Raw genomic sequence first — 115,343 nt, 5'->3', positions numbered from 1 at the left:
CGGCAGCTCGCGGACATGCCGCCGCTGCCGGGATGGCGCTCGCAGCACCTCGTCCTGGAGTGCCTGCAGTCGCTCGTGATGTCGGAGAAGATCTGGGACCTGGCGACGGTGGGCGGGAACATCTGCCTCGCGCTGCCGGCCGGTGCGCTGATCACCCTGGCCGTGGCCCTCGACGCGACGGCGGTCGTGTGGACGCCCACAGGGTCGTACGAGCTGCTCGTGACCGACCTGGTGACCGGGGTCCGGTCCACCGCGCTGGCGCCCGGCGAGGTGCTGCGGTCGGTCGTCGTGTCGCCCGAGGTCCTGGCCTCCCCTGCCGCGTTCGCGCGCGCGGCGCTGACGCGGCACGGCAGGACCGGGACGATCGTCGTCGGACGGCGGACAGGGGACGGGTTCGTCGCCACGGTCACCGGGGGCGTGCCGCGGCCGCACCGGTTCGCCTTCGAGTCCGTCCCGACGGCCGACGCCCTCGCCGAGGCGATCGACTCGATCGACGACTGGTACGACGACCCGCACGGCGCCCCGGACTGGCGTCGGGCGCAGACGTTGCGCCTCGCGTCGCAGGTGCGGAAGGAGCTCGCATGAGGCTCGAGGTGAACGGCGAGGCGCTCGAGGTCGACCCCGCGCCCGGGCAGGTGCTGCGGACCCTGCTCCGCGAGCACGGGCACACCGAGGTCAAGAAGGGGTGCGACGCGGGCGACTGCGGCGCGTGCACGGTCCTGCTCGACGGCCGCCCGACGCACTCGTGCCTGGTCCCCGCCGCACGCGCCGAAGGGCGGTCGGTCACCACGGTCTCGGGGCTCGGCACGGTCGACGCGCTGCACCCCGTGCAGGAGGCCTTCGTCGACGCCGCGGCGTTCCAGTGCGGCTTCTGCACGGCCGGCTACGTCACGACGGTGGCCGGTCTGGGAGTGTCGGGCGACGTCACCGAGGACACCGCCCGGGCGCTCAAGGGGAACCTCTGCCGGTGCACGGGGTACCGCTCGATCTGCGACGCGATCCGCGGCACCCGCAACACCGTCGACCCGCTCGCCGGGCAGGACGCGGGTCGTTCGGTGCGTGCACCGGCGGCGCGTCGCATCGTGACCGGCAACGAGGCGTACACGCTCGACGAGCCGGCCGAAGGCCTCACGCACATCGCCGTGCTCGGCAGCCCGCACGCGCACGCGCGCATCGTGTCGATCGACGCGTCCGCGGCCCTCGCGGCGCCCGGCGTCCTGACGGTGCTGACGTACGAGGACTCCCCCACGCACCAGTTCTCGACCGCCCGGCACGAGAGCCGTCTCGACGACCCCGACGACACGCTCGTCCTGGACCGCGTCCTGCGGTTCCGCGGGCAGCGGGTGGCCGCGGTCGTCGCGTCGTCGCTGCGCGCTGCCGAACGCGCACGCGAGCTGATCCGGGTCGAGTACGAGGTCCTGCCGGCCGTCGTCGACCCGTCCGCTGCTCGCCGCCCCGGCGCACCGCTCGTGCACGGCGACAAGGGTCCCGAGGCGCGCATCTCCGAGCCCGGCCGCAACGTCGTCGCGCAGCTGCACGACGAGATGGGCGACGTCACCGCGGGACTGTCGGCGGCTGCCCACCGCGTGCACGGGACCTGGCGGACGAGCCGCGTCGCGCACGCGTCGTTGGAGACCCACGCGACGCGCGGCTGGCTCGACGAGGACGGTCGGCTCGTCCTGCGGACCAGCACGCAGGTGCCGTACCTGACCCGCAAGGAGATCGCGCACCTGTTCGACCTCGACGAGTCCCGCGTCCGGGTGCTCACCGGACGCGTGGGCGGCGGGTTCGGTGGCAAGCAGGAGCTGCTCACCGAGGACCTCGTCGCGCTCGCCGTGCTGCGGACGGGCCACCCGGCGCAGTACGAGATGACGCGGTCCGACGAGTTCACGATCGTGCCCAGCCGGCACCCGTTCCGCGTGGTCGTGGACCTCGGCGCCACCGAGGACGGCGTCCTGACCGCCATCAAGGTCGACGTGCTGGCCAACACGGGCGCGTACGGCAACCACGGGCCGGGCGTCATGTTCCACGGGGTCAGCGAGTCGGTCTCGGTGTACCGCTGCGCCAACAAGCGCGTCGACGCGGAGTCCGTCTACACGCACACGATGCCGTCGGGCGCGTTCCGCGGGTACGGGCTCGGCCAGGTCATGTTCGCGATCGAGTCGGCGATGGACGAGCTCGCGCGCCGCGTCGGCATCGACCCGTTCGAGCTGCGTCGGCGCAACGTCGTCGTCCCCGGCGACCACCTGCTCGTCACGGACCCCGACGAGGTGGGCGACCTCGACATGCACTCGTACGGGCTCGACCAGTGCCTCGACCTCGCGCAGGCTGCCCTGGCCGACCGGTCGGCCGACGAACCGGCCCCGCCGGGCACCCTGGTCGGCGAGGGCATGGCGATCGCGATGATCGCCACGATCGCGCCGCGCGGGCACTACGCCGAGGCGGCGGTCCGGCTGCTCGACGACGGCCGCTACGAGGCGAGCGTCGGCACGACGGAGTTCGGCAACGGGACGACGACCGTCCACGGGCAGCTCGTCGCGCAGGCGCTCGGCACCACGGTCGACCGCGTGCTCATCCGGCAGTCGGACACCGACGTCACCGGCTACGACACCGGGGCGTTCGCGTCGGCAGGAGTGGTCGTCGCGGGGCTCGCCCTGCACCGTGCCGCACTCCAGCTCCGCGCCAAGATCCTCACGGCGGCAGCCGCCCTGCGCGAGCACCCGTCCGACGCACCTCGCACCGGGGACGCCTCCGTGCTGGGTGTCGACGACGCGGACGGCGTGCCGCTCACCGAGATCGCGCACGCGGTCCCCGGGCTCACGGGGCACGGGACGCACGACGGATCCCCGCGATCCGTCGCGTTCAACGTGCACGCGTTCCGGGTGGCGGTCGACCCAGCGACCGGTTCCGTGACGATCCTGCGCTCCGTCCAGACCGTCGACGCCGGCACCGTCCTGCACCCCGAACAGCTGCGCGGGCAGGTCGAGGGCGGTGTCGGCCAGGCGATCGGCACCGCACTGTTCGAGGAGGTCCGGCTCGACGACGAGGGCCGCGTGACCACCGCGTCGTTCCGGTCGTACCACGTGCCGCAGATGGTCGACCTGCCGCGCACCGAGGTGCTGTTCGCGCAGACGGTCGACGACCTCGGGCCGCTCGGCGCCAAGTCGATGAGCGAGGCCCCGTACAACCCGGTCGCCCCGGCGCTGGCCAACGCGGTCCGCGACGCCCTCGGCGTCCGCCCGTACGAGCTGCCGATGTCGCCCGACCGTCTGTGGCGGCTGGCGAGCTCCTAGACCGCTGACGCTGCCCGGTGGATCGGACCGACCGTGGCGGCGAGCGGGAGGCCCGACGAGCCCGCGCGGCCTGCGAGGACCTCCGCGAGCACCGAGACCGCTGTCTCGGCGGGCGTCGACGCGCCGATGTCGAGGCCGATAGGGGCGTGCAGCCGGGCGAGCTCCTCGGCCGTCGCGCCGCGTTCCAGCAGCCCGACGACCCGCCGGTCCTGCGTCCGCCGGGACCCCATCGCGCCGACGTACCCGGCACCGCCGCGCAGGGCGGCCAGCACCAGGTCGGCGTCGAACCGGTCGTCGTGCGCCATGACGCACACGACGTCACGCGGGCCGAGCGCGAGACTCTCCAGGTGCCGGACCGGCCAGTCGACGACGACCTCGTCGGCCCCCGGGTGCCGTCGAGGCGTGGCGAGGACGGCGCGCGCGTCGCACACGGTGACGCGGTACCCCACGGCCTTGGCGGCGGACGCGAGCGCGGCGGAGAACTCGAGCGCGCCGTAGATCACCATCCGGTCCGGCGACGCGACCGACTCGACGAACACCTCCACGTCCGCGAACCGCACGATGCCCGTGCGGGCCTCGGGGACGCGCCCCTCGGGCAAGGTCCCCCACAGCGGCGTCACGACGGTCGCCGGCTCCCCGCGTGCGGCGGCGGCGAGCGCGGGAAGGTCTCCCGCGCCGAGCTCCCGTGCGTGCACGCGCAGCACCCCGCCGCAGGTCAGACCCACCGCGAACGCGTCCTCGTCGGTGACGCCGTACTCCTGGATCCCCGGTTCGGCACCCGCGAGCACGGAGGCGCACAGCTCGTACAGCGCTCCCTCGACGCATCCCCCGGCCACGCTCCCGAGGGCCTCGCCGGTGTCGTCGACGGCCATCGACGTGCCGACGACGGTCGGACCGCTGCCTGCCATGGAGATGACCGTGGCGACAGCGACGCGGTGCCCGTCGGTGAGCCGGGCCAGCAGCCGATCAGCGATCTCGAACATCCAGGTCACCTCCCCGACACGTGCGGGTGCTAGCAAGTCCTCCATGCTGACACTGACCGGCGCACGAGCGATCGTGATCGACGCGACGACCGAGACCACCGGCGACCTGCACATCGTCGACGCCGCCGTGAGCGCGACCCCGGCGACGGACGCCGAGCGCCTCGACGTCGACGGCTGCGTGGTGACGCCCGGACTGGTCAACGCGCACCACCACCTGTTGCAGACCGCGTTCCGCACGCTGCCCGGCACGCGCGGGGTGCCGATGAGCACGTGGTTGCCGACCATGGCCGCGGCCTACGCCGAGGTCGGCATCGATGGTGAGCTCAGCAACGTCGCCGCCGCCGCGGGACTGGCCGAGGCGCTCCTGAACGGCGTCACCACCGTCGCAGACCACCACCTGACCTGGCCCGCCGACGCGGAGGCGTCCCTCGACATCGCGCGGGGCACCGTCCAGGCGGCGCAGCGGCTCGGCGCCCGGCTGGTGTTCGTGCGTGGCAGCGCACGCGACGACCCCGAGGTCGCGGCGGCGTCGGCGTCGCTGCTCGCCGAGTCGGTCGAGCAGGGGCCGCTGCTGCAGCTCGCCGTCGGACCCGCGGGCGTGCACAGCGACCAGCCCGAGACGTTCCGGCTGCTGGGTGAGGTCGCGCAACGGTACGGGCTGCGCCGACGCACCCAGGCGAACGAGCAGGTCGACGTCGCGATCGCGCAGGAGCGGTACGGCCGCCGTCCCCTCGACCTGCTCGACGAGTGGGGCTGGCTGGCGCCCGACGTGACGCTCGCCCACCTCTGCGGCGTCACCGACGACGAGATCGCGCGCGTCGCCGCGTCCGGCGCGAGCGCGACCCACGCACCCGGGTGCGACCTGCCGATGGGCTGGGGCATCGCCCCGGTCGCTGCCCTGCGCGACGCGGGCGTGGCGGTCGGGCTGGGCACCAGCGGCGGTGGCAGCAACGACGCCGGGCACCTGCTCGCCGACGCGCGGCTGGCGCTGCAGGTGGCCCCGCTGGTCGGTCGCCCGCTCGCCGCACGGGAGGTGCTGACCATGGCCACCGCGGGCTCCGCAGCCGGTCTGGGCCGTCCCGAGCTGGGTCACCTCCGTCCCGGTGCGGCCGCGGACCTGTGCGTGTGGGACGTCTCCGGGGTGGCCGACGCGGGCGTCGCCGATCCCGTCGCAGGGCTCCTCTGGGCGTCGCCCGGACGCCGGCCCCGGCACGTGGTCGTGGCGGGCCGGGTGGTCGTGCGCGACTACGTGCTGCAGACCGCCGACGAGCAGACGGTCGTCGCCGACCTGCGCCGCAGGGTCGGGCGGTAGGCGCCGCTTCACAGCTCGAGCACCAGCGCCGGTCCCGCGGCGCGCGAGACGCAGATCATCATGGTCTGGCTCGCGCCTCCCGGCCCGATGACCGAGTCGCGATGCTCGACCGCCCCCTCCAGCACGGGCGTCTCGCAGCTGCCGCACGTCCCGACGCGGCACGACGACACCACGACCGCCCCGCTCTCCTCGACCGCGTCGAGGATGCTGCGCCCCGGGTCCACGGTCAGGAACGTGCCCGTCAGGGCGAGCTCGACCTCGAACGGGTCGGCCCAGACCGGCGGCCCGAACTCGCGGGCCTCGAACCGCTCCGCGTGCGCGGTGCCGCCGGAGACCTCGTCGATCGCGTCCAGCAGCCGACGGGGCCCGCAGCAGACGATCTGGCCCTCCGCCGACGCCAGCAGGCCGAGGTCGAGCCTGCGCCCCTCGGACGCCGCGTACACGTGCACCCGGTCCGGATGCGCCGCGACCAGCTCGTCGACGAACGCCATGGTGGACCGCGACCGCCCGGCGTAGTGCAGCGACCAGTCGGTCCCCGAGGCGTCGGCCGCAGCCACCATCGACAGCAGCGGCGTGATCCCGATGCCGCCCGCGACGAACTGCGTCGGCGTCCCGGCGTCGAACGCGAAGTGGTTCCGCGGCCCCCGCAGCCGCAGGGTGTCCCCCACCGCGAGCTCGTCGTGCACGAACACCGACCCGCCCCGACCGTCCGCCTCACGCAGCACGGCCACCCGGTAGGCCCCACGGTCGGCCGGGTCACCGCACAGCGAGTACTGCCGCTCGACGCCACCCGGCAGCACCAGGTCGACGTGCGAGCCCGGCGTCCACGGCGGCAGCGGTCGGCCGTTCGTCGGCACCAGGTCGAGGGCGACCACACCGTCGGCGAGCACCGTGCGCGCGCGCACCTGAACGGGTCGCTGGATGTCGCTGAACACGCTCACGGAGCCTCCTGTGCACCTGGCCAGATCTCGTTCGCATCACCGTACGAGGCCCGTGTTAACAGCAGCGCAAAGACCGTGACGTGGAAGGACCACTCTCGTTACACCCGAGAAACGGCCGGTGCCTAGCGTGCGTACCCAGCAGTAGATATAGACCCCCGCGACGGCGCACCCGCCCGGGTGAGCCACGCGCTCCCCGCAGGAGGTTCCCGATCACGTTCGCGCCCCACATGCTCCCCCGCCGCCTCGAGAGGCTGCTGAACGCCCGCCTCGCCGACGGCACGGTGGTCGACATCCAGCTCGACGGGGACCGCGTCGCGGCGGTCGTCCCGGGTGGGACGCTCGACCCGGCCGACCCCGACTCGACGCTCGAGCTCGACGGCTTCCTCCTGCTGCCGGCGCCGGCCGAACCGCACGCGCACCTCGACAAGGCGCTGTCCTGGGACGCGATCCGCCCGCCGATGGGCGACCTGAGGCTCGCGATCGACTCATGGCACGCCTACTCGGACCAGATGACGGTCGACGAGATCGCCGACCGGGCCCGCACCCAGGCGCTCACGATGCTCGCGCACGGCACGACGGCCGTCCGCAGCCACGTCGACCTGCTGCCCGGCCCGGAGCCCTTGCGCGGTGTGCACGCGCTGCTCCGGGTGCGCGACGAGCTGCGCGGCCTGATCGACCTCGAGCTGGTGACCCTCGGCGGGTACCTCACGCCGACCGAGGACCACGAGGCCGCGCTCGCGGCGGGCGTCGACCTGGTCGGCGGCGCCCCGCACCTCGCGCCCGACGCGCTCGTCGAGCTGGCCCGGCTGCTCGAGACGGCACGCAAGGCGGGTGTCGGCGTCGACGTGCACACCGACGAGAGCCTCGACTGCGACGTGACGCTCGACGTGCTCGCACGAGCTGTCGTCGGATGGCAGGCACCGGTGAGCGCCGGGCACTGCGTGCGGCTCGGCACGCTCGAGGGCCCTCGTCGCGACGAGGTCATCGCCGACGTGCTCGCCGCGAACGTCGGCGTGATCGCCAACCCGATCACCAACCTCTACCTGCAGGGCTGGGACGACGACGTCGCGACGCCGCGCGGACTGACCGCGGTCCGCGCGCTCGTCGACGCCGGGGTCCGGTTCGCCGCGGGCGCCGACAACGTCCGCGACCCGTTCAACCCGCTCGGCCGCAGCGACGCCCTCGAGACCGCGATGCTCCTGGTCGTCGCCGGGCACCTGTCGGTCGACGAGGCGTACGCGGCCGTCAGCACGGGCGCTCGCGACGTCATGGGCCTGCCGGTCGCGGGCGTCGTCCCCGGAGCGCGCGCCGAGCTGCTCGCCGTGCGCGGGACCGACCTCGTCGGTGTCGTCGCGACCGCCAGCCTCGACCGCTACGTGATCCACGCGGGACGCCTGGTCGCCGCGAGCGAGACGCACTCCCAGGTCGCCGCCCCGGTGCTCCTGCCCACCTACCCCGAAGCGAGGTGACCGTGTCCGTCACGACACCCACCGTCCCCCACGAGACAGCGGCGACACACGTGCAGCCGCTGCTCGGGTTCGAGAACGTCGCCATGACGTTCCCCGGCGGCACCGTCGCGCTGTCCGGGGTGGACCTCACGGTCGGCCGCGGCGAGTTCGTCTCGGTCGTCGGGCCGTCCGGCTGCGGCAAGTCGACCCTGCTGCGGATCGCGTCGGGCCTGGAGACCGCGAGCGAGGGCACCGTCACGCTCGCCACCGACCACATCGCCTACGTGTTCCAGGACGCGACGCTCCTGCCCTGGCGCAACGTCCTCGGCAACGTCGAGCTGCTGGCCGAGCTCAAGGGGCGTGGACCCAAGATCCGTCGGGAGAAGGCGCGCGAGGCGATCAAGCTCGTCGGGCTCGACGGCTTCGAGAAGCACCTGCCCAAGCAGCTCTCGGGCGGCATGAAGATGCGCGCGTCGCTCGCCCGCTCGTTCACTCTCGACCCTGAGCTGTTCCTGTTCGACGAGCCGTTCGGCGCCCTCGACGAGATCACGCGCGGCCGCCTGCAGGACGAGCTGCTCAAGCTGTTCACCGAGCAGCACTTCGCAGGTCTGTTCATCACGCACTCCGTGGCCGAGGCCGTCTACCTCTCGACCAAGGTCGTCGTCATGTCGGGCCGCCCGGGGCGCCTCGTGCAGTCGTTCGACATCCCGTTCCCCATGCCGCGCGACCCCGACATCCGCTACTCGCCGGAGTTCATCGAGGTCGTGGGCCAGGTCTCGCACGCCCTGAAGGAGGCACACAGCTGATGGCTGCCACCACGATCGACAGCGAGGTCGCCTCCGGGGCGCGTGCGGTCACCCCCGTCGCCGCCCGCCGACGCAAGCGCTCCACCATCTCCTGGCTCGGACCGGTCGTCGTCTTCATCCTGATGATCGGCCTCTGGTACCTGCTGGCGTACTACTACGACCAGCGCGGGCTGCCGTACTTCGTGCCCTACCCGCACCAGGTGGTCCAGGCGATCTTCGCGCCGGGCGAGTTCCAGGTGCTGATGACCGCGCTGCTGCACAGCACCGAGGTCGCGATGACCGGCCTCGCGATCGCGATCGTGCTCGGTGTGACCTGGGCGGTGCTCATGTCGCAGGCCACCTGGATCGAGCGCTCGCTGTTCCCGTACGCGGTGGTCCTGCAGTGCATCCCGATCCTGGCGCTCGTCCCTCTGATCGGGATCCTGTTCGGCTACAACTTCCAGGCACGCGTGATCGTCACCGTCCTCATCGCGCTCTTCCCTCTGGTCGCAATGACCCTGTTCGGTCTCCAGTCGGTGGCCAAGCAGCAGCGCGAGCTGTTCCAGCTCCAGGGCGTCAGCCGCGCCACGATGCTCATGAAGCTCCAGTTCCCCGCCGCGCTGCCCTCGATCTTCGTCGGGCTGCGGACCTCGGCCGGGCTCGCGGTGGTCGGTGCCGTCGTCGGCGACCAGTTCTTCCAGCGGGGCAACCCGGGGCTCGGCGTGCTCATCCAGCTGTACGCCAACCGCCTGCAGGGGCCGGACCTCTACGCCGCGATCATCGTCGCCTCCCTGCTCGGCGTCACGGTCTTCGTCGTGTTCGGCTGGCTCGGCAAGCTCGTCGTCGGCCGTTGGTACGACTTCTCGTAGCCCATCTGTACAACCCAGTCTCCCGGCCACCCCCGCGGCCGTTGGATCGCCCGACCCCAACGAAAGAGAGAACCATGCGCACACCGAACCGCACCGTCGTCGCCGCAACCGCTGGGATCGTCCTGACCACCTTCGGGCTGGCCGCCTGCGCCGGCGGTTCCGACGAGACCGACGCCGTCGCCGCGGCGACCGCCGCGAGCGGCTCGGTCGACCTGTCCGACGTCTGTCCGGCCACCGTCGTCGTGCAGACCGACTGGAACCCGGAGGCCGACCACGGTCACCTGTACGAGCTGGTCGGGCCCGGCTACACCGTCGACGCCAACCAGAAGACGGTGACCGGCGACCTCGTCGCGGGTGGCGAGCCGACCGGCGTGAAGATCGAGGTCCGCGCGGGCGGTCCGGCCATCGGCTTCACGCAGGCGTCGGCGCAGATGTACACCGACAAGGACATCACCCTCGGCTACGTCTCCACCGACGAGGCCGTCCAGCTGTCCGACAAGTTCCCGACGACCGCCGTGTTCGCAGAGAACGACAAGTCTCCGATGATGGTCATGTGGGACCCGGAGACGTACCCGGACGTCAAGGACATCGAGGGTCTGGGTGCCGCGCTCAAGGAGTCGGGCGGCGTCATCCGGTACTTCAACGGTGCCGCGTACATGAGCTACCTGACCGGCTCGGGCATCCTCGACGCCTCCGTCACCGACGGCAGCTACGACGGCACGCCGGCCAACTTCGTCGCCGCGGGCGGCAAGGACGCGCAGCAGGGCTTCGCGACGGCCGAGCCGTACATCTACGAGAACGAGGTCCCGGCCTGGGGCAAGCCCGTGACGCTGGAGACCATCCACGACACCGGCTTCCCCATCTACCCCGAGGCCATGTCGGTGCGGTCCGACGACCTTGAGACCCTGACTCCCTGCCTCGAGAAGCTCGTGCCCGTCATGCAGCAGGCGGACGTCGACTACATCGCCGACCCGTCGACGACGAACGCGCTGATCATCGACCTGGTCGAGCAGTACAACAACGGCTGGGTGTACTCCGCCGAGGTCGCCGACTTCGCGGTGGAGCAGATGAAGAAGCTCGAGATCGCGACCAACGGCGACAACGCGTACGTCGGCGACATCGACGAGGCGCGCATGCAGTCGGTCATCGACATCCTGACGCCGATCTACACCGAGGCCGGCGCTCCCCCGAAGTCGGGCCTGACCCCGGCCGACCTGTTCACGAACGAGTTCCTGGACCAGTCGATCGGGTTCTGATCTCGGGTTCTGACGTCACCTGACGAGGCGGCGGACCCAGCTCCGGCCGGGCCCGCCGCCCTGTCGCTCCTCGTTCGAAAGGCACCACCCGTGCAGACCACGACCGCGATCGACGCCCTGATCACCGACCTGCAGGCTCTCCTCGGCGAGAGCGGGGTGTCGACCGACCTCCGCGTCCGGGAACGCGCGAGCGTCGACGGCGCCAAGATGTCGCCCGTCATCCTCGAGCTGCTGCCGCTCGGCCTCGCCGACGTCGTGGCCTTCCCGACGAACGCCGACCAGATCGCGGCGTGCGTCGCGGCGGCGGTCGAGCACGGTGTCGCCGTGACGCCGCGCGGCAAGGGCACCGGCAACTACGGCCAGGCCATCCCCATGCCCGGTGGGCTGGTGCTCGACCTGACGCGTGCACGCGCGATCGTCGAGATCGGCGACGGCTGGGTCACCGCCGAGGCGGGAGCGACGTTGGTCGCGATCGAGGCCGCGGTGCGCGAGAACGGCCAGGAGCTGTGGATGTACCCGTCGACCGCGCAGTCGACGATCGGCGGGTTCCTGTCCGGCGGCTCGGGCGGCACCGGGACGATCGTGCACGGCGCCAACCACCAGGGCTTCGTGGTCGCGCTCGACGTCGTGCACGCTGTGGGCGGTGCGTCTCTCGTCCATGTCGACGGTCCTGATGCGCAGGCCTACGTCCACAACTACGGGACCGCCGGCATCCTCGCCCGCGTCACCGTCCGGCTCGAGCCGCTGCAGGACTGGCGCGGGTTCTACGCGTCGTTCGACGACCAGCACACCGCCTTCCGCGTGCTCCGCGACATCGGCCGGCTCTCCCCTGCGCCACGGTTGGTCTCGGCGGACCACCCGACCATCGCCGCGGCGCTGCCGCCCGACGACGCCCTGCCCGACGGGCGCGCGAGCCTACGCGCCATCCTGGACCCGGCCGCCGTCGAGGCCGCCACGGCGCTCGTCGTCGACGCCGGCGGTGCGGTCGAGGACCTTCGCGACGGACCGCAGGCGTCCCTCAAGCTGTCGGTGCTCTCCTACAACCACCCCATCGAGTGGCTGCAGAAGTCCGACCCCGGCACCTACGTGCACCTCGAGGTGGCGGGCGACGCGCTCGTCGACCGGCTCGAGGAGGTCCAGGCGACGATCCCGGGCGGCCTCCTGCACCTCGAAGCCGGGCACACCGTCCCGATCGGCATGCTCGCGGGCGTGTACGAGGGGCCTGAACGGCTCGCCGAGGTGATCGACGCCCTCGGCGCCCTGGGCGTCGGTGTGCACAACCCGCACCAGTGGAACGTCGACTTCGAGGTCGAGCGCACGGTCGGCCTGGCCGCTACCACCGACCCGGCGGGCCTGCTCAACCCCGGCAAGCTCAACCCGTCCTACGACGGCCCCCGCAAGGGCGCGATCCGATGAGCCGCCTGCTCGCCGAGCTGTCCGGCCCGGCCACCGGTCGGGTCCTCGGACCCGACTCGGTCCTCGTCGTCCCCACGGGCGCGATGGAGCACCACGGCCCGCACCTCCCGCTGATCACGGACTCGCTGATCGCCGAGAGCGTCGCCACCGCGGCGATCGCGCAGGCGGCCGCGGACGGGCTCGACGTGTGGCAGCTGCCCACCCTGACGTACACCAAGTCCGACGAGCACTCCTGGGCGTCGGGAACCGTGTGGGTCAGCGCGAGCACCCTGCTGTCCACGCTGGTCGACATCGGCCGTTCCGTCGCCGCCACGCCCGCCCGCCGCCTTGTCTTCCTCAACGGCCACGGCGGCAACACCGCGATGCTCGGGGTCGCGCTGCGCGAGATCCGCCGGCTCCACGGCCTGTCGACGTTCTCGATGCCGGCGGGCATGCAGATCGCGGGAGCGGGCGGGGCAGACGAGCCCGACGAGCACGGCCTCGGCATCCACGCCGGCTACGGCGAGACCTCGCTGGTCCTGCACCTGCGCCCCGACCTCGTCGACATGAGCCAGGCCCGTCGCTCGGTGCCGGAGCACATCGCGGCGATGACCCACCTCGGGTTCAACGGGACCACCGCGCAGTTCGGCTGGCTGAGCAACGACTTCGGTCCTGACGGCGTCATCGGCGACCCCACCGGCGCCACCGCCGCGGCGGGGGCCACCCTCTTCGACGCGTCCGTCCGTCGCGCGGTCGACGTGCTCACCGAGATCGCCTCGTTCACGCACGGAGCGCCGCGATGACGCCCCGACATGCGCAGCCGTCGACCGCCGAGCAGGGTGGCGAGGTGATCACGCAGGTTCCCCCGGAGGTCTGGCAGGTCCTGCAGGAGTGGCTCCCGACCAACGACGACCCCGATCGTCCCGTGATGACCCTCGCCACGGTCGACCGCTCCGGCGCTCCCGACGCCCGCTCGGTGCTCCTGAGCGAGTACGACCGCCACGGGCTCTACTTCCACACCGACGCCGGCTCCCGCAAGGTCACCCAGCTCGCGGACATCCCGCAGGTGGCCCTCGTCGTCCGCCCCCTCGACGCACCCCGCCAGCTCGTCGTGCGCGGTGTCGCCGAACGGGCCGAGAACGCCGAGACGGACCGCGCGTACGCGCATCGTTCTCCCTATCTCCAGCAGCTCGCCTGGTTGAACTCGCCCGAGGTCGCCCTCCTGCCGCCGGACGAGCGCCGGACCGCCTGGGCCGACTTCGCGGCGATCCACCCCACGCTCGAGCCGCCCGCCACCTGGGTCGGCTTCCTCGTGCGGCCGACCAGCCTCACCTTCTGGACCGGTGCGGACGACTCGGTCAGCCACCGCCGCGAGTATCGGCTGACCGACGGCTACTGGGTCCGCAGCGAGCTGCCCGGATGAGCGCGCACCGCCGTCGTCCTGCGGAAACGCGGGCGTCATCTGTGCGAGGCAGACTGCGCTCATGACGGCCCGACTGCAGTCCCACCAGTACGGCAAGGCCGAGACGCGCGTCGTGCGGATCGTGCGCGACACGCCTCGTCACGAGATCCGCGACCTCAACGTCAGCTCGGCGCTGCGCGGCGAGTTCGACCCGGCGTACCTCACGGGCGACCAGTCCGCGGTCCTGCCGACGGACACCCAGAAGAACATGGTGTTCGCGTACGCCAAGGAGCACGGCGTCGAGTCGCCCGAGCGTTTCGGCATCCTGCTGGCCGAGCACTTCGTGCACGACATCGCCCCCGTCACGGGCGCCCGCGTCGACGTGCAGGAGTACGCGTGGGTGCGCGCGGTCGTCGACGGCGCGGACCACGACCACACCTGGGTGCGCAGCGGGCAGGAGGTCCGCACCGCGTCGGTGACGGTCGACGAGGGCACGACGACCGTCATCGCCGGCCTGAAGGACCTCACGGTCCTGAAGTCGACGGGATCGGAGTTCACGGGCTTCCTCAAGGACGAGTACACGACTCTCCAGGAGACGACGGACCGCATCCTCGCGACCTCCCTGATCGCGCAGTGGCGCTACGCCGGGACCGACCTCGACTTCGACGCCACCTACGCCCAGGTGCGCGCGATCATGCTCTCGACGTTCGCGACCCTGCACTCCCTCGCGCTCCAGCAGACCCTGTGGCACATGGGGACGCAGGTCATCGAGCAGGTGCCCGAGGTGCTGGAGGTCCGGTTCGCCGCTCCGAACAAGCACCACTTCCTCTCGGACCTGAGCCCGTTCGGGCTCGAGAATCCCGGCGAGGTCTTCTGGGCGGCGGACCGCCCGTACGGCCTGATCGAGGCGGCCATCCTCCGCGAGGGCGCCGCCCCGGCCGACGCCGCCTGGACCCGCTCGATCGGGGCCCCGTGAGCACCGACCTGTCGGCGCGATACTCGGAGGGTGGCTCCGTCGACGAGTCCACCTCGACACGGTCTGGGAGGCGACCTATGACGTCGACCGACGACGAGACCTGGCTCACCGAGGCGGTCGCCCTCGCCACGGCGAACGTCGCCGACGGCGGTGGACCGTTCGGCGCCGTCGTGGTCCGCGACGGCGTCGCGATCGGGATCGGCCAGAACCGCGTCACCCGGGACAACGACCCGACGGCCCACGCCGAGGTCCAGGCCATCCGTGCCGCGTGCCAGGCGATCGGCGACTTCTCCCTCGCGGGCGCCACCATCTACTCCTCGTGCGAGCCGTGCCCGCTCTGCCTCGCCGCCTGCCTGTGGTCCCGCGCCACCCGCGTCGTGTTCGCGGCCAACCGCGACGACGCGACCCGGGCCGGCTTCGACGACACCCTCTTCTACGAGCTCATCGCCGCCGACCGCGCCACCTGGCCCATGGCCGTCGAGGCCCACCGCATCGCCACCAGCGCCGAGCCCATGGACGCCTGGCTCGCCCGCCCCGGCAGGGTCGAGTACTGAGCGGTCAGCTCCCCCGGTACGTCGAGTACGCGAACGGGCTGAGCAGCAGGGGCACGTGGTAGTGCTCGGCGTCCACGACGTCGAACACCACGACGACCTCGGGATGGAACGCGGTCTGCCCGGTCGCCGCGAAGTAGGCGGCGGTGTCGAACGTGAACCGGTAGCGCCCCAGGGGCACCGAGTCGGGCCCGAGCCCGCGTGCGCGGCCGTCGTCGTCGGTCAGGCCTGAGTCCAGCTCGACCCACGCGCCCTGCGTGAGCGACGCCAACGTCACGGGCACCCCGACCGCCGGCCGCCCGAGGGCCGTGTCGAGCACGTGCGTGGTCAGCTGGCTCATGCGGACTCCTCGATGGGAAACAGGGACTGCAGCCGCAGCAGGGCGATCTGTCGCAGCTGGTCGGCGACCTCACGCTCCTCCTCGGCGGGCGTCAGGGCGAGCCGTCGGTTCAGCTCGGCAAGGATCTCGGGCCGCGAGCGCCCCGCGGCGCGGATCAGGAAGATGCGTCCGAACTGCTGCTCGTAGGCCACGTTCCCCTGGGCCATCGCGGCGACCAGCGCAGGGTCGTCGGTCGCCGACGCGCTCTGCTCCGACCGGCTCAGCGCCGCCGACGCCCCCGACCCCTGCGACCCGATGCGCGGGTGCGTGGCGAGGGCCTCGTCCACCTCGGCCGGCGACAGCGACCGCGCGGCGAGGTCGGCGACGGGCAGCAGCTCCGTGACGGACTCGTAGGGGCAGCCGGACGCGACCTCGGACACCCACCGCGCGACGTGCAGCGCCGTCTCGAGCCGGGATCGCGTGGCGGGGGTGTCCTGGATCATGAGCTCACTTTCATGGCACGGTACGGGGCGTGCCATTCATCAGCGGGATCGTGCTCGCCGCAGGTGCCGGAACCCGCCACGGCGGCCCGAAGGCGCTCGTGCCGGGCTGGCTCGACGACGCGGCGCGCCTGCTCCTCGACGGCGGCTGCGAGCGGGTGGTGGTCGTCCTCGGTGCGGCTGCCGACGAGGCACGCGTGCTGCTCCCGGCCGACTCGCGCGTCACCGCGGTGGACGCCGACGACTGGTCGGACGGCGTGGGAGCCTCGCTGCGCGCGGGGCTCGCGCACGCGATGGGCGACGCCGTCCTGATCACGCTCGTCGACCTGCCGGGAACACCCGTGTCGGTCGTCGAACGCGTCCTGAGAGAAGGCGGCCGCGACGCCTTGCGGCAGGCGACCTACGACGGCCGCCCGGGACACCCGGTCCTCGTCGGCGCGAACCACTGGGGCCCGCTGGGCGCGTCGGTCAGCGGCGACCGCGGCGCGCGCCCCTACCTGGTCAGCCACGGCGTGACCGAGGTCGAGTGCGGCGACCTGCACCACGGTCGCGACGAGGACGCATAGCCCGTCACTCTAGGTGCGCCTCGAGGTCGGTCAGCGGGAGCGGATGCCCCCAGCGCTCGGCGGCGGCGGTCATGCGCGACCGGAGCTCGCCCGACGAGCGGGCGGCCAGCGGCGACGTCGACCGACCCTCCTCGCTGACCAGGACCCCGCCGACGAACACCTGCTTGAGGTTGCGCAGCCCGCACGCGAGGACGTAGGTGGCGAGCACGTCCCAGACCGGGCCCGTGTCCGGTGCACGGTGGTCGACGACGACGAAGTCGGCCATCTTCCCGACCTCGAGCGACCCGACCCGGTCGGCCACCCCGAGGACCTCGGCGGACCCGAGCGTGTGCAGCCGCAGCACGTCGGCGGGCATCATCACGGAGGCGTCGGTGTACATCGCACGCGTCGTGTAGAGCCCGATCCGCATGTTGCCCCAGGGGTCGGAGATGTCCGTGCACGACTGGTCGTCGAGCCCCATCCCGACGCGGATCCCCGCGTTCTGGAACCGCACCACGTCGGCGAAGCCGGACCCCAGCCGCCCGTTCGACGTCGCCTGCCAGACCACACCGCAGCCCGTCGCCGCCGCCGTCTCGATCATCGCGTCCGTCGGGTGCACGAAGTGACCGAACAGGAAGGACGGCCCGAACGCCCCTGCCGCCTCGTACCAGGCGAACTTCTCGCGCTGCGTGTCGATGCCTTCGGCCGTCTCGACGAAGTGCGCCTGGTTGCTGATCCCGTGCTCGCGCATCATGGCGACCTCGAGCTCGGCCGACCGCGACGCCGACGCCCACTGCACCGCCCCCATCACCGAGGCACCGAGGTGCTGGGCGGCGGGCGTGCGCAACGACGACTCGGCCACCATGTCGCCGAACACGCCGACGACCTCGTCCTCGGGGCCGGCCTCGTCGTTCAGCCGAATCGCGTTCATGACGCGCAACCCCGCGTCGGCGGCGCCGTCGATCTGCCTCGTCGCGAACTCCACCGGCGCCACGCGCCCGAGCACCGGCGAGGCGGTCACCGGGTCGTACCGCCAGGTCACGCGCGGGTGCATGAAGTTGTACGCGCTGGTCACACCGTTGGCCAGGAAGTCGAGCGCCCCGTGCAGGGTGGACCAGTAGACGTCGTCCGGCTCGCACTTGTCGAGCACCTCGACCATCGACATGACCCACGGGTAGAGCGTCGAGCCGGGCGAGATCCCGCGCATGCCCGAGGTGAACAGGTGCGAGTGCGCAGACACGAAACCGGGCGCCACGATCGCGCCGCCCACGTCCAGCAGCCGCAGCCCGCCGCCGTCCGTCTGGGCGACGAGCGCAGGGTCCGGCTTGCCCTGGCCGATCGCCGCGATGCGTCCGTCGTCGCCGACGAGGAACCAGCCGGCGAACCAGGACGGGCCCGCGTCGGCCACCGGGATGATCAGGGCGTTGTGCACGAGGGTCCGCATGGGGCTCATCGTGCACAACGCATGTGACGCGCGAGTTACCCCGCGAGTGCGGCCCGGACCAGCGTCGACAGCTTCTTCCCGTCGGCCGCTCCGCCGGCACGCGTGCCGGCCTCCTTCATCACGGCGCCCATGTCCTTGAGGGAGGACGCCCCGAGGTCGGCGACGACGGCCGTCACGAGGGCGGCCAGGTCGTCGTCGGACAGGCGCGCGGGCAGGTAGGTCTCGATGAGGTCGGCCTCGAGCGTCTCCGTCGCGGCCCGCTCGGCGGCGCCCGCGTCGGTGTAGATCTGCGCGCTCTCGCGGCGCTTCTTGACCTCCTTGTTCAGGACGCGCAGCACGTCGTCCTCGGTCAGTTCCTTCTCCACGGGGCCGGCCTTGGCCTCGGCCCGCACGGCACCGATCGCCTGCCGGATGATGCCGACCCGCACGGAGTCGCGCGCCTTCATGGACGTCGTGAGGTCGGCGGTGAGCTGGTCGAGGGTGGTCATGGGTCCATCGTGCCGCGAATCGCGGCCCGCGCCCTACCGCTCACCCCGCGGCTCGGCCGACTGCTACGCCTGCAGTGAACCCGCGGCATACCCGAGGGCCGGGCGTCGCTGTAGTGGCCATGACCGAGGATCCCCTCGACGCCTACTCGCGCACGGTCGTCGCCGTCGCCGAGTCCGTGCTGCCCAGCGTCGCCAGCCTGAGCGTCCGGACGGCGCGCGGTGGCGGCGCGGGCAGCGCCAGCGTGATCACGAGCGACGGGTACCTGCTGACCAGTGCGCACGTCGTCGCGGGGGCGGACGTCGCCGACGCGTCGTTCGCCGACGGCACGGCGGTCCGCGCGGACGTCGTCGGCCGCGACCCTCTGTCCGACCTCGCCGTCCTGCACGCGCGCGGCGACGTGCCGGCGCCCGTTCCCTTCGGCGACGCCGCCGGTCTGCGCGTCGGGCAGCTGGTCATCGCGCTCGGCAACCCCCTGGGCCTGGCCGGGAGCGTCACGGCCGGCATCGTGTCCGCGCTCGGGCGGTCGCTGCCCACCGCGTCGGGACGCGTGATCGACGAGGTGGTCCAGACGGACGCCGCGCTCAACCCGGGCAACAGCGGCGGGGTGCTGGCCGACAGCGCGGGTCGGATGGTGGGCGTCAACACCGCCGTCGCGGGGATCGGCGTCGGGCTGGCCGTGCCGATCAACGCCACGACGCGCGAGATCATCACGACCCTCATGACCCGGGGCCGGGTGCGCCGCGCCTGGCTCGGCATCGCGGGCACCCAGGCGCCCCTCCCGCCGCACCTCGCCGAACGCCTCGGCTCGCCGACCGGTCTGATGGTCGCGGGCGTCTCGCCCGGCTCCCCGGCCGCGCTGGCGGGTCTGCGCCGCGGCGACATGGTGGTCGAGCTGGACGGCAGCCGGGTGGTCACCACGACCGGCGTGCAGAAGCTCATGGTCGAGGACGCGATCGACCGACGCATCGAGATCACCGTCTGGCGCAACGGCGCCCTGGTCGACGTGCTCGTCTACCCGCGCGAGCTGTCGTAGGAGAAGGTGTGCGCATGACCCACGTCGACGCGCGCCTGCGGACCCGGCTGATGCCGGCCGAGACCGAACCGCAGGACCGCGTGTGGATGTCGTTCCCGGTACCCGAGCACGACGAGTTCGACGGCACGCCGGGCGAGCGCGACGGGGCCCGCCGGGCCTGGTCGGCGGTCGCCAACGCGGCGGTCGAGTTCGAACCCGTGACCGTCGTGGTCGATCCGTCCGAGGAGGACAACGCGCGTGCGCTCCTCACGGACGGGATCGACCTCGTCGTCGCGCCCCTGGACGACGCGTGGCTGCGCGACAACGGCCCGACGTTCGTGCACGACGCCGACGGCACGCTCGCCGCGGTCAGCTGGGTGTTCAACGGGTGGGGCCAGCAGCAGTCCGCCGAGCGCGACGACCTGGTCGCCGCACGAGTGGCCGAGGTGGCCGGGGTGCCCGTCGTGACCTCGCCGCTGGTCAACGAGGGCGGCGGGATCGTCACGGACGGTCGCGGCACCGTGGTCGTCACCGAGACCGTCCAGCTGGACCCGCTGCGCAACCCGGGTCTGACCAGGGTGGACGTCGAGCGCGAGCTGGCGCGCACGATCGGCGCCACCAACGTGATCTGGCTGGCACGTGGGCTGACCCGCGACGCCCAGCGGTTCGGCACGCGCGGCCACGCCGACCTGCTCGTCGCCTTCCCCTCGCCGGGGGTCGCCCTCGTCCACACGCAGGAGGACCCGGCCCATCCGGACCACGCGATCAGCCGCGAGATCGCCGCGACGATGCGCGCGAGCACCACCGCCGACGGGGAGGCGTGGACGATCGTCGAGATGCCCGCGCCGGCGACCCTGACCGACGAGGCCGGCTGGGTCGACTGGTCCTACATCAACCACGCCCCGGTCAACGGAGGCGTCATCGCGTGCGCGTTCGACGACACGCACGACGAGCGGGCCGCGGACATCCTCGCCTCGGTCTATCCGGGCCGACGGATCGTCCCCGTCGACGCGCGCCCGATCTTCGCCCGAGGCGGCGGCATCCACTGCATCACCCAGCAGCAGCCGTCGGCCCGCGCGTGAGCCCGTTCCAGCTGGTCGAGGCCACGATCGCCGAGCTCGGCGAGGCCCTCGCGACGGGAGTCGTCACGAGCGTCGACCTGGTCGCGGCGTACCTGAACCGCATCGCCCACTACGACCGCCACGGGATCCGGCTGAACTCGGTCCCGGTCCTCAACCCTGAGGCGCTCACCGAGGCGGCCGCCTCCGACCGCCGGCGTGCCACGGGCGCGTCGCTGGGCCCGCTCGACGGCATCCCGTACACCGCCAAGGACAGCTACAGCGTCCGGGGCCTGACCATCGCGAGCGGCTCCCCCGCGTTCGAGCACCTGGTCGCCTCGGAGGACGCTTTCGTCATCGCGCAGCTGCGGCGCGCGGGCGCGATCTGCCTGGGGCTGACCAACATGCCCCCGATGGCATGCGGCGGGATGCAACGCGGGGTCTACGGCCGCGCCGAGAGCCCGTACAACGCCGACTTCCTGACCTCGGCCTACGCCTCCGGGTCGTCCAACGGGTCGGGGACCTCGACCGCCGCCTCGTTCGCCGCCTTCGGGCTCGGGGAAGAGACGTGGTCCTCGGGACGCGCACCCGCGTCCAGCAACGGCCTCGTCGCCTACACCCCGTCGCGCGGCGTGATCTCGATCCGCGGCAGCTGGCCGCTGTACGTGACGATGGACGTGGTGGTGCCGCACACGCGGACCACGGCCGACCTGCTCGCCGTCCTCGACGCCGTCGTCGACGACGACCCGCAGGCGCGCGGCGACTTCTGGCGGGTGCAGGACGCGGTGGAGCTGCCCCGGGCGAGCGAGGTGCGGCCCCGGTCCTACGCCGGCCTGGCCGACCCCGGCGCCCTGCGCGGCACGCGGATCGGTGTGCCACGGATGTACATCAACGCCGACCCGGAGGGCTCCGAGCCCGTGCGGACGAGGGCCTCGATCATCGCCCTCTGGGAGGACAGCCGGGCGGAGCTCGTCGCCCTCGGCGCGGAGGTGGTCGACGTCGACCTGCCGGCCGTCTCGAACTACGAGGAGGACCGTCCCGGCGCGCTCAGCATGGTGACACGGGGGCTCGTGCCCGCCGACTCGGTCGAGCTGGAGATGTGGTCGCTCGTCATCTGGTCGTGGCACGACTTCCTCGACCAGAACGGCGACCCGGCACTGCGCCGGCTCGTCGACGCCGAGGGACCGAAGGTCTTCCCGTACCCGCCCGGCACCCTGCCCGACCGGTACCCGGACGACGCCGACATGGCCGAGCTGGTCGCGGCCGCCCGCGACCGCGGCGTCCCGCCGCTCGACGAGCTCGGCAGCCTGCCGGCCCTCCTGCGAGGCCTGGAGGCGACACGCCGGCTCGACCTCGAGGACTGGCTCGACGCACAGGGCCTGGACGCCCTGGTCTTCCCGACGGCCGCCGACGTCGCCCCGCACGACGCCGACTACGGTCGGACCGCCAACGACATCGCGTGGCGCAACGGCGTGCGCTACTCGAACGGCAACCTGGCTGTCCGGCACCTGGGCATCCCCACGGTCACCGTGCCGATGGGACTGATGGCCGACACGAGGATGCCGGTGGGCCTGACGTTCGCCGGCCGCGCGTACGACGACAGCCGGCTCCTGTCGTTCGCGTACGCCTTCGAGCAGTCGGGCAGCCGCCGACCCGTCCCGCCGCGGACCCCACCACTGCCGGGTGACGAGTTCCCGACGAGGACGCGAGGGTCCCTGCGCGCCGACGGTCCCACTGTCACGCTCGACGTCGACGTCTCCGAGCAACGTGCCGACGGCCTGGTCGAGCTCACCATGAGCGGCGTGACGGACGCCGACGACGTCTCGGTCTGGGTCAACGGCGTCGCCGTACCGCTGGAGCTCGGGCCTGGTACGTGGTCCGCACGGACGCTCGTGCCGTCGCACACGCACGCCGCACTGCACAGCCCGTGGCGCGGCCCCTACGGCTCGCTCGTGGTCGTGACGGCCCGCGACGCCGACGGTGCGACGAGAGGCGCGGTCGCCGCGGCGGGTGGGATCGCCTGATCGGGTGACGATGTCAGACGTCGGGTCGAACATGTGTTCGTGCCCGAGCGACGTTCGACCATCCTGCACGCCGACCTCGACGCGTTCTACGCGTCGGTCGAGCAGCGCGACGACCCCCGCCTGCGCGGAAGACCCGTCGCGGTCGGCGGTGGCGTGGTGCTGGCGGCGTCCTACGAGGCCAAGCGCCGCGGCGTGCGGACCGCCATGGGCGGCCGTCAGGCGCGCGCTCTGTGCCCCAACCTGATCATCGTCCGGCCGCGCTTCGACGCCTACGTCGAGGCCAGCAAGGCCGTGTTCGAGCTGTTCCGCCGGACCACGCCCGAGGTGCAGGGCGTGTCGATCGACGAGGCGTTCCTGGACGTCGGCGGCCTGCACCGGATCGACGTGCCGCCTCTGCAGATCGGGGCGCGCCTGCGGGAGTGGGTGCGCGACGAGGTCGGCCTGCCCATCACGGTCGGGGTGGCCAGGACGCCGTTCCTGGCCAAGGTCGCCAGCAGGGTCGCCAAGCCCGACGGACTGCTGCTGGTGCCGCCCGACGCCGAGGACGCCTTCCTGTATCCGCTCCCGCTGGAGCAGCTCTGGGGCGTCGGTGAGGTGACCGCCACCAAGCTGCACACCTACGGGCTGCAGACGGCCGGCGACGTCGCCGCGCTCCCCCAGTCCGTGCTCGTGGGCACGCTCGGACCCGCCGCGGGGCGGCACCTGTACGCCGTGGTGCACGGGTTGACGCCGGCCAAGGTCATCACCGGCCGTCCGCGGGGTTCGATCGGTGCGCAGCGCGCGATCGGGCACGGTCCGCACGACGAGGCCTTCGTGCGCGCCGCCCTCCTCGGGCTCGTCGACCGCGTCTGCCGCCGCATGCGCCGCGGTCAGCGCACCGCTCGGACGGTCGTGCTGCGTCTGCGGTTCGAGGACTACACCAAGGCGACCCGCTCGCGCTCGATGCCCCAGGCCACGTCGTCGGGCGAGGACATCTCGACGGCGGCGCTGCACCTGCTGGACCTCGCCGCTCCGCTGATCCGGACCCGCGGGATCACGCTCGTCGGCATCGCGCTGACCGGGCTCGAGTCGGACGAGTTCTACCAGATGGTCCTCCCCCTGGACGGCCCGGACCACAGCGGCCTCGACGCGGCGCTGGACGGTGTCTCGGCCCGTTTCGGCTCGTCCGCCGTGAGGCGCGGGAGCCTCCTGCGCAGCGGCGAGGGGTTCGCGGCGCCGCAGCTCGGGGAGTGATTGCCCCAAGGAATCGTCAGCCCCGGCGGGCTGTTATGTCATACGAGAACGATTCCGAGGAAGAGGTGGCAATGTCGACGAGGAAGGGCCGAGTCGAGTTCGAGGACGACAACGGCACGATGGTCCGGTACGACCGGCACGCGAACGGCGGCGGGCTCGTCTCGCCCAACGCAAGCGCGAGCGCGGACGCCGAGATCGCCCGGACGGCGTACGTCGAGGCCGGCGCGACCGTCGGCAGCCGGACGAGGATCGGTGCCTGGAGCTGGATCGACCGTGAGGTGACGGTCGGCGCGGACGTGGTGGTCGGGACGCACGTGCACGTCGGGCGCGGTTCCCGCGTCGGTGACCGGGCACGGATCGGCAGCCGCGCGCGGATCGGCGCAGGCGTGCTGGTCGAGGGCGGTGCGCGGATCGAGGAGGACACGGTCGTCGACGACGGCGCCGTCGTCCCCGGCAGGGGACGCGGCCGCCGCGCCGACCAGGGTCTCGCCGCCTAGTCCCACCGTTCGGCCCTCGTCAGGGCGACCCCGCTGCGGGATCATGGGCCTCAGCAGGGACTCTCACCGACGAGAGGCGGCTCGATGGACGAGCTGGTCAGCCGCGTGTTCGAGTGCAGCACGCCCGCGAGCGCCGCGCGCGTGTGGACGGCGCTCACCGACGCCGAGCAGACACCCGCGTACCTGTACGGCTTCGCGTTGGTCTCGACGTGGGCGGCCGAGGCCCCGCTCGACGCGACGCACCCCCTCGGCCACACGCTGCACGGGCAGGTGCTGTGCTCCCGGCCCGGCGAGCGGCTCTCGTACGTCCTGGCGGGTTCCACGGGCGGTCCGCCGGTGTACGTCACCTGGCTCCTCGCTCCCGCTGCACCGGACGGCACGGACAGCACCGGCTGCACTGTTCGCCTCGAGGTCGACGAGCTGGACGGCGCCGACGACGCAGAGAGCACGTGGGAACCCGTGCTCTCCAGACTGCAGGACCTCCTCGCCCGGGCATGACCGGTGCGAGCGTGGTTATGGTCCGAGAATGGCGCGCGCCGGGGCGGGCAAGCAGCAGGTCGACCTGCAGGACGCCGACGAGGTCGGTGCGACAGCGCCACGTCCTCGGCGTCGGCTGCGCTGGTGGTGGGCGCTCGTCCCCCTGGTTCTGGTCGCGACGCTCGTCGGCGTCCAGTCCGTCGCGGACGAGCGCTATCGCGCGGCCCAGGACCGGCTCGGTGGCCTGCCCGGGGTCGTGCGGCCGGTCTCGCCGACGATCGGCGTGCGTTGGGCACCCGAGGACGGATCAGGCGGGCGCTTCTTCACGGGTGCCCAGGTGGGCTCTGCGGTCGTCGCGGTCGAGCACGTTCAGGACGGTTCCCACCGGCTCGTCGCGCTCGATGAGCTGACCGGCGCGCGACGCTGGTCGATCCCCGTGCTCGACGCGAACCCGGGCCGTCGTCCGACCCTCCGCGGCGTCCCGCTCGGAGGGTGCCAAGGTGTTCGAGGGGCCGCCGAGCGTGACACGGCGCACGACGCCGGCGACACCGCGATCTGTCTGGTCAGCGACGGATACGTCGAGTACGGGACGGAACCACCTGCTCTCCGGCCCCCCACCGAGAGCCGCATCATCGTGATCCTCGCGAGCACGGGTCGCGTCGTCGCGACCCGTCCGGCGCCGGGCGCGACGTCGTTCGTGGTGCTCCCCGACCTCGTCGTGACGGCGTCTGCGACCGGCGACGGCGGGCTCCAGGTCGTCGCGACCGACCCGCTCACGGGCGCGGTGCGCTGGCGGCACGCCCGGCCGCCGGCGCCCGTGACGTCGCACGGTGCCGTGTTCGCCGCGGGCGAGGAGGTCGGCATCTGGATGCCGCCCGGCATGGTCACCCTGCTGGACCGCGACGGCGCGGTGCTCCGCTCGGACGTCGACGCACGGACCGGCTACGCGGTCGACCCGAGCACAGGCGAGGTCACCGTCTCCACCAACACCTCCGGGAGCGCGGTGTCGTCCGACCTGCACGCCCCGGTCGACGTGACGTACCCCGGACTGCGGGTCGCGATCGGCGTCGACGACGGCAGCGTGCCCAGGCTCGTGCTGACGTACGGGCAGGTCGTGGAGTCGTTCGACCGGGACACCGGTGAGCACCGGTGGACGCTCGACCGACGCAGCTACGGGAAGGCCCTGGTCGTCCTCGGACGCATCTACCTGATGACGTCGAGCGGGGTGGTCGCGGTCGACGGGTCGAGCGGCGAGATCCTCTGGCAGTCCTCCGTGCCGACCGGAGCGATCCTGCGGAACCTGTTCACCGACGGCCGCCATGTCCTGGCGTCGATCCGGCACGACCGCACCACCGAGCTCGTGGCGTTCGAGCTGGACGACGGGGCGAAGGCCTGGCACACGACGTTGCCGGACGGCATCGACTCGGTGTCGCCGATCGGGCACCTGCTGATCGGCTTCGACAGCGGAGCACCCTCAGTGCTGGGCTGAGGCCGGTTCGTCGAGAGACTGACGCCGTGCGAGCGCCCGGCAGCCTGTGGCGCCGACGAGGACCACGCCCACCCCGACGGCCGGGCCCAGCACCGGCCACGGGAGCGCCGCGGCGCAGACTGCGGCGACCACCCCGGTGGCGATCACCACGGCCGCCTGGACGCCCCGCCGCTGCAGGACGACGACGGCGATCGCGCCTCCGAGCGCGAGCACCACCAGCCCGAGGACCAGACCGCCGGGGAGGAGCGCGCCGAAGATCCACTTCGATCCGATCGTCTGACCGTCCACGACTCCGAGACGCAGATTCAGCATCGCGGCGATCCCCGACGCGACCAGCGCGACCGGGGCGAGGATCGCGGCAGCAACCGTGCGCCGGCGCCGCGGACCGCGAGGACGAACCAGGCCGGCGACGACGAGCGTCAGCAGCACGGCCGGCGCGGCCAGGATCGCGCCCCACGAGACGGGATAGTCGATCGTGGTGGGCTCGCCGGGGAGCGGGACGACAGCGGGCGCGTGGTCCTGGAAGCTCAGGCCGGTCCGCGTCCACGTGCCGTGCTCGTCGCGCACGGCGAGACCGTCGCCCCCGTTCGCGGCGTAGACCCGGTAGCCCGTCGCCGTCGGCACGAGCGCGACGCCGAACGTCTCGATCGGCCCGACCGGCGGCTCGTACCGGTCGGCGAGCTCGCGTACCTGGTCGTCGGGCACCCCCCAGTCCGACGTCCAGGTCCCGCCGGCATCGTCGCTGCGCTCGACCCCGAGGCCGTGCCGAACCGCTCGGTAGCACTCGTGCGGCGCCTCGGGCGCGCAGACCTCGTCGGTCCCCCGGGCCCTCTCGTACGCGCGGTCGATCGAGAGCTTGGTGGCGGCGCCGTCGCCGTAGTGGTGGACGACGTCCCACGCCGACCCGTCACTCGAGACGTACCAGGCAGCGGGCGGCTGGTCCTGCCAGCCGTCACCGACGATGAGCTGGTCGTGGACGACGGCGATCTGCGTCGCGCCGCGCTGCTCCTCGCCGACGCTCGTCGCGGCGGTCGCGAGCACCGCCACCGGGAGCACGACGAGCCACGGCGCACGCGCCCAGATGCCAGCCCACGCGCCCCGGGCGGCGAGCCATGCGAGGACCAGCGCGGGCACGGCGAGCAGGTCGGTCGGGTCCGCCAGGACGACGCTCGGTCCGGCGAGGGCCGTGAGGACCGCCGACGCGGAGGCGGCGCCCAGGGCGGTCGTCTTGACGACGACGAACACCGAGGCGACGACCGCCATGACCGCCCGATCGCTCGGGCGTCTCACGCCCCATCCCCGCGCGAGAACCGCGAGCACGACCGCGACCAGCGGCGGCGTCACGACGAGCCACGCGACGTCGGACAGCTTTCCGGTCCACCACGTGCCGAGACGCGCTTTGAGCACATGGTCGTTGACGAGCAGGACGACGAGCGCCACGCAGGTGATCCAGTGCGTCAGCCAGGGCAGCGGCACCGTCTGTCGCGGCTCACGCACAGATACCTCCGAGGGGTCGATGTCAGGACATCGACCCCTCGGAGGCAGGACTTGACCGTCTGGCCTCAGTGCGCCAGGACGGGCTCCTCCTCGGAGGCGACGGGCGCGGCGTCGGCGAGCCTGGCCGCGCGGTCCGCACGCGTGCGGAACAGCGAGGCGCTCAGGATCAAGCCCAGCGCGAAGATGCCGGCGGCCCAGGTGTAGGTCACCGAGAACGAGTGGATCGCACCGGCGGCGACGACCTCCGGACCGGCGGGCTGGTTGTCCGCGATGTACGCGGTCGCCGCGGTGGCAGCGATCGTGTTGAGGACGGCCGTGCCGATGGCGCCACCGACCTGCTGGCTCGTCGAGACCATCGCCGAGGCGGCACCGGCCGACGAGCGCGGGACGCCGAGCGTGGCGGCCTGGAACGACGGCGGCATGATCGAGCCCATCCCGATGCCCATCGCGAGCAGGCCGATCAGCACGTGCCCGTAGCCGCTGGTCGCGGTGAGCTGCGACAGCCACAGCATCGCGCCGGTGCCCATCGCCATGCCGAACGGCACGATGATCTTGGGACCGAACCGCGGGACCAGGAGGTTCGTCTGCAGCTGGGCGGTGATGACGATCGCCACGACCATCGGCAGGAACGCGAAGCCGGTCTGGATAGGCGAGTAGCCCTTGGTCAGCTGCAGGTAGTAGGTGAGGAAGAGGAACACACCGAACATGCCCGAGCCGGCGACGAGGATCGAGAGGAACGAGGCGCCGCGGTCGCGGTCCTGCACGATCGACAGCGGCAGCAGCGGGAACTGGGCGGTGCGCTGACGGATCACGAAGCCGACGAGCAGGATCACGCTGACGGCCAGGGAGCCCCAGACGACCGGCGAGTCCCAGCCCTTGGGCTCGGCCTGCGAGAACCCGAACACCAGCAGGAAGAGGCCACCCGAGGCGAGCAGGATGCCCGACAGGTCCAGGTGGTTGTGGTGCCGGACGACCGTCTTGGACAGCAGCATGCTGCCGGCGACGAACGCGAAGGCCGCGATGAAGACGTTCACGTAGAGGTTCCAGCGCCAGTTGAAGTTCTCGGTGAGGAAGCCGCCGAGGATCAGGCCGATGGCGCCGCCCATGCCGGCGATCGCGCCGAACACGCCGAAGGCACGGGCGCGCTCCTTGGGCTCCGTGAAGGTCGTCGTCAGGACGGACAGGGCCGCCGGAGCGAGGACCGCCGCGAAGGCGCCCTGAAGCGCACGGGCCGCGACGAGGAGCTCGAAGCTCTGGGCCGCTCCGCCGAGCGCCGAGGCGATCGCGAAGCCGACGAGGCCGATGAGGAACATGCGGCGGCGACCGAACATGTCGGCCAGCCGTCCGCCGAGCAGCAGGAGGCTGCCGAAGGCGAGCGCGTACGCGGTGACGATCCACTGACGGTCGTTGTCGCTGAAGCCGAGGTCGGCCTGGGCCGACGGCATCGCGATGTTCACGATGGTCGCGTCGAGGACGACCATGAGCTGGGCGAGCGCGACGGTGGCGAGGACCCACCAGCGGTGCTTGGTCTCTACTACAGGGATGGACATGGCTCTGCTCCGGGGGACGGCGTGGTCGGTAGAACGAGACTAATACGAAACTGGCGAGTTTCGGAACCCCCGAGTATCGTTACATCTGTCATATGTTGACCGCCGACGACGAACGACGACGAGAAGGAGCCCCGTGGACACGACAGTGGCGCGCCGACCCGGCCGCCGCCGCGACGGCTCCAAGAACGACGCGATCCTCCTGGCCGCGCGCGAGCTGCTGGCCGAGCGCGGGTTCGACGGCATGACCATGGACGCGGTCGCCGACCGCGCCGGCGCCGGCAAGGCGACCGTCTACCGCCGCTGGCCGTCCAAGGTGCAGCTCACGGTGGACGCGGTCGTGTGCGGCGGTGGCGTCCCCATGTCGGCCGACGAGATCGAGGACACGGGCTCCCTGCGCGGCGACATGCTGTCGGTGCGCTTCGGCCGGCCCGCCACCAACGACGCGGAGCTCATGTCGGGCCTCATGTCCGCGGTGCGGGAGAACCCCGAGGTCGCGAAGGTCTTCCACGAGCAGTTCGTCGCGTCACGCGTCCGGCTGATGCGCGAGCTGTTGGAGCGTGCCGAGGGACGTGGCGAGCTGCGTGACGGCATCGACCTCGACATGGTGGCCGCCGTGGCGCCCGCGATGATCTCCTACCGCAAGATGGTGGCAGGGCTGAAGATCGACGACGAGTTCATCGTCCGCATGATCGACGACGTGATCCTGCCGCTGGCACTGGCCCGTCAGGAAGCACCCACGCCCCCCTCGTCGTGAGGGTCGACCTCATCGCCTCGTGCTGGCCGGCGCGGCGCTCCTGCTCCTGACGGGCTGCACGCAGGACGACACCCCGGACGTCCCGACGGACGGCACGCTCACCGTGGCCGACCTGCCGGAGGGCAGCTGGACCGGTCCGTACGAGGGCTGGACCGACGCGCCGATCGACAGCCGGCCGCCGCGGTGCACGGCCCTCGCGCAGCTCTGGTCCCCTTCGTTGTCGCCGGAGAAGAAGGGCACCGCCGCGTTCGCCGACGGTGACACCGTGCGTCAGGACGGCACGTCGGTGGTCTGTCTCCTCGTCTCCTGCCCGACCGCCGACCCTCCGGAGGTCACCGCAGACGGTCTCCTCGACCGCGCGGAAGAGGCGTCCGCGAACCTCCAGCCCGTGCAGTGATGCCCGCCTCGGGGTGGTTCCCCCGGCGAGCGTCCTGGGGCACGCTGGGCGGGGAGACGGATCACGTCCACCGCAGCTGACCAGGGAGCCGAGAGATGACCACGCCGGACGAACACCGCAAGCGCTCGCAGGACTTCAACCGCCTGCTCAAGCTCATCTCGTTCGCACTCCTGGTGACGGCTGTGGTCAAGGAGCTGCGCACCCCTCAGGAGCTGAGGACGTGGAACGGGAAGCTCATCGGCTTCGTCCCGTACGACCTGCGCTGGCCCACGCTCGCGAGGGTCAAGGAGCGGATGTGGAACCCGGACAGCACGCACCTGATCAACCCGCGGGTGTTCGGCGTCGGCTGGACCCTCAACCTCGGTCGCGTGGTGGGTCTGATCAAGGCGCGCGTCGCGTCCTGACGGTCAGCCCTGCGTGAGGGCGACGCCCGCCTCGCTCGTCTGCACGAGGAACGTCAGCGACTCCTGGAAGTAGAGCTGCACGGTGGCCGCGTCGTGCGAGAGGTACCCGATCGACAGGTCCTGGCCGACGTGCAGCTCGAAGTCACCACCGCGGGTCGAGAGCAGGAACGCCCCGTCGATCGCGGGCGCCCAGACGATCTCGTCGACGACGCGCGCGAGGTGCTCGTGGATCGGGTACCCGTGGTCCGACGTCTCGGTCACGGCGGTGTAGTCGTCGGCCGAGAGCAGGAGCGCGTACGGGCCGTCGACGCCGGCGAGCCGCAGGGCGCCGAGCGCCTGCGCGACCGCGACCGGGTAGTCGCGGACGTCGGCGGGCAGCGCGATCGCCCCGTTGGAGATGCTCGCCCGGACGCCGTCGATCCCCGCGGCGCCGAAGCCCTCGAAGATCGCGCGGTCCTCGGCGAACGCGATCTGCTTGGCCGCGTCCTTCACCGGCTGCCAGTCCGCGTCCCTGCGCCCTCGCTCGACGTCGTCGACGGACTGGCGGTCGACCGTGAACGGGACGCGCAGCTCGACCAGCGGCTGCGCGAGCCGCAGCTGGGCCAGCACGCCGTCCGCGGGTGGGTCGATCGCGGTGACCTTGCCGGTGTCGACGGTCGCGAGCGCCTCCCCCGCCGGCCCGACCACGTCGACGACGCGGCGTCCCGCGACGTGCCGCGTGAACGTGCGGCGCGCCTCCGCCTCGAGGTCGGCCCAGGCGGCCTCCGAGATCGGTGCGAGGTGGCGGTGCAGGTTGCTCATGACGGCGTGCTCCTTCTCAGGCTGCCGATGCCCAGCGAGGACTCGGGTGGTTCATCGACGACGGGCGTCTCAGGTGGTGCGTCGACGACGGGCGGCTCGGGTGGTCCGTCGTCGAGGAGCTCGACCGACGGGACGAAGAACAGGTTCCCGGTGACAGCGGTCGAGAAGTCGAGGATGCGGTCGTAGTTTCCCGGCGGCTTGCCGACGAACATGTGGGTGAGCATCTGCTCGATGACCCCCGGATCGTTCGCGAACCCGATGAAGTACGTGCCGAACTCCCCCTCGCCCACCCTGCCGAACGGCATGTTGTCCCGCACGATCTGGCGCTCGGTGCCGTCGGCGTCCTCGATCGTGGTGAGCGCGACGTGCGAGCTGTCGGGCTTGGTCTCGTCGGGCAGCTCGATGTCGGACAGCTTGGTCCGTCCGATCACGCGCTCCTGCGCCTCGGTGGACAGGGTGTTCCACGCGTCGAGGTCGTGCACGTACTTCTGCACGACCACGTAGCTCGACCCGGCGAACTCGGGGTCCTCGTCGGCGACCGTCACGGCGCTCAGCGCCGCCGCACCGGCCGGATTCTCGGTGCCGTCGACGAACCCGAGCAGGTCACGCTCGTCGAAGTACTTGAACCCGTGGACCTCGTCGACCACGACCGCTGCCCCGCGGAGCCTGTCGACGAGGTGCGTCGCCAGCTCGAAGCACAGGTCCATGCGGGTGGCCCGGATGTGGAACAGGAGGTCGCCGGGGCTCGCGACCGCGCGGTGCACGTCGCCGATCACCTCGCGGAACGGGTGCAGGCTCGCCGGTCGGGCGGCTGCGGGGAACAACCGGTCCCAGGCCCGCGACCCGATGCCGGTGACGACCGCCAGTCCCCCGGCCGGCTCGCGGAAGCCGACCGACCGCTGGAGCGCAGTGACGTCGGTCAGGAGGTCACGCACCTGGTCCTCCCCACCGGGGCGGATGCTGAGCACCAGGAAGATCGCGTTGCTGGTCAGAGGAGTCAGCACCGGCTGAGAAGTCACACGTCTGTCCTTCGTCCGCCGTTCACTTCCAGACCGCCAGGATAGGTCGCGGAGTGTCCGGTTTGCGCATTAGTGTCGCCAACACCACCAATGGTTTGGGGAGCGCATCCATGGGAACTGTCACCACGCCCGACGGCGTCGAGATCTTCTACAAGGACTGGGGCTCGGGTCAGCCGATCGTCTTCAGCCACGGCTGGCCGTTGTCGAGCGACGACTGGGACGCCCAGCTCATGTTCTTCCTTCAGCACGGCTACCGCGTGGTCGCCCACGACCGCCGTGGCCATGGCCGCTCGACGCAGACCGACACCGGCCACGACATGGACCACTACGCCGACGACCTGGCGGTCCTCACGGCGCACCTGGACCTGCAGGACGCCGTCCACGTCGGCCACTCGACCGGTGGCGGCGAGGTGGTCCACTACATCGCCCGCCACGGGGAGAGCCGCGTCGCCAAGGCCGTGCTCATCTCCGCGGTCCCGCCGATCATGGTCCAGACCGAGTCGAACCCAGGCGGCCTGCCGAAGGCCGTGTTCGACGGGCTCCAGGCCGAGGTCGCCACCAACCGGTCCGCCTTCTACCGCGACCTGCCCTCGACCGCGTTCTACGGCTTCAACCGCGACGGCGTCGAGCCGGTCGAGGCGATCATCGCGAACTGGTGGCGCCAGGGGATGATGGGCGGCATCAAGGCCCACTACGACGGCATCGTCGCGTTCTCGCAGACGGACTTCACCGAGGACCTCAAGAAGATCACCGTGCCGACCCTGGTGATGCACGGCGACGACGACCAGGTCGTGCCCTACGCGGATTCCGGTCCCCTGTCCGCAGCGCTCCTGCAGAACGGGACGCTCAAGACGTACGCGGGCTTCCCGCACGGGATGCCGACCACGCAGTTCGAGACGATCAACGCCGACCTGCTGGAGTTCATCCAGGCGTGAGCCGGCCGAGGGGCCGCCCTGTAGGCGGCCCCTCGGGCTCGACGTCAGGTGGCCGAGACCTTCGCGTGGGCCAGGGCCCACTCGAGGGCGTAGTCGGCGACCTCTTCCCAACCCGGCTCCGCGCAGATCCAGTGCGACCGGTTCGGGAACTCGTGGTACTCGGTGAGGGCCGGCGACTTGGCGTAGTGCTTCGCGTTCGACCGGTTCACCGACGGCGGCATGATGTGGTCCTTCTCGCCGCCGATGAACAGCAGCGGCGCCCGGTCCGCGTCGTAGTCCACCCAGGTCTCCTGCTTGCCGGGCTTGAAGTTGGCGATGAGTCCGTACGCCCACACCCAGTTGCCAGGCGCGGGGATCGCGAACTCCTGCCAGGCGGCGTCGGAGTCCTCGCGTGAGATCGTGTTGGCGAACGCGTAGTGGAACTCCTCGGGCGTGAACCCGACGGCGCGGTGGTAGTTCGCCGGGTTCTTCAGGGCCGGGAACAGCGACTTGATCTGCGACAACGGGCTCACGTGCACGCCCTCCGTCGGCGCGGAGTCGACGACCACTCCTGCCGAGCCGAGACCCCGGGCCAGCAGCAGCTGCGTGAGCGTGCCACCGAACGAGTGGCCCATGATGATCGGCGGCTCGGGCAGCGCCTCGATCTGCGCGGCGATGTGGTCGACGGTCTCGGGGACTGTCAGCCGGGCGATCAGGTCGGGGTTCTCTCGCAGCGCCTCGACCTCGATCTCGAACCCGGGGTACCCGGGCACGAGCACCGTGTGTCCGGCCGCCTCGAAGCGTTCCTTCCAGCCGCGCCAGCTGCGCGGGGTCATCCAGAGGCCGTGCACGAGCACGATGGTGGTCATGGTCGGTCCTTTCTCAGTGGGGTAGGGAGTCGACGAACGAGAGCAGGTCCGCGTGCAGGCGGGAGCGCTCCGTGTCGGGCAGTCCGTGCGCGCCGTCCTCGTAGACGGTGAGGGTGGCCCCGGCGATCGCGGCCGCCGAGCGCTCGCCCCCCACCTCGAACGGCACGATCTGGTCGTCCGAGCCGTGGATGACCAGGGTCGGCACGTCGACCTTGGCGAGGTCCGGACGGAAGTCGGTGGCGGAGAACGCCGCGATGCACTCGTACGCACCGCGGTGGCCACTGGCCATGCTCTGCAGCCAGAACGCGTCGCGCGTGCCCTGCGAGACGTCGTTGTTGCGGTTGTTGCCGAAGAACGGCCCGTCGGCCAGGTCGCGGTAGAGCTGCGAGCGGTCAGCCGCCTCCTCGGCGCGGATGGCGTCGAAGACCGCGATCGGGAGGCCGCCGGGGTTGTCGTCGGAGCCCAGCATCAGCGGCGGGACCGCCGAGACGAGCACGAGCCCCGCCACGCGGGCCGTGCCGTGCCGGCCGATGTAGTGCACCGCCTCGCCGCCACCGGTCGAGTGCCCGACGAGCGTGATCCCGGTGAGGTCGAGGTGCTCGATCAGGCACGCCAGGTCGTCGGCGTAGGTGTCCATCTCGTTGCCGTGCCAGGTCTGGCTGGACCGGCCGTGGCCGCGCCGGTCGTGCGCGATCACGCGATGGCCGTGCTCCGCGAGAAACAGCGCGGCGGCGTCCCACGCGTCCGCGTTGAGCGGCCAGCCGTGGCTCAGCAGCACGGGCCGGCCGCCGCTCCCCCAGTCCTTGTAGAAGATCTGCGCGCCGTCCTCCGCGATGACGTACGGCATGAGCACCACCTCTGCGTTCTCGGATGCTCGATGGTGCGGCGGCGGGTCGAGGCCCCGAACCACGTGGTGCACGTAGTCAGTCCGTGCCGAGGCGCTCCGCGAGCTGTCGGCGCGACGTGATCTCGAGCTTCCGGAACACCTTGCGCAGGTGGTAGTCGACCGTGTTCACGCTGATGAAGAGCGCGGAACCGATCTCCGGGTTCGTCTGCCCGGAGGCGGCCAGCCGAGCGATGGTCGCCTCCTGCGGCGTCAGCGCGTCGGGGGCCGCGCCCGTCGACCGGGCGATGTGCTCTCCGGTCGCCTCGAGCTCTCGGCGGGCCCGGTCCGCGAACGCCGGTGCGCCGAGGCGTTCGAACAGCGCGAGCGCGAGCCGCAGCTGCTCTCGCGCCTCGCGTCGTCGCTTGGCGCGCCGCAGCCACTCGCCGTAGACGAGGTGAGCGCGGCCGAGGTCGCCGCGCGCGGTGGACGCGCTCAGGTGCTCGATCGCCTCGGCGTAGAGGGTTTCCGCGTCCTCGTCAGCGGCCAGCAGGGCCGCCGAACGGGCCGCGAGGCCACGGATCCACGGGGTGCCGCTGACGCCCGCGAAGGTCGCGAGCCGCTCGGCGGCACCCCGGACCTGGTCGGCATGGCCGCTTCGCACTCCCGCCTCGACGAAGTCCGGCAGCTGCTGGTACGTCACCTGGAGGAACGGCCGCTCGACCATGGCCCGGAACCGCGTGAACGCGTCTCGGTAGTGACCCTCGGCGATCTCGCGCACACCCAGCCCGGTCATCGCGGCCGTCCACACCCCGCCGAAGCCCATGTCGCGGACCGCCTCGGCGATCATCTCGACCTGCGCTGTCGGGGCGCCCGCCCACGCGAGGTACGACGCGTTCACCACCTGTTCGGCGTCGTACCCCATCGCCTGCCGCAGATCGCGGACCTGGTCGATGTACCGCCCTGACGCGATCACCTCTCCGCGCACGAGCTCGGTGAGGCTCAGCATCCAGAGGGTCGTGTCGAGCACCCGAAGTGCTCCTGCGTCGCGTGCGGCGCGGGAGACCCGCGCGAGCAGCGTGCTGCACGAGCGGTCGTCCCAGAGCGCCATCGTCAGGGCAACACCGACGCTGCTGAGCTCGAGCAGCTCGTCGTCGCCGGCGGCGTGAAGCATCTCGACCGCCTCGCGCATCGCCGGGACGGCCACCTCATAGGGGTCCAGGATGTGCGCGCCGAGCGCCCGCAGCACGACCGACGATGAGCTGCCGGAGGCGGCTTCAGCGAGCCTGCGGCCGAGCTCCGGCAGCGTGACGTCCCGCATCGACCACTCCGCCGGGAGCGCCAGCTCGAACGCTCGCACGAGGGTGCGCTGCTCGAGCTCGGGGACGTTCCCGTGGAACAGGTCGGCCGCGCGCAGCATCGCCGCCGCGCCACCGGTGATGCCCGCCGGGTCTCCGACGAACGTTGCGAGGAGCGCTCGCAGCGACAGGGCACGCCCTTGGCTCACCTGGTCGAGCTGCGACTCGTCGATGCTGTCGAGCATCTCGAGCGCGAGCTGCGCGGCGCCTGCACCTGCCGCCGCCTCCGCCGCGGCGACGAGCCGCCCGTCTCGGACCGGCCCCTGCGGGGTCAGGTCGGCGGCACGCGCCAGCAACCGGGCACGCGACTCGAAGGCGCCACGGCCACCTGCCGAGTCGGCCTCGCGCTCCATCCGTGCGGCGACGGCCTCGTCCGTGCCGACGACGGCGGCCGCCGCGTGCCAGACCGCGACGTCGGTGCGCCCACGCTCGTCGGCGACGTCCCGGAGCGCCGCGTGCACCCGGCGGCGTTCGTGCGCGGGCATGCCGTTGTAGACGGCCGAGCGGACCAGCGGGTGACGGAACACCACGCGGTCACCCACGACGGCGAGCCCCTCCGCGCCGGCCGAGTCCTCGACGTCGAGCCCGAGACGTGCAGCCGCGGCGTCGATCAGCCCGGCGTCGCCACCCGACTCGGCAGACGCCACCCTCAACCATCGACGAGCCGGCGGCGGGATCGCCTCCACCTGGCGTAGGTACAGGGCCTCCAACCGGGCGCCGACCGGCACGGGGACGGGAGCGATCGAGGAGCTCGTCAGCTGACGCGACGTGAACTCCCGTCCGAGGTCGATGAGTGCCAACGGGTTCCCGACGGACTCCTCGGCGATCTGCCGGGCGAGGAAGGGATCGACCGGCTCGCTCGCCGACCGGTTGAGCAGGTGCACCGCCGACAACGCGTCGAGACCGTCGAGGTCGAGGGTCGGGACGCCGACCGCGACCGCGTCGACACGTTCGTCGGGACGCGTCGCGAGCAGGAGCGCCACCGACTCGGCCTTGAGCCTGCGCCCGACGAACGCGAGCACCTCGAGCGACTCGGCGTCCAGCAGGTGCACGTCGTCGACGACACAGACCAGCGGCTGCGCCTCACCCGCGGCGGCGAGCAGCGAGAGCATCCCGAGCCCGACGAGAAAGCGGTCGGGCGGTGAGCCGTCGTCGAGGCCTGCGGCGATCCGCAGAGCGGCGACCTGTCGCGCCGGAAGGGACGGCAGGTGCTCCCGCAGCGGCGAGCCGATCCGCTGCAGCGCGGCGTACGGCATCGCAGCCTCGGCCTCGTAGCCGTCCGCCCGCACGACGCGCATGCCGACGTGCTCTCGGGTGGCGGCGCCGAGCAGCGTCGACTTGCCCATCCCCGCGTCACCGCGGACGAGCAGCGCGCCCCCGCGGCCGTTGCGCGCCGAGCCGACGAGCAGGGCCAGCTGCTCCAGCTCGCGAGCTCGACCGAGGAGCGGGTGAGGTTCGATGTGTGCACGCTAACGGGACCGGGTGAGGTCGCGCTAGAGGCCTTTGCGCAGGTCAGGCGCGCGGATCGACCGCGTCGCACGCGAGCAGGACCGCGTTCTCCGGACCGAGCAGCGGTGCCGGGAGCCCGACCTCGCCCAGCACTCGTCCGGAGAGCAGTGGCGGGTCCGACCACCAGGCGGGCGCGACCGCCTGCACGAGAGTGGTCCCCGGGCCGAGGTCGACGACCCGGACCTGGTAGTGCCGATCGGGGTCCAGCCCTGGCAGGCGCAGGACGGGTGGCAACGCCGCCTGCGCCGAGCCCAGCGCAGCCGCGGCGAACAGCGCACGAGACCCGTCCGTGGCCACCACGCCGTGCGTGAGCCAGCCGGGGTCGGACACGTCGGCGCGCACGACGACGCCGCTGTGCAACAGTGCGCGCTCCGCTCGGTAGAGCTCGGTCCAGCGGGCGATGACGTCGAGCTCCTCCGGGGTCGCCTCGGTCAGGTCCCACTCGATGCCCGCGTGGGCGAACAGCGCCGTGATCAGCCGGAACGGCAGGGCGGCAGTGCGCCCTGTCGTGTGGGCACGAGCCGCGCCCAGGTGGCTGCCGAGGTACTCCGGCGGGACGAGCAGCCCGGTCCAGCGCTGGATCGACTGCCGTTCGAGCGCGTCGTTGGTGTCGCTCGTCCACACCCGGTCGACCAGCGGCAGGATGCCGAGGTCGATGCGCGCCCCGCCGGAGGCGCACGACTCGATCTCCACGTCGGGGTGGGCCTCCCGGACGGCGGCGAGCAGCCGGTAGAGCGCGTGGGTCTGCCGGTGCGCGTACGGGCCGAGCACGTCACGGTTGTGGTCCCACTTGAGGTACGCGATCGGGTACTCCGTGAGCAGCGCGTCCAGACGCTCGTACACGTAGGCCCAGGCGTCGGGCTGCGCGAGATCGAGGACGCGCTGGTTGCGCCACGTGGACGCGTCGGGCGCACCCAAGACCCAGGACGGGTGCTCGCGGGCGAGGTCCGAGTCGGGGTTGACCATCTCGGGCTCCACCCAGAGCCCGAACCGCATGCCGGCGTCGGTCACGCGGTCGACGAGCGGACGCAACCCGCCCGGCCACTTCTCCTCGTCGACGAACCAGTCGCCCAGCGCGCGCCGGTCGTCCGTGCGACCCCGGAACCAGCCGTCGTCCAGCACGAAACGCTCGACACCGACCCGGGCGGCAGCGTCGACGAGCGGCTCCAGGCCCGCGAGCGAATGGTCGAAGTAGACGGCTTCCCAGGTGTTCAGGACGAGCGGGCGCGGACCGCGGATCGTCGACCACGACCGGACCCAGGGGTGCAGGCGGTCGGACAGGCCGTCGAGACCCGCACCGGACCAGACGAGCACGACCCAGGGACCGGTGTAGACCTCACCCGGCCCGAGGACGACCTCCCCGGGCGAGAGCAGCTCGCCGCCACCGAGCACGCAGGCACCCAGCGCCGACCGTTCGAGCCACACGGTGCTGTCGCCGCTCCATGCGACGTGGGCGGCCCAGACCTCGCCGTGCCGGAAGTCGAAGCCCGGCACGCCGGCGGTGAGCAGGAACGCGTCGTCGTGCCCAGGCCGGCCGTGCCGCGACTCGCGCGACCACACCCCGTGCGGCGGCTGGTGTCGCTGCGGCCGACGTTCGCGGCTCCACAGCCCGGAGAAGTCGAGCACCTCGCGCGCACGCTCGGGCACCGGGACGACGACGTGGGCGGCGTCGACGGACAGGCCGTCGTCGCCCTCGTTGCGCACGGTCTGCCGCACGCGCAGGATCCCCTGCTCGGTCAGCTCGACCTCGGTCTCCACCACGACGCCGACGGTCGCGTCCCGGGCCCTGAACGTCAGGCCGTCGCTCGCAGCGGCCGTGAGACGCAGGTCAGCCGGAGCCCCCGGCCGATGCACGACGACGCCGGGCCGGCCGCTCCAGCCCTCGGCGCGACCCGGCGTCAGGGAGAGGCGCAGCGGGTGGTCGACCGAGCTCGGCGGCACCGCGGGGACCGAGGCGTCCGCGAGCGCGGTGGCCTCCTCGTCGTCGAGCGGACCGAGGTCACGCCCCCAGTGCACGATCGTGGGCACGGCCGTGCCGCGGGCGTCGAGCAGGACGCTGACGCCCGCGGCACGAAGGTGGTGGATCACGCGGGTCAGCCCTTCACCGGGATCGACTGAGCCCTCATGGCGTCGATCGTCGACTGCCGGATCGAGTCCGGCCCTCGTCGCAGGGTAGAGGTCGGCGCGGGTGTTCAGCGCGAGGAGAGCGCGCGTCGCTCAGAGCGCGCGGTGGAGCACCTGCTCGGCATGGCGGAGGACCGGCCCGTCGACCATCTGCCCGTCCCGACGGAACACACCGTGCTCGCCGACGGCCTGGTCGAGCACGCCACGCGCCCACGCGACCTCGGCCTCGGTCGGCCGGTAGGCGGCGCGGACCACCTCGACCTGCGACGGGTGGATGCACGCCGTCGCGCAGAACCCGCTCGCCGCGGCGTCGGACGCCTCCGCCGCGAGCCCGTCGAGGTCGTCGATGTCCATGTGGACCGCGTCGATCGCGGACTTCCCGTGCGCGCCCGCGGCGACCAGGACGGAGGACCGCGCGTGCACGGCGACGTCGCGGTAGGCACCCGACGGCCTGCGGCTCGACGTACCCCCGAGGGACGCGACCAGGTCGTCGGCACCCCACATGAGGGCGACGACGTTCGGCTCGGCAGCGATCGCCGCGACGTCGAGCACGCCGGCAGCGGTCTCGACGAGCGCGACGACGTCGTAGCGCGCGAGCGGTCGGAGGTCGTGGGCCGACGCCGTCTTGGCGAGCATCACGGTCCGGTACGGCGTGCCCATGAGCGCCTGCAGGTCGGCGCACAGGTCGTCGGTGCCGGCGGCGTTGACGCGCACGATCGTGCGGTCGGGGTCGAGCAGGACGTCGGTCAGCGCGCGCCGGGCGGCCGCCTTGGCGTCGGGCGCGACGGCATCCTCCAGGTCGAGGATCACCGCGTCGGCGCGGGCTGCGCCCTTGGCGTACCGGTCGGGGCGGTCCGCCGGGCAGAACAGGAGCGCGGGTCCCGACGAGAACCTGCTCATGGCGCCGCGTCCCGGCACCAGACGAGCACCGTCCGCGTCGCCGTCGCGACGACGACGTCGTCCTGGTTGCGGCCCGTGTGCGCGAACGTCACGACGCCCTGACCGGGGCGCGACTGGGACAGCCGCTTGTCGACGAGAACCGTCTCCGCGTACAGGGTGTCGCCGTGGAACAGCGGGTGCGGGAACTGCGCGTCGAAGATCCCGAGGTTCGCGACGATCGTGCCCTGCGTGAGCTGCGCGACCGAGCTGCCCACGAGGACGGCCAGCGTCATCATCGAGTTGATCAGCCGCTGCCCGAACGGCTGGCCGGCCGCCCAGGCGGCGTCGAGGTGCAGCGACTGCGGGTTCATGGTCAACGTCGAGAACAGCACGTTGTCCGCCTCCGTGAGCGTGCGCCCGGGCCGGTGCAGGTAGCGCACGTCCGGCTCGAGCTCCTCGAAGTACCGCCCCCGCTGGACGACGTCCCTGGTCATCTGTTGGCTCCTGCCGTCGCGAACCCCAGCTCCCGCGCGATGATCATCAGCTGCACCTCCGTCGTGCCCTCGCCGATCTCCAGCACCTTCGAGTCGCGGTAGTGCCGGGCCACCGGGTTCTCGTTCATCAGCCCGTAGCCACCGAAGATCTGCGTCGCGTCGCGCGCGTTGTCCATGGCCGCCTCGCTCGCGAGGAGCTTGGCGAGGCTGGCCTCGAGCTTGAAGGGCTGGCCCGCGACGAGCCGGTGGGCGGCCTCGAGCCACGCCAGCCTGGCCGAGTGCACGCGCGACTCCATCCGGGCGATCTTGAACGCGATGTGCTGGTTCTCGCCGATGGGGTGGCCGAACACGTTGCGGCTCTTCGCGTAGCGCATGGCCTCCTCGAGACACCCCTGGGCCGCACCGGCGCAGAGCGCCGCGAACGCGACACGACCCTCGTCGAGCGTCTGGATGAAGGACGCGAACCCACGGCCGCGGACGCCCAGCAGGTTCGCCTCGGGCACGCGGACGTCCTCGAAGCGCAGTGGGTGGGTGTCGGACGTGTGCCAGCCAACCTTGTCGTAGGCGGGCAGGACCGTGAAGCCCGGGGTCCCGCTGGGGACCAGGATCGCGGAGAGCTCCTTCTTGACCGAGCCGTCGTCGCGGACGCTCTCGCCCGTGACCGCCGTGATCGTCACGAGCCGCGTGATGCGGGAGCCGGAGTTGGTGATGAACTGCTTGGTCCCGTTGATGACCCACTCGCCGCCCTCGAGCACGGCGGTCGTCTTCGTGCCCGACGCGTCGGAGCCCGCATCGGCCTCCGTCAGCCCGAACCCGGCGAGCGCCTTGCCCTGCGCGAGCATCGGCAGCCACTCCTGCTTCTGCTCCTCGGTCCCGCTGCGGTACACCGGCATCGCGCCCAGGCCCACCCCCGCCTCGAGAGTCACCGCGATCGACTGGTCGACCCGGGCCAGCTGCTCGACCGCGAGACAGAGGTCGACGTAGTCCCGGCCCTGACCGCCGTACTCGGTGGGGAACGGCAGGCCGAACAGCCCCATCTCGCCCATCTGGGCGATGATCTCGTAGGGCAGCTCGCGCAACGTGTCGTACTCGTACGCGGCCGGGGCGACGACGGAGTCGGCGAAGTCGCGCACCTCGTCACGGAGCTTGCGCTGCTCGGGGGTGAGGTCGTAGGTCATTCCGGGATCCCTTCATGGGGGTGGCCGGTGATGGTGGCCACCACGTGGTCGAGAGCCACCCGGTCGGTCGGTCGGACCATGAGGGTGACGATGCCGTCGCTGGGGGCGACGACCCGGTGCTCCATCTTCATCGCCTCGATCACGAGGAGCGTCTGACCGGCGACGACGTCGTCACCGTCCGAGACCTCGACCGAGACGACCGTGCCGGGCATGGGTGAGCGGGCGACCGGGTCGGCCTTCCGCGTCCCACGGGTGAGTGCGGCGAGCTCGTCGGCCAGGCGCTCGACGCGTCCGCGGAAGCGGACCTCTCCGTGGCCGCCCACCCACGTGACGTCGCCGTCCGTGGCCAGGCGGACGTGGTGGACGACGCCGTCGAGCTCGAGGTCGGCGGCGTCGGGTCCGCGACGCACGAGGTCGGCCGTGACCGGTGCGCCGTCGCCGACCGTGACCGTCCGGCCGAGCACGGCGACCTCGACGCGGTCGACGTCGTAGCGGGTGGGCAGCGGATCGGCGAGGCGCCACCCGTCGGCGCGCCACGCACCGTTCCCGGCGACCTGGTGCCGCCACAGCGTGGCCGCGACGACGGCCACCGGATCGAGCTTCGACGCCGGCACCGGCAGGCGCCCGAGCAGCCCGGTGTCGAGCCGGCCGGCCCGCACGGCGGGGTCCGCCAGCACGTGCCGCAGGAACCCGAGGTTGGTGCGGATGCCGAGGATCGTCGTCCGCTCCAGGGCGCTGTCGAGCCTGGAGAGCGCGTCGGACCGGGTGGGCGCCCAGGCGATCACCTTGGCGAGCATCGGGTCGTACAGCGTGCCGATCTCCAGCCCGTGGCGCAGCGCGCTGTCGACGCGGATGCCGTCGCCGGTCGGCTCGTCGAGCACGAGGACCGTGCCGGTGGTCGGCAGGAAGTCGCGCGCGGGGTCCTCGGCGTAGACGCGCGCCTCGACGGCGTGGCCGGTCAGGCGGACGTCCTCCTGCCGGAACGCGAGCGGCTCCCCGGCGGCGATGCGGAGCTGCCACTCGACCAGGTCGAGACCCGTGACGAGCTCGGTGACCGGGTGCTCGACCTGCAGGCGCGTGTTCATCTCCATGAAGAAGAACTCCGTCGGCGCCTCGTCGGACACCAGGAACTCCACCGTGCCGGCGCCGACGTAGCCGACGCTGCGGGCCACGTTGCAGGCCGCCTCGCCGATGCGCTGGCGCGTCGACTCGTCGAGCAGCGGGGACGGCGCCTCCTCGATCACCTTCTGGTGCCGACGCTGCAACGAGCACTCGCGCTCGCCCAGGTGCACCACGGTCCCGTGCTCGTCGGCGAGCAGCTGGACCTCGATGTGCCGCGGCATGCGCACGAGGCGCTCGACCAGCAACGTGTCGTCCGCGAACGCCGACGACGCGACCCGCCGCGCGCCCACGAGCGCGTCGTGCAGCTGCTCCGGGCGGTCGACGACCACCATCCCCTTGCCGCCGCCGCCCGCCGACGGCTTGACCAGCAGCGGGTAGCCGAGACCGTCCGCCGCGGCCTCGTCGTCGATCCCCGTCAGCGCGACCCCCGGGATCACGGGAACGTCCGCGGCGACCACGTGCTCCTTGGCGCGGATCTTGTCGCCCATGACCTGCAGGGCCTGCGTCCCCGGGCCGACGAAGACGATCCCCGCAGCCTCGCACGCCTTGGCCAGGTCGACGTTCTCGGAGAGAAACCCGTACCCGGGGTGGATCGCGTCCGCTCCGGAGGCCCGAGCGGCGCGGATCACCGCGTCGATGTCGAGGTAGCTCGCGCGCGGCTCGGCCGGCCCGAGCCGGACCGCGGTGTCGGCAAGCAGGACGTGGCGGGCCTCGCGGTCGGCGTCGCTGTAGACGGCGACGGACCGGATGCCGAGGCGGCGCAGCGTCGCCACGACGCGGCAGGCGATCTCCCCACGGTTGGCGACGAGCACGGTGCGGAACATCGCCCTCACATCCGGAACAGGCCGAAGCGGGGCTCGCCCAGCGGCACGCGGACAGCCAGGTCGAGGGCCATGCCGAGGACGCGGCGGGTGTCCGACGGGTCGATGATCCCGTCGTCCCAGAGGCGCGCCGTCGAGTAGTACGGGCTCCCCTGCGTCTCGTACTGCTCGCGCAGCGGCGCCTTGAACGCCTCCTCCTCGTCGGCGCTCCACGCGTCGCCGAGCTGGTCACGACGGATCGTGGCCAGCACCGACGACGCCTGGGGTCCGCCCATCACGGAGATGCGGCTCGCGGGCCACATCCACAGGAACCTGGGGCCGTAGGCGCGCCCGCACATCGAGTAGTTCCCCGCCCCGAACGAGCCGCCGATCACGACGGTCAGCTTGGGCACCCGGGTCGTCGCCACCGCGGTGACCATCTTGGCGCCGTGCTTCGCGATGCCGCCCGCCTCGTAGTCGCGCCCGACCATGAACCCGTTGACGTTCTGCAGGAACACGAGCGGGATCCCGCGCTGGTCGCAGAGCTCGATGAAGTGGGCGCCCTTGAGCGCGGACTCGCTGAACAGCACGCCGTTGTTGGCGACGATCCCCACGGGGTGCCCGTGCAGGTGCGCGAAGCCCGTGACGAGCGTCGACCCGTACTCCCGCTTGAACTCGTGGAGCTCGCTGCCGTCGACGAGCCGCGCGATGACCTCGCGCACGTCGTACGCCGTCTGCAGGTCGGTGGGGACGACGCCGTACAGCTGGCCCTCGTCGACCTTCGGCGGCCGGCTCTCGACCACCTCCCACGCCCTGTGGTGGGAAGCGGGCAGCGTCGCGACGATGTCGCGCACGATCTGCAGCGCGTGCGCGTCGTTCTCCGCCAGGTGGTCCGTGACTCCCGACGTGCCGGCGTGCAGCTCGCCGCCGCCCAGGTCCTCGGCGCTGACCACCTCGCCGGTGGCCGCCTTCACCAGCGGCGGGCCGCCCAGGAAGATCGTCCCCTGGCCCCGCACGATCACGGTCTCGTCGCTCATCGCGGGGACGTACGCGCCGCCCGCGGTGCACGAGCCCATGACGCAGGCGACCTGAGGGATGCCCTCGGCGGACATCCGCGCCTGGTTGAAGAAGATTCGGCCGAAGTGGTCGCGGTCCGGGAACACCTCGTCCTGCTTGGGCAGGAACGCACCGCCCGAGTCGACCAGGTAGACGCACGGCAGCCGGTTCTCGAGCGCGATCTCCTGCGCACGCAGGTGCTTCTTGACGGTCAGGGGGTAGTACGTGCCGCCCTTCACGGTGGCGTCGTTGGACAGCACCATGACGTACCGGCCCTCGACCAGGCCGACGCCCGCGATCACGCCCGCGCCCGGGGCGTCGCCGTCGTAGAGCCCCTCGGCCGCCAGCGGAGCCACCTCGAGGAACGGGCTGCCGTCGTCCAGCAGGGCGTCGATGCGCTCGCGCGGGAGCAGCTTGCCGCGAGCGACGTGCCGCTCCCGTGAGCGCTCGGGCCCGCCTCGGGCTGCCGTGCGCAACCGGCCGCGCAGCTCGTCGACCAGGCCCCGTTGGGCGCCCTGGTTCGCGACGAACGCGGGCGCGCTCGGGTCTGCGGCGGTGCTGAGCGTCTCCATCGGCGCTGCCTCCACGGGGTGGTTGGAGGTACAACTGAGTTAACGGTGGTTAACTGATTTGAGGCTAGTGTTCGATCACGCGGTTGTCCACGGCAACGCCCGTCGCCCGTCCGCCGCCCGTCGTCCTCACGTCGAGAGCAGGAGCCGATGCCCGACCAGCTCGCCCCGCCCACGGCGCGCGTGCGCGCCAAGGCCGAGCGCCGCAGCTCACTGCTCTCGCAGGCCGCGCGGCTCTTCGCGAACCACGGCTTCGACGGGGTGTCGATCGAGGACCTGGGCGCTTCGGTCGGCGTCAGCGGACCCGCCGTGTACCGGCACTTCGCCAGCAAGCAGGCCGTGCTGGCCGCCCTGCTCGTCGACGTCAGCGAGGGACTGCTCGACGGAGGCCGCACGGTCGTCGACTCGTCCGACGACGACTCCGGGGCGCTCCGCTCGCTCGTCCGGTTCCACGTCGACTTCGCCCTGCGCGAGCCGGACGTCATCCGCGTCCAGGACCGCGACCTCGCCGCCCTCTCCCCGCAGGACCGCGAGTCGGTGCGTGACCTGCAACGACGCTATGTCGACCTGTGGGTCGACGTCCTCGCCCGCCTGAGCCCGTCGACGGACCGCGGCGAGCTCCGCCTGCGCTCCCAGGCGACGTTCGGGCTCATGAACTCGACGCCGCACAGCGCACGCTCGGTGACCGCGGCCCGGACACGCACGCTCCTGGAGGAGATGGCCCAGGCAGCCCTGGGCAGCCCGCTCCACGCTTCCTGAGGCAGTGCCATTGCGGAGCCCCGGCGCCGGCGGCTCTGTCCTTGCCGCGCGTTCACCGTCCGCGTGCCACCCGCGAGACCGTCACGTTGTCACGAGACCGGCAGTTCAGAGTGCCGGTGTCGTTGCAGAGTGACGGTCTCGACGCCGGGCGTCGCCGCTACACCATCCCGAGGACCTTGCCCGGGTTGGCCAGGATGGCGGCGACGTCGACCAGGAAGCGGGCCGCCTCGGCGCCGTCGACCAGGCGGTGGTCGAACGACACGCTCAGCGTCATCACGTCCCGCAGCGCGATCTGGTCGTGGAGCTCCCACGGTCGACGACGCACGGCGCCCGTGGCGAGGATCGCGGCCTGGCCCGGCACGAGGATCGGCGTCCCGGTGTCGACGCCGAGGACCCCGATGTTCGTGATCGTGATCGTGCCGCCGGCCAGGTCCGCGGGGGTCGTGGTGCCCGCGCGCGCAGCGTCGGTGAGCCGGGTGATCGCGTCGGCCAGCTCGGGGAGCTTGAGCCGGTCGGCGTCCTTGATCGTCGGCACAACGAGCCCGCGCGGGGTCGCCGCCGCGATGCCCAGGTTGACGTACCCGAACTGGACGATCTCCCGGGCGGGCTCGTCCCAGCGTGCGTTCAGCGACGGGTTGCGGCCGAGCGCGATCGTCACGGCCTTGGCGACGAGCGCGAGGAGCGTGACGCGGTGGCCGTCCAGCGCCTTGTCCGCGCGGAACGCCTCCAGGAGCTCCAGGGTCGGCGTGACGTCGATGGTCAGGGACGTCGACGCGTGCGGTGCCGTGAACGCGCTCGACACCATCGCCGCCGCGGTCTGCTTGCGGACGCCGGTGATCGGCGTCCGGACCTCGCGCGGCGCCCGACCGGTCTCCGGGGCCACGGGCGACGCCGGGCGCGCGCCCCGCGGGCCGGTGGCCGTTGGCGTCGTCGGCCGCGTGGCGCGCAGCGCAGGGGCGGTGCCCGAGACGATCCGCAGGACGTCCTCCCGCGTGATCGCACCGTCCGACCCGGAGCCCTCGACCCAGTCGAGGTCGACACCCAGGTCGTGCGCGAGCTTGCGGACCAGCGGGTTGAGCGTCCGGCGAGCCACGAGCGGGTGCTCGTCAGCAGCGTCGACGCCCGGGTGCTCGTCCGCGAGGTTGGCCACGTGGCCTTCGTCCGGGTCGTCGGGCTGGTGCGACGCGACCCAGTCCGCCGACCGGGACCGGCGCTTCGGCCGGGCCGCCGACTCGACGAGCGGTCCGTAGCCGACGAGGACGGCGGTCCGCTCGGGCGCGGCCGCAGGTGCGGACCCGGGCGCAGCGGACCCGGGTGCCGTGGACTCGGGTGCCGTGGGCACCGGAGCAACGGCCTCGGGGGCGGCTGCGGGCACCGGGGAAGCCGGGGCGTCCGTGACGTCGTCGGCCCCGATCGTCGCCTCGACGGCGATGGTCAGCAGCGGCGTGCCGACCGGCACGGTCGTCCCCGCCTCGACCAGCAGCTCGGTGACCACCCCGGCCCAGGGCGACGGCAGCTGCACGAGCGCCTTGGCGGTCTCGACCTCCGCGACCACCTGGTTCAGCTCCACGGTGTCGCCGACCGCGACGGTCCACTCCACCAGGTCGGACTCAGTCAGCCCTTCGCCGAGGTCCGGCAAGCTGATCGTCCGCAGGTTCGTGCTCGTCATCATGGCCTCCATCCGGTCAGGGAGTGCTGTCGGCCCATGACGCGGTCGACGGCATCGAGCAGGCGGTCCAGGTCGGGCAGGAAGTGCTCCTCGAGCTTGGCCGCGGGGTACGGCGTGTCGAACCCGGTCACGCGGACGGGCGCGGCGCGGAGCAGGTCGAAGCAGCGCTCGGTGATGCTCGCGGCGATCTCGGCCCCGAGCCCCCCGGATCGCTGAGCCTCGTGCGTCACGACGAGCCGCCGCGTCTTGCGGACCGACGTCTCGACCGTGTCGAGGTCCAGGGGCGACAGCGACCGCAGGTCGATCACCTCGACCGACAGCCCGTCGTCCTGCGCCGCGAGCGCGGCGTCGCGTGCGGTGACCACCAGCGGTCCGTAGGCGACGAGCGTGACGTCGGTGCCCTCGACCACGACGCGCGCCTGGTCGAGCGGCAGCGACTGGTCGAGCGTCTCGTCGACCTCGCCCTTGACCCAGTAGCGCCGCTTCGGCTCGAAGAACACCACGGGGTCGTCGGACGCGATCGCCTGCCGGATCATCGTGTGCGCGTCCTGCGGGGTCGCGCAGGTGACCACGCGCAGGCCCGGGGCGTGCGCGAAGTACGCCTCGGGCGACTCGCTGTGGTGCTCGACCGCACCGATGCCGCCGCCGTACGGGATGCGGACCGTGATCGGCATCCGCACGGCACCCCCGGTCCGGTAGCCGATCCGCGCCACCTGCGTGACCAGCTGGTCGAGGGCCGGGTAGACGAAGCCGTCGAACTGGATCTCCACGACCGGCCGGTAGCCGCGGTAGGCGAGCCCGACGGCGACGCCCATGATCCCGGCCTCGGCGAGCGGGGTGTCCATGACGCGCTCGGCGCCGAAGTCGCGCTGGAGCCCGTCGGTCACACGGAAGACGCCTCCGAGCCGACCGATGTCCTCGCCGAGCAGCACCACGGTCGGGTCGTCGTCGAGCGCGTGCCGCAGGCCGGAGTTCAGGGCGGCGGCCATGGTCCTGGGGGTCATGAGTCGTCCTCCTCGAACGTCGCCAGGTACGCCGCGTACTCGCTCCGCTGCCGGTCGAGCACCGGGTCGCGTTCCACGAGGACGTGGTCGAAGACGCTGAGCGGCTCGGGGTCGGGCAGGCCGTAGCACGCCTCGCGCATCTGCGCCGCGAACGTGTCGGCCGTGCGTCCGACCTCCGCGCGCCGCTCGTCGGACAGCGCGCCGCGCGCCTGGAGGTGGCGTTCGAGCCGCAGGATCGGGTCCTTCGCCGCCCACTCCTGCGCCGTCTCGACGTCGGCGTAGCGCGTCGGGTCGTCGGACGTCGTGTGCGGGCCGACCCGGTAGGTGACTGCCTCGATGAACGTCGGTCCCCCGCCCGAGCGCGCCCTGTCGAGCGCCATGCGCGTCGCGGCGGTCACGGCCAGCACGTCGTTGCCGTCGACCCGGATGCTCGGGATGCCGTAGCCGAACGCGCGGTCGGCGATCGGGCGCTTCGTCTGCAGGCCGACCGGCTCCGAGATCGCCCACTGGTTGTTCTGGCAGAAGAAGACGACGGGGGCGTCGAAGGAGGCCGCGAAGACCATCGCCTCGTGCACGTCGCCCTTGCTCGTCGCGCCGTCGCCGAAGTACGCCACGACCGCCGAGTCGACGCCGTCCTTGACGCAGCCGAGCGCGTACCCGGTGGCGTGCAGCGTCTGCGCGCCGATCATGACCTGAGGTGTCGCCATGCCGATCGTCCGCGGGTCCCAGCCGGACAGTGCGGTCCCCCGCCACACCCTCATCAGGTCCGCCGGCTGCGCACCGCGGCAGTAGGCGACACCGTTCTCGCGGTAGCTGGTGAAGGCGAAGTCGTCGGGCCGCAGCGCGCGGGCGGAGCCGATCTGCGCGGCCTCCTGGCCCAGCAGCGGCGGCCAGAGCCCGAGCTGTCCCTGCCGCTGGAGCGCGACGGCCTCGGTGTCGAAGCGCCGGACGACGACCATGTCCTCGTAGAGGCTCGTCAGCCGCTCGTCGTCGACGTCGTCGACCCACGGGTCGTAGACCGGATCGTCGTGCCGGACGCCGTCCGGTGTCAGCAGCTGGACCATGTCCGGCGGTGGGCGGTGGTCCGGTGTAGCGGACTGGGCGCGACCGAGAGACACATCTGTACGCAACATGTTTCGCTCCGTGTGGTGGCGGAGCCGTCGCTCTCGTGAAGCTAGGCCCCATTGCCTGATGTCCCGCCAATGTAAGTCCGACAGGGACCTCATGCCCATGGGGCAGAGCGAGTGTCGCCCGCTCAGCCGCCTGTGGTCACCCGCTCCGGCTCCCCTTCCTTCGGGATCCGCGAGTGCCGCATCGCGTACCCGAAGTACACGGCCATCCCCAGGACGAGCCACACGGCGAACCGCAGCCAGGTCTCGACCGAGAGGTTGATCATCAGGTAGAGGCAGATCAGCGCGGACACGGCCGGCAGCACGGGCACCCACGGCACCCGGAACGCGCGGGGCAGGTCGGGGCGGGTCCGCCGCAGGACGATGACCCCGAGGCTGACCAGCACGAACGCGCTCAGTGTGCCGATGTTCACCATCTCCTCGAGCACGCCGACGGGCGTCAGTCCGGCGATGAGGATCGTGACGACCGAGACGATGATCGTGATGACGTACGGCGTCCGGAACCGCGGGTGGACCTTGGCGATGGCGGGCGGGAGCAGGTGGTCGCGGCCCATCGCGAAGATGACGCGGGTGGCGCCGATCAGCAGCGTGAGGACGACCGTCGTCAGGCCCGCGACGGCGCCCGCGGAGATGAGCGTCGCCATCCACGTCTGCCCGTGCACCTGGAACGCGTTCGCGAGCGCCGCGGCGGGATCGAGCTCGTCGTACGAGACCATCCCGGTCACGACGAGCGAGACCGCGCAGTACAGGACCGTGCAGATCGCGAGCGACCCGATGATGCCGCGCGGCAGGTCGCGCTGCGGGTTGCGCGTCTCCTCGGCGGTCGTTGCGACGACGTCGAAACCGATGAACGCGAAGAACACCAGGGCGGCGCCGGCGAAGATGCCTCCGACGCCGAACGTCGAGGGCGTCAGGCCCAGCATCGCCTGCACGAGCGGCTGGGTGAGACCGGTCGTCGCCTCCGTGGTCTGGGCGTCCGGGATGAACGGCTGGTAGTTCGCGGAGTCGATGAAGCCGATGCCCGCGACGATCACGAACAGCACGATGAACACCTTCACGGCGACCAGCACCATGTTGACGCGCAAGGACTCCTTGATCCCGACCGTGACGAGCAGCCCGAGCAGCGCGACCAGGATCATCGCCATCAGGTCGACCGTGCCGCCGTACCCGATCGCCTCCGGGATGGTGATGCCGAGGTTCCCGAGGAAGAGCCCCAGATACGCGCTCCAGCCCTGGGCGACGACGCTCGCGCCGAGCACGAGCTCGAGCAGGAGGTCCCACCCGATGATCCAGGCGAAGACCTCGCCCAGGCTCGCGTAGCTGAACGTGTACGCCGAACCGGAGACCGGCACCGTCGACGCGAACTCCGCGTAGCACATGGCCGCGAGCGCGCAGCAGATCGCCGCGACGACGAAGCTGAGCACGATCGCGGGGCCTGCGACCTCGTGCGCTGCCCGACCGGTGAGCGTGAAGATGCCGGCGCCGATCACGACGCCGACCCCGAAGACGACGAGGTCGAGCGCACCGAGCGTGCGTTTGAGCTTGAACTCCGGTTCCTCGGCGTCGGCGAGGGACTGCTCGATGCTCTTGGTCCGCAGGATGCTCACGGCGTCGCCCCTTCTCGACCGGCACGGTGTGCACAAGTCTGGTGCGCGGGCCGAGGTAGCGCGCGGCGAGGTCACCCTGTTGACGACGCCGATCGCCCCCGCGCACCGGTCTACGATCCGAAGGTGGGCGACGCAGCGATCAGCGCAGGCCGCTCGCACCCGCAGCTGCACCTGCACGTGGCCGAGCGCGCCGACGCCCTCGTCGACGCCCTGGCTGACGTCCTGGCCGACGCACCCGCGGACCCGTTCACCCCCGACATCGTCGCCGTCCCCACGCGCGGCGTGGAGCGCTGGGTCGCGCAGCGCCTCGCCCACCGTCTCGGGACCGGCTCCGCGCCGAACGACGACGGGATCTGCGCGAACGTCCGCTTCGACCCGCCTCGGGCGCTCGTCGCGACCACGCTCGCCGCCACGCTCGATCTCGCGGCCGTCGACGACCCGTGGCACCCGGACCGGCTCCCGTGGCACGTGCTCGCGGTCCTCGACGACGAGCAGGACGCACCCTGGCTCGCGTCGGTGGTCCAGCACCTAGGCACGGCGGACGACGAGGTGCGCCGCAGCCGGCGTTTCCGCCTCGCGCAGCACCTCGCCCGGCTGCTCTCGTCCTACGACGAGCAGCGGCCCGCGCTCGTGAGGGCCTGGGCCCGGGGACTCGACGAGGACGGCGCGGGCACTCCCCTGCCCGACGACCTGCGCTGGGAGGCCGAGCTGTGGCGCGCCCTGCGCCGGCGGCTCGACGTTCCCGCGCCCGCGGAGCGGATGGACGACGCCGTCGCCCGGCTGACCCGCGACCCCGACCTCGTGGACTTCCCGCAGCGGTTGTCGGTGTTCGGCGCGACCGCCCTGCCCGACGCGCACGTCCGCGTGCTCGGTGCGCTGGCCGCGCACCGAGACGTGCACCTGTGGCTCCCCCACCCGTCGCGCGCGCTCTGGGAGAAGGTTGCCCCCGGTGCGCTGCGCCGCAGCGACCGCCCGGCCGCGGCGAGCCACCCGATGCTCGCGTCGATGGCCCCCAGCGCCACCGAGCTGGAGATGCGGCTGCTCGCGCTCGGACCTGAGGTGACCTGGGTCCAGGCGCCGGCTCCCGCGCCGACTGCCCTCGGGGCACTGCAGGCTCGCCTGCGCGCCGACCGGAGGGACGGCCCAGCCGTCGCCACGGACCGTTCGGTCCAGGTCCACGCCTGCCACGGCCGCACCCGCCAGGTCGAGGTCCTGCGCGATGCCCTGCTCGGCCTGCTCGCCGAGGACCCGAGCCTGCAGCCGCGCGACATCGTCGTGATGTGCCCCGACGTCGAGGCGTTCGCACCCCTGGTCGAGGCGGTGTTCGGGCCGGTCCAGTCGCCGACGGACACCGGCGCCCACCCGGGTCGGTCGCTGCGCGTGCAGGTCGCAGACCGCGCGCCGGCCCGCGCCAACCCCGTCCTGGCCACTCTCGCGACCCTGCTCGAGCTCGCGGACTCGCGCGTCACCGCCTCGGCGGTGGTCGACCTCGCGAGCCAGGCACCCGTGCGGCGGCGGTTCGGCTTCGGCGACGCAGACCTCGACCGCGTCCGCGCGTGGGCGCTCGAGTCCGGCGTCCGCTGGGGCGAGGACACGTCCCGGCGGGCGCGCTTCCAGCTCGGTGCCGTCGCGCAGGGCACCTGGGCGACCGCGCTGGACCGTCTGCTGCTCGGCGTCGCGATGGCCGAGGAGGACGACCGCTTCCTCGGGTCGGTGCTGCCGATGGACGACGTCCCGAGCACCGACGTCGACCTCGCCGGGCGTCTGGCCGAGCTGGTCGACCGACTCACGGGAACGCTCGCGGAGCTCTCCGGGGCGCGTCCGGCCGGCGCGTGGTTCGAGACGCTCGGGCGGGCTGTCGAGCTGCTCACCGACGCGGCCCCGGCCGACCGGTGGCAGCTGGCCGATGCCGCGCGGGTGCTCACCGACGCGTGCGCGATGACGAGCGCGACCACGGTCCTGCGCCTGGCCGACGTCGTCGCGATCCTCGAGCCGCGGCTTCGCGGACGTCCCTCCCGGTCGGGCTTTCGCACCGGCGCTCTCACGGTCTGCTCGCTCGAGCCGATGCGCGCGGTGCCCCACCGGGTCGTGGCGCTGCTCGGGATGGACGACGGCGCGTTCCCGCGCGGCGGCGCGGTCGACGGCGACGACGTGCTCGCGCGCGATCCGCTGATCGGTGAGCGCGACCGGCGGCTCGAGGACCGCCAGCTCTTCCTCGACGCGGTGACCAGCGCCCAGGACCACCTCGTGGTCGTGTACTCGGGCGCCGACGAACGCACGGGCGCGCGTCGGCCCCCTGCGGTTCCGGTCGGGGAGCTGCTCGACGCCCTCGACGACGGTGCTGCCGCGCACGTCGTGCACCACCCGCTGCAGACCGTCGACGAGCGCAACTTCACCGCGGGGGCGCTGGGTCGGCCGGGCCCGTTCGCGTTCGACCGCCTCGACCTGGCCGCCGCGGTCGCGGGCCGGGACCGCGTCCCAGGGGCGGAGACGTTCTTGGCGAGCCCGCTGCCCGCTCCGGAGGACGGCGACCTCGACGTCGACGACCTGGCCTACGCGCTCGAGCACCCCGTGCGCGCGTTCGTCGGGCGTCGCCTCGGGGTGAGCCTCCCGCGCGACGAGCCGCAGCTCGACGACCGCCTCCCCCTGGCGCTCGACGCGCTCGACCGGTGGACCCTCGGCGACCGGCTGCTGACCGCGGCCCTCGGCGGAGACGACCCGCAGCGGACGGCGGCCGCCGAGCGGCGCCGCGGTCTCGTTCCGCCGGGCGAGCTCGGTGGCGCGACGGTCCGGTCGGTCCAGGCGCAGGTCGAGCCGCTCCTGGCCGCGGCACGGCGCCACCTCGTCGGGACCGCGCACTCGCTCGACATCGACCTCCGGCTCCCGAACGGCCGGACGCTCGTCGGCACGGTGCACGGCCTGCACGGCGACGCGCTGGTCCGGACGGTGTTCTCGAACCTCGGCCCCAAGCACCGGCTCCGGGCCTGGGTCCAGCTGCTGGCACTGAGCGTGGACGAACCCGGACGCCCGAGGACGGCCATCACCATCGGCCGCGGGACGCCGTCGCCGAAGATCGCCACGCTGCGCCCGCCCGACGACGCCACCCGCGTGCTGTCCGACCTGGTCGAGCTCTACGACGAGGCCCTGAGCGGACCGTTGCCGCTGCCCCTGTCGACGTCGTGGGCGTACGCGCTCCAGCGCGTGCGCGGCGGTGACGAGCAGGAGTCGCTCGACGCGGCCCGCAAGTCGCTCGGCAGGCCCGAGGACGCCGCGGCCGGACGCGGTGGCTTCGAGACGGTGGACGCCCACCACACCCTCGTCTGGGGCGACGACTTCGAGCTCGACGACCTGCTCGGCGTCCCGACGGCACGCGACCGCGAGCGCGCACCGGGCGAGTCGACCCGGTTCGGTGCGCTGTCCGTCGCTCTCTGGGGCGACCTCGACCGCCACGAGGAGGTCGGACTCGCATGAGCATCCCCGTGTTCGACGTCTGCGGCCCGCTGCCCACCGGGACGGTCGTGCTCGAGGCGAGCGCCGGCACCGGCAAGACCACGACGATCGCGTCGCTGACCGCGCGGTACGTCGCGGAGGGCGTCGCCCAGCTGCCCGACCTGATGCTCGTGACGTTCGGCCGGATGGCCACCTCCGAGCTGCGTGACCGGGTCCGCGCTCGCCTCACGGAGGTCGAGCGTGCGCTGCGCGCGCCGGGTGCGTCGGAGAGCACCGACGAGGTCGTCGCCCTGCTGGCCGATGTCTCCGACGACGAGCGCGTCGAGCGCGCCGACCGGCTCACCCGCGCGCTGGCGGAGTTCGACGCGGCGACGATCACGACGACGCACGGCTTCTGCCAGCAGATGCTCGCGACGCTGGGCACGGTCGGCGACGTCGACCACGACGCGACCCTGTTCCCGGACGTCGCGGACCTGGAGGCCGAGGTCGTCGATGACCTCTACCTGCGCAAGTACGCCGGCTCGGACGCGCCGCTCGTCTCCGTGGTCCACGCCCGCGAGATCGCGCACGAGGCCATCAGCGACCACGACGCGCACCTCGAGCCGGCTGCCGCCACGCCCGACACGGCCGCGCAGCACCGGTTCGGCATCGCGAACGCCGCGCGCGGCGAGTTCCGGCGTCGCAAGCGTGCACAGCGCGTCCTCGACTACGACGACCTGCTGGTGCTGCTGCGTGACGCGTTGACCGATCCGCAGTCCGGCCCGGCCGCGACCGCCCGGGTCCGCGAGCGCTACCGCATCGTGCTCGTCGACGAGTTCCAGGACACGGATCCCGTGCAGTGGCAAATCCTGCGCACGGCGTTCCACGGCCACCGCACGCTCGTGCTCATCGGCGACCCCAAGCAGGCCATCTACGCGTTCCGTGGCGCGGACGTCGCCACCTACCTGGTCGCGTCGGCCGACGCGAAGACGCAGACGCTCGGGCGCAACTGGCGGGCCGACCCCGCGGTGCTCGCCGGCCTCGTGCCGATCCTCGAGGGCACGGCGCTGGGCGATCCTCGGATCGTCGTGCACCCGATCGGTGCTGGTCTGACGGGTCGCAGGCTCGACGGCGGCCCCGGGGTCCTGGTCCGACAGGTCACACGCGCGGCGGTCGGCGCCGTCGGGTCGAAGCCGCCGCCGGTCGGGCCGGTGCGCGAGCTTCTGCACCGCGACGTCGCCGCGCAGGTCGTCCACACGCTGACGACCGCCCGGCTGCGGGACGGGGACGGTTGGCGTCCGGTCGAGCCGGGCGACATCGCGATCCTCGCGCGCAAGAACAAGGAGGCTGTCGCCGCACAGCACGCTCTCGCCGACGTCGGCGTCCCCGCGGTCATCTCCGGCCTGAGCAGCGTGTTCACCACGCGCGCGGCCCAGGACTGGCTCGCACTGCTGACCGCCCTCGCGCGGCCCTCCCACCAGGGCGCGGCGGCCGCCGCTGCGCTCACGCCGTTCCTCGGGTGGGACGCCGAGCGGCTCGCGCTGGCCGCCGACGCCGACCGGGACGAGGTCAACGAGCGGCTGCGCACGTGGTCCCGCGTCCTGACCGACCATGGCGTCGCCTCGCTGCTCGAGTCCACGGCGGCCGACGGCCTGCGGGAGAGGCTGCTGCGCCGGTCCGACGGGGAGCGCCGCCTCACCGACCTGCGGCACGTCGGGGAGGCGCTGCACGCGGTCGCGACCCGACAGGGCATGGGGGCCGCAGCCCTGCTCGAGTGGCTGCGCGGGCGCATCGACGAGGCCGCGAAGGACTACTCCGAGGAACGCAGCCGACGCCTGGAGACCGACGCGGCCGCGGTGCAGGTCATCACCGTGCACGCCAGCAAGGGGCTCCAGTTCCCTGTCGTCCTCGTCCCCTACCTCTGGGACCGGTGGACCCCGACCACGCCGGAGACGCTCCAGTACCACCGCGACGACACGCGCATGCTGCACGTCGGCGGCAAGGGCAGCCCGGGGTACGACGACGCGCTCCGGGCGGCGCGGAGCGACGACGTGGGCGAGACCCTGCGCCTGGCCTACGTCGCACTGACGCGGGCGGCCAGCCAGGTCGTGGTGTGGTGGGCGCCGAGCACCAACTCCCCCAGCGGTCCGCTGACCCGGCTGCTGCTGGGCAAGCGCGACGCCACGGGGACGCCGGCGGCGAGCGTCCCGACGACGACCGACGAGGCCACCGAGGCCGTGCTGCGCACCCTCGTTGCCGGTGCCCCCGAGCACCTCGCGCTCGAGGTCGTCCGGGAGGAGCGCCCACAGGTGCGCTGGGCACCGGTGGCCCGTCCGCCCGCGTCGCTGACGGTCGCGCGGCTCGACCGTCCGGTCGACACCGCGTGGCGTCGGACGTCGTACTCGGCCCTGACCGCGGGTGCGCACGGCGGCCCGGCCGACGAGCTGAGCCCCGGGGTCCGGTACGAGCCGGAGGTGACCGGGGTCGACGACGAGCCCGAGCTCGTTGCACCGGTCGGCGCGCCCGACGACGGCCCCCTGTCTCGGCCGTCCCCGATGGCGGACCAGCCCGCGGGCGCCCGCTTCGGCGTCGTGGTGCACCGGGCTCTCGAGCTGCTCCGCACCGCCGCGCCCGACCTGCGCGCCGACCTCGTCGAGCAGTGCCGTCGTGCCGGTGCCGACGAGCCGGCGACCCTTGCCGACGCCCTGCTGCCCTCGATCCGCACCCCGCTCGGACCCGCGTGCGACGGCCGCTCCCTCGCCGACATCGCCCCGACCGACCGCCTGGCCGAGCTCGACTTCGAGCTTCCGCTCGCGGGCGGCGACACCGACCACCGCCTCGACGACGGCGCGACCGTCCGCGACCTGGCCGCCCTGCTGCGCGAGCACCTGCCGCCCGGCGACGTCTTCGCCGGCTACGCCGACCGTCTCGACGGACTGCGCGTGACCCGCCTGCGCGGCTACCTCACCGGCAGCATCGACGCGGTCCTGCGCGTCCCGGCGCCCGTCGCAGGCGGCCACCGATACCTCGTCGTCGACTACAAGACGAACCGTCTCGGCCTGTTCGGCGACCCGCTGACCGCGTGGCACTACCGCCCCGAGTCGATGGCTGCCGCGATGCTCGACGCGCACTACCCCCTGCAGCTCCTGCTCTACTCCGCCGCGCTGCACCGCTACCTGCGCTGGCGCCTGCCCGCGTACTCGCCCGAGGAGCACCTCGGCGGCGGTCTGTACCTGTTTCTGCGCGGCATGCTCGGCCCCGACAACCCGACGGTCGACGGCACCCCGTGCGGCGTCATGCAGTGGCGACCGCCCGCCGCTCTCGTCGTCGCGCTGTCCGACCTGCTCGACCGGAGGCACTCGTGACGGAAGCCTCCTTCGCCGCGACCGTGCCCTGGCGGGCGGGTGGCCTGCTCGGTCGCCTGGCCGAGACCGGCGCACTCGTGTCGGCTGACGTGCACGTGGCTCAGCGCCTCGGTGCGATCGCAGGCGAGCCGGACGAGGGCGTCCTGGTGGCCGTCGCGCTGACCGTGCGGGCCCTGCGCGAAGGTTCGGTGTGCCTGGTCCTGGCCGACCCGCTGGACGGCGTCGACCCTGCGCTCCTGCCGCCGCTGGAGGACTGGAACGCCGCGCTGCGTCGGAGCCCTCTCGTCGCGGACGGTGTGTCCGGCCCGGCCGACCGCCCGGTGCGCTGGGTCGACGGCCGCCTCTACCTCGACCGGTACTGGCGGGACGAGCAGTCGGTGCGGACGGCGATCGGTCTTGCCGCCCCGGCCCGGGCGGATGCCGACGCGCTGACCGTGGCCATCACGCGACTGTTCCCGCTGCCCGTCGACGAACCCCAGCGTGAGGCGCTGCGCACCGCCGCGACCACGCACCTGACGGTCCTGACCGGCGGCCCGGGCACGGGCAAGACCACGACGGTCGCCCGCCTGGTCGCCGCGCTCCAGGCAGCTGCCGGCCCGGGCCTGCGCGTGGCACTGGCGGCCCCAACCGGCAAGGCCGCCGCCCGCCTGCAGGAGTCGGTGAACGCCGAGGTCGCGAGCCTCGCACCCGAGGACCGCGCAGCCGTGGGCGGGCTGGACGCCATGACGATCCACCGCCTGCTCGGTTGGCGGCGCGGCAGCACGACGCGCTTCCGGCACGACCGCACGCGTCCCCTCCCGCACGACGTCGTGATCGTCGACGAGTCCTCGATGGTGTCGCTGCCGCTGATGGCCCGCCTGACCGAGGCCCTGCGCCCCACGGCTCGGCTCGTGCTCGTCGGCGACCCGGACCAGCTCGCGAGCGTCGAGGCGGGGGCCGTCCTGGGCGACCTCGTCGCGGCACTCCCCGGCGGGGTCGTCCGCCTCACGCGCGCCCACCGCTACGGCGCCTCCCTGGCCGCTCTGGCGGAGGCGATCCGTGCCGGCGATGCCGGCGCGACCCTGGCGTTGCTGCGCTCCGGAGGCGAGCACCACACGTTGGTCGAGCCGGCCGGCGAGCGACTCACAGACGCGAACCTCGCGGGCCTCCGGGCGGATGTCGTGGCCACCGGAGTCGCTCTGACCGACGCCGCACGCTCGGGCGACGCGTCGGCCGCACTGCGTGCGCTGGGCACCCACCGGCTCCTGCTCGCCCACCGCGAGGGCCCGTTCGGCGTCACCCAGTGGGCCATGACCGCCGAGACCTGGGTCGCCGCCGCCACCGGGTACGCGTCGGCCGGCGCCTGGCCGCTCGGCCGCCCGCTCCTGATCACGGAGAACGACCGCACCAGCGGCCTCTACAACGGCGACACCGGCGTGATCGTGGCCGACGGAGATGCGGTCGCGGTCGCGTTCGGCGACGCCGACGAGCCCCGGCTGGTCCGCCCGCACCAGCTCCCGGCCGTCCAGCCCGTGCACGCCATGACGGTCCACCGCGGCCAGGGCAGCCAGTTCGCGCGCGTGACCCTGCTCCTGCCCCCCGAAGGCTCCCCGCTGCTCACCCGCGAGCTGCTCTACACGGCGGTCACGCGCGCCCAGCAGCACGTTCGCGTGATCGGCACCGAGGCCGCCATCCGCGCCGCCGTGGAACGCTCCGTCCGTCGAGCCAGCGGCCTGCGCGAGCGGCGCTAAGACCCGACGGAGGGAGGTCCCCTCAGGACGTGACCGCAGCGTCGAGCTTTCGCTCAGCCGACCGGAACGTGATGCCCGAGGCCTCGACGTCCTGCGAGTAGTAGTCCTTGTGCAGCGCCGCGATCGCCGGGATCAGCTTCGTGAAGGGAGCGGAGTAGCTCCCGAGCTCGACGCCGTTGTTCCCTTGGGCGTCCTTGACGTGCATCGAGTAGATCTCGCCTGTACCCAGCCGGTCGAAGTGCGTGTGGAGCGCGAAGGTGGCGCGCGGGTTCCCGGCGAACTGCATCGACAAGAGACCCGTCATCGCCTTCGTCGCCTGGTTCTGCCTCCAGTGCACGTCGTTCAGCCGTCCGTACTCGACCGCGGAGCGGGCCGTCAGGCTGACCTTGCCCGTTCCCTCCCGGAAGTGGGCCTCGGCTCGCAGCGCCGCGACCTGCTGCGGCTGCCGGTACCAGTAGTCGTCGTTCTCCATGATCAGGTCGAGGTGCTTCGGGAGCTCCTTGTCGATGTTCTTGCTGAGCGACTCGAATACCGCGACCAGGTCCGGCAGCTGTGCGACGTACCTGGCGCACTGCGTCACGGTGTCCGCGCGGCCGTACGGTGTGGCGAGGAATGCGGACTTCAGGCTCGGGGCATGCACCTCCTTGGCGGCGAACACCTTGGCGAGGTCGGGGAACTCCGGCCGGTCCTTGTGCTCCGTGAGCCACTTGATGTCGTCCACCGTCGGCTTGGACACCTGGTTGGGCAGGCTTCGGAGGATCTCGCGGGCGACCTCGACGTGCTTCGAGCCGGGCTCCGCCAGACCTTGCGCCAGCGCCCACCCCCGGGACGACGTGGCTAGGGGCAGGTCGCACAGCGTCAGGTAGCCGCCGGCCCACCCGGGCTTCGTCACGGCATGGCGGCCGACCTTCCGGTCCTGGACGGCTCGCAGCACCAGCTCGGGCGCCACCCCGGCCTTGAACAACGTGACGGCGTGGTCTGCGGCTTCCCTCAGCTCGGCCTCGTCGACGAGCTCCAGCGCGCCCACGACCAGCGGGTCCCGCCGAGCTGCCCGTCGAACCTCGTCCACGACGGCAGCCCGCTCGGCGGCCTTCTTCTCTGCGGCCTCCTTCTCCTCGGCGGCCTTCTTCTCCGCAGCCGCCTTCTCCTCAGCCGCCAGCTTCTCGGCGGCCTCCCTCTCCTCTGCCGCCTTCTGGTCCGCAGCCGCCTTCTTCCTCGCCTCCGCCCGCGCCAGCCGCTCCGCCTTCTCGTCGGCGATCTCCTGGGCACGCTCCTGGGCCGCTCGCTCCTGCTCCTCCTTCTCGCGGGCGAGCCGCTCCTGCAGGTCCTTCTGGTCCTGCTCCTCCTTCTCCGCCTTGAGCCGCTTCTTCTCGTGCTTGTCGACCTTGGGCCTCTTCACCGGCTTCTTCCGTGCGCCGCCCACCGTGCCTGCTACGGCCCTCGCGGTCGACTGCTGCACCGACGCCTCCTGCGCAGCCTCCACGGGCTCGTCTTTCTCGGCCTTCTCCCGGTCGACCTTCTCCTGGTCGGCCTTCCTCTGGTCGGCCTTCTTCTGCTCGGCCTCGGCCTTCTCGCGCTCGGCCTTCACTCTCGCGGCCTCGACGGCGATCGCGTCGACGTCTGCCTTCTGGTACTCGGCGGCGATTGCCAGCAGCCGCTTCCCGTAGGCGATCGCGGTCGGCACGACGAGATCGCGCTCGTCCACGTTGATCGTCCGCTTCGCCTCGTCCCAGTCCTCGAAGTGCTTGCTGATCTTGGCGAGCTCCTCCTGGCCGGCGGAACGCACGGCCAGCGTCTTCACGGTGTCGATCACCTTCCGAGCTGCGGCGACGTCGGCGGCGGCCGTCCGCGACGCCTCGATCGCGGCATTCACGTCTGCGGGGAAGCTCCTGATCTCCGAGAACGACCAGTCGAACTTGAACAGGCGACGGATGGCGGGTGCTGCTCCCGGCATCTCGCCCTGCCCGGACCGCCCTTCCGCGCGCACCACTGCTGCGGTCTCCCCGTACCGGGCGTGATGACGCCGCAGCGAGCTCAGCGCGGAGTCCGCGGCCGCGTCGGCGGCGGACTCGGCCGGGTCGGAGGCGTGCCCGATCGTCGGTCCCGGGCCCGTGCCCGAGGCCGACGTCTGGTTCTGCGCCACGTGCGCGAGCTCATGAGCGAGGAGTCGCTGCCCGCTGGCGCTGCTCGGCGCGTACGTGCCCTGGGTGAAGTAGATGTCCTGGCCGTGCGTGAAGGCCGTGGCCTGCACCGAGCGGGAGATCCGATCGGCCTCCCCGTCCGCGTGCACGCGAACCCCGCCGAAGTCCGCGCCCATCGCCTCGCCGATCGGGCCGGCGACCGACGACGGCAACGCCTGGCCCGTGCCGCGCCGGCGTGACAGCACCGCCGCCGTGTCCGCCGGCACGGCCGTCCCGCCGAGCGGGTCACGCTGTCCGTCGTCACCCGTGCGCCGGAGACCGAGAACCAGTCCGGAGACCGGGACGATGCCCGCGGGAGACGGCGCGCGAACGGGAACGGGCGCCACGGGACTCTCGGCGGGTCGCTGCGGGGCTCGTCGCCTCCGATGCTCGGCGTGCTCAGCCATCTCGTGCCCCCAGGAATCGGCGGACCAACCCGCACAGATCCCTTTCGGCGGCTGTTTCGTCGGTCGTGTCGTCGCTAGAGACGCATCAACCCAAACCGCCCCAAAGGGCCCGTCGATCGTCTCCCAGGCACAGCCCCGACCGCAAGAGCGACGGGCTCGTCCAGCGCCTGCAGCACCGGCCCGATCGCACGGTTCTCGTCTGGGACACGCGCTTCGGCCGGAGGGCCCAGGAGAATCAGGCGCGGAGCCGGCGGAACTCGGTCGTCGTCTCGTTGTCGTCGACCGGTCCCGGGCCGACCACCTCGAAGCCGAGCCGCACGAGCAGCCGCGCGGACGCGTCGTTCCCGTCCACCACGATCGCCCGCACGTCCACGACGCCGAGCTCCTCCGCTGCCGCGTCGAGCAGCGCGGTGACGGCCTCCGACGCCAGGCCCTGGCCCTGCCGGTCGGTGCGCAGCGCGTAGCCGACCTCGGCCCGGCCCCCGCCCTCACGCTTGACGAGCACCTCACCGACCACCGTGCCCGTGCTCCGCTCCTCCATCGCCAGCACGATCCAGTCGCCCGGTGCCTCGGCGCGGGTCCGGTCGAGCTTGACCGCCAGCGCCTCGCGCGTCTGCTCCCGCGTGCGCGTGGGCCACGGGATGAACCGGGTGACGAGCGGGTCGCCGTGGAAGACGACCAGGTCGTCGAGGTCCTCCACCCGGTGCGCCCGCAGCAGCAGCCGGTCGGTCGTCAGCGGCAGGTCGAACGCCCAGACGGTCATGCCGTCACGGTACCCAGCCGTCTGCGATCGACCTCAGCTCCGACCAGGCTGCGCCGCGATCACCTCGCGGTACCAGTGCCACGAGTCCTTGCGGGTGCGCTCGAGCGTGTCGAGGTCGACGTGCACCAGCCCGAAGCGTTCGCGGTAGCCGGCGGCCCACTCGAAGTTGTCGAGCGCCGACCAGACGTAGTAGCCCCGCACGTCGACGCCCGCCGCGATCGCGTCCCCGACGGCGCGCACGTGCTGGTCGAGGAACCGGATCCGACGCTCGTCGTGCACCGCGCCGTCGTCGGTCCGGACGTCGTGGAACGACGCGCCCGACTCGGTGATGACGACCGGCGGGAGGTTCGCGTAGCGCTCCCGTAGCGTGACGAGGATGTCGGTGAGGGCCGACGGCACGATCGACCAGCCGAAGTCGGTCCGCTCGACCCCCTCGATCGGCACGGGCGCGAACGGCAGGCCCTCGGGGATGTCGACCTCGAGCACGCCCGCGTAGTCCTGCCCGGCGCGCGGCGCCTCGATCATGGTGGGCTCGTAGTAGTTGACGCCGTACACGTCCAGCGGGGCCGAGATCACCGCCAGGTCGTCCGCGAGCTGCTGCTCGGACATGCCCGTGCCGAGCAGGATCCCCCCGGCGACCTCGTCGGTGGGGTACTCGGCCCGCAGGATCGGGTCCGCGAACGTCCAGTTGGTGAGGACCGAGAAGGCCTCGGCCGCCGCGAGGTCGGCAGGGTCCGGTGACGCGGGAAGGACCGGGAAGTGCTGGTTCACGACGCCGATGCGCGACGCCCCCGCAGCCCGGAGCCGCTGCACGGCCAGCCCGTGACCGAGCAGCTGGTGGTGCGCCGCGGGGAGGGTACCGAGCCCCAGCCCCAGGCCCGGCGCGTGGTCCGTGAGCGCGTACCCGTACAGCGTGTGCACGCTCATCTCGTTGAGCGTGAACCAGTCCGCCACGCGATCGCCGAGACGCGCGACGACGACGTCGACGTAGTCGGCAAAGGCGTGCGCCGTCGTGCGCGACATCCAGCCGCCCTCGTCCTGCAACGCCTGCGGCAGGTCCCAGTGGAACAGCGTCGGCACCGGACGCACGCCGCGGGCGAGCAGTGCGTCGACGAGCCGGTCGTAGAAGTCGAGGCCCAGCGCGTTGACGTTCCCGGAGCCCGCGGGAACGATGCGCGGCCAGGCGATCGAGAACCGGTAGTCCTGCACCCCCAGGTCGGCGATGTGCCCGACGTCCTCGAGGTAGCGGTGATAGTGGTCGATCGCCACCGCCGGGGTGTCGCCGTCGGCGATCGTCCCCGGGCGGGCGGCGAACGTGTCCCAGATGCTGGGGCCCTTGCCGTCCTCGTCGGACGCCCCTTCGACCTGGGTCGCGGCGGTGGCGACGCCGAAGCGGAAGCCGGTGGGGAGGATCGGGTGGCTGGTCATGCGCGTCCTGTCTGTGGGGGTCAACGGATGCCGCGGAGGCCGGGCACGCACAGCAGCGCCGCTACGCACACCACCGCTGCCACGAGGTAGAGGCCGGTGTAGCCGCCGAGGTGCAGCACGATGGGTGCGGCGACCACCGGTGCGAGCGCCTGGGGAAGTGCGCTCGCGATGTTGCCGATGCCGAGCATCGCGCCGTGGGTCTCGTCGCTCGGCATGCCTGCGGTGAGCACCGCGAGGTCGACGCTGATGTACAGGCCCCACCCGATCCCCACCAGCGCGGACGCGACGAGCACCACAGGGATCGTCGGGACGAAGGCCATGAGCACGGCACCTGCGGCGACCACGACGGTGGAGCCGACGACGAACGGGACGCGGCGGCCCCAGCGGTCGGAGAGCGTGCCGCCGACGCCAGCGGTGCCTGCTGCGACGAGCACGACGACCAGCGTGATGACGAGCACCAGGCTGCCGGGGTCGCTCTCGCCGACCTCGTCCGAGAGGTAGAAGTACAGGTACAGCAGCACGAGGGCGTTGGCGAGGTTGAGCAGGAACCGGATCAGCCACGCCCACACGAAGAGTCGGGTGGGCCGCATGCCGTGCCAGAACGCGCGGGCCGGCCGGGCGGGCGCGTCCTGGTTCTCGCTCCTCCTGGTCGACGGCTCTCGATGGACGAGAAGGAAGGCGACGACGAGCGCAGGCACCGCGACCGCGAGCGCGTAGTAGCCCAGACGCCCCTCGCCGACCGCGACGGCGATGACCGTGCCGAGCACGACGCCGACGGTCTGCGCGATGCCGAACAGGGCCCCGACGAGCCCGCGCTGCTCGGGCGGGACACGGTCGGCGATCGTCGCGGCGAGCGCCGCGAACGGTCCGTTGAGCCCGATCTGCACCACGATCCAGCCCGCGATCATCACCGGGAGCGTGTCGCCGGAGCCCAGGATGACCAGTCCGGCGACGCCGACGGCGGTGCCGAGGACGATCGTGGGCCGGCGGCGGCCCCAGCGTGAGCGGGTGCGGTCGGAGATCCCGCCCCAGAGCGGATTGGCGATCATCGAGGCGACCGCGCCGCTCGCGGTCACGATCGCGAGGATCGTCTCCTTGCCGCCCAGGCCGAGGTCCTCGAGCCGGGCCGCCTGGGAGGGCAGCAGGATCTGGATCGGGCCGAACCACCCGGCGGCGACACCCACGACCGCCAGCGAGAAGGCGACGATCCAGCGTGCCCGGACGCGGGCGAGAGTCGCGCCTCTGGGTTCGGCGAACCCCTCCGGGGCGAGGTCTGGTGAGGCACGCATCGTTGCGCTCCTGGGGAGGACGGGGTTCTCGGCCCGGCAGAGGAGTGCCGAGCTGCGAGTTGAACAACTGACCAGCTCGTTGGTGGCGAAACGATAAGAGCCCCACCGGGTGAGGTCAAGGAACGAGACCGTCAGGGGGCAGGGTCCGCTCTCCCGAGACTGTGCAAGGCCCGGCGACGCCGCCCCGACCTCCAGGCTCCCCACGGTCGGGGAAGAGGCGGGACGACGTCGTCTACTCAGGGCACCAGGACGAGCTTTCCACCTGCCTGCCCGGCGTCGCTCAGCTCGGCCGCTCGCACCACGTCCTCCAGCGGGTGCACACCTCCCGTCGTGGTCGTCAGCTCGCCGCGGGCGCGCCGTCCGAGCAGGTCCGCCAGCGCAGCCGCGGACCGCTGAGACGTCGAGCTGAAGGCGATCCCGAGCGTGAACGCCGCCGGGTCTGCGATCGTGACGATCCGGGTCGTGCCACCTCGCAGCTCGACGGAGTCGGGCAGCACACCCCGGCCGGTCGTGTCGAGCACGGCGTCGACACCCTCGGGAGCCAGCGCGCGCACCCGTTCGACGAGGCCTGTCCCGTAGGTCGTGGGAGTCGCACCGAGAGACGCGACCCGTGCCTGGTGCCTGGCCGAGGCGGTACCGATGACGCGCACGCCGGCAGCGACCGCCAGCTGCGTCGCCATCTCGCCGACCGACCCGCTCGCACCGTGCACCAGCAGCGTCTCGCCGGGCTGGACCGCGAGCTCTCGGAGCACGCGCTGTGCCGTCTCGCCGGCCACGGGGACCGTGACGGCGTCGACCGGGTCGAGCGCCTCCGGCACCCGCGCGTACGTGCTCGCCAGTGCCAGCTCGGCGTACCCGCCCGCGGGAGCGTCCGCCCACCCTGCAACGGTGTCGCCGACGACGACATCGGCCACCCCGACACCGAGCGAGTCGACGGTGCCCGCGATCTCGATGCCGAGGACTGCCGGGAGGTCAGGGCCGGGCATGAAACCCGCCCGGATCTTCCCGTCGATGCCGTTCACGGCCGCGGCGAGCACGCGGACCCGAACCTGACCCGGACCGGGAACGGGGATGGGGACCTGAGCGGCGTGAAGGACCTCAGGGCCGCCGAACGTCTCGATGACGATCGCCTTCATGACAGACGTCCTTTCGGGGGGGGTTCAGCCGGCGACGCGGGCGTCGTCGAGCGTCGGGTAGTCGGTGTAGCCGGTGTGGTCGCCGCCGTAGGCGGTGCTGTAGTCGGGGGTGTTGAAGGGTCCGCCGGCCGCGAGCCGCGAGGGCAGGTCCGGGTTGGCCAGGAACAGGGCGGCGAACGACACGAGGTCCGCCGAGCCGTCGGCGAGACGGTCGAGGGAGCTCGGACCCGTCCACGCGCCCGGTGTGGCCGGGTTCAGGACGAGCGGGCCGGACCAGCGCTCACGCAGTCTCGCCGTCAGCCCGGCATCGGGACCCTCGGCGACGTGCAGGTAGGCCAGCCCCAGCGGATCGAGCGTCTCGACGAGTGCGAGGTACGTCGTGTCGACGTCGTCCTCGACGATGTCGTTGTAGGTGTTCCCGGGAGAGATCCGCAGACCCGTGCGGTCCGCGCCGATCGCCTCCGCGACCGCCCGGACCACCTCGACGGTCAGCCGCGTGCGTCCGACCACGTCGCCACCCCAGCCGTCCGTGCGCTGGTTGACGTTGGTGGAGAGGAACTGGTGCAGCAGGTACCCGTTGGCACCGTGCACCTCGACCCCGTCGAATCCGGCGTCGATCGCATGGGCGGCCGCTCGGGCGAAGTCGGCGACGGTGCGACCGATCCCCGCCTCGTCGAGAGCCTCGGGCGTGACCATGTCCTGCGGTCCGGCAGACGTGAAGACGGTTCCCGATGCGCGCACGGCTGAGGCGCTGACGGGCGTCTCCCCCGTGAGGCTCGGGTGTCCGATCCGGCCCGTGTGCATGAGCTGCGCGAAGATCAGGCCGCCGCGCTCGTGGACCGCGGAGGTCACCTCGCGCCAGGCCTCGACCTGTGCCCCGGTGTGCAGTCCGGGGGTGTCCGGGTACCCCTGACCGACCACCGAGGGCTGCGTGCCCTCCGTGACGATCAGGCCCGCGCCGGCCCGCTGCGCGTAGTACTGCGCCATGAGCGCGGTGGGGGTCGCCTCGGGACCGTAGGCCCTGCTGCGCGTCATGGGTGCCATCACCACGCGGTTGCGCGTGGTGTACCGGCCGATGCGGCCGGCCTCGAATGCGGTGGTCATCGATTCTCCCTGCGTCACGAACGGCATTTTGCTGTTCAGGACAGGTAACCGCCGCATCCGCGGATCCATTCCCCGGAGATCTCTGCGGCTAGAATGGGCGGATGGCTTCGTTCGCACACATCCCTGGTACGGACAGGCAACCCGGCGCTGCAGGGGGTGGCCCGCTCAGCCACGCGATCTTCCGCCTCGCCCGCACCCACCGGGCCCTGGCCGGTCGGCTCTTCCGTGAGCTCGGCTTACGACCCGGCCAGGAGCTGCTCCTCATGCACCTCTGGGAGTTCGGCCCACAGCGCCAGGCCGACCTCGCGGAGCTCTTCGACACCGACTCGGCGTCGATGACTCGGACCGTCCAGCGGCTCGAACGAGCCGGCTTCGTACGCCGCACCTCGAGCGCCGAGGACCGTCGCGTCACGCTGGTCGAGCCGACCGCCGCAAGCCTCGGTCTGCGGACCCGCATCGAGGACCTGTGGTCGACCCTCGAGCGGTACACCGTCGGCGACCTGGACCCCGGCGAGCGCGAATCGGCGCTGGCGGTCCTCCGCCGCCTCGAACTCAACCTGCTCGCGGACGACGCCCCCTGAAAGTGGCTGATCCCCCGACCACTCCTCATCGGATGAAGACGAGCTCATCCGTCAAGGTGCCGAACGGCCCTGGCCCTTTCGACAGGGCTGACTACCGTCGAGGGGCCGGTCGAACCGCTCCGGCACCGAGACGGTAGGAGACGCCGATGGCACTGCTCGACGGCAGGACGATCCTGGTGACGGGGGTGCTGACGGAGGGTTCGATCGCCTTCCACGTCGCCAAGCTCGCCCAGGAGCAGGGCGCGCAGGTGGTCCTCACGTCGTTCGGGCGCCAGCAGCGGCTCACCGAGGTGATCGCCCGGCGACTGCCCGCCACGGCGCCCGTGGTCCGGCTCGACGTCACGTCCGCCGCCGACCTCGCAGGCCTCGCCGATGCCGTCGGTGAGCACGCAGACCACCTGGACGGAGTCGTCCACTCGATCGGCTTCGCCCCGCAGTCCGTGCTCGGCGGGCACTTCCTGGACGGGCAGTGGCCCGACGTGGCCACCGCGCTCGAGGTGTCGGCGTACTCGCTCAAGGCCCTGGCGGTCGCCGCGCTCCCGCTCATGCGCCGGGGCAGCTCGCTCGTCGGGCTGACCTTCGACGCGACCGTCGCCTGGCCGGTCTACGACTGGATGGGCGTGGCCAAGGCCGCGCTGGAGTCGACGTCCCGCTACCTGGCCCGTGACCTGGGTCCCGAGGGGATCCGGGTCAACCTGGTCGCCGCCGGTCCGGTCCGGTCGACCGCGGCCAAGTCGATCCCCGGCTTCGAGTCCATCGAGGGCGGCTGGGACGGCCGCGCGCCGCTCGGCTGGGACGTCCGCGACGCCGACCCGACGGCCCGCGCCGTCATCGCGCTGCTCTCGGACTGGTTCCCGGCGACGACCGGCGAGATCGTGCACGTCGACGGCGGGGTGCACGTGATGGGGCTCTAGCCCCCACCTGCCCTGCGTCCCCATAGGTCTGGAGAGCACGATGACGACGACAACCCCGCCCATGACGGCGCTGCGACGAGCGCTCCCGACGATCATCCAGGGCGGGATGGGTGTCGCCGTCTCGTCCTGGCGTCTCGCGTCGGCCGTCGCGCGGCGTGGGCAGCTCGGCGTCGTGTCGGGCACCGCGCTGGACCTGGTTCTCGCTCGCCGGCTCGAGGACGGCGACCTCGACGGATCGGTCCGCCGTGCGATGGCCGCGTTCCCGGTGCGGGCGGTCGTCGAGCGCGTCCTCAAGAGGCACCTGCGCCCCGGCGGACGGGCTGAGGGCGTCGCGTACACCCCGGTGCAGCGGCTCAGCATGCGTCCCGGTCGGGCCGTCCAGGAGCTGACCGTCCTCGGCAACTTCGTCGAGGTGTGGCTGGCCAAGGAGGGCCACGACGGCCGCGTCGGCATCAACTACCTGCAGAAGATCCAGATGGCGATGCCCGCCGCGGCCTACGGCGCGATGCTCGCCGGGGTCGACGTCGTGCTCGTGGGCGCGGGGATCCCGCGCCACCTGCCGCATCTCCTCGACGACCTCGCGGCCCACCGCCCGACCCGCCTGCCCGTCGACGTCGTCGGCGACTCGTCCGGCGACCACGCGGTGGAGATCGACCCGCCCGACCTCCTCGGCCCCGGTCTGCCGCCGCTCGAGCGGCCGGTGTTCCTCGCGATCGTCTCCAGCGAGGTCCTCGCCGGCTACCTCACGCGCGACCCCGCGATCCGGCCCGACGGCTTCGTCATCGAGGGACACCTCGCCGGAGGTCACAACGCCCCGCCGCGCGGCCGACCGGTGCGCGACGAGCGCGGCCAGCCCGTGTTCGGGCCGAGAGACCAGGCGGACCTCGGCAAGGTCGCGGCCGTGGGTCTGCCGTTCTGGCTCGCCGGCTCGCTGGGCACCCCCGAGGCCGTGCGTGCCGCGGTCGCTGCTGGCGCGACCGGCGTCCAGGTCGGGACGGTCTTCGCGCTGAGCACCGACTCGGGCATGACCCAGGCCCTGCGCGACCAGGTCATGGCCGCTCTGCACGCGGGCGAGCTCGAGGTCCTCACCGACGCGGACGCCTCCCCCACCGGCTTCCCGTTCAAGGTCGCGCAGCTCCCCGGAACGCTCTCTGACCCCGCGCTCCGCGAAGCCCGACCTCGCCTGTGCGACCTCGGCTTCCTGCGCTCGCCCTACCTCAAGGACGACGGCCGCGTCGGGTTCCGCTGCCCGGCAGAGCCCGTCGAGATGTTCGTCCGCAAGGGCGGGACCGTCGAGGAGGCCGCGGGCCGCGTGTGCCTGTGCAACGCGTTGTCGGCCGATGTCGGCCTCGGCCAGACCCGGCCCGACGGGCGCCCCGAGGAGCCCATGGTGACCCTCGGCGCCGACCTCACCGGCGCGAACCGGCTTGCCGAGCTCCATCCCGACGGATGGTCTGCCGACCAGGTGCTGGACTGGCTCCTCGCCCCCGCGTGAGGGGCGCGTCCTCGGACGATCGGCCGAGGGGGACGTCTCGAAAGGGACCTAGGACCGTATGTCCGTCCGGAGGTCGCCGATACAGTCCCGACCATGGCCGACCCCCGGGGCTTCCTGCGAACCCGTGACCGCGAGCTCCCGTCCGACCGGGCCGTGCCCGTGCGCATCCAGGACTGGAACGAGATCCACCACCATCCGGTCGGCGACGAGCCGGCACTGGAGTCGCTGCACCGCCAGGCCGGGCGGTGCATGGACTGCGGCGTGCCGTTCTGCCACCACGCGTGCCCGCTGGGCAACCTCATGCCGGAGTGGAACGACCTGACGTGGCGCGCGAAGTGGGCGGATGCATCCGACCGGCTGCACCTCACGAACAACTTCCCGGAGATGACCGGGCGACTGTGCCCGGCGCCCTGCGAGGCCGCGTGCGTGCTGGGGATCAACCAGCCGCCCGTGACGATCAAGCACGTCGAGCTGTCCATCGTGGAGGAGGCTTTCAGCCGGGGCCTCGTGCACCCCGAGGTGATCGACCGGCACACCGGGTGCACCGTCGCGGTGGTCGGATCGGGGCCTGCTGGGCTCGCCGCCGCGCAACAGCTCACGCGCGCGGGGCACACCGTCACCGTGTTCGAGCGGGCGGACGCCCCGGGCGGGCTGCTGCGGTACGGCATCCCCGAGTACAAGCTCCCGGCGGCGGTCGTCGAGCGGCGCCTCGACGTCATGCGCGCCGAGGGGACGGTGTTCCGCTGTGGCGTCGACGTCGGGGGCGACATCACCGGCGACTCCCTGCGGGCCAGCTTCGACGCCGTCGTCGTGACCACGGGCTCGACGCTCCCGCGCGACCTGCCCGTGCCCGGCCGTGACCTGCGGGGCGTGATGCCCGCGATGGACTACCTCGTCCCCGCGAACCACGCGGCGCTGGGCGAGCCGGTACCCGAGGCTCCGGTGGCGACCGGCCTCGACATCGTCGTCATCGGCGGCGGCGACACCGGCGCGGACTGCGTCGGGACCGCCGTCCGCCAGGGCGCCCGCTCCATCACCCAGCTCGAGATCCTCGCCGAGCCGTCGCGCGACCGCCCGGTCGAGCAGCCGTGGCCGACGTACCCGACGATCTTCCGCGTCTCGTCCTCGCACGAGGAGGGTGGCGAGCGGGTGTTCGCCGTGAGCACGCTGACGCTCCTCGGCGACGACGACGGTCGCGTCGAGGGCTTGCAGATCGTCGACGTCGAGCAGGTCGGTGGACGGTTCGAGCCGGTCGCCGGCACGGAGCGGGTGCTTCCGGCGCAGCTCGTCGTGCTGGCGCTCGGCTTCGTCGGGCCGGAGCGTGAGGGGCTCGGCGAGCAGCTCGGGCTCGCGACGGACGGGCGCGGCTCGTTCGTCCGCGGGGACGACTTCGCGACGACGACCCCCGGGGTGTTCGTCGCGGGCGACTGCGGGCGCGGTCAGTCCCTGGTCGTGTGGGCGATCGCCGAGGGGCGATCGACGGCCGCCTCCGTCGACCGGTTCCTCACAGGGCGCTCCGAGCTGCCGTCCCCGATCAGCGCGAGCACCATGGCCCTGCGCGCGTAGGACGGTCGCCGTCACTCCTCGTCGGCCGGCCGGGACAAACCTCGGCGCTTCTGCGCCCCCCACTCGGTCTTGCCGCGGGCGATGTCGACGTACCCGATGAACCGCCACGTGTTGTGCAGCTGGTGGAAGCCGATGCTCTCGAGCACCGTGTACGACAGCAGCCGCGCCACATCCCTACGGCTCTCGTAGCGTCCGTAGCCGACGAGCTCGATGGCCAGGGCCGCGGTCGAGAGCACCACGCCCATCCCGACGGAGACGAGCAGGAACGACGCGATGTAACCCGTCGTGACGATGCCGAACGCCCACAACCCCAGGCTGACGAGCACGCCCAGCAGAGCGAACACCGGGCTGAGGAACTCGAACACCGCGAAGTAGACGGTCGCCAGCAGACCGATCGGGCCGTACCGGGGATTGCCGATCATGACCCGGTGCCGCCGGAGCGACTCGAAGAGGCCGCGCTGCCAGCGGCGCCTCTGCCGCCCGAGCGTGGCGAAGTCCTCGGGGACCTCTGTCCAGCAGACGGCGTCGTCGACGAACACGACCTTGTACGGCTCACCGCGCTCCCGCAGGTACCTGTGCAGGCGCAGCGTGAGCTCGAGGTCCTCACCGACGGTGTCGGTCCACAGTCCCCCGACGGTCTGCAGCAGCGCACGGTCGTAGATGCCGAACGCGCCGCTGATGAGCCCCAGCGCGTGCATGCGGCCCCACCCGATGCGCGAGACCAGGAACGAACGGATGTACTCCAGGGTCTGGATTGTCGCCAGCCGGCTGTGGCTGAGGCCCACCGACACGACCTGACCGTGCTCGATCCGGCAGCCGTTCGCCGCACGGACCGTCCCGCCCGCCGCGACCACCGCCTCGGGATCGTCCAGGAGCGGTTTGGCGATGCGCAGGAGCGCGTCGTGCTCGAGCAGGGAGTCCGCGTCGATCATGCAGACGTACGGGTGTCGAGCCGCGTTGACCCCCGCGTTGACGGCGTCCGAACGACCGGCGTTCTCCTTGTCGAGTACCAGCAGCTCCGGATGGGTCCGCGAGGCGTACGCGGCCCGGATGCGCGCAGTCGGGATCCCGTCGCGCAGGGCCTGACGCACCGGCGCGAGGTCGAACGCCGCGACCAGCGCCGCGATGGTGCCGTCGCTCGATCCGTCGTTGACGACGATGACCTCGTGCTGCGGGTAGCGCAGAGCAAGCAGCGACCGGACGCTCTCGACGATCCCCGCTTCCTCGTTGTACGCGGGGACGAGCACCGAGATCCCAGGCGTGAGCGGTGAGGCGAACACCTCGTCGAGGCCCAGGTAGCGACGGCGCCAGATGGTGTGTCGCAGCTCGTTCCACGCAAGGCCGGTCAGCAGCAGGTACAGGACGTCGAGGATCACGAAGTACACGAACGACACGATGGAGAACGCGACCAGCGCCAGCTCGAGCGGCGTCACAGGGCCAACCTGTCCGCAGCCTCGCGCAGGTGCGGCCCCGCGGCGGGGTCAGCCGCCGAGCTCCGCACGAGCCCGGGGTCGATCCGGGACAGCGCCCTGCTGGCCTCCGAGGCCGCGTCGAACTCGTCGTGGCGTGCGACCTCGAGCAGGGCGGTCGCGGCCGACTCCCCGCCGATCTGACCGAGGGCGTGGGCGGCGGCGGCACGCACGAACGGCACCCGGTCCCGCAGTACGTCGATCAGCTCGTCTCGTCCGGCGGCGCCACCGAGTCGGCCCAGCGCGGACGCGGAGGCGCGCCGGACCTCCGCGGACGTGTCGCGCAGCCCCGCCAGGAGAGCGTCGGCGGCGGTCGCGGAGCCCAGCAGCCCGACCAGGTCCGTGACGTGGGCGCGAAAGTGCGGGTCCGGATGGTCGAGCAGCGTCAACAGGTCAGGCACGGCGGGGGCGCCGATCTCGAGCAGCGCCGCACCGGTCACCGTTCGCGGCACACGCTTCGCGAGGGACGCGTCGACGAGGGGTGCGACTGCGGCGGTGGCTCCCAGTCGTCCCAGACCTCTGGCCGCTGCCGCTCGGACGTCCGCGCTGCGATCCTCCAGTGCGCGCAGCAGGTCCGGGACCGCCCGCGCCGAGGCCATGTCGCCCAGGTCGAACGCCGACCTCACCCGACGCCGCACCCGGCGGCTCCTCAACCTGTGGCACGCCTCGTCCACCGCACCGGACGCCTCGAAGTACGCCCCGATCCGTGCGTCGTCGTCTCCGCGCAGGGTCCGCGAGTAGCGCACCAGCAGCTCGGCGAACACCCGCGCCTCGGCGCCGGCCAAGGAGGGAGGCTCGACGTCCGGGGTGTCCACCAGCTCGATCGCGAGGGGCCGCAGCTCGTCGGCCATGGCGCGCCGACGCCGGTCTCGCGCACGCCACCGGGTGCGGTCGAGGATCAGGCCCAGCACCAGCGCCACGCCGACCACGGCAAGAAGCAGGATGACTGCGCCGAGGGTCACGACGCGTGCCTACCGGCGACCGAGGATGGCCTGCACCCGCGAGCGCAGCTCCTGCGGGCTGAACGGCTTGCGCACGTAGTCGTCGGCTCCGGCGTCGAAGCCGCGCTGGACGTCCCCGTCCTGCACCTTGGCCGTCAGCAGGATGATGGGCATCCGGGCGGTCGCCTCGTCGGCACGGAGCGCGCGCGTGACCTCGTAGCCATCCATCTTCGGCATCCGCACGTCCAGCACGGCCAGGTCAGGGACGCGCTCCCGGGCCACCTGCAGCGCCTCCGCACCGTCCCGGGCGCGCACGACCGTGTAGCCGGAGCGCTCCAGGCGGAACGCGATCAGCTGGAGGATGTCCTCGTCGTCGTCGGCGATCAGGATCACCGGCTGGGGCGACGACGCGTCCGCGCTCACTGCGCGGGCTCGCTGTCTGACCGGTGTGCGGCGGGTGCGTGGACCGGCAGCTCGACCGTGATCGTCGTGCCGGCGTCTTCGGTGCTCGTCACCCCGATCCGCCCGTCGTGGACCTCCACGATGGACTTCACGATGCTGAGCCCGAGTCCCGTGCCGTCGACCGCACCGACCGTCGAGGCTCGGAAGAACCTCTCGAACAGCCGGTCGATCTCTCCCTGCGGTATGCCGATCCCGGTGTCAGCGATCTGGGCGATCACCAGGTCCTCCGTTCCGCTCAAGGTCACCTCTATGGTGCCGCCTGCGGGCGTGAACTTGACCGCGTTCGAGATCACGTTGTCGAACATCTGGATGAGCCGGGTCTGGTCGGCCCACAAGGGCGGGAGATCGTCCGGCGCCGTCAGCTCGATCGTCACCCCTCCATGCTCCGCCCGAGGTCGGGCTGAGTCCACGCTCGCCCTGGCGACCTCGGCCAGGTCCACCCAGCTGCGTTCCAGCGACAGCCGTCCCGCGTCGACCCGGGAGACGAACAGGATGTCGTCGATGATCCGGTTCAGGCGCCGGCTGTTGCGGTCGATGACCTCGACGAACATCTGCTGCTCCTCGTTGAGGGCTCCGAACTCGGGATCCAGGAGCATCTCGGCGTACCCACCGATCGACGTCAGCGGGGTGCGCAGCTCGTGCGAGACCGAGCTCACGAGCTGGTCCTTCATGCGGTCGAGCTCGCGCAGCTGCGCGTTCTGCTCCGCGAGGCTCTCCGCGGTCGCCTGCTCGGCGGCGAGGAGCCCGTCGCGCTCCAACGCCAGCGACAGACCGCGCGCGACGGTGACGAGCGCGTCACGCGTCCCCTGCTCGGCGGTCAGCCGCTCGTCGGCCAGCACACTCGCGACCACCTTGCTGTCCACGACGACCCGCGCGGTGAAGAGGCCACGCTCGTCAGCAGGGTCCGGCCCGGCCTCGACCACCTGCGCGTTTCCTCCCGGGACGAGCTCGTCGACCGCGCTCCGGGCGGCCGCGTAGAGCTCCTCGCGCCCGGCACGGAACAGCAGCTCGGCGCCGAAGCGGCTCAGGGCGGCTTCCCGCTCGGCGGCAAGGAGCGTCTGCCCGACGAGGTCCACGAAGCGGGTGACGACCAGCGCGGCGACCGCCACCAGGGCGAGGAGCGTGATCCAGACGTAGCCGGCGTTCCCCGTCAGCGCCTGGATGGCGAGGACCACGACCGGGACCAGGCTGATCAGGTACAGCGAGACGACCCGGCGCACGCTGTAGCGCGGCAGGGTCACCTCGCCGGACTCGGCGGTCAGCGCGGTCATCGACGGGTGCAGGCCGGCCAGCCCCAGCGTGAGCACGCCGCCGAGCAGGAGCGCGTCCGCGAGGCGCTGGTCGCCGTCGGAGGTGTAGAGCCCCTGCACGCTGTACACGACGTCGCCGACGAGGATGAGGGCGAAGCCCGCGGTGAGGAGCCGCAACGCGAGTGGCCGCCAGCTGGTGGACAGCAGGAACCGGACCGCCACGGCAACGAGCAGCACGTCGGCGAGCGGGTAGGCACTGGCGAAGATCGCCGCCGCCAGGGACAGGTCCGGATCCTCGATGTACCGCGAGGTGATCAGCAGCAGGGCGAACAGCGTCGCGCTGATCGTGACGATCCCGGCGTCGATGAACGTGCCCCGCTTGCCCTCCCGGAACCCGACCCTGCTGGCGACCAGCAGTCCCGCCGCGAACAGGGGGTACGCCGCGAGGTAGAAGACGTCGGCCGCCGACGGGAACGACCGCGCGCCCTGCACATGAAGAACGCCGACGATGAAGTCCGCGACCGTGAACGAGGCGATCCCCCCGGCGATCAGAAGCCACGCGACAGGCGCTCGTGGCCGGTACCGCCGGACCCCGTAGACGATCGCGACGGCGGCCGCAGCGTCGGCGATCGGGTACAGCACCAGGCCGCGCAGGGCCACGTGCTCGCTCGGGACGAGCATGTACGCCGACCACAGGGCGATGGCGCACATCGCAGCCGCACGCCACAGGCGGGCGTCCGCTCGATGCCTGGTCTCGGCCGTCGCGGGGTCGGGCCTCAGGGTGGCCACGCCACGATGCTCCCACGCGGCTGCCACGGCGCTGCGGACCGACGAGCCACGAGAACTGCTCCAGCACAGGCGTCAAGGCGCTGATCAGAGCGTGGCTCGCGGAAGACCTACGCCGCGTCCTTCGTCGCCATGAGGTCTCCCGCGCTCTTGTCGGCGAAGGTCGTGATCGCCTGCTGGGCCGAGCCGAAGACGACCGCGAGGGCGAGCAGCTGCGACACGTCCCTCGTCTGCGTCGTCGCGACGAGACCGCCGGCCACGAGCATCACCCCGACCACCGCGAGCAGCGGCCCGACCGCCAGCTTCAGCAGCCGCTGCTGGATCGGCAGGCGGTACGGAAGCCCGCCGGATCGTGCGCGGATCGTCGTCGGCACCGCGGTGACGAACGCGCCGAGGGCCCCGGCCAGCATGACGAACGAGAGCAGAACCCACGGCGCACCCGTGAAGCCGTCCGGCGCCGGGACCAGCTGCACGCTGGGCACCCGCGACTGCACGACAAGCAGCACGAGGATCGACGCGACGGTGAGAATCGTGATCCCGAGCATCGCGTTCCTGAGCCGACGGGCGGCCTCGTGGAACGCGTCCGACGCTGCGTGGGACTGCCCGAGCAGGTCACGCAGACCGCCTCGGAACTCGTCGAGATCCTTGGGCGGTGTGCGCAACCACCCCACCGCCCGGACGAGCAGCCGGTTGTCGTGGGGCAGGAACTGCTCCGCCTCCGCGATGATCCCGCGAAGGCTCCCCTCGAGGTCCCCGCGCGACCGGTACATGACGAGCGCGCGATCCACCTCGTGCAGCGTCTGCCAGACCGTCTCGATCCGGGCGCCCGTGAACCACTCGCGCGGCCCCTGCGCGCGCTCCGGCCCGTGGCCCGCGTAGCTGCCGCTCCCGACCAGCAACCGGTCGACATCATCGAGATTCCGCTGGAGCATGCGGGCGACCTCGTCGGGGATGTCGTCCCGGAACTCCTGCAGCCGGCACACCAGCTCCCGTCGGCGCATCTCCGGCTTGGCCTGCCACGACGCGATCCCCTTGAACGGCGGCTGTGCCGGCCGGTCGTGCGCGGCTCCCGACTGCGGCGTTGCGGCGCTCTGCGGACGCGGGCGCACCGGCGTCGGGACGTGTGTCGCCACCTCTTCCCGGTCCAGCCCGGCCGCGGACGCTGCGACGATCACCGCCGGCGTCGGGCCGATCCCGGTCCGCCCGCCCGCTGCCGTCTGGGCAGCGGTCGCGTTCTTCGCATCGTTCTGCGTCTCCGTCGAGATCGACATCGTGCTCTCCCCACGCGTTGCGTGAACCCCCGCCCGGCGATCGACGCCGTAGCTCCCGTGAAGGGAGGACCCGCGGGACCCGCTTCCGATACACACTCGCGACGAAAGGAAGCCGCACTCGTGAACGAGCGGGCGATGTCGCAAGGGGCCGGCCCGTGGACGTCGGCGGCTAGTCTCCCTGTGTCAGATCCGCGCTGGGAGGGTTCACGTGTCGTACGTCGTCGACTTCACCGAGGTGTCCACCACAGGGTTGGAGTCGTCTCTCGTGCCGGACGCGCTCGCCGGCCTGCGAGCCAACGAGGCGCGCTACTTCAAGAACAAGTTCGACCACACGTTCACCGTCGAGCCCGCCAGCGAGGCGACCGAGACGGTCGACTGGATCCACGGCATCCTCAAGGACGAGCGCGACCTCGTGATCTCGTCCCGCCCCCTCGAGGCGACGTCGTTCGTCGTCGACGGGACCCGGATGGCCTACGTGTTCTACGAGTCGGGGCTGTCCATCAACGTGATGTACGGCCTCGAGGACGGCACCAAGCGTGCTGTCGGGTTCAAGCTGTCCGACGGCATGGACGTGCCCGAGGAGCTCGCGGCGGCGGGGTTCAAGTTCGCCAGGCAGAAGTCCAAGCTCGCCGGCACGATCCGCGGCTCGTACTTCGTCATCAAGCACGAGCACTAGGCGGCCCTGCCTAGGCTCCACCCATGGCCACAGTCATCCTCGTCCGGCACGGTCGGAGCACGGCGAACGTCACGGGGATCCTGGCCGGTCGGACCGCCGGGGTCGACCTCGACGAGGTCGGGCGTACCCAGGCTGCGCGAGCAGGGCAACGTCTCGCCGACGTGCCGCTGGTCGCGGTGGTCTCGAGCCCGCTCGAGCGATGCCAGCAGACCGCGATGGCCATCGTGGAGTGCCAGGCCGAGCCGCGGCCCGTGCAGACCGAGCCGGAGATCGTCGAGGCCGACTACGGGCAGTGGCAGGGTCGCCCGCTGCGCGAGCTCGCCCAGGAGCCGCTGTGGTCGGTGGTGCAGACCAAGCCGTCCGAGGCCGTGTTCCCGGGAGGCGAGTCGATGGCCGCCATGCAGGCGCGGTCGGTGGCGGCGATCCGACGGCACGACGCGGCACTCGAGGCCGAGCACGGAGCCGGTGCGGTGTGGGTCGCGGTCACGCACGGCGACATCATCGCGACCGTCCTCGCGGACGCACTGGGCATGCACCTCGACCTCTTCCAGCGCATCGCCGTCAACCCGGGATCGCTCTCGATCATCCGGTACGGCACCACCCGCCCCGGCGTGCTGGCCACCAACACGGACTCGGGCGACCTCTCCTGGCTGCGCGCTGCCGCTCCGGGCGGCGACGCGCCGGTCGGCGGCGGGGCCGGTCCCGAGGCGGCTGCCGAGGCCACCTCGTAAGGTGAGCGACGTGCCGACTCTTGTCCACCTGTTCGACTGGCCCGACCGTGTCGTCGTCGGCACCGTCGGGCGCCCGGGTTCGCGAAGCTTCTACCTTCAGGTGCGCGACGGCGCTCGCCGGACGAGCGTCGGCCTGGAGAAGGAGCAGTCGGCGGTCCTCGCCGAGAAGATCGACGAGATCCTGGACGAGCTGATGACCGACGAGGGGAACCCGTTCAGCGTCCCCGCCGATACCCCGGTCGAGCTCGTCGACAACGATCCGCTCGACCAGCCTGTCGAGGAGGAGTTCCGCGCGGGGTTGATGCGCCTGGGCTGGGATCCCTCGACCGCGCAGGTCGTCGTCGAGGCGTTCCCGCTCGACGAGACCGGCGACGCCGACGACGAACCCGAGCCGGAACCGAGCGAGATGCTCGTGGTCCGGATGCCGGTGGGCACCGCACGGGCGTTCGTCCAGCGCACGCGGCAGGTCGTCCTGTCAGGCCGGCCGCTGTGTCCGCTGTGCGGGCAGCCGATGGACGACGACAGGCACGAGTGCGGCGCGATCACGCAGCTGTGACGGGCGGCGAGGTCGACGTCGTCGCCGGTGAGCTCGAGCTCGTCGGGCGGATCACCGTCGCCTCGAACGCGACGTTCCTCGCCTCGGTCGGCGGGGTCCAGGTCGTCTACAAGCCCGTCGCCGGCGAGAAGCCGCTCTGGGACTTCCCGAACGGGACGCTGGCGAACCGCGAGGTGGCCGCCTACCTGGTCTCGGAGGCGTTCGGGTGGCAGATCGTGCCGCTCACGTTCCTCCGCGACGGCCCGCTCGGGCCGGGCATGGTGCAGCTCTGGCAGGAGCCCGACGCCCAGCAGGACCCGGTCGACGTCGTCCCGGCGGCTGGCGTGCCGCGCACCGGGTGGCGCGCCGTCTTCCAGGGCATCGACGACGACGACCGGCCGCTGACGCTGATCCACGAGGACTCCCCCGCGCTGCGCCGGATGGCCGTCTTCGACGTCGTCGTGAACAACGCCGACCGCAAGGGCGGCCACATCCTCCCGACGGAGCACGGCCACCGCTACGGCGTCGACCATGGCGTCAGCTTCCACGTCGAGCACAAGCTGCGGACGGTCCTGTGGGGCTGGCGCGGCGAGCCGCTGGAGCCCGACGAGTCCGACGGCGTCTCACGTGTGCGCGCACGCCTGGACGGCGACCTCGGTCAGCGCCTGTCCGAGCTGCTCAGCGAGCTGGAGCTCGCAGCGCTGGCGGCCCGCTGCGACCGGTTGCTCCGGAAGGGCACGTTCCCCGGGCCCCGGGGCCAGATGCCCGCGTTCCCGTGGCCGTTCTTCTGAGCCTCACCAGTCGTCGTCGCGACCCCATCCCCCGAACGCGCCGTTGCGGCGCGAGCTCAGGTACGAGCCGAGGACCGCAGCGCCGAGATCGTCGTCCGCCTCGGGCGTGACGACGGTGCCGCCCGCGCGCTTGGCCATGGCGTCGACGAAGCGCGCGAGGCCCGGGTCGTCGCCGAGTCGGAAGAACGTCGTCCGCGCTCCCAGGCGCGCGGAGCCGTCGAGCTCGCGCACCGCCAGGGCGATCGTCACGGGGTCGGGCGGGTAGTCGAAGAAGACCTCACCGTTGGACTCCAGGTGGGAGGTCGGCTCGCCGTCGGTGACGATGAGGAGCACGGGTTGGGCCCTCGGGTGCTTGCGGAAGTGGCGGTTGGCGAGCAGGAGCGCGTGGTGCAGGTTCGTGCCCTTCTCCCACTGCGCGTCGAGCCCGACGAGCTGCTCGATCTGCATGACCGACGCGCTGCGTCCGAAGCCGATCAGCTGCAGGTCGTCGCCGCGGAACCGGCTCGTGACCAGGGTGTGCAGCGCGAGCGCGGTGCGCTTCATCGGCACCCAGCGACCCTCCATCGCCATCGAGAACGAGGTGTCGACGAGCAACGCCACGCACGCCTGCGTCCGCGCCTCCGTCTCCTGGATCTCGACGTCGTCGATGTGGATCGTGACTGGCCCGGGCGCCCCGCGGACCAGCGCGTTGGTGATCGTGCGGCTCACGTCCCACGGCTCGGTGTCGCCGAACGCCCACTCCCGGGTGGATCCCGACGGCTCGCCTGCGACGCCCGAGCGGCGGACCTCGTGGCCGCCCTGGCGCCCCGACATCGTGTCGGCGACCGCTCTGAGGACGGCCTTGCCGAGCTGGCGCATCGCCTTGGGCGTCAGCGTGAGCTGGCCGTCCGAGCCGCGCCGCATCGTGCCGGAGTCCTTGAGAGCCTGCTCCAGCCGCTGCAGGGTGCGGGCGTCCACGACCGCGTCGGACCCGAGCTGGCGCGCCAGCTTGTCCAGGTCCAGGTCGTCCAGCTGAGAGCCCTCGTAGGACTGTGCGAGCTGGTCCGCGAGCGCGTCGAGGTCGGCGAGGTCCTGGAAGACGCCCGTGCCGTCGCCGAGCCCGAGCCCGTTCTCGCCGTCCATCCGTTCCGAGCCGCCCCAGTTCTCGCCGGGTCGCAGGGAGCGCAGGCTGTCGTCGAGCTGGCTGAGCTCGTCGATGAGGTCCGACGAACCGAACGCCTGCTGCGCGAGCGCGTCGAGCTCCTCGCGCTGCTCGCGCGTCATCGAGTTCCGCATGCGCTGAGCCGCGGCGGCCCGCTGCGCCAAGGCGTCGAGCAGCTCGTCGAGGTTCGTCGGCTGCTCGGGGAAGTACTCGCCGTGCTTCGCCATGAAGTCGTCGAACTGCTCCTGGGTGTCCTCGCCCCTCTTCCGGGCGTCGAGCAGACCGTTGAGGTCCGCCAGCAGCTCTCGCATGGCGGCCCGGTCGTCGTCGCTCGCGTTCTCCAGCGCCTGCTTGATGCCGGCGAAGCGCTGGTCGAGAACCTCCCGGCCGAGCAGGTCCTTGATCTTCTCGAACTCCTGCCGCGCCTCGCTGCTGCGCCAGTCGTAGCCGTTGAGCTCGTCGACCGCGCCCGCAGGAGACGACGGGAGGTTGTCGAGCTGCATCTGGGCCAGGGCGCGATCGCCCTCGTCCATGTCGACATCGCGTGCGAGCTGCTTGCGCTCGGCCAGGACCGCCCGGTCGAGGAGCTCCTTGACCTCCTGCAGCGTGCCGTCGAGGTTGTTCCCCTTCGTCAGCTCACGCCGTCGCTCGGCGACTCGTCGTGCCAGCTCGTCGAGACCCTGTTGGTCCCGGCCCCCGCGACGCAGGAACTCGCGCATCGCCCGCTCCGGCGAGTAGCCCGCCATGACGTCCGCGCCGATCGCGTCGAGCGCCTCGGCCAGGTCGACCGGCGGCGCGAGCGGGTCGGGCCCGTCGACGTACGGGGTGTACCGCTTGGTGAGTCGGCGGTTGGGCCTAGCCATAGATCGTCTCGCCGCCCCCAGACTCCTTGCTGATCCGACGAGCCAGGTACAGCCCTTCGAGCGCGAGCTCGATCGCGGCGGCCCGTTCGCCGTCGCTCGTCGCGCCGAGCCGTGCGCAGATCTCGTCGTACAGCTCCGACTCCCCGAGCGCCGGCAGGCCGGTCAGCACGTCGCGCGCGGCGACCTGTTCGCCGGTGGACACGATGGCTCCGCCCTGGATCGCACCCACGAGGACGCCGAAGTCGATGCCCCGGAAGTGCGCGCGGACGGTCTCCGCGGTGGCGCTGCGGAGCAGGTGCTCGAGGATCTCGTCCTCGCGGCCCTCCTCACCGGACTCGAACTCGATCTTGCCCGCCAGCACGTCGACCGCGGTCTCGAGATCCACCGGCCGCGCCACCGCGTGCTCCTCGCCCTGCCGTGCCGCACGGTGCAGCGCCGACGCGGCCACAGTCTCGGCGCCTGCGATGGCGAACCGGGCGCTCACCCCGCTTCGCTGGTCGACGGCGCTCGACTCCCGCAGCGCGCGTGTGAAGCGGGCGAGGATCTCGACCAGGTGATCCGGTACCTCCGCGACGAGCGCGGACTCCTGGCGGATCACCGCGATCTCGTCGGCCAGCTCCGTCGGGTAGTGGGTCCGGATCTCTGCCCCGAACCGGTCCTTCAGCGGCGTGATGATCCGCCCGCGGTTGGTGTAGTCCTCGGGGTTCGCGGTGGCCACGACGAGCACGTCGAGCGGCAGGCGCAGGACGTAGCCGCGGATCTGGATGTCGCGCTCCTCCATCACGTTGAGCATCGCGACCTGGATGCGCTCGGCGAGGTCGGGCAGCTCGTTGATCGCGACGATCCCCCGGTGCCCGCGCGGGACGAGGCCGAAGTGGATCGTCTCCGGGTCCCCGAGAGCGCGCCCCTCGGCCACCTTCATGGGGTCGACGTCGCCGATCAGGTCGGCGACGCTCGTGTCCGGAGTCGCGAGCTTCTCCACGTACCGCTCCTCCCGGCGACGCCACGCGATCGGAAGGTCGTCCCCCTCGTCCGCTGCGCGCCTTCGACTCGCGGCCGTGATCGGCTCGAACGGGTGCTCCCCGAGCTCGGAGCCCTCGATCACCGGCGACCACTCGTCGAGCAGCCCGACCAGGGTGCGCAGGATCCGCGTCTTGCCCTGGCCGCGCTCGCCGAGCAGCACGATGTCGTGCCCGGCGATCAGAGCCCGCTCGAGCTGCGGGACGACCGTGTCGTCGAAGCCGTGGATGCCCGGCCAAGGGTCACGGCCTGCCCGGAGCGCCGCGAGGAGGTTGGCGCGGATCTCGGCCCGCACCGACGTGTGCACATGCCCCGAAGCGCGGAGCTCGCCGACGGTTGCCACAGTTGGACGCATCATCCCGACGAGCGTACGTCCGGCTGGCGGAGATGCACCCGGGCGATCTCGCGCGTGGCCGCGACCCGCCACCTGTGGAAGTTTGGATCCCGTGCACCGCCACGCACGTCCCGCGCACCGCCTCACGTCGCACCTGCGTCGCACGACCGGGTCCGGGGTGAACCTGCAGGCGATCGCCGGAGGGCGGTCCGAGCTCGGCTGGTTCCTCACCGCGGAGCAGCGCGGCAACGACGTGACCCGGATCCGGCCGTGGACCGACGGCAACGAGGTGCGACCGCTCGTGCACGGCGCGACGTACTTCGCAGTCGTCGCCGAGACCTTGGCCCAGGCGGGTCAGGGCGATCTGGTGCTCTTCAGCGACTGGCGCGGCGATCCCGACGAGCAACTCACCGACGGTGGCGCAACCGTCACGCAGGCGCTCTCGGCCGCTGTCCGCCGCGGCGCGCTCGTCAAGGGGCTGATGTGGCGTTCGCACCTGGACCGGTTCCGGTTCTCGAGCGAGGAGAACCGCAGCCTCTCCGACAGCGTGAACGACGTCGGAGGCGAGGTGCTGCTCGACCAGCGCGTGCGCGCGGTCGGCAGCCACCACCAGAAGTTCGTGGTCATCCGCCACCGGGAGACGCCGGCGAACGACGTCGCCCTCCTCGGCGGGATCGACCTGGCGCACGGCCGGCGCGACGACGCCGACCACCGCGGAGATCCCCAGGGCCTGCCGTTCGCCCATCAGTACGGCCCCCGCCCGCCGTGGCACGACGTCCACGTCCAGATCCGCGGCCCCGCCGTCCGCGACATCGAGGACGTGTTCCGGGAGCGGTGGGAGGACCCAGCCGCCCTGTCCAGGCTCCCGTGGCAGGCGGTTCCGGACATCGTGCGCGGCGAGGACCGACAACCGAGCGTGCTGCCACCCGTGTCTCCGGACCCGCCCGATGCCGGCACCTGTGCGGTCCAGCTCCTGCGCACCTACCCCCAACGCCGGCCCGGCTACCCGTTCGCGCCCGCCGGCGAGCGCAGCGCCGCCCGTGGGTACGCGAAGGCGCTCCGGCGAGCCCGGCGCCTGGTCTACGTCGAGGACCAGTACCTCTGGTCGGCCGACGTCGCGCGGGTGTTCGCCGCTGCCCTCCGTCGCGAGCCCGGCCTGCACCTCGTCGTGGTCGTCCCCAGGTTCCCGGACCAGGACGGCCGGCTCGGCCTGCCGCCCGTGCGCCTCGGCCACGCGCGGGCCCTGCAGATCGTGCGCGCCGCGGGCGGCGACCGCGTCCAGGTCCTCGACGTCGAGAACCACGACGGCGAACCCGTGTACGTGCACGCGAAGGTGTGCGTGATCGACGACGTGTGGGCCACCGTCGGGAGCGACAACTTCAACCGTCGGTCGTGGACGCACGACTCCGAGCTCACCGCAGCGATCCTCGACGAGCGCCTGGACGGACGCGAGCCCCGCGATCCCGGGGGCCTCGGTGACGGCGCACGGAGCTTCGCGCGCGAGCTCCGGCTCGAGCTGTGGCGCGAGCACCTCGACCGCGACGACGACGAGGGGCTGATCGATCCCGCCGACGCGATCGAGGCCCTGCGTGCGAGCGCGGCGGCGCTCGACGCGTGGCACGCCGGCGGACGTTCAGGCCCGCGTCCGCCCGGCCGGCTGCGGGCTCACACGGCCGTGCAACTGCCGCTGTGGCAGCGCCTGCTCGCGGCTCCGGCGTACCACGCCATCGTGGATCCCGACGGGCGGCCGCGGTGGATGAAGGTGCGCGGGCAGCACTGAACGCTGGACTCCTGCGGCGCTAGCGCCCCGACCACGGCTCGAGCACGACCCGTTCCGTGCCGGTCCAGCGATCCGTAGCCTGAGCTGGTGGACACGTCGGCATCCGTGACCCTGGTCGTCGGCCTCTTCGGCGTGGTCGTGGGCGCGCTGCTCAGCCACTGGTTGTCCGTACGGGCGCAGCGGAAGGCGTGGCTTCGGGAGCGGCGCTACGAGCTGTACGTCGAGGCCGTGCCCGTGCTTCAGCGGGCCGAGACAGAGCTGCTTCGGAAGGTGCCGACGGACGACTCGGCGGCAGGCGAAGTGCGCTTCCTCCTGCTGCGCGTCAAGGTGCTGTGCTCACCCGGCACGGTCGAGAGAGTCGCCGCCGTGGACCGGCGGCTGTCGAAGTCCGCGCCTCCGTGGTACCTGGACGAGGAGCAACGCGCGCAGTACCGCCGGCCACAACCCAGGGGATACCTCAGTGCCACCCACGGCCTCATCGGCAAGGCGCTCGTGGCGCTCGAGAGCGACGTGCTGGGAGTTCGGGCACCGGACGAGCGCTCCGGTCAGTCCGGACAGTGACGGCTCATCCTCTGTCGTGCGGGCGGAACTCCGTCGGGCTCCTGCCGTGGATCCGTCCAAGCTGAGGGCCTCGGAGACCTACTTGCCGTGCGAGGTCTTCGGCTTCGCCTCGGCCTTGGCAGCCGCCTTGTCGGCGCGGCGCTCGTCGTTGCGCTGGTGCGCAGCCTCGGAGATCGCCTGACCGTCCACGCCGCCGTCGTGCGCCTGCTCCGAGACCCACGCACCGAAGTTGTCAGCCTTCGCCCCGTCGCCGGCCTCGTCGTCGTCCGCGACCTCCGCGGCATCCTCTTCCGAGTCGTCGGCAGGCTCCGCGGCGTCGTCGGTAGGTGCGGTCGGCTCGGCCGTCGGTTCGACGGTCGGTTCCACAGTCGGCTCACCGGTCGGCGCGACGACGACCTGGTCGCCACCGTCGTCGTTCGCCCCGTCCGCAACCGCCGGGACGGCCGCTGCGACAGCCAGCGCAGCGGCGGCGATGCCGACGCCTACCTTCGCGCCGATGCTGAGGCGCCCGAACCTGGCCCGCGGGCTGCTTCCCATGACGACTCCTCGTTCGGGGCCGCGCGGACCGTCCGGCTGACGGCGCAGCGAGCCGTTGATACCTCTCGATCATCGACGCGTGCGGACCCCGGCAGTAGTCCTGTCACCCGATCGCCTGGAAGGGCGCGACCGACCATCGACGCCTCCCTCGTCCCTCTCCCGGATCGCGCCGAGGTACTCCGTGCCCCGAGCACTGGATGCGGCGCAGCGTCGTCACTGTCAGGGCACGTTCGCGCCGCCGTTGACGTTGATGACCTCTCCCACGACGAAGCTGGACTCTGGCGAGGCGAGGAACACGTAGGCGGGAGCCTGCTCGACCGGCTGACTCGTCCGGCCCAGCCACGACGACTCGCCGAAGCCGTTCAGCTTCTCCGTGGGTTGCCCGTCCGAGACCTGCAGCGGCGTCCACACCGGCCCCGGCGCGACGGCGTTCACGCGGATACCCCGCGGCGCGAGGTCGGCGGCCAGGGCCTTGGTGAAGCCGATGATGGCGAACTTGGTCGACGCGTAGTTGATGATCATCGGCGACGGGTTGTACCCCTGCACCGACGTGCTGTTGATGATCGTGGAACCGGGCGGCAGGTGCGGCAGGGCGTCGCGCGTGATCCAGAACATCGCGTACAGGTTCGTCTGGATCGTGCGGTCCAGGTCGTCCTCGTCCAGCTCGTCGAACGACTGGTGGTACACCTGGTGCGCCGCGTTGTTGACGAGGATGTCGAGCCCACCGAGACCCTCCACCGCGTCGGCGACCATCGACCGGCAGAACGCGCGGTCCCGGATGTCCCCCGGCAGCAGCACCGCCGTGCGACCGGCCGCGCGCACGTGCTCCGCGATCGCCTCGGCGTCCACCTGCTCCTCCGGCAGGTAGCTCAGCGCCACGTCCGCACCCTCGCGCGCGAACGCGATCGCCACCGCCGCCCCGATGCCCGAGTCGCCGCCGGTGATGAGCGCCTTGCGCCCCGGGAGACGACCCGTTCCCCGGTAGGTGGTCTCGCCGTGGTCTGCCTGGGGGTCGAGCTCCGCGTCGAGCCCCGGCACCGGCTGCCACGAGGCGTGCGGCTTGATGTGCGAGTGGCGCTCGACCGGGTTGTCGAACGTGAGCTGGTCGGGCGACATCGTGCTCTCCTTCGCGGGATCGGGCAGGACACCCAGTCGCCCCCAGAGCGTCATCGGTCCCGTGCCGAGACATTACCCACCGGCTCCCCCGGGCTGACCTTCAGGCGTTCGCGAACGCCAGCGCGGGATCTGTCACGACGACCTGGTGCAGGCTCGCGGAGGCGGCGACCATGCCGATCACGACGCCGACCCCCAGCGCGACCACGCACTGCGCGAACGTGACGCTCACCGGCAACGGGAACGCGGGGACCAGCAGCACGGCGGCGACGACCGCCGTCGCGGCGGCGAGGCCCGCCAGGAGCACACCCTCGAGCGCGACCCCACCGACGAGCCGCCACGTGGGCACGCCGATCGACTTGAGGACCGCGACGTCGCGCCGACGGTCGAGGCCGGACACGTAACAGACGAACGCGACGATCCCCGCGGCGACCAGCCACAGCAGCGCGGACAGGAGCGCCAGGGTCCGGGTCGCGACGGCCAGAGGGCGCCGCATGTCGTCGCGGACCTCGGTGGGCGTCATGGTCGTCAGGCCGTCGGCGACCGCGGGTGTCCCGCGCACGACGAACGCACCCGCGAGGTCGCGTCCGTCGAACGCGATCTCCTGCCCCTGCTCGAGGGTCACGACGACGGTCGGGGTGCCCCCGTTGTACGTCAGGCCACGCAGCCTGCCGACGACGACCACCGGGTGCCCGCCGAGCGTGAACGACTCTCCGACCCGGGCGCCGACGGTCTCGTCGACGGCGGCCTCACCGGCCCGCACGGGCGCCCTGCCCTGGACGGTGAGCGGGGCGACCACTCCACCGGGGCGATAGGCGATCACGTTCACGTCGGTCGGACCGCTCGCCCGCTCGGCGACGTGCCGGAAGATCGCGACGGGCGTCGCGTCGTCGGGCCCGGCCGAGACGGGCACGGGCGAGTTCGTCGTGAACGGCCCCGCGACTCCCGTCGGCACCACCCAGGTGTCGCCGCCGAAGAACGCGACGGTCCGGGTCGTCTCGGCGAGGAACGCGTCGTGCACGGCACCGAGCAGCAGCGTCATCGCCAGGACCGAGGCGGTGGCCAGGACGCCGAGCACCGTCCGCCTGGCCCGCCAGCGCAGGTCGCGCACCGTCAGCCAGATCATGGGTCGACCTGCACCGAGACCACGGTCGTCTGGAGCCGCACGGTGTGCGCCACCGGAACGACGAGCAGCACCACGACGAGCCCGGCGATCGCCGGGCCGGTCATCGGGTAGAGGCCGAGCGCACCCCCGAGCCAGACGATCCAGCCCGCCGACGAGAGCGCGAGGGCGGCGCCGCGCTGTGCCGGGTAGTGGACGCTGCTGATCATCATCAGCCCCAGGGCCGCGAGCGCCAGCGCGGCGACCCAAGCGCTCGGTGCGAGGAATCCGAGCACGACGGCGCACGTGGCAGCGAGCGGCGACGGCAGGCCCGTGAAGTCCGACTGGTCGTGACGCACGGCAGCGAAGTCGGCCAGCCGCAACAGCGCGCCCGCCACGTACACGAGCGCTCCACCGACGAGGACCGGGCTGCCGCCACCGTCGCGGCCGACGAGCACCGACAGCGCGACCGCAGGTGCGACCCCGAAGGTGACGCAGTCCGCGAGGTTGTCGAGCTGCGCGCCGAGCACCGACCCGCCCCACCGCCGCGCGACCGGCCCGTCGACCGTGTCGAGGACCGTCGCGCAGACCAGCAGCACGGCCACGACCTGCAGGAGACGCTCCGTGCTCAGGACTGCCGCGTCCGTCGTCGCGACGAGCACGATCACCGCCGCGCCGCACAGCGCGTTGCCCAAGGTCAGGAAGTCGGCAGCGCTCGGGCGCACGATGCCGATCACGTCAGGCCGTCGCCAGCGTCGTGCGGCCGCCGGTCACCCGTTGGCCGACGTGCACCGCCGGCGCAATCCCCGCCGGTAGGAGCACGTCGACCCGCGACCCGAACCGGATCAGTCCGATCCGCTCCCCCTTGCCGACCTCCGCGCCCGCTCCGACGTACGGCACGATCCGCCGAGCGAGGACGCCGGCCAGCTGGGTCAGCACGACGGGCCCGTGGGGCGAGTCCAGGTCCCAATGGACCGCCTCGTTCTCGTGCGCGTCCGGCTGGAACGCGGGGACGTGCGCGCCGTCGCGATGGTGCCGGACACGGACGGTCGCCTCGCACGGGCTGCGGGTCACGTGCACGTCGAGCAGGTCGAGATACGTCGAAACGAGCCACCGTCCGTCGCGCTCCTCCACGCGGGTGACGCGCCCGTCAGCCGGGCAGACGAAGGGTGCCTCCGGGTCGTCGCCGCGTCGGTGCGGGTCCCGGAAGAAGAGCGTGCACGCGCCGGCGACCAGGAGCGCCGGCAGCCGGACCGCGTTCCGGCGGCTCACCACCGCGGCGACCCAGAGCAGCGCCAGCCACGGCGGTGCACCCCGCGCGATCATGCAGCCACGACGAACGGCGCAAGGTCGGTGACCGAGTCCGCGAGCGCGCTCACCCGGTCGTCATGGGTCGCGACGACGACGAGCCGTCCGCTGTTCGCGAGCCCGCGCAGCAGGTCGAGCACGACACCCACGTGATCGGCGTCGAGGTGCGCGGTCGGCTCGTCGACCAGAAGCAGGGGCGGATCGTGCACGAGCGCGCGGGCGAACGCGACCCGCTGCTTCTCCCCGCCGGAGAGGGTGCCAGGCCGGTGGTCCGCCCGGGCGGCGAGACCCAGCTCGTCGAGGAGGCGTGCCGCTGACGCTTGTGCGGCGCGCCGCGACGTTCCCGTCAGCACCAGCGGCGCCATCACGTTCTCCGCCGCTGTCAGGCTGGGGATCAGGTTGAACGCCTGGAACACGATGCCCACGATCTGGTGGCCCCTGATCGGCCGACCGCTGAGGGTGACCGTGCCGGTGGCCGGGGTCAGCTGGCCGGCGAGGACCGACAGGACGGTCGTCTTGCCGCACCCGCTCGGGCCCCGCAGAGCGACCAGCTCGCCGTACCGCGCCCGCAGGTCCACGCGCTCGAAGGGCCGGACCACCTCGCCGCCGGTCCGGTACTCCACGCTGAGGTCGCTCACGACCAGGTCGGCGCCCTCGCTCACGTTCGCCATGATGGCGCCACCCGGGTCCCGTTGGGAATGTTTCGTCCAGGTTTGGCCTGTTTTCCGCCCCGCCTGTGCGACGGTGAGCGCATGCTCGAGCGCGTCGCGACCGCCACCCGGCGGCAGCTGCTGGGCCTCGCCGTCCGCGCCCGCGGCGGCAACGGCTCGCTGCTCGCCTCATTGCCGGAGGCGACGCTGGCACCCCTGCGCCGCGACGGCCTCGACCCGCTGCCGTCGCTCGGCGCCCTGCGGGACCGGTCGCCGGTGAGCTCTCTGCGACTCCCGCTGGGTCTGCGGGGGTGGCTGGTCTCGGGGTACGACGAGGCCCGCGCCGTCCTGTCGGACACGACCTCGTTCAGCAACGACTACTCGCACGTGGTCGGGGCCGTCGGCGCGTCCCCCGCGCGCGACCCCGGCGGCCTGGGCATGGCCGACGCGCCCGACCACACGCGCCTGCGCCGGCTCCTGACTCCGGAGTTCACGGGCCACCGCCTCGCCCAGTTCCAGTCCCGGATCGACGAGATCGTCGACGAGCAGCTCGACGTGATGGCGGCCGCGGCCGACGACGAGGGCATCACCGACCTGGCCGAGCACCTCGCGTGGCCCGTCCCGACGCGGGTGATCACCGAGCTCCTGGGCGTCGACGCCTCCGAGCACACCGCCCTCGCCGCCCTGAGCGCGGCCCGGTTCGACGCGACGGCCGGCGCCGGCGGGGCTCTCGGAGCGATCTCCACCTCGGTGGACGCCCTGGTCGGCGTCGTCCAGCGGCACCGCTCGGACCCCGGCCCCGGGTTGCTCGGCCGACTGGTCCGCAGCTCCGACCTGACCGACGTGGAGCTCGCCGGCCTGTGCGACGGCGTCCTCACGGGCGGCCTGGAGACGTCGGCCGCGATGCTCGCGCTGGGCACGGTGGTGCTCCTGCGCGACCCGTTGATGTACCGCGAGGTGGGCCAGTCGGACACGGTCTGCGCGGCGACCGTCGAGGAGCTGCTCCGCTACCTCACCGTCGTCCAGGTCGCGTTCCCCCGCTTCGCCGTCGCAGACGTGACGGTCGGCGAGCGACGCATCCGCGCGGGCGACGTCGTGCTCGTGTCACTGTCCCTGGCCGACCGCGACCCGCGGACCGCCGACTCGTCCTCGCTCGACGACGTCGACCCGCACCGCCATCTCCCACCGCACCTCGCCTTCGGGTACGGGGTCCACCGCTGCGTCGGTGCCGAGCTCGCCCGGATGGAGCTGCGCTCGGCCTACGGGCGTCTGTCCCGCCGCTTCCCGGAGATGCGCCTCGCCGTCCCCGAGGCCGACCTCGAGTACCGGCAGCTCTCGCTGGTCTTCGGCGTCGCGACCGTGCCCGTCGTGCTGGGCTGACGGGAGCACTCGCCGCGCCGTCAAGCCGAGACCTCAGGTGTCGATCGCCTCGATGTTCGCGCGGCTCTCGGTGGCGAGGATCAAGGAGGTCCAGCCGTCGGTCCCGCGGAGCCGGCGCACGGATGCGTCGGTCACGACGTACCGCCCGACGAAGCGATGGGTGACGACGTACGTCTCGTCGGCCCACTCGCCGCAGACCTCACCGGTGGCCGCGAGGTCCAGGCTGCGGTGCCTCGTCCCGGTCACGTGGACAGCCGCGGTGGCCGGCTCGCACTCACCGGGCGCCGGAAGGCTGCCGTCCGAGCTGGAGAGCCGGGCCGTGTAGGCACCGTCGAACGGCACGCCGGTGACCGTGCCGTTCAGGCGAGCGGTCCCGTCGGCGTCGAGCACGTACGAGCCGACGTCGGCTCCGCGGAGGTCGATACCGGGCCGCGGCGAGGCCGAAGCCGGGGTGGCAGCGACGAGCGCGAGCAGGACGGTGCCGATCAGCGCGGCGGCAGTCGTGGTCTTGGGGTACATCGTCTTCTCTCCTCGATCGGGTGGCGGGGTTGCCGTGTCCGACCGTGCCGCGGGACCCTTGAGCCGGTCCTGAGGACGGCTTGCGTCGTGCGCGGGGCCACGCCTGTTCGGGCAATCGCGTCCTCTTCTCCGAGACAGATTGGGCAGCGTGGCGGACCTCGGTACGACGGTTCGGCTCCGGGTGCTCGGCGAGGTGGCGGCCACACGCGACAACGCGGTCGTCGACCTCGGCGGGCGACGTCAGCGCGCCGTCCTCGCGGCGCTGGTCATCGCCCGCGACCAGGTGGTCTCCGACGACCGTCTCACCGCGTGCGTCTGGGGGGACAACGCACCTGCGAACCCGGCCGGCGCCCTCCAGGCGTACGTCAGCCACCTGCGACGGGCGCTCCAGCCTGACGCGGCAGCCCGCCAGCGCGACGGTGTCCTCGCCCGCGAGGCGGCCGGGTACGTCCTGCGGCTCGAGCCCGACGCGGTCGACGCGTGGTGCTTCGAGTCAGCGGTGGCGTCCGCGGCGGGCCTCGCACCGGCCGAGGCGGTGTGCACCCTGGACGACGCCCTCCGGCTGTGGCGCGGTCCGGCGTACGCCGACTACCTCGGCGAGCCCTGGGTCGAGGCGGAGACCCTGCGGCTGACCGAGCTGCACGCCGTGGCGCGCGAGCGGCGCCTGGAGACCCGGCTCGAGCTCGGCGACGCCGCGGTGGTCATCGGTGAGCTCGAAGCCCTGGTCGCCGAGGACCCGCTGCGGGAGGAGCGCTGGCGCCTGCTGGCGCTCGCCCTCTACCGGGCCCAGCGGCAGGCGGGTGCGCTGGCCGCGTTGCGGAGGGCGCGGGAGACGCTCGCCGAGGAGCTCGGCGTGGACCCGGGACCGGCGCTCCGCACGCTCGAGGCGGAGGTGCTCGCCCAGTCGCCGGCACTCGACGGACCGGCCCGGCGAGTGCCGGTGGACCTGGTGGTCGAGAAGACCCCCGCCCAGCCGGTCGCGCCGACCGACCTCGTCGACCGGGCCCGGGAGGTCGCAACCCTGCGGCGGATCGTCGACGAGCTGGTCGAGGGCCGAGCCGGGTGCGTGCTGGTGGAAGGCCAGGCCGGCATCGGCAAGTCGCGACTCCTCGTGGAGGCCGTGCGTCTGGCGACCTCGGCGCAGGTGCGCGTCCTGTCCGCCCGGGGCAGCCAGCTCGAGCGACCGTTCGGCTTCGGCGCCGTGCGCCAGCTCTTCGAACCCTGCACGAGCGACCCTTCGGTCCGCGGCACGCTCCTCGCCGGTGCCGCCTCCGTCGCGACGGCGGTCTTCGAGGACGTGGCCGGCGTCGACGCCACGGACAGCGGCAGCTTCGCCGTGCTGCACGGCCTCTACTGGCTCACCGTGAACCTCGCCGCCGCCGGGCCGCTGGTGATCTGCGTCGACGACATCCAGTGGTGCGACAGCGCGTCGCTGCGCTACCTCGCGTACCTCGTCAAGCGGCTCGAAGGCCTCCCGGTCCTCGTCGTTCTCGCCCTGCGGACGGGCGAGCAGCATCCCGACGACGCGCTGCTCGCGGACATCGCCCTGGACCCGTCGGTCACCGTGCTGCGGCCCGCTCCGCTGTCCACCGAGGCGGCCGCGACGCTCGTGCGGGACCGGCTCGGCGACGGGGCCGACGCGTTCGTCGAGGTCTGCCACCGCATGACCTCCGGCAACCCGCTGCTCCTGCGACAGCTGCTGCGCGCCCTGGCCGACGAGGGGGTCCGGCCCGACGTCTCCCACGTCGACACCGTGCGAGCGGTCGGCTCCCGCGCCGTCTCCTCGCTGGTGATGCTGCGCCTCCGTCGGATGCCACCCACGGTCACGGCCGCCGCGCGCGCCGTCGCGGTGCTGGGCGAGGCTGCGGACCTGCCCACCGTCGCGGCGCTCGCGCAGCAGCCCGAGGCCGAGATGGCCACCGCCCTGGACATCCTGAGCCGCAGCGAGATCCTCACGGACGACCGGCACCTGACCTTCGTCCACCCGCTGGTCCGCGACGCCGTCTACGACGACCTGCCCGTCGGCGAGCGGGCGCTGCACCACGACCGGGCAGCCCAGGTCCTTCTGGAGCAGGGCGCCACCCCGGAGCAGGTCGCGGTCCACGTGCTGCGGGCACCGCGCAGGGGCAGCGCCGCCACGGTCCAGCTGCTGCGTGCCGCGGCCGGCACGGCGATCTCGCGCGGCGCGTCGGACGCGGCTGCCGGACTCCTGCGGCGAGCCCTGGAAGAGCCGGTGTCGGGACCCGATCGCGCTCGCGTGCTCGTCGAGCTCGGGCGCGTCGAGGTCCACGTCGACGGACCCTCTGGCGCGGCCCACCTCGGCGACGCGTACGAGGCCCTCGACGAGCCCCGCGAGCGCGCCCGGCTGGCGATCGACATCGTCCGGACGCACGTCTTCGTCTCCCCGCCGGGCGTGGCCACGACGTTCGCACGAGCCGCGGCCGCAGACCTTCCGGACGAGCTCGACGACGAGCGGCAGGGCCTGATCGCGTTGCAGCGCATCGCGGGCTACATGCACGGCCTGCCCGCCGACTCCTACCGGGCGGGTCCGGTACCCGTCGTGTCCGGGGACGGCGACGGGGCACGCATGCTCGCCGCGACGCTGGCGTACGAGCTGCTGCGAGACGGCCGGGACCGGGCCGGGGCGGTGCAGCTGGCTCGCTTCGCCCTGGAGGGAGACCGACTCCTGGCGATCGACAGCGGGCTGCTCTGGATCGTGGCCGCAACTGTCCGGCTGATTGCCGACGACGAGCTCGGCGACTTCTGGGACCGCGCTCTGGTGCGGGCGCACGCGACGGGCGGCCTGTTCGCCGCCCTCTCCGTCAACCTGTGGCGCGGCTTCACCCAGTGGCGTCGCGGTCAGCTCGACGACGCCCTGCAGTCGCTGACCGACGCCGCCGAGCAGCAGCGCGTCTGGGGCATCTCCGGGGCCACCTCGACGTACGCGGCCGCGTTCACGCTCGGCGTCCTGACCGACCTCGGCGACCTCGACGCGGCCGCCGCGAGCCTGGACGAGAGCCACGCGCTGCCGTGGGTCGGCGACGGCGGCAGGCTGCTGCGGGACTCTGCAGCGCGGCTGCTCCTGGAGCGGGGCCGGCCTTCCGAAGCCTTGGTCGAGCTGACCGCCCCGATCACCTACTCCCCGGTGGCCAACCCCGCATGGGCTCCGTGGCGTGGGCTCCAGGCACAGGCGCTGGCCGCGCTCGGGCGCACCGAGGAGGCGGTCGCTCTGGCGCGGGAGGAGGTCGCGCTCCAGCGGCTGTGGGGGGCGCCGACCGCGCTCGGGCCGTCCCTGCGGGTGCTCGGCGAGCTTCGCGGCTCCGAGGGGACGGCCGACCTCCGCGAGGCCGTCGAGGTCCTTTCCGGGACGTGCGCGGTCCTGGAGGAGGCCCGTGCCCGGCTCGCCCTGGGACGTTCCGATGAAGTCTCCCCCGCGGAGGCCGTGGACCTCCTGCGGGCCGCGCACGCCACCGCCCGGGCCTGCGGGGCGCGCACGGTCGCGCGCGACGCGGCGGCCGCGCTCGCGCAGCGGGGAGAGAGCGTCACGGACGTCGACGGCGTACCCACCCGGATCACGAGCCGCCAGCGGAGGGTGATGGAGCTGGCCTCGACCGGGCTCGACGTCAACGAGGTCGCCCAACGGCTGTTCCTGACGCCCGGGACGGTGCGGGCCGTCCTCGAGTCCGCGCAGGGCTCCGCGCCATGACCCGGCTCAAGTGGTTCTCAAGTCGTCCTTGGCACGCTGGAGCGCCCCGATCATGAGGAATCCCATGCTCCCTGAGCCCGCGCCACTCGCCTCGTCCGGAGCTTCGTCTGGAGCTTCGTCTGGAGCTTCGTCTGGAGCCGAGCTGCTGCGCGGCCTGTGCGGGGGCGCGGTCCACCTGCCCGGGGATCCCGCGTACGACGAGTCCCGCCTGCCGTGGAACCTCCAGGCCGAGTCCTACCCCGCCGCCGTCGCCTATCCGGCCTTTGCTCCGGAGGTCTCGACGGTGCTGCGCGCGGCGGCGTCCGCGGGACTCAAGGTCGCACCGCAGGGCACCGGCCACGGCGCCCCACCGCTGTCCGGTCGCCTCGGTGACGCCGTCCTGCTGCGGACCTCGGCCATGACCGAGCTGCGCATCGACGCCGCGCGGCGCACTGCCCGGGTCGGCGCGGGCGTGCTCTGGGGAGACGTGGTCGAGCGAGCGGGCCGCGTGGACCTCGCGGCCCTGCACACATCCGGGCCGAGCGTCGGCGTGGTGGGCTCGTCGCTCGGAGGAGGACTGAGCTGGTACGCCCGACAGCACGGGCTGCAGTGCAGCGCGATCACCGCCGTCGAGCTGGTCCTCGCGGACGGCACGTTCGTGCGAGCGACCGACGACGTCGACAGCGACCTGCTGTGGGCGGCGCGCGGCGGGGGTGGCGGCTTCGGTGTGGTCACAGCGCTCGAGTTCGACCTGCTCCCGGTGAGCACGGTGTACGCCGGGATGCTGGCCTGGGACTGGGCCCACGCCCAGCGGGTGCTGACCGAGTGGGGTGCGTGGGCCGCGGAGGCGCCGGATAGCGTCACCAGCGTCGCCCGGCTCCTCCAGGCACCCGACGAGCCGTGGCTGCCGGCCGACGTCCGCGGCCGCCAGTACGTGATGATCGATGCCGTCGTGCTGGCGGGGTCCGAGGAAGCGACGCGGATGCTCGCCCCGTTGCGGGCGCTGCGCCCGGAGATCGACACGTTCGACGTACGCTCCGCGGCCTCCGTCGCCCACCTCCAGATCGACCCCGTCGCGCCGACGGCCGTGTACGCGAACAGCGTGCTGGTGGGCGGTCTTCCCGAGGGCGCCGTGGAGGCGCTGGTCGCCACGGCCGGCGAAGGATCGGGTTCGGACCTGCTCTTCGTCGAGCTGCGCCAGCTCGGCGGCGCGGTGTCGCGCCCAGCCCCGCGCGCCGGAGCGCTGGACCGCATGGACGGCTCGTTCCTGGTCCTCTGCGTGGGTCTCGACGAGGGCTCCGGCTGGCCCGCGGTGCGCGAGAACGCCTTCCGCGTCACACGGGCCCTCGAGCCGTGGGCCACTGGGTCGGCGTACCTGCTCATGGCTGATGCGGACGTGGACGAGCGGCGCGGCTGGCCGACCAGCTCGTGGCAGCGACTGGTCGACATCCGAGCGGCGGCCGACCCCGGCGGGCTGTTCCTGTCGCCCCACCCCGCCTGAGTCTTCCGGCTCAAGTCGGCGGCAAGGGCGGCTCAAGGCCCCGGGTCCACGGTGGTGCCACACCACCACGACGAAGCCCCGGAGGCAGTCATGACCATCGCCGATTACACCGCCGACCTTGAACGCAGCGTGCCGTTCGCCGAGCTGGACGCACGCACGCAAGGGACGGTCGCCACCCCCGGCGACGACGAGTACGACTCACTCGTCTCGCCGTGGAACGTGGCGATCCCCGTTCGTCCGGCAGCCGTTGTCGCCGCGGAGACGGACCAGGACGTCGTCGAGGCCGTGCGCTTCGCCGCGGAGCACGGGATGCGGGTGACACCGCAGGCCACCGGGCACGGCCCGATGGCCGACCTCCTCACGGAGCTGGTCGTCACGACCTCACGCCTCGACGAGGTCGTCGTCCACCCGGAGGGATGGGCCCGGGTCGGGGCCGGAGTGAAGTGGCTGCGCGTCGTCGAGGCCGCCGCACCCTACGGTCTGGCACCGCTGTCCGGGTCGATCACCGACGTCGGCATCGTCGGCTACACCACCGGCGGCGGCCTCGGGCCGATGGCGCGGACCTACGGGCTCGCGATCGACAAGGTGCGCGCCATCGAGCTCGTCACCGGCGACGGCGTCCTGCGCCGGGCCACCCCCACCGAGCACCCCGACCTGTTCTTCGCCCTGCGCGGCGGCAAGGGGATGCTCGGCATCGTCACCGCGATCGAGTTCGACCTGGTGCACCAGCCCATGTTTTACGGCGGCTCGCTGTGGTTCGACGGCACGGACGCGGCAACCGTCGTCTCGCGCTGGCGGGCGTGGTCCGACGCCCTCCCCGAGCTCGGCACCACGTCCTTCGCGCTGTTCCAGCTCCCCGAGATGCCCGGTGTCCCTCCACAGCTCGCAGGCAGGCTCACGCTGTCGGTGCGCTACGTGTGGACCGGCGACGCCGACGAGGGTGAGCGGCGCTTCGCCCCGATCCGTGCAGCGGCGCCCGTGCTGCTCGACGACGTGTCCTACAAGCCCTACACCGCGATCGACTCCGTGCACACCGACCCCCTGGACCCGGTGCCGGCGTACGAGGCGGCAGCCGTGCTGACGGACTTCCCGCGAGAGGCCGCCGAAGCGCTGCTCGCGCTGACAGGACCGGGGGTGCCGTCGCCGCAGGTGCTGGTCGAGGTGCGCCAGATGGGCGGGGCGATCTGCCGGGGTGGCGATCACCCGGCCGCGTTCGCCTCCCGCGACGTGGCGTACTCGCTCCTGATCGTCGGCATCGCCATGATCCCCGGCGTCCAGGACCACGCGGCCGCGATCCTGGAGGCCATGCGCCCATGGACCGGTGGCTACCGGCTGCCGAACTTCACGTTCACCCCCGAGGAGTACGTCGACGCCTACGACGAGGTGACGATCGCGCGCCTGCGCCGGGCGATCCGGAGCTACGACCCCGACGGGGTCATGGCCATCGGCGGCGTGCTGGGGTGACGCAGGAGCTCGTTGGTGGCCGTCCGATTGCCGCGCCGTTCCAGATCAGCTCCACGTCGCTGCGACTGCCGGCCCGCCAATCGTTCTGTGGGCTGCTCAAACCAGGCTCCGACGTGCAGGCGATGCACGCGTCAGGCGCGGCGGTCGGCGATGTCGAGGACGTGGTTGATGAGGTCCTCCGGCTGATCGACTACAGCGACAAAGCCGCTCGGAAACGGGCGGAGTGCATGTCCGACGTAGCCGAGGAACGGCTGAGAGTGCCCGGTCGCCTCGGCCTGCTGCTGAAAGAGAATGCCTTCGCGCGGCTCGTCGCCACGCGTGAAGTTGGTGATGACCAGGTCCCAGTCGTCGGAGTCGAGCTCCGCAAGCCCAGCCTGTGTGCTCACGGCGTTGACGACGGTCATCCCCGCGGCACGCAGGAACCCGCGTTCGGCCGCGTTCCCCAGTGGCTTGTCATCGACCCACAGCACCCGCATGCCCGTCGTGCGATCGGCGAGCCGCTGGGCGCGACTGCGAAGCCTCTCGGAGACGATCGCAGTAGTCGGCCGTTCCTTCGAGTCGCGCAACTCCCTTGCGGCAAACTCGAGCACCAACCCACCCACACCGAGCTTCGTGGTGCGCTCCATGAGCCCGCCGATCGCCCTCCAGTTAGCGATGACGATGACCACGATGAGACCGACAGCCAGCAAGGCAGCCGACGCACCGATCAGCGCGACCCAGACCTCCGTGGTCATTCCGGCCCCCCGTCTCGTACGTGCACCATGGCGTCGCTGCACCGGTCCGTCCATGGTGCGCCGTGTCGGAGTCGTTCTCACACCACAGCGCCACACGAGTCATCCCGTTGCGCGGTGGGTGGGAAGGACCAACAGCCGCCGGGTATGGCTACCGTCGCGATGTCGAGGAACCGTCGGCTCACTCTTCGGTCAATCCGGAATGCTCGAGCAGAAGTCTTCGTAGTTGGTCGAGATCTCCAGGTTCGTCGCCGAGGCCGCTCCGCGGCCCAGGAGCTCGATCTGGATCTCGCCGACACCCCGGAGCAACTCGCGCGCGCCCCACAGTGACCCCGCCAAGACCCGTATGGACTCGATCAAAGCCCGGGTGTCTAATGATGCGCATCGGACCGCGGCATCCACAGTGAAGCCAAGGAGGACTCGATGATGCGTCGACTCATACCGATGATCGCCTTGGCCTTCGTGGTCGCGAGCGCTGGCCCTGCATTAGCGATCACTTTCGGCGACCCCGACGGCGAACTGCACCCGAACGTCGGCGTCGTCGTAACAGACCGGAATGCCGCCAGCCCAGGACCGGACATCACCTGCTCGGGGACGCTGATCTCCGAAGACGTGTTCCTGACGGTGGCCCATTGCGTCGATGTCCTTGAGAGAGTCGGGCAGCCATACTGGGTGACGTTCGCCTCGACTTACGACGAGGACGCCTTTGCGCCAACCGGGCTCATTTCGGGAACCGCGATAAAGCACCCCCTCTGGGGTTCGGGCGGCCAGAACGACACCCACGACATCGCCGTCATACTGCTTGACAGCTCACCTGGCCTCACCCCCGCCGAGCTACCCACCGCCGGTCTCCTCGACCAGCTGAACGCGAGCGGGCACCTACGCGACCAGACCTTCACTACGGTCGGCTACGGCGCCGTGCGCACGGACAAGACCGGGGGCCCGCACGCAAACGAGGGCCGCGACGGGGTGCGCCGTTATGCACTGCAGAGCTTCCAGTCTCTCCGGCCGAACTTCCTCGAGTTGTCGCAGAACCCCTCCACCGGCGACGGGGGGGTCTGTGCCGGTGATTCCGGCGGACCGCACTTCCTAGGTGGCGTTGACAGCAACCTCGTGGTCTCGACCACGGTGCGCACCGACTCCTGGTGTCGTGCGACCAACCAGACCTACCGTCTGGACACTCAGTCAGCCCGAGACTTCCTAGCACCGTTCGTCTCTCTGCCCTGACCGCGCTGGGTCCACCTACCTCCCGGGGGCGGGACGGTCGATACCCCCGAACCAACCTGACCCGCTTCGCCGATGGACCGACTTGCGGGCGGCGGCTCCTGCATTGTGCCGCGGTTTCACTCCCTCGCCCATGAGGCGTGCCAGGTCGAGAATGCGGACACCACACGGATGTTGAGCGGTAGATGGGCGACACAGTGCTGTACCTGTCTATGTCGGCGGACCGGTTCATCGCGGGACCGAACGAGGCTCATCACAACGATCTCGGAAATGGCGGCGACCGACTTCACGAATGGGTGTCTCCTCCTGAGGGTGGAATGAGCACACAGATCGTCGATGAGCTCACATCCACCGGGGCGGTCGTCGCCGGCCGTGGCACGTTCGCCCCTCGGAAGGCTGGAACTGGACGTAGCGGGAATCGAAGGCGTTTCGGCGGGTACCGGCGGACGATGGCGAACGTCTGATCTGCATGTTCATGATCGCGGATTCGTGGGCCCCTACCCGATTCCAGCCGATCCGTTGCCATGGTCAACGACACACGACCTCGGTTCACGGCCGGTGAGCAGTGTGCGAGCTCGGCGCACGAGGCCGAAGACCAGGCCGATGGGACTGCCGCCCTCGCGTGCCGGCGAGTACCGTCGTGATCCCGGAGGTTACCCCCAGTTGGGCGTGTGGTGACCGGAGCAGAGAGCACCGTCGAGCCGCGCGCTCTCCCATGCTCGCGAACGCCGCTCCGAAGGGACCGTCCTCATGATCACCGCACGCATCCGCACACTTTGCGTAGCCACCGTCGCGCTCGCGACCGTCGGCGTCTTCGCCGCTCCGGCGCACGCTGCAGACGAGCTCTTCTTCCCCGCCGGCATGGCGTGCTCGTTCCCTCTTGCGACCAGCAGCACCGGCGCGTCTGTCAAGATCCACGACAACCCGACGTTCATGACCACTGGCCTGGGCGGGAACCTCACCCTTACCAACGTCAGCACAGGCACGACGATCACCCTGCCGTCCAAGGGTGTCGCCGACAGGTACACCGCGCTCCCGGGCGGGGCCACCCGGGTCGAGTCGATGGGCAGCCACGTCATCATCCTGTTCCCGACGGACGTGCCGGCCGGACCGACCACCACCTTGTACACCGGCCGGGTCGTCTACACAGTCGACGCACAGGGGAACTGGACCCTGGTCTCGACCTCCGGAACGGCGCGCGACCTCTGCGCCGAGCTCGGCTGAGCGGCCGGCAGTACCTGCCTCCGTCCGCGGGAGCGGACGAATGTCGTGATCGCCGCGGTCATCTCGTTGGCCGGCATGGCCGCCCTGCTTATGTGCATCCAGTCGCTCCAGCTCGTCGGCGGAGGCTTCGGTGGCCCTCGACGACGTCTGCTGTCCGACGACTCGTGGACAGGTCCTGCAAGTGCTGCTCCGCCGTTTCGGGCATCTCGCGCCGGTCGACAGGCGTGGCTCGGTCTGTTCCTGCTCACAGCCGGTCTCACCCGCCGAATCGCCTTCGATTCCCGTCTCTGACTGTGTCGGCGACCTGCGATCTGACGTCCCTTTGGGGGCCGGCGGACGACGGCAAACGTCTGATCTGCAGGTCCACGATCGCGGATCCGTCGGTCCCGACCCGATTCGGATCGATCCGTTGGCGTGGTCAACGGTCAACACGACCGCAGCGGCTCCCTTCGGGCCCGAACGCTGACGGCTCACGTGTGCGGCTCAGCACGCCCCGGGGCCGCTAACGTGGAAGGCATGCCCCGGCCTCCGCTGCGGGTCCTGATCTCGGGCGCGAGCGTCGCGGGCCCGACGGCGGCGTACTGGCTCAGTCGGCAGGGATTCGCCGTGACGGTCGTCGAGCGGATGCCGCTGGCCCGCGTACGGACTAGCGGGCACGCGGTGGACCTGTTCGGGCCGGCGATGGATGTAGCGGACTGGACAGGCGTGCTTCCCGCAGTGCTTGATGCCCGCACGCGTACCGAGATCATCTCGTTCCAGCGTGACGACGGCCGAGGTGTCGATGTTCAGCTGCGTCAGCTGGTCGCGGGAATCTCGGGCCAGCACGTCGAGATCATGCGCGGCGAGCTTGCCTCGATCCTGTACGAGGCGACTCGAAGCGACGTGGAGTACGTATTCGAGGACTCGATCCAGTCGATCTTCGACGAGCCCGACGCCGTCGCCGTGACGTTCGAGCACGCCCCCGCCGATCGGTTCGACCTCGTGATCGGAGCGGATGGGCTCCACTCCGTCGTCCGCCGGGCGGTCTTCGGGCAGGAAAGCCAGTTCCGCCGGTTCCTCGGCGGCTACCTGGCCTTCGCGGCAGTCCCGAACTACCTCGATCTGCGGGGCCGCATGGTGGTCTGGAACGCCCCGGGTCGGGTCGCTGCGATCTACCCGGTCCACGGGACCACGGCGGCCAGGGCAGGCTTCCTGTTCCGCCGCAGCGAGGAACTGCCACTCGAGCACCGCGACATCGAGGGGCAGAAGCAGTTTCTCCACGAGCTCTATGGACGCGACGGCTGGGAGGTTCCACGGTTGCTCTCCGAGATGGACTCCGCCGACGACTTCTACTTCGACTCGATCAGCCAGATCGTGATGGACCGGTGGACCAGGGGGCGGGTCACCCTGGTCGGTGACGCCGGCTACTCCCCCGGCCCGGCCGTCGGCGGCGGCACCAGCATCGCCATGGTCGGCGCCTACGTCCTGGCGCAAGAGCTCGCCCAGGCCGGCAGGAGCTACGGAGCAGGTCTGCGTGCATACGAGGACCGCATGCACGATCTCGCCACCAAGGCCCGCGAGATCGGGCCGTCGATCATGTCCACGCTGATCCCGCGGACCAGAGTCCAGGTCCGACTCATCCCGACACTGATCCGCCTCGTGACACGCATGCCGCCGTCCGTGCAGCGGCGCGTCATCCAGATGCAGGCGACACCCGCCCGAGCCCTCGACTCCATTCACCTCACCCGTGCGACGGCGGAGTAGCGCGAGCCGGGATGCGCGCATTCGTCGGTACGGTGAAAGCGCGCTGCACGGCGTCGAACACGTTCCTCGGCCCCACGAATGACGTGAGGGTGCGCGCCCTATCGCCCTCACTCGGATCGCTGGAACCCGCCGACCCTGCGGCTAGGCCGGGAAGGGTGCCGCCGGGAGATCGAGCTCGTCCATCCGGGCGGCGTAGCTGCGGTATTGACGTCGGGCCTCGCCGTGCCGGCCGGACTGCTCCAGCGACACGACCACGCCCAGGTGCGCGCCTTCGTCCCAGGGGTCCTTCGCGAGCAGCTGGAGGTAGTGCACGATCGCCGTGTCGTTGTGGCCGGTGCCCGCGGAGATTTCGGCGAGCGAACGAACGACGTCGACGTATCTCGCGCGCGCCTCGTCGCGGAGGTCGGCCGACCAGTCCTCGTAGAGGTCCTCCTCGAGGAAGTCGCCCGTGTACAGGGCGGCCGCAGCGGTGAGGGTGGCTGCCCCCTCGTCGGTGTTGCCCTGCCGGACGAGAGACACCCCGGCCGCAGCGCGGGTGAGGAAGTCCTCGACGTCGACGGCGACCCGCTCGAGTTCCAGGCGCATCGAGTCCCTGTCCGCGGCGATGTAGTAGTCGGCCGGGTGCGCCTTGTCCGGATCGAGCGCAGAGCGCACGGTCGCCAGCGCCACGGAAAGTCGGTTCCCCAGTTTCGCGGGGTCGTCGTCGGGCCACAACGCGTCGGCCAGCAGGATGCGTGGGGTCGCTCGACCTCGGCGGGCGACGAGGATCTTGAGCAGCGTCCGGGCCTTCTTCGACTGCCACGCGGTCGTTGGCAGGGGATGCCCGTCCCGGAACACCCTGAAGGCACCCAGGCAGCGCAGAGCGAGGCCCGCTTCCGCCTCGCGTGGCGACGGAGCGCCGTACGCCAGCCTCCGGCCGAGGCGTCGCGCCCACCTCAGGACGGGCTGGAAGGCCAGCGCGATGAGCCCGGTCGCGAGGGCGACCAGGACGACGTTCGATCCCGTTCGGTCGCCCACCAGCGCACCGACACCGACGACGGCGGCCGCGTAGACGAGGACGGCGAAGCCGCCGACCGCGGCGACGATCACGGTGCCGTCGATGACGACCTCGATGTCGTACAGGCGATGCCGCAGGATCGCGGTCCCGATCGCGATCGGGATCCCCGCCAGCGGAACCAGGTAGCAGAGCCCGTAGAGGGAGCTCGGGACGCCGAGGCCCTGGAGCAGGTCGCCGAGCAGCAGCCCGCCGAGAAGGATGGACGCCGCATAGGCCAACCAGCGGAGCTGTTGGCGTTGCTCGCCGTCGGCACCCCTGAACCGCAGGAGGAAGGCGATCAAGGCCGCGCACAGGAGGAACGGTCCAGCAACGGCTCCGGCCACGCTTCCCAGCGCGGACAGGAACGCGTCGGCGGCCAGGATCCCCAGCGGGTTGTCGAGGTCCGACATCGACCCGCTCATCGGCCCCGGGCGAAAGGCCTCTGAGGCGAAGCCGGCCACGGCGAGGGCGAGTCCGAGCCCGACAACAGGGCGCCAGCGGCGCGAGGCGAGGCGTCCCGTCGGGAAGATGAACAGGATGTACGACGTGACGACGACGACCGGTATCCACGCGGAGTCCCCTACCCAGGCGACCGCGGCGCCGCCAGAGAGCCGGCCTGGTTCGGCGTACACCGCGTAGTGCGCGTAGCCGATCGAGAAGCAGACGAGCTGGAACAGGATTCCCTGGGTCAGCAGGAGCCAGCCGATGGGGTTGCGGGGCTCGTGGGAGGCGACGACGGCACCCACCACCGCGTAGGTCAGGAGTGTGAGGAAGAGCAGGACATCCGTGCCGCCCAGGTCGGGACCGCGACTCGAGGATCCCGCTGCGCTCAGGGCGACACCGAGAGCGAAGAGTGCGATGGCGACCGCGGCCAGCCCCCATGCGACGAGCCGGGTGCCACGCCGGGTGACAAGCCCCTCTCGACCTCTCATGGACTCGGATCCTCTGCTGCGTGGTCCCGGATCAAGCGTGGTCAGGGCGGCTTTAAGGCCACCCAAACGGTTCTCGGCAGGGTCGAGGTGTTACTCGACACGAAAGGAAACTCCATGAATCACCATCACGAAGGCCGCGACCTCAGCCTCCTCCGGTTCGGCGCCGCATGCGGCGTCCTGGGGGTTCTCGCGGCCGTCACTCAGTCGGCCATCGACCCGCACTACTCCGATGACCCGGGGGTGGCGATCCGGCAGGCCTCGCTGAGCCACTTCCTGACGTTCTCACGCGTGCTCGACCTGACGGCCTTTCTCCTCATGCTGATCGGCGTCACCACGATCACTCGCGTGCTGTCGTCCGGATCAGGGGCGGCCTGGGCGCGAGTGGCCCAGACCCTGTTCATCGTTGCCGCCGCGGCCGGCGGGATCGCGACGATGATCGTCGGCTCGTTCCCGGACATCGCGGACTCGTGGGCGGAGGCGACGCCCGCTCTCCAGCCGGGTTACGTCGCGGTCTACGACGCCCTGGGCAACGTCAGTGGCGGAGTGTTCGCCGTGTCGTGGACCGCGCTCGGCCTCTTCGGGATCGCCTACGCGGGGGCGGTCCGGCACAGCGACGTCTTCTCCCGGAAGCTGCGTTGGGTCGCTGCCGCGAGCGGGATCTCGCTGATCAGCGCCATGGTCGTCGGCATCGGGTTCCAGGTGCCCGTCGCCTTCGCGCTGCTGATCCTCGGGCTCTTGCTCTCCTACGTGGTGATCGTCGCCTCGAGCGTGACCGTGTGGCGGATCGCGCACGCATCCGGACGGGAGGTGCCGATCGGCGCGTCGGTCGCCGCGTAAGCCGTCGCCGGTGGCCAGGGTCCGTGAACGGAGCCTGGCCACCGCCCAGGTTGGCGAGCTGGCTGGGATGGGATGCGAACACGACACGACCCGTCGCCGGGAGCGAAATCCCGAACTGGTGATCGGGCCCCGCCTTTGGTGGCGGCTCCCGGACGTTGTCGACGGACTCTCCGGTTCCGAGCACACCCTCGCGCATCTGCGGGCGTGGAACTACGTCACTTCTGCGTATCGCGAGCGACGTACCAGGCAGCCACCTGGGAACGCGACCTGAACCCGAGGCGCAACCGGATGCGCTCCACATGCGACTCGGCCGACCTCTCGGTGATCCCGAGGCGCGTCGCCAGCTCGCGGTTCGTGAGGCCGTCGGCCACGAGCGCAGCGACCTCCGTCTGGCGAGGGGTGAGGCCGGTCGGCACAGCCCGCCGCAGCCGGGGAAGGCCCAAGAAACGCCGCACCTGCTCGACCACCTCCCCCGCATCGCCGAAGGCCGGCAGGTGCGACCGGCCCTCGAGCTCCACCAGCTCAGCGCCCGGAATCCCGTCAGCGAGCGTCCTGCCCTCCGCGGCCGGCGCCGCACGGTCTCCCCGCCGGTGCAGCACCAGCGTCGGTACGGAGATCCCCGCAAGGGCGGGATGCACGTCCAGGTCGTAGGCAAGGCGGAGGAGGGCGACCGCCGTATCGGTCGAGGAGGCCGCGCGCTGGTACTGGGCCAGCGCCCGACGGGTCCCCGCATCCGCGTCAGGAGCGAAGATCTCGGTGAGCAGGTCGGAGCCCAACCCCCAGTGGGTTGCGACCAGACCGAGCACATGCCGCCTGCTGTCGTCGTCCCCCAATGCGGCGCCGGTGGCCCAGCCACCGAAGAGGACGAGCCTCGAGACCGTCTCGGGTCGTTCCGAGGCCCACTGCGCCGCCACCGGCGCTCCCAGCGACCAGCCGAACAGGTCGAACTGCGTCGCACCGAGGGCCTGCGTCACCGAACGGATCGTGGCCAGCTCCAGCGCCATCGTCCGAGGTCCCTCGTAGGGATCCGAGAGACCACAGCCTGGGCGGTCGTAGCGCACCACCGTCCTGCCTGATGACAGCGCCTCGTAGAACATGCGCTCGGCCGGGATCGACCAGTCGAGCTCGAGGTGGCTCAGCCAGCCCGGCACCACCACCAGCAGCGGACCGGTGCCGGTCTGCGCATAGGCGACCTTCGCGCCGTCCTCCAGGTGCGCCGTCCCCCAGCGCTGCTCACGCACAGCCACGACACCAGTGAACAGCAACGCTGGTCCGGCCCCGTCGGGGCCAACATCAGGGTGCGCCGATCACCGCCATCGTGCACCGCGCGATGCACGCGAGTTTGTCGTTGCCGTCGACGATCCGGACTTCCCAGACCTGGCTGCGACGGCCCAACGAGATCGGCCGTGCAGTGCCGGTGACCCAGCCGGAGCTCACCGGTCGCAGATGGTTGGCGTTGATCTCCATACCGACGCACGCCTTGCCAGGTTCGGCGACGAACGTCGCAGCGCAGCTCACCAGGGTCTCGGCGAGCAACACCGAGGCGCCGCCGTGCAGGATCCCGAACGGCTGGCGCGTGCGGCTGTCGACCGGCATCCGACCGATTAGGTAGTCCGCGCCGACGTCGGTGAACTCGATGCCGAGGTGACTTATCGCAGAACGTGCACTCATCGCGTTTGCCTGGTCCAGGTCGGGACTGCCGTGCCAGATCGCAGCGTTCATCAGGGTGGCGCCTGTCGGCAGTCCGCGGACTGTCGGCGTCGCGTGGCCGGCGTGCTTTCCGTCCAGGCGTTCGGGGGAATGGTCGAGGACTGGTTCAGAGGTTCGGGTCATGCGCTCCATGGTTCCGACTCGACCGGCACCGACGCAGCCGTGGATCTACCTCACTTGGCAAGGACGTTGAGCCGCGCACGGTCGCGCACCGGCACCGAGTCTGGCTCGTCAGGACTTCAGCGGCCTACAGCGGTCCTACAGCAGCCGAGATCACGGCTGTGCCATCCACTACCGCACCACCAGGCCCGGCTATCTGGGCGCGCCCGATCATCGTTCGAACCCGACCACATCCCAGACCAGACCGTGATGACGAGAGCGAGGGGTCAGCCCCTGAGCTGTCAGGACGTCCACCATCGCCGCGGGCGAATGGACGAAGGCGCGGAAGTCGTTGCGCCGCAGTCGTCGCAACGCGTTCTCACATCGCATTGCCGCACGAGTCATCGGGTTGCCCGGTGGGTGGGACAAGACCAACAGCCGCCGGGTATGACTACCTGCAGCCGCGAGCAGCCGTTCGTAGTCCGGGTAGCAGCACACCACGCGGTTAAGCACGACCACGTCGGCCGGCTCGACGTCGTCTGGGGCCGTCGCGATGTCGAGGAACCGGCGGCTCACTCGTCCGGTCAGTCCGGAGTGCTCGAGCAGAAGTCGAGCCTCGTCTTCGTAGTTGGTCGAGATCTCCAGGTTTGTCGCCGAGGCCGCTCCGCGGCGTAGGAGCTCGATCTGGATCTGGCCGACGCCCCCGCCGATCTCCAGGACCGTGGCGCCCTCGATGCCGCGCTCGGTGAGAAACCCGACCAGCCGCTCCTCGACGCGGGTCAGGCCGCGCTCGCGGAACCGCTGCGCCATCTGGCGCGCGAACCGGTCGGTGAACGTGGCCTGATAGTCGTCTCGACCGCAGCAATCGTCCACTTGGAAAGTATCGGGCTGTCCGGTGTGACAACGCCATCGTCGTGGTGTCGTCGTAGACGACGAGGCGGTCACTGCGTGATCCTTCGAGTGCACCTCACACAGCGGCTCGGTGTCGGCGAGCTTGCCGTCGAGGTCACAGCGGAACCCGTGACCTAGCCGCCCCGGTGGGGCCGACAGGCGGCGGAGGCCATCCAGTCTGCACCGCCGATCGCTGGCACCACGGGCGCGGATACTCAGGCGGCCGCAGCTCTTGCTGCCTGTACAACTAGTCGTCTAGCTGGCGCGCACTCCCGGGCGGGATGATTCAGCGCCATGCTTGCTCCGTGGCCGAGACACCAAGTCAGACTGAAGAGGTCAGCAACGAAGCGGCGACCCCGCGATCGTGGACACGCTTAACTGACACCCTGCCTCCGCCGCCCGCCCCCGACGACACCGACCTGCTCTGGCGCCAGTTCTGCGCGTACCTCGCGTGGTACGAGCACGCGGCCAAGCGAGCCCGTATCAGTTACAGGTCCGGCCGACTCCTCGCGGTCGTGGTCGGATCTGCCGTTACGGTGCTCGCTGCTTCTGGCGCACCGGGTGTGCTCACGGCGTCGCTCGCGGCCGTGGTCGTGGTCCTCGAAGGTTCACAGCAGCTGTTCCAGTTTCAGCCAAGCTGGATCCGGTATCGCGGTGCGGCCGAGACTCTCCGTCGAAACGGTCACCAGTACGCTGCGCGAGTTCCGCCATACGACACAAGTGACCGTCGCTGGAAGCTCGCCGAACTGCTCGACGCCACGATCAGCGCCGAGGGCCGTGCGTGGACCCAAGCCGCTCGTCGACCCACTAACAAGCCACCGATCGGCGAGCACACGACGTCCACAGGATAGATGCGTCTGCCCCGAGTTCGATTTGACTCGGTGCCCGCGATGGCGGGAATCGAATGCGCCAGGTGCCGTTTGAAACCGTTGGCTTGGAGCTGCTACCTGCGGGTTCACCCTCGACCGGTTTGGGCGAACCTGGTCGATTCGGGCTCGTGAGTTGACGGAGTCAACACTGCCCGCTACCCCCGTTTCGGCGGCTCCGAAAAGCGTTTCGGCGGGCAGCAAATCAGTTGCTCCAGCCACTGCACGAAATCCCGGAGTAGTGATCCGGTCCCGCGTCCGGGGCGCTCGCCTGACGTGGCTCGACCGAGTCCTTGGGTTTCCAAGAATAGCCAAGCGGCGGATGGGCGCTCGAGCGTCGCGAACGGACAGTGGGCGCGAGGGCCAGACCCGACGACGTGGCTTGCAGAGTGTGCGCCATGCCACCCGAGGACTGCTTCTCCGACCTGCTTGACGCCGAGGACCTCCTGCCTCAAACTGGAAAACTTTGCTCGTCCCAGTCGAAAGGAACGACCATGGCAAAGGACAGCAGTCGAGGCGGCCACAGCAAGAGCAGCAACTCATCCACGGGCGTCAGCGCCGCGCGCCTTCACCAGAAGTCCGGCTCCAGCAACTCGTTCGGCGGATACACGAAGGTCAACAGAGGCAACGGGAACTTCACCATGAAGAAGGCGGGCGGAGAGAAGTAGCCATGGCGCTAGATGATCCGAGCATTGCGACGGCCCTCCGTCTGCCAAACTTGGCCCCGCAAGTGTCCACGGTCGCCCCGCCAGACGGTGCTGGCCAGTCCTGGCAGGGGGGAGCCGTGATGTCAGCAAACGAAGTACTGGTCGCGTCGGGCCTGCGCGTATTGCGCGGACCGCTGTCACTGTTCGTTTGCCAGGGCATCGTGAAGGAGTACGGCGAGTCCTGGTGGACAGAGGGTGTCCTTGAGCCGCTCGAGACGGAGCGGACCCCGACCACCGAGGACGTGCGTCGGTACCGCAAGTTGCCTGAGTCCGGGACCGTCGAGGAATGCGCGGCCGCGTTCGACATCAGCCTCTGCCTCACCCTCGTGACCAAACATTGGTACCGGATATTCGGTCCAATGCTCGGCAAAGACCACCGGGGTTGGGCATTCGAGCTCCTCGGCGTCAGGAACCAAAACAAGCACATTGCCGGTGGCGACCACGCAAGCGACTTCGCTTGGCGGGCCCTCGACACGATGTATCGCTTGGTCGAGTCGATCGACAGCGAAGCTGCCGCCGAATTGTTGGCTCTTCGGTCCTCGGTCGACCTCTCTGCCTACGGGCACGCCGCAATTGCCCCGACTGCCGAGACCCCGCAGATCGCAGGCGATCCCACCCCAGCACCTGCCGTTGACGCCGAGCCTGGACCGCCAGCCTCGGCTGACGAGGACCTGGAGGCGACACTCGCTGCGGTGGGCCCCGACTTCTCCGGAGCAGACCTGCGGAAGATGAACTTCGCCGGCGCGAACCTCGAAGGCGCCGACTTCACCGACGCCAACCTGACCGACGCGAACCTCGAAGGCGCCACCCTCAGGGGAGCAATCTTCACCAACACGAAGCTCGGCAACGCCACCCTCATAGACACCGACCTCAGAAACGCGCACTTCGAGGGAACGACCCTGTCCGACACCCGTGACGAAGGACCCCCAGCCCTAACAATCATGGCCACCCGAGGAGCGAACTTCGCTGGCGCGACCCTCGATGGCGCCACCCTGAACTTCGCCGGAGCCGATCTGCGGAAGGTCACCCTAGCCGGCGCGAACCTCGAAGGCGCCGACTTCACCGACGCCAACCTCACCGACGCGAACCTCGAAGGCGCCACCCTCAGGGGAGCAATCTTCACCAACACGAAGCTCGGCAACGCCACCCTCATAGACACCGACCTCAGAAACGCGCACTTCGAGGGAACGACCCTTTCCGACACCCGCGACGAAGGACCCCCAGCCCTAACAATCATGGCCACCCGAGGAGCGAACTTTGCTGGCGCGACCCTCGATGGCGCCACCCTGAACTTCGCCGGAGCCGATCTGCGGAAGGTCACCCTCGCCGGCGCGAACCTCGAAGGCGCCGACTTCACCGACGCCAACCTCACCGACGCGAACCTCGAAGGCGCCACCCTCAGGGGAGCAATCTTCACCAACACGAAGCTCGGCAACGCCACCCTCATAGACACCGACCTCAGAAACGCGCACTTCGAGGGAACGACCCTGTCCGACACCACC

General features: G+C 71.9%; 96 protein-coding genes and 1 pseudogene (1 of these 97 running past the window's edge). 49 read left to right on the top strand and 48 right to left on the bottom strand.

Going from position 1 to position 115,343, the window contains the following annotated elements; all coding sequences use genetic code 11:
- Both AC1DPN_RS15005 and AC1DPN_RS15000 read left to right on the top strand, forming a co-directional pair.
- On the top strand, nt 1–585 hold the 3' portion of the coding sequence (locus tag AC1DPN_RS15005) for an FAD binding domain-containing protein (RefSeq protein ID WP_477085570.1). It extends 207 nt beyond the left edge of the window; only the last 585 of its 792 coding nucleotides appear in the window; the start codon falls outside the window, past its left edge; its stop codon occupies nt 583–585.
- A complete protein-coding gene (locus AC1DPN_RS15000; RefSeq protein ID WP_477085569.1) occupies nt 582–3,293 on the top strand; it encodes a molybdopterin-dependent oxidoreductase in 2,712 nt (903 codons plus the stop codon). Before AC1DPN_RS15005 ends, AC1DPN_RS15000 begins: the two co-directional genes overlap by 4 nt.
- Here the strand turns inward: AC1DPN_RS15000 and AC1DPN_RS14995 are convergent.
- Complete coding sequence (locus tag AC1DPN_RS14995) at nt 3,290–4,276, bottom strand: XdhC family protein (protein ID WP_477085568.1); 987 nt, start codon at nt 4,274–4,276, stop codon at nt 3,290–3,292. The two genes, AC1DPN_RS15000 and AC1DPN_RS14995, sit on opposite strands and share 4 nt — an antisense overlap.
- 43 nt (nt 4,277–4,319) lie before the next feature.
- On the opposite strand from AC1DPN_RS14995, the gene AC1DPN_RS14990 reads away from it, so the two are divergent.
- The gene (locus AC1DPN_RS14990) at nt 4,320–5,588 is read left to right on the top strand and encodes an amidohydrolase family protein (protein ID WP_477085567.1); all 1,269 of its coding nucleotides are present in this window, start codon (nt 4,320–4,322) and stop codon (nt 5,586–5,588) included.
- A gap of 8 nt (nt 5,589–5,596) precedes the next feature.
- On the opposite strand, the gene AC1DPN_RS14985 is transcribed toward AC1DPN_RS14990, so the two are convergent.
- The gene (locus tag AC1DPN_RS14985; protein ID WP_477085566.1) at nt 5,597–6,529 is read right to left on the bottom strand and encodes a PDR/VanB family oxidoreductase; all 933 of its coding nucleotides are present in this window, start codon (nt 6,527–6,529) and stop codon (nt 5,597–5,599) included.
- Nucleotides 6,530–6,756: 227 nt separating this feature from the next.
- Between AC1DPN_RS14985 and AC1DPN_RS14980 the strand changes: the two genes are divergently transcribed.
- The 9 genes from AC1DPN_RS14980 to AC1DPN_RS14940 all read left to right on the top strand — a co-directional run bounded on the left by AC1DPN_RS14980 (nt 6,757) and on the right by AC1DPN_RS14940 (nt 15,214).
- Nucleotides 6,757–7,998 carry an amidohydrolase family protein gene (locus AC1DPN_RS14980; protein ID WP_477085565.1) on the top strand — a complete coding sequence of 414 codons (1,242 nt, stop codon included), beginning with the start codon at nt 6,757–6,759 and terminating at the stop codon, nt 7,996–7,998.
- A gap of 2 nt (nt 7,999–8,000) precedes the next feature.
- Nucleotides 8,001–8,783 carry an ABC transporter ATP-binding protein gene (locus AC1DPN_RS14975; RefSeq protein WP_477085564.1) on the top strand — a complete coding sequence of 261 codons (783 nt, stop codon included), beginning with the start codon at nt 8,001–8,003 and terminating at the stop codon, nt 8,781–8,783.
- Nucleotides 8,783–9,631: an ABC transporter permease gene (locus AC1DPN_RS14970; protein ID WP_477085563.1), complete on the top strand. Its 849-nt coding sequence runs from the start codon at nt 8,783–8,785 to the stop codon at nt 9,629–9,631. Before AC1DPN_RS14975 ends, AC1DPN_RS14970 begins: the two co-directional genes overlap by 1 nt.
- Nucleotides 9,632–9,705: 74 nt before the next feature.
- Nucleotides 9,706–10,887, top strand: a complete 1,182-nt coding sequence (locus tag AC1DPN_RS14965; protein ID WP_477085562.1) for an ABC transporter substrate-binding protein — start codon at nt 9,706–9,708, stop codon at nt 10,885–10,887.
- Nucleotides 10,888–10,977: 90 nt separating this feature from the next.
- Nucleotides 10,978–12,303 (top strand): FAD-binding oxidoreductase, encoded by a 1,326-nt coding sequence (locus AC1DPN_RS14960; RefSeq protein WP_477085561.1) that lies wholly within the window; start codon nt 10,978–10,980, stop codon nt 12,301–12,303.
- Entirely contained in the window at nt 12,300–13,085 is a 786-nt protein-coding gene (locus tag AC1DPN_RS14955; RefSeq protein ID WP_477085560.1) for a creatininase family protein, read from the top strand. Before AC1DPN_RS14960 ends, AC1DPN_RS14955 begins: the two co-directional genes overlap by 4 nt.
- The gene (locus AC1DPN_RS14950) at nt 13,082–13,705 is read left to right on the top strand and encodes a pyridoxine/pyridoxamine 5'-phosphate oxidase (protein WP_477085559.1); all 624 of its coding nucleotides are present in this window, start codon (nt 13,082–13,084) and stop codon (nt 13,703–13,705) included. The genes AC1DPN_RS14955 and AC1DPN_RS14950 overlap by 4 nt, the downstream gene beginning before the upstream one ends.
- Nucleotides 13,706–13,766: 61 nt before the next feature.
- Entirely contained in the window at nt 13,767–14,660 is an 894-nt protein-coding gene (gene pucL, locus AC1DPN_RS14945) for a factor-independent urate hydroxylase (protein WP_477085558.1), read from the top strand.
- Nucleotides 14,661–14,737: 77 nt separating this feature from the next.
- Nucleotides 14,738–15,214 carry a nucleoside deaminase gene (locus AC1DPN_RS14940; RefSeq protein ID WP_477085557.1) on the top strand — a complete coding sequence of 159 codons (477 nt, stop codon included), beginning with the start codon at nt 14,738–14,740 and terminating at the stop codon, nt 15,212–15,214.
- A 4-nt stretch (nt 15,215–15,218) separates the two neighbouring features.
- Here the strand turns inward: AC1DPN_RS14940 and uraH are convergent, their stop codons facing one another.
- Entirely contained in the window at nt 15,219–15,551 is a 333-nt protein-coding gene (uraH, locus tag AC1DPN_RS14935) for a hydroxyisourate hydrolase (protein WP_477085556.1), read from the bottom strand.
- A complete protein-coding gene (gene uraD, locus AC1DPN_RS14930; protein WP_477085555.1) occupies nt 15,548–16,033 on the bottom strand; it encodes a 2-oxo-4-hydroxy-4-carboxy-5-ureidoimidazoline decarboxylase in 486 nt (161 codons plus the stop codon). The genes uraH and uraD overlap by 4 nt, the downstream gene beginning before the upstream one ends.
- Before the next feature lie 29 nt (nt 16,034–16,062).
- Between uraD and AC1DPN_RS14925 the strand changes: the two genes are divergently transcribed.
- Nucleotides 16,063–16,596, top strand: a complete 534-nt coding sequence (locus tag AC1DPN_RS14925; RefSeq protein ID WP_477085554.1) for a nucleotidyltransferase family protein — start codon at nt 16,063–16,065, stop codon at nt 16,594–16,596.
- Nucleotides 16,597–16,600: 4 nt separating this feature from the next.
- Here the strand turns inward: AC1DPN_RS14925 and AC1DPN_RS14920 are convergent, their stop codons facing one another.
- On the bottom strand, nt 16,601–18,019 hold the full coding sequence (locus AC1DPN_RS14920) for an amidohydrolase family protein (protein WP_477085553.1): 1,419 nt from the start codon (nt 18,017–18,019) through the stop codon (nt 16,601–16,603).
- 35 nt (nt 18,020–18,054) lie between these two features.
- Nucleotides 18,055–18,507: a GatB/YqeY domain-containing protein gene (locus AC1DPN_RS14915; protein WP_477085552.1), complete on the bottom strand. Its 453-nt coding sequence runs from the start codon at nt 18,505–18,507 to the stop codon at nt 18,055–18,057.
- Nucleotides 18,508–18,626: 119 nt separating this feature from the next.
- Between AC1DPN_RS14915 and AC1DPN_RS14910 the strand changes: the two genes are divergently transcribed.
- From AC1DPN_RS14910 to AC1DPN_RS14880, 7 genes and pseudogenes are all read left to right on the top strand, one after another.
- On the top strand, nt 18,627–19,541 hold the full coding sequence (locus AC1DPN_RS14910) for a S1C family serine protease (RefSeq protein ID WP_477085551.1): 915 nt from the start codon (nt 18,627–18,629) through the stop codon (nt 19,539–19,541).
- Between the two features lie 14 nt (nt 19,542–19,555).
- Complete coding sequence (locus tag AC1DPN_RS14905) at nt 19,556–20,602, top strand: agmatine deiminase family protein (RefSeq protein WP_477085550.1); 1,047 nt, start codon at nt 19,556–19,558, stop codon at nt 20,600–20,602.
- Nucleotides 20,599–22,257: pseudogene (locus AC1DPN_RS14900) on the top strand (amidase); the annotation flags it as partial. The gene AC1DPN_RS14905 and the pseudogene AC1DPN_RS14900, both read left to right, overlap by 4 nt.
- A gap of 384 nt (nt 22,258–22,641) precedes the next feature.
- Nucleotides 22,642–23,835 carry a DNA polymerase IV gene (gene dinB / locus AC1DPN_RS14895; RefSeq protein ID WP_477085549.1) on the top strand — a complete coding sequence of 398 codons (1,194 nt, stop codon included), beginning with the start codon at nt 22,642–22,644 and terminating at the stop codon, nt 23,833–23,835.
- Nucleotides 23,836–23,906: 71 nt separating this feature from the next.
- Entirely contained in the window at nt 23,907–24,332 is a 426-nt protein-coding gene (locus AC1DPN_RS14890; RefSeq protein ID WP_477085548.1) for a transferase, read from the top strand.
- An 84-nt stretch (nt 24,333–24,416) separates the two neighbouring features.
- Entirely contained in the window at nt 24,417–24,830 is a 414-nt protein-coding gene (locus tag AC1DPN_RS14885; RefSeq protein WP_477085547.1) for an SRPBCC domain-containing protein, read from the top strand.
- A 28-nt stretch (nt 24,831–24,858) separates the two neighbouring features.
- Entirely contained in the window at nt 24,859–26,298 is a 1,440-nt protein-coding gene (locus AC1DPN_RS14880; RefSeq protein WP_477085546.1) for an outer membrane protein assembly factor BamB family protein, read from the top strand.
- Here AC1DPN_RS14880 and AC1DPN_RS14875 read toward each other — a convergent pair.
- Complete coding sequence (locus AC1DPN_RS14875; RefSeq protein WP_477085545.1) at nt 26,284–27,795, bottom strand: hypothetical protein; 1,512 nt, start codon at nt 27,793–27,795, stop codon at nt 26,284–26,286. The genes AC1DPN_RS14880 and AC1DPN_RS14875 overlap by 15 nt on opposite strands.
- A gap of 65 nt (nt 27,796–27,860) precedes the next feature.
- Nucleotides 27,861–29,345, bottom strand: coding sequence for an MFS transporter (locus AC1DPN_RS14870; RefSeq protein ID WP_477085544.1), 1,485 nt, complete (start codon nt 29,343–29,345; stop codon nt 27,861–27,863).
- A gap of 133 nt (nt 29,346–29,478) precedes the next feature.
- On the opposite strand from AC1DPN_RS14870, the gene AC1DPN_RS14865 reads away from it, so the two are divergent.
- From AC1DPN_RS14865 to AC1DPN_RS14855, 3 genes are all read left to right on the top strand, one after another.
- Entirely contained in the window at nt 29,479–30,099 is a 621-nt protein-coding gene (locus AC1DPN_RS14865; protein WP_477085543.1) for a TetR/AcrR family transcriptional regulator, read from the top strand.
- Nucleotides 30,100–30,118: 19 nt separating this feature from the next.
- Entirely contained in the window at nt 30,119–30,496 is a 378-nt protein-coding gene (locus tag AC1DPN_RS14860; RefSeq protein WP_477085542.1) for a hypothetical protein, read from the top strand.
- A gap of 95 nt (nt 30,497–30,591) precedes the next feature.
- The gene (locus AC1DPN_RS14855) at nt 30,592–30,900 is read left to right on the top strand and encodes a DUF5808 domain-containing protein (protein ID WP_477085541.1); all 309 of its coding nucleotides are present in this window, start codon (nt 30,592–30,594) and stop codon (nt 30,898–30,900) included.
- A 3-nt stretch (nt 30,901–30,903) separates the two neighbouring features.
- On the opposite strand, the gene AC1DPN_RS14850 is transcribed toward AC1DPN_RS14855, so the two are convergent.
- Both AC1DPN_RS14850 and AC1DPN_RS14845 read right to left on the bottom strand, forming a co-directional pair.
- Nucleotides 30,904–31,701 carry a family 1 encapsulin nanocompartment shell protein gene (locus tag AC1DPN_RS14850; RefSeq protein WP_477085540.1) on the bottom strand — a complete coding sequence of 266 codons (798 nt, stop codon included), beginning with the start codon at nt 31,699–31,701 and terminating at the stop codon, nt 30,904–30,906.
- Nucleotides 31,698–32,720, bottom strand: a complete 1,023-nt coding sequence (locus tag AC1DPN_RS14845; RefSeq protein ID WP_477085539.1) for a Dyp-type peroxidase — start codon at nt 32,718–32,720, stop codon at nt 31,698–31,700. The genes AC1DPN_RS14850 and AC1DPN_RS14845 overlap by 4 nt, the downstream gene beginning before the upstream one ends.
- 110 nt (nt 32,721–32,830) lie before the next feature.
- Between AC1DPN_RS14845 and AC1DPN_RS14840 the strand changes: the two genes are divergently transcribed.
- The gene (locus AC1DPN_RS14840; RefSeq protein WP_477085538.1) at nt 32,831–33,655 is read left to right on the top strand and encodes an alpha/beta fold hydrolase; all 825 of its coding nucleotides are present in this window, start codon (nt 32,831–32,833) and stop codon (nt 33,653–33,655) included.
- A gap of 44 nt (nt 33,656–33,699) precedes the next feature.
- Here the strand turns inward: AC1DPN_RS14840 and AC1DPN_RS14835 are convergent, their stop codons facing one another.
- The 9 genes from AC1DPN_RS14835 to AC1DPN_RS14795 all read right to left on the bottom strand — a co-directional run bounded on the left by AC1DPN_RS14835 (nt 33,700) and on the right by AC1DPN_RS14795 (nt 46,418).
- On the bottom strand, nt 33,700–34,503 hold the full coding sequence (locus AC1DPN_RS14835; protein ID WP_477085537.1) for an alpha/beta hydrolase: 804 nt from the start codon (nt 34,501–34,503) through the stop codon (nt 33,700–33,702).
- 13 nt (nt 34,504–34,516) lie between these two features.
- Entirely contained in the window at nt 34,517–35,350 is an 834-nt protein-coding gene (locus AC1DPN_RS14830) for an alpha/beta fold hydrolase (RefSeq protein WP_477085536.1), read from the bottom strand.
- A 76-nt stretch (nt 35,351–35,426) separates the two neighbouring features.
- Nucleotides 35,427–38,144, bottom strand: coding sequence for an ATP-binding protein (locus AC1DPN_RS14825; RefSeq protein ID WP_477085814.1), 2,718 nt, complete (start codon nt 38,142–38,144; stop codon nt 35,427–35,429).
- A gap of 52 nt (nt 38,145–38,196) precedes the next feature.
- On the bottom strand, nt 38,197–40,281 hold the full coding sequence (locus AC1DPN_RS14820) for an alpha-galactosidase (protein ID WP_477085535.1): 2,085 nt from the start codon (nt 40,279–40,281) through the stop codon (nt 38,197–38,199).
- Between the two features lie 129 nt (nt 40,282–40,410).
- Nucleotides 40,411–41,217: an HpcH/HpaI aldolase/citrate lyase family protein gene (locus tag AC1DPN_RS14815; RefSeq protein WP_477085534.1), complete on the bottom strand. Its 807-nt coding sequence runs from the start codon at nt 41,215–41,217 to the stop codon at nt 40,411–40,413.
- The gene (locus AC1DPN_RS14810; protein WP_477085533.1) at nt 41,214–41,690 is read right to left on the bottom strand and encodes a MaoC family dehydratase; all 477 of its coding nucleotides are present in this window, start codon (nt 41,688–41,690) and stop codon (nt 41,214–41,216) included. The genes AC1DPN_RS14815 and AC1DPN_RS14810 overlap by 4 nt, the downstream gene beginning before the upstream one ends.
- Nucleotides 41,687–42,868: an acyl-CoA dehydrogenase family protein gene (locus AC1DPN_RS14805; RefSeq protein ID WP_477085532.1), complete on the bottom strand. Its 1,182-nt coding sequence runs from the start codon at nt 42,866–42,868 to the stop codon at nt 41,687–41,689. The genes AC1DPN_RS14810 and AC1DPN_RS14805 overlap by 4 nt, the downstream gene beginning before the upstream one ends.
- Nucleotides 42,865–44,814, bottom strand: coding sequence for an acetyl/propionyl/methylcrotonyl-CoA carboxylase subunit alpha (locus AC1DPN_RS14800; protein WP_477085531.1), 1,950 nt, complete (start codon nt 44,812–44,814; stop codon nt 42,865–42,867). Before AC1DPN_RS14800 ends, AC1DPN_RS14805 begins: the two co-directional genes overlap by 4 nt.
- 5 nt (nt 44,815–44,819) lie before the next feature.
- Entirely contained in the window at nt 44,820–46,418 is a 1,599-nt protein-coding gene (locus AC1DPN_RS14795) for a carboxyl transferase domain-containing protein (RefSeq protein ID WP_477085530.1), read from the bottom strand.
- A 147-nt stretch (nt 46,419–46,565) separates the two neighbouring features.
- On the opposite strand from AC1DPN_RS14795, the gene AC1DPN_RS14790 reads away from it, so the two are divergent.
- Nucleotides 46,566–47,174, top strand: a complete 609-nt coding sequence (locus AC1DPN_RS14790; RefSeq protein ID WP_477085529.1) for an SACE_7040 family transcriptional regulator — start codon at nt 46,566–46,568, stop codon at nt 47,172–47,174.
- Between the two features lie 157 nt (nt 47,175–47,331).
- Here the strand turns inward: AC1DPN_RS14790 and AC1DPN_RS14785 are convergent, their stop codons facing one another.
- From AC1DPN_RS14785 to AC1DPN_RS14770, 4 genes are all read right to left on the bottom strand, one after another.
- Entirely contained in the window at nt 47,332–48,843 is a 1,512-nt protein-coding gene (locus AC1DPN_RS14785) for a dihydrolipoamide acetyltransferase family protein (RefSeq protein WP_477085528.1), read from the bottom strand.
- Nucleotides 48,843–49,847, bottom strand: coding sequence for an alpha-ketoacid dehydrogenase subunit beta (locus AC1DPN_RS14780; protein WP_477085527.1), 1,005 nt, complete (start codon nt 49,845–49,847; stop codon nt 48,843–48,845). Before AC1DPN_RS14780 ends, AC1DPN_RS14785 begins: the two co-directional genes overlap by 1 nt.
- Entirely contained in the window at nt 49,844–50,911 is a 1,068-nt protein-coding gene (pdhA, locus tag AC1DPN_RS14775) for a pyruvate dehydrogenase (acetyl-transferring) E1 component subunit alpha (protein ID WP_477085813.1), read from the bottom strand. The genes AC1DPN_RS14780 and pdhA overlap by 4 nt, the downstream gene beginning before the upstream one ends.
- A gap of 191 nt (nt 50,912–51,102) precedes the next feature.
- On the bottom strand, nt 51,103–52,584 hold the full coding sequence (locus AC1DPN_RS14770) for an amino acid permease (RefSeq protein WP_477085526.1): 1,482 nt from the start codon (nt 52,582–52,584) through the stop codon (nt 51,103–51,105).
- Nucleotides 52,585–52,707: 123 nt separating this feature from the next.
- Here AC1DPN_RS14770 and recC point away from each other — a divergent pair, with 123 nt between their 5' ends.
- Genes recC through recD form a run of 3 tightly spaced genes read left to right on the top strand, consistent with a single transcriptional unit; the run spans nt 52,708 to nt 61,108 of the window.
- Nucleotides 52,708–56,055, top strand: a complete 3,348-nt coding sequence (gene recC / locus AC1DPN_RS14765) for an exodeoxyribonuclease V subunit gamma (RefSeq protein WP_477085525.1) — start codon at nt 52,708–52,710, stop codon at nt 56,053–56,055.
- The gene (locus AC1DPN_RS14760) at nt 56,052–59,378 is read left to right on the top strand and encodes a UvrD-helicase domain-containing protein (RefSeq protein WP_477085524.1); all 3,327 of its coding nucleotides are present in this window, start codon (nt 56,052–56,054) and stop codon (nt 59,376–59,378) included. Before recC ends, AC1DPN_RS14760 begins: the two co-directional genes overlap by 4 nt.
- Entirely contained in the window at nt 59,375–61,108 is a 1,734-nt protein-coding gene (gene recD / locus AC1DPN_RS14755) for an exodeoxyribonuclease V subunit alpha (protein WP_477085523.1), read from the top strand. Before AC1DPN_RS14760 ends, recD begins: the two co-directional genes overlap by 4 nt.
- Nucleotides 61,109–61,130: 22 nt before the next feature.
- Here recD and AC1DPN_RS14750 read toward each other — a convergent pair whose 3' ends face one another.
- The 6 genes from AC1DPN_RS14750 to AC1DPN_RS14725 all read right to left on the bottom strand — a co-directional run bounded on the left by AC1DPN_RS14750 (nt 61,131) and on the right by AC1DPN_RS14725 (nt 69,415).
- Complete coding sequence (locus tag AC1DPN_RS14750) at nt 61,131–63,635, bottom strand: eCIS core domain-containing protein (protein WP_477085522.1); 2,505 nt, start codon at nt 63,633–63,635, stop codon at nt 61,131–61,133.
- 295 nt (nt 63,636–63,930) lie between these two features.
- On the bottom strand, nt 63,931–64,458 hold the full coding sequence (locus AC1DPN_RS14745) for a GNAT family N-acetyltransferase (RefSeq protein ID WP_477085521.1): 528 nt from the start codon (nt 64,456–64,458) through the stop codon (nt 63,931–63,933).
- 33 nt (nt 64,459–64,491) lie between these two features.
- A complete protein-coding gene (locus AC1DPN_RS14740) occupies nt 64,492–65,886 on the bottom strand; it encodes a GH1 family beta-glucosidase (protein ID WP_477085520.1) in 1,395 nt (464 codons plus the stop codon).
- A gap of 20 nt (nt 65,887–65,906) precedes the next feature.
- Nucleotides 65,907–67,175, bottom strand: coding sequence for an MFS transporter (locus AC1DPN_RS14735; protein ID WP_477085519.1), 1,269 nt, complete (start codon nt 67,173–67,175; stop codon nt 65,907–65,909).
- A 236-nt stretch (nt 67,176–67,411) separates the two neighbouring features.
- A complete protein-coding gene (locus tag AC1DPN_RS14730) occupies nt 67,412–68,311 on the bottom strand; it encodes an NADP-dependent oxidoreductase (protein ID WP_477085518.1) in 900 nt (299 codons plus the stop codon).
- Nucleotides 68,312–68,335: 24 nt separating this feature from the next.
- Nucleotides 68,336–69,415, bottom strand: coding sequence for an alkene reductase (locus tag AC1DPN_RS14725; RefSeq protein WP_477085517.1), 1,080 nt, complete (start codon nt 69,413–69,415; stop codon nt 68,336–68,338).
- A 101-nt stretch (nt 69,416–69,516) separates the two neighbouring features.
- Between AC1DPN_RS14725 and AC1DPN_RS14720 the strand changes: the two genes are divergently transcribed.
- The 4 genes from AC1DPN_RS14720 (at nt 69,517) to AC1DPN_RS14705 (ending at nt 73,971) form a co-directional block, all read left to right on the top strand.
- Nucleotides 69,517–69,996: a MarR family winged helix-turn-helix transcriptional regulator gene (locus AC1DPN_RS14720; RefSeq protein ID WP_477085516.1), complete on the top strand. Its 480-nt coding sequence runs from the start codon at nt 69,517–69,519 to the stop codon at nt 69,994–69,996.
- Nucleotides 69,997–70,142: 146 nt separating this feature from the next.
- Nucleotides 70,143–70,910: an enoyl-ACP reductase FabI gene (fabI, locus tag AC1DPN_RS14715; RefSeq protein ID WP_477085515.1), complete on the top strand. Its 768-nt coding sequence runs from the start codon at nt 70,143–70,145 to the stop codon at nt 70,908–70,910.
- Nucleotides 70,911–70,950: 40 nt separating this feature from the next.
- Nucleotides 70,951–72,405: a nitronate monooxygenase gene (locus tag AC1DPN_RS14710; protein WP_477085514.1), complete on the top strand. Its 1,455-nt coding sequence runs from the start codon at nt 70,951–70,953 to the stop codon at nt 72,403–72,405.
- A gap of 93 nt (nt 72,406–72,498) precedes the next feature.
- Nucleotides 72,499–73,971 (top strand): glutamate synthase subunit beta, encoded by a 1,473-nt coding sequence (locus AC1DPN_RS14705; RefSeq protein ID WP_477085513.1) that lies wholly within the window; start codon nt 72,499–72,501, stop codon nt 73,969–73,971.
- An 11-nt stretch (nt 73,972–73,982) separates the two neighbouring features.
- Here AC1DPN_RS14705 and AC1DPN_RS14700 read toward each other — a convergent pair whose 3' ends face one another.
- The 5 genes from AC1DPN_RS14700 to AC1DPN_RS14680 form a co-directional block, all read right to left on the bottom strand.
- Nucleotides 73,983–75,404, bottom strand: a complete 1,422-nt coding sequence (locus tag AC1DPN_RS14700) for a glycosyltransferase family 2 protein (RefSeq protein WP_477085512.1) — start codon at nt 75,402–75,404, stop codon at nt 73,983–73,985.
- Nucleotides 75,401–76,402 (bottom strand): HEAT repeat domain-containing protein, encoded by a 1,002-nt coding sequence (locus tag AC1DPN_RS14695; RefSeq protein ID WP_477085511.1) that lies wholly within the window; start codon nt 76,400–76,402, stop codon nt 75,401–75,403. Before AC1DPN_RS14695 ends, AC1DPN_RS14700 begins: the two co-directional genes overlap by 4 nt.
- A 9-nt stretch (nt 76,403–76,411) precedes the next feature.
- Entirely contained in the window at nt 76,412–76,804 is a 393-nt protein-coding gene (locus AC1DPN_RS14690) for a response regulator transcription factor (protein WP_477085510.1), read from the bottom strand.
- Complete coding sequence (locus tag AC1DPN_RS14685) at nt 76,801–78,882, bottom strand: sensor histidine kinase (RefSeq protein WP_477085509.1); 2,082 nt, start codon at nt 78,880–78,882, stop codon at nt 76,801–76,803. The genes AC1DPN_RS14690 and AC1DPN_RS14685 overlap by 4 nt, the downstream gene beginning before the upstream one ends.
- 107 nt (nt 78,883–78,989) lie before the next feature.
- Nucleotides 78,990–80,150, bottom strand: a complete 1,161-nt coding sequence (locus AC1DPN_RS14680) for a hypothetical protein (protein WP_477085508.1) — start codon at nt 80,148–80,150, stop codon at nt 78,990–78,992.
- Between the two features lie 208 nt (nt 80,151–80,358).
- Between AC1DPN_RS14680 and AC1DPN_RS14675 the strand changes: the two genes are divergently transcribed.
- From AC1DPN_RS14675 to AC1DPN_RS14660, 4 genes are read left to right on the top strand one after another with little or no spacing between them, the layout of a single operon-like run.
- Nucleotides 80,359–80,826 (top strand): phage tail protein, encoded by a 468-nt coding sequence (locus tag AC1DPN_RS14675; protein WP_477085507.1) that lies wholly within the window; start codon nt 80,359–80,361, stop codon nt 80,824–80,826.
- Between the two features lie 23 nt (nt 80,827–80,849).
- On the top strand, nt 80,850–81,557 hold the full coding sequence (locus tag AC1DPN_RS14670; RefSeq protein WP_477085506.1) for a histidine phosphatase family protein: 708 nt from the start codon (nt 80,850–80,852) through the stop codon (nt 81,555–81,557).
- Nucleotides 81,558–81,567: 10 nt separating this feature from the next.
- A complete protein-coding gene (locus AC1DPN_RS14665; RefSeq protein WP_477085505.1) occupies nt 81,568–82,113 on the top strand; it encodes a DUF3090 domain-containing protein in 546 nt (181 codons plus the stop codon).
- Nucleotides 82,110–82,883, top strand: a complete 774-nt coding sequence (locus tag AC1DPN_RS14660; RefSeq protein ID WP_477085504.1) for an SCO1664 family protein — start codon at nt 82,110–82,112, stop codon at nt 82,881–82,883. Before AC1DPN_RS14665 ends, AC1DPN_RS14660 begins: the two co-directional genes overlap by 4 nt.
- 3 nt (nt 82,884–82,886) lie before the next feature.
- On the opposite strand, the gene AC1DPN_RS14655 is transcribed toward AC1DPN_RS14660, so the two are convergent.
- Both AC1DPN_RS14655 and AC1DPN_RS14650 read right to left on the bottom strand, forming a co-directional pair.
- Nucleotides 82,887–84,887: a vWA domain-containing protein gene (locus tag AC1DPN_RS14655; RefSeq protein WP_477085503.1), complete on the bottom strand. Its 2,001-nt coding sequence runs from the start codon at nt 84,885–84,887 to the stop codon at nt 82,887–82,889.
- The gene (locus AC1DPN_RS14650; protein ID WP_477085502.1) at nt 84,880–86,265 is read right to left on the bottom strand and encodes a MoxR family ATPase; all 1,386 of its coding nucleotides are present in this window, start codon (nt 86,263–86,265) and stop codon (nt 84,880–84,882) included. The genes AC1DPN_RS14655 and AC1DPN_RS14650 overlap by 8 nt, the downstream gene beginning before the upstream one ends.
- An 88-nt stretch (nt 86,266–86,353) precedes the next feature.
- Between AC1DPN_RS14650 and AC1DPN_RS14645 the strand changes: the two genes are divergently transcribed.
- Both AC1DPN_RS14645 and AC1DPN_RS14640 read left to right on the top strand, forming a co-directional pair.
- Nucleotides 86,354–88,021 (top strand): phospholipase D family protein, encoded by a 1,668-nt coding sequence (locus AC1DPN_RS14645; RefSeq protein ID WP_477085501.1) that lies wholly within the window; start codon nt 86,354–86,356, stop codon nt 88,019–88,021.
- A gap of 87 nt (nt 88,022–88,108) precedes the next feature.
- A complete protein-coding gene (locus AC1DPN_RS14640; protein ID WP_477085500.1) occupies nt 88,109–88,582 on the top strand; it encodes a hypothetical protein in 474 nt (157 codons plus the stop codon).
- A 78-nt stretch (nt 88,583–88,660) separates the two neighbouring features.
- Here the strand turns inward: AC1DPN_RS14640 and AC1DPN_RS14635 are convergent, their stop codons facing one another.
- From AC1DPN_RS14635 to AC1DPN_RS14610, 6 genes are all read right to left on the bottom strand, one after another.
- The gene (locus AC1DPN_RS14635; RefSeq protein WP_477085499.1) at nt 88,661–89,119 is read right to left on the bottom strand and encodes a hypothetical protein; all 459 of its coding nucleotides are present in this window, start codon (nt 89,117–89,119) and stop codon (nt 88,661–88,663) included.
- A gap of 219 nt (nt 89,120–89,338) precedes the next feature.
- A complete protein-coding gene (locus AC1DPN_RS14630) occupies nt 89,339–90,235 on the bottom strand; it encodes an SDR family oxidoreductase (protein ID WP_477085498.1) in 897 nt (298 codons plus the stop codon).
- Nucleotides 90,236–90,335: 100 nt separating this feature from the next.
- The gene (locus tag AC1DPN_RS14625; protein WP_477085497.1) at nt 90,336–91,358 is read right to left on the bottom strand and encodes an FtsX-like permease family protein; all 1,023 of its coding nucleotides are present in this window, start codon (nt 91,356–91,358) and stop codon (nt 90,336–90,338) included.
- Complete coding sequence (locus AC1DPN_RS14620) at nt 91,355–92,071, bottom strand: CDP-alcohol phosphatidyltransferase family protein (RefSeq protein ID WP_477085496.1); 717 nt, start codon at nt 92,069–92,071, stop codon at nt 91,355–91,357. Before AC1DPN_RS14620 ends, AC1DPN_RS14625 begins: the two co-directional genes overlap by 4 nt.
- Before the next feature lies 1 nt (nt 92,072).
- On the bottom strand, nt 92,073–92,660 hold the full coding sequence (locus AC1DPN_RS14615; RefSeq protein WP_477085495.1) for a phosphatidylserine decarboxylase: 588 nt from the start codon (nt 92,658–92,660) through the stop codon (nt 92,073–92,075).
- Complete coding sequence (locus AC1DPN_RS14610; RefSeq protein ID WP_477085494.1) at nt 92,657–93,313, bottom strand: ABC transporter ATP-binding protein; 657 nt, start codon at nt 93,311–93,313, stop codon at nt 92,657–92,659. The genes AC1DPN_RS14615 and AC1DPN_RS14610 overlap by 4 nt, the downstream gene beginning before the upstream one ends.
- An 81-nt stretch (nt 93,314–93,394) precedes the next feature.
- Here AC1DPN_RS14610 and AC1DPN_RS14605 point away from each other — a divergent pair, with 81 nt between their 5' ends.
- On the top strand, nt 93,395–94,672 hold the full coding sequence (locus AC1DPN_RS14605; RefSeq protein WP_477085493.1) for a cytochrome P450: 1,278 nt from the start codon (nt 93,395–93,397) through the stop codon (nt 94,670–94,672).
- 33 nt (nt 94,673–94,705) lie between these two features.
- Here the strand turns inward: AC1DPN_RS14605 and AC1DPN_RS14600 are convergent, their stop codons facing one another.
- Nucleotides 94,706–95,191 (bottom strand): hypothetical protein, encoded by a 486-nt coding sequence (locus tag AC1DPN_RS14600; protein WP_477085492.1) that lies wholly within the window; start codon nt 95,189–95,191, stop codon nt 94,706–94,708.
- A 148-nt stretch (nt 95,192–95,339) separates the two neighbouring features.
- Between AC1DPN_RS14600 and AC1DPN_RS14595 the strand changes: the two genes are divergently transcribed.
- The 3 genes from AC1DPN_RS14595 (at nt 95,340) to AC1DPN_RS14585 (ending at nt 101,841) form a co-directional block, all read left to right on the top strand.
- Nucleotides 95,340–98,897: a BTAD domain-containing putative transcriptional regulator gene (locus AC1DPN_RS14595; RefSeq protein WP_477085491.1), complete on the top strand. Its 3,558-nt coding sequence runs from the start codon at nt 95,340–95,342 to the stop codon at nt 98,895–98,897.
- 64 nt (nt 98,898–98,961) lie between these two features.
- The gene (locus tag AC1DPN_RS14590) at nt 98,962–100,377 is read left to right on the top strand and encodes an FAD-binding oxidoreductase (protein WP_477085490.1); all 1,416 of its coding nucleotides are present in this window, start codon (nt 98,962–98,964) and stop codon (nt 100,375–100,377) included.
- Between the two features lie 90 nt (nt 100,378–100,467).
- Nucleotides 100,468–101,841, top strand: coding sequence for an FAD-binding oxidoreductase (locus AC1DPN_RS14585; RefSeq protein ID WP_477085489.1), 1,374 nt, complete (start codon nt 100,468–100,470; stop codon nt 101,839–101,841).
- A gap of 131 nt (nt 101,842–101,972) precedes the next feature.
- Here AC1DPN_RS14585 and AC1DPN_RS14580 read toward each other — a convergent pair whose 3' ends face one another.
- Nucleotides 101,973–102,575, bottom strand: coding sequence for a hypothetical protein (locus AC1DPN_RS14580; RefSeq protein WP_477085488.1), 603 nt, complete (start codon nt 102,573–102,575; stop codon nt 101,973–101,975).
- A gap of 420 nt (nt 102,576–102,995) precedes the next feature.
- On the opposite strand from AC1DPN_RS14580, the gene AC1DPN_RS14575 reads away from it, so the two are divergent.
- From AC1DPN_RS14575 to AC1DPN_RS14565, 3 genes are all read left to right on the top strand, one after another.
- Nucleotides 102,996–103,799, top strand: a complete 804-nt coding sequence (locus AC1DPN_RS14575; protein ID WP_477085487.1) for a trypsin-like serine protease — start codon at nt 102,996–102,998, stop codon at nt 103,797–103,799.
- A gap of 747 nt (nt 103,800–104,546) precedes the next feature.
- Nucleotides 104,547–105,020: a hypothetical protein gene (locus AC1DPN_RS14570; protein WP_477085486.1), complete on the top strand. Its 474-nt coding sequence runs from the start codon at nt 104,547–104,549 to the stop codon at nt 105,018–105,020.
- A 516-nt stretch (nt 105,021–105,536) separates the two neighbouring features.
- The gene (locus AC1DPN_RS14565) at nt 105,537–106,763 is read left to right on the top strand and encodes an FAD-dependent monooxygenase (protein WP_477085485.1); all 1,227 of its coding nucleotides are present in this window, start codon (nt 105,537–105,539) and stop codon (nt 106,761–106,763) included.
- 141 nt (nt 106,764–106,904) lie between these two features.
- Here the strand turns inward: AC1DPN_RS14565 and AC1DPN_RS14560 are convergent, their stop codons facing one another.
- Entirely contained in the window at nt 106,905–108,731 is a 1,827-nt protein-coding gene (locus AC1DPN_RS14560) for an AfsR/SARP family transcriptional regulator (protein ID WP_477085484.1), read from the bottom strand.
- 114 nt (nt 108,732–108,845) lie between these two features.
- Here AC1DPN_RS14560 and AC1DPN_RS14555 point away from each other — a divergent pair, with 114 nt between their 5' ends.
- Entirely contained in the window at nt 108,846–109,568 is a 723-nt protein-coding gene (locus AC1DPN_RS14555) for a hypothetical protein (RefSeq protein WP_477085483.1), read from the top strand.
- Between the two features lie 215 nt (nt 109,569–109,783).
- Here the strand turns inward: AC1DPN_RS14555 and AC1DPN_RS14550 are convergent, their stop codons facing one another.
- From AC1DPN_RS14550 to AC1DPN_RS14540, 3 genes are all read right to left on the bottom strand, one after another.
- The gene (locus AC1DPN_RS14550) at nt 109,784–110,815 is read right to left on the bottom strand and encodes an alpha/beta fold hydrolase (protein WP_477085482.1); all 1,032 of its coding nucleotides are present in this window, start codon (nt 110,813–110,815) and stop codon (nt 109,784–109,786) included.
- 46 nt (nt 110,816–110,861) lie between these two features.
- A complete protein-coding gene (locus AC1DPN_RS14545; protein WP_477085481.1) occupies nt 110,862–111,401 on the bottom strand; it encodes a hotdog fold thioesterase in 540 nt (179 codons plus the stop codon).
- A gap of 207 nt (nt 111,402–111,608) precedes the next feature.
- A complete protein-coding gene (locus tag AC1DPN_RS14540) occupies nt 111,609–112,322 on the bottom strand; it encodes a class I SAM-dependent methyltransferase (protein WP_477085480.1) in 714 nt (237 codons plus the stop codon).
- Nucleotides 112,323–112,573: 251 nt separating this feature from the next.
- Here AC1DPN_RS14540 and AC1DPN_RS14535 point away from each other — a divergent pair, with 251 nt between their 5' ends.
- The 3 genes from AC1DPN_RS14535 to AC1DPN_RS14525 all read left to right on the top strand — a co-directional run.
- Nucleotides 112,574–113,119 (top strand): DUF4231 domain-containing protein, encoded by a 546-nt coding sequence (locus tag AC1DPN_RS14535; protein ID WP_477085479.1) that lies wholly within the window; start codon nt 112,574–112,576, stop codon nt 113,117–113,119.
- Between the two features lie 509 nt (nt 113,120–113,628).
- Nucleotides 113,629–113,802: a hypothetical protein gene (locus AC1DPN_RS14530; RefSeq protein ID WP_477085478.1), complete on the top strand. Its 174-nt coding sequence runs from the start codon at nt 113,629–113,631 to the stop codon at nt 113,800–113,802.
- A gap of 2 nt (nt 113,803–113,804) precedes the next feature.
- A partial coding sequence (locus AC1DPN_RS14525; RefSeq protein ID WP_477085477.1) for a pentapeptide repeat-containing protein occupies nt 113,805–115,343 on the top strand: 1,539 nt, incomplete at its 3' end.

Source organism: Cellulomonas sp. P4_H4 (genome assembly GCF_056400865.1).
This window is presented reverse-complemented; position numbering and strand designations above follow the sequence as displayed.

What these genes read in the sequence shown, in the direction of transcription:
- AC1DPN_RS15000 (WP_477085569.1), top strand. Translation starts at nt 582, where the DNA reads ATGAGGCTCGAGGTGAACGGCGAGGCGCTCGAGGTCGACCCCGCGCCC.
- AC1DPN_RS14995 (WP_477085568.1), bottom strand. Translation starts at nt 4,276, where the DNA reads ATGTTCGAGATCGCTGATCGGCTGCTGGCCCGGCTCACCGACGGGCAC.
- AC1DPN_RS14990 (WP_477085567.1), top strand. Translation starts at nt 4,320, where the DNA reads ATGCTGACACTGACCGGCGCACGAGCGATCGTGATCGACGCGACGACC.
- AC1DPN_RS14980 (WP_477085565.1), top strand. Translation starts at nt 6,757, where the DNA reads ATGCTCCCCCGCCGCCTCGAGAGGCTGCTGAACGCCCGCCTCGCCGAC.
- AC1DPN_RS14970 (WP_477085563.1), top strand. Translation starts at nt 8,783, where the DNA reads ATGGCTGCCACCACGATCGACAGCGAGGTCGCCTCCGGGGCGCGTGCG.
- AC1DPN_RS14965 (WP_477085562.1), top strand. Translation starts at nt 9,706, where the DNA reads ATGCGCACACCGAACCGCACCGTCGTCGCCGCAACCGCTGGGATCGTC.
- AC1DPN_RS14955 (WP_477085560.1), top strand. Translation starts at nt 12,300, where the DNA reads ATGAGCCGCCTGCTCGCCGAGCTGTCCGGCCCGGCCACCGGTCGGGTC.
- AC1DPN_RS14950 (WP_477085559.1), top strand. Translation starts at nt 13,082, where the DNA reads ATGACGCCCCGACATGCGCAGCCGTCGACCGCCGAGCAGGGTGGCGAG.
- pucL (WP_477085558.1), top strand. Translation starts at nt 13,767, where the DNA reads ATGACGGCCCGACTGCAGTCCCACCAGTACGGCAAGGCCGAGACGCGC.
- AC1DPN_RS14940 (WP_477085557.1), top strand. Translation starts at nt 14,738, where the DNA reads ATGACGTCGACCGACGACGAGACCTGGCTCACCGAGGCGGTCGCCCTC.
- uraH (WP_477085556.1), bottom strand. Translation starts at nt 15,551, where the DNA reads ATGAGCCAGCTGACCACGCACGTGCTCGACACGGCCCTCGGGCGGCCG.
- uraD (WP_477085555.1), bottom strand. Translation starts at nt 16,033, where the DNA reads ATGATCCAGGACACCCCCGCCACGCGATCCCGGCTCGAGACGGCGCTG.
- AC1DPN_RS14920 (WP_477085553.1), bottom strand. Translation starts at nt 18,019, where the DNA reads ATGCGGACCCTCGTGCACAACGCCCTGATCATCCCGGTGGCCGACGCG.
- AC1DPN_RS14915 (WP_477085552.1), bottom strand. Translation starts at nt 18,507, where the DNA reads ATGACCACCCTCGACCAGCTCACCGCCGACCTCACGACGTCCATGAAG.
- AC1DPN_RS14910 (WP_477085551.1), top strand. Translation starts at nt 18,627, where the DNA reads ATGACCGAGGATCCCCTCGACGCCTACTCGCGCACGGTCGTCGCCGTC.
- AC1DPN_RS14905 (WP_477085550.1), top strand. Translation starts at nt 19,556, where the DNA reads ATGACCCACGTCGACGCGCGCCTGCGGACCCGGCTGATGCCGGCCGAG.
- AC1DPN_RS14890 (WP_477085548.1), top strand. Translation starts at nt 23,907, where the DNA reads ATGTCGACGAGGAAGGGCCGAGTCGAGTTCGAGGACGACAACGGCACG.
- AC1DPN_RS14885 (WP_477085547.1), top strand. Translation starts at nt 24,417, where the DNA reads ATGGACGAGCTGGTCAGCCGCGTGTTCGAGTGCAGCACGCCCGCGAGC.
- AC1DPN_RS14880 (WP_477085546.1), top strand. Translation starts at nt 24,859, where the DNA reads ATGGCGCGCGCCGGGGCGGGCAAGCAGCAGGTCGACCTGCAGGACGCC.
- AC1DPN_RS14870 (WP_477085544.1), bottom strand. Translation starts at nt 29,345, where the DNA reads ATGTCCATCCCTGTAGTAGAGACCAAGCACCGCTGGTGGGTCCTCGCC.
- AC1DPN_RS14855 (WP_477085541.1), top strand. Translation starts at nt 30,592, where the DNA reads ATGACCACGCCGGACGAACACCGCAAGCGCTCGCAGGACTTCAACCGC.
- AC1DPN_RS14850 (WP_477085540.1), bottom strand. Translation starts at nt 31,701, where the DNA reads ATGAGCAACCTGCACCGCCACCTCGCACCGATCTCGGAGGCCGCCTGG.
- AC1DPN_RS14840 (WP_477085538.1), top strand. Translation starts at nt 32,831, where the DNA reads ATGGGAACTGTCACCACGCCCGACGGCGTCGAGATCTTCTACAAGGAC.
- AC1DPN_RS14835 (WP_477085537.1), bottom strand. Translation starts at nt 34,503, where the DNA reads ATGACCACCATCGTGCTCGTGCACGGCCTCTGGATGACCCCGCGCAGC.
- AC1DPN_RS14830 (WP_477085536.1), bottom strand. Translation starts at nt 35,350, where the DNA reads ATGCCGTACGTCATCGCGGAGGACGGCGCGCAGATCTTCTACAAGGAC.
- AC1DPN_RS14815 (WP_477085534.1), bottom strand. Translation starts at nt 41,217, where the DNA reads ATGAGCAGGTTCTCGTCGGGACCCGCGCTCCTGTTCTGCCCGGCGGAC.
- AC1DPN_RS14810 (WP_477085533.1), bottom strand. Translation starts at nt 41,690, where the DNA reads ATGACCAGGGACGTCGTCCAGCGGGGGCGGTACTTCGAGGAGCTCGAG.
- AC1DPN_RS14805 (WP_477085532.1), bottom strand. Translation starts at nt 42,868, where the DNA reads ATGACCTACGACCTCACCCCCGAGCAGCGCAAGCTCCGTGACGAGGTG.
- AC1DPN_RS14800 (WP_477085531.1), bottom strand. Translation starts at nt 44,814, where the DNA reads ATGTTCCGCACCGTGCTCGTCGCCAACCGTGGGGAGATCGCCTGCCGC.
- AC1DPN_RS14795 (WP_477085530.1), bottom strand. Translation starts at nt 46,418, where the DNA reads ATGGAGACGCTCAGCACCGCCGCAGACCCGAGCGCGCCCGCGTTCGTC.
- AC1DPN_RS14790 (WP_477085529.1), top strand. Translation starts at nt 46,566, where the DNA reads ATGCCCGACCAGCTCGCCCCGCCCACGGCGCGCGTGCGCGCCAAGGCC.
- AC1DPN_RS14785 (WP_477085528.1), bottom strand. Translation starts at nt 48,843, where the DNA reads ATGACGAGCACGAACCTGCGGACGATCAGCTTGCCGGACCTCGGCGAA.
- AC1DPN_RS14780 (WP_477085527.1), bottom strand. Translation starts at nt 49,847, where the DNA reads ATGACCCCCAGGACCATGGCCGCCGCCCTGAACTCCGGCCTGCGGCAC.
- pdhA (WP_477085813.1), bottom strand. Translation starts at nt 50,911, where the DNA reads ATGGTCCAGCTGCTGACACCGGACGGCGTCCGGCACGACGATCCGGTC.
- AC1DPN_RS14760 (WP_477085524.1), top strand. Translation starts at nt 56,052, where the DNA reads ATGAGCATCCCCGTGTTCGACGTCTGCGGCCCGCTGCCCACCGGGACG.
- AC1DPN_RS14745 (WP_477085521.1), bottom strand. Translation starts at nt 64,458, where the DNA reads ATGACCGTCTGGGCGTTCGACCTGCCGCTGACGACCGACCGGCTGCTG.
- AC1DPN_RS14740 (WP_477085520.1), bottom strand. Translation starts at nt 65,886, where the DNA reads ATGACCAGCCACCCGATCCTCCCCACCGGCTTCCGCTTCGGCGTCGCC.
- AC1DPN_RS14735 (WP_477085519.1), bottom strand. Translation starts at nt 67,175, where the DNA reads ATGCGTGCCTCACCAGACCTCGCCCCGGAGGGGTTCGCCGAACCCAGA.
- AC1DPN_RS14730 (WP_477085518.1), bottom strand. Translation starts at nt 68,311, where the DNA reads ATGAAGGCGATCGTCATCGAGACGTTCGGCGGCCCTGAGGTCCTTCAC.
- AC1DPN_RS14725 (WP_477085517.1), bottom strand. Translation starts at nt 69,415, where the DNA reads ATGACCACCGCATTCGAGGCCGGCCGCATCGGCCGGTACACCACGCGC.
- AC1DPN_RS14720 (WP_477085516.1), top strand. Translation starts at nt 69,517, where the DNA reads ATGGCTTCGTTCGCACACATCCCTGGTACGGACAGGCAACCCGGCGCT.
- fabI (WP_477085515.1), top strand. Translation starts at nt 70,143, where the DNA reads ATGGCACTGCTCGACGGCAGGACGATCCTGGTGACGGGGGTGCTGACG.
- AC1DPN_RS14710 (WP_477085514.1), top strand. Translation starts at nt 70,951, where the DNA reads ATGACGACGACAACCCCGCCCATGACGGCGCTGCGACGAGCGCTCCCG.
- AC1DPN_RS14705 (WP_477085513.1), top strand. Translation starts at nt 72,499, where the DNA reads ATGGCCGACCCCCGGGGCTTCCTGCGAACCCGTGACCGCGAGCTCCCG.
- AC1DPN_RS14680 (WP_477085508.1), bottom strand. Translation starts at nt 80,150, where the DNA reads ATGTCGATCTCGACGGAGACGCAGAACGATGCGAAGAACGCGACCGCT.
- AC1DPN_RS14670 (WP_477085506.1), top strand. Translation starts at nt 80,850, where the DNA reads ATGGCCACAGTCATCCTCGTCCGGCACGGTCGGAGCACGGCGAACGTC.
- AC1DPN_RS14655 (WP_477085503.1), bottom strand. Translation starts at nt 84,887, where the DNA reads ATGGCTAGGCCCAACCGCCGACTCACCAAGCGGTACACCCCGTACGTC.
- AC1DPN_RS14650 (WP_477085502.1), bottom strand. Translation starts at nt 86,265, where the DNA reads ATGATGCGTCCAACTGTGGCAACCGTCGGCGAGCTCCGCGCTTCGGGG.
- AC1DPN_RS14635 (WP_477085499.1), bottom strand. Translation starts at nt 89,119, where the DNA reads ATGGGAAGCAGCCCGCGGGCCAGGTTCGGGCGCCTCAGCATCGGCGCG.
- AC1DPN_RS14630 (WP_477085498.1), bottom strand. Translation starts at nt 90,235, where the DNA reads ATGTCGCCCGACCAGCTCACGTTCGACAACCCGGTCGAGCGCCACTCG.
- AC1DPN_RS14625 (WP_477085497.1), bottom strand. Translation starts at nt 91,358, where the DNA reads ATGATCTGGCTGACGGTGCGCGACCTGCGCTGGCGGGCCAGGCGGACG.
- AC1DPN_RS14615 (WP_477085495.1), bottom strand. Translation starts at nt 92,660, where the DNA reads ATGATCGCGCGGGGTGCACCGCCGTGGCTGGCGCTGCTCTGGGTCGCC.
- AC1DPN_RS14610 (WP_477085494.1), bottom strand. Translation starts at nt 93,313, where the DNA reads ATGGCGAACGTGAGCGAGGGCGCCGACCTGGTCGTGAGCGACCTCAGC.
- AC1DPN_RS14605 (WP_477085493.1), top strand. Translation starts at nt 93,395, where the DNA reads ATGCTCGAGCGCGTCGCGACCGCCACCCGGCGGCAGCTGCTGGGCCTC.
- AC1DPN_RS14600 (WP_477085492.1), bottom strand. Translation starts at nt 95,191, where the DNA reads ATGTACCCCAAGACCACGACTGCCGCCGCGCTGATCGGCACCGTCCTG.
- AC1DPN_RS14590 (WP_477085490.1), top strand. Translation starts at nt 98,962, where the DNA reads ATGCTCCCTGAGCCCGCGCCACTCGCCTCGTCCGGAGCTTCGTCTGGA.
- AC1DPN_RS14585 (WP_477085489.1), top strand. Translation starts at nt 100,468, where the DNA reads ATGACCATCGCCGATTACACCGCCGACCTTGAACGCAGCGTGCCGTTC.
- AC1DPN_RS14580 (WP_477085488.1), bottom strand. Translation starts at nt 102,575, where the DNA reads ATGACCACGGAGGTCTGGGTCGCGCTGATCGGTGCGTCGGCTGCCTTG.
- AC1DPN_RS14575 (WP_477085487.1), top strand. Translation starts at nt 102,996, where the DNA reads ATGATGCGTCGACTCATACCGATGATCGCCTTGGCCTTCGTGGTCGCG.
- AC1DPN_RS14570 (WP_477085486.1), top strand. Translation starts at nt 104,547, where the DNA reads ATGATCACCGCACGCATCCGCACACTTTGCGTAGCCACCGTCGCGCTC.
- AC1DPN_RS14565 (WP_477085485.1), top strand. Translation starts at nt 105,537, where the DNA reads ATGCCCCGGCCTCCGCTGCGGGTCCTGATCTCGGGCGCGAGCGTCGCG.
- AC1DPN_RS14560 (WP_477085484.1), bottom strand. Translation starts at nt 108,731, where the DNA reads ATGAGAGGTCGAGAGGGGCTTGTCACCCGGCGTGGCACCCGGCTCGTC.
- AC1DPN_RS14555 (WP_477085483.1), top strand. Translation starts at nt 108,846, where the DNA reads ATGAATCACCATCACGAAGGCCGCGACCTCAGCCTCCTCCGGTTCGGC.
- AC1DPN_RS14545 (WP_477085481.1), bottom strand. Translation starts at nt 111,401, where the DNA reads ATGACCCGAACCTCTGAACCAGTCCTCGACCATTCCCCCGAACGCCTG.
- AC1DPN_RS14530 (WP_477085478.1), top strand. Translation starts at nt 113,629, where the DNA reads ATGGCAAAGGACAGCAGTCGAGGCGGCCACAGCAAGAGCAGCAACTCA.